The following is a 115343-nucleotide window of genomic DNA, read 5'->3' as shown; positions in this document are numbered from 1 at the left end:
CCGCACGCGCCAACGTCCACGTCTCGACCACAAACATGGTTTGCTCGCGGCCAGCCGCGCCGCGCGTGACGTTGGCTTCAAATTGCACCACCAGCCGCGCCATCGCCGGCGCGCCAGCTTCGTCTATGGGCTCGCTAGGTATATGCGCGCGTACCACGCGCATCGCGCCGATGACGACCGCATGCACCGGTACGCCTGCGGCCTGCGCCGCCAACGCCGCGCGCGCCCGCTCGCTCACGTACGGTGCCAGCGCGTCCAGCGCCGCGCCGCGGTCGCCGCCGCCCTCGCCCGCCGCGCGATGTGCCTCCGCATACAAGCGAAACACGAAATCCTCAAACAAGACGCGCGAGAACCCGGCATCAAGGCGCACCAACGCCGAAATATCATCGGCGCTTTCAAGCGTGTGCGGTGGCCCGCTGTCCCAATCCGCGTTCGCCTTGCGCTTGTAGCTTAGATACACAAACACCACCACGCCGGCCGCTAGCAGCGGCAAGCCAATGTGCGGCACCTCGATGCAAAGGTGCAGCACGAGCATGAGCAGATCGATCATCAGCGCGCCGCCGTCGCCACCGCCTCCGCCGCCACCATCGCCGTGCCCGCCACCGCCGGAATAGGTATCGCCGCCACCCGGCCGCGCCTCGCCAAGCGATACCTGGCCAAACAGCACGAGCGCGACCACCCCGAGCACCGCTAAGATGCCCAGCCACCGTACCCACGGCGCGCGGCGTGCCGCACCTCGCAGACGCAACAAGCTCATTGCCGTTCTCCAAACATCCATCGCGAAACGAGGCTGCTCGGCACATCGGGCAATTCATTTTCATCGTGAGCATGCCTCGGCAAGCTTGCCGAAAACAGCGCCGACCGCGCGGTGAGTGCCGCCGCAATCGCCTCGCCATGGTGATGGGTCGCGCGCTCAAGGTCGACGCGCAAGCTCTCTAGCTCGGCGGGCGCGACCGCCGCCACCACGGCGCGATCACCTACCACGACCGCGGTGCGCTCGAGCACCGACACATACACGAGCAGCCCGGCGCGGCTCTGCGTCAGGTGCACACCTCGATCGTAAAACGTCGCCTTGGCCGCAGCCATCACCACGCGCCGCCGCCACGAGCGCGATGACAGCCAACGCTTGAGCCCGGGCACCAACTCGACAAATGCGCCAACCGCCAAGCCCGCGACCACCGGATCGATCAGCAGCGACCAATTGGAATACACGCCGCTTGAGAACAGCAAAAACGCCAGCGTCGCCACCGCCGCCGCGCCGCCCACGATGAGGTTCGCGTGCAACCAATCACTCGACTGGCGCCGAATGGCGATGACGATTTCAACGCCGCTGACGCCTTCGATGGCCTCGACCGCGCGCCGCAGCGCGAGCGTGACGTCGTCATTTACAAAGCCCTTCATCGCGCCCAACATAGCATGCCGCGTCAGACGCTCGCGTGACCGCACTCGGCGCGCTAGCCCGGCACGTTGAGACGAGGGGGCGATGTTGACAGCCTTCCCCGCGAACACAAACGCGACTTGCCACAACGGCCCCAAAACAGGGTTTGGTGTCCCCAGCCAGCCAATACCGCCCCCCCCAAAGCTGGCCGACACCCGAGCACTATCCTTATGCAATCATATAGTTAGAAAACCACGTTGCGCCAGGTGGAATTGGAACGCGGCTTGCACATGTCCCCTACCGCGATACCCAACCCTCTTCCCGTAAAGGCACCTACCATGTTCAAAACCATTGTAACCAGTCTCGTCTGCGCAACCGTTGCGCTCGCACCTGCCGCCCAGGCTAACCGCAAGCAAGCGGCGCCAGCCCATCGCGCCGTTGGGTCGGACAAGCCAGCGTTTGCGACGGCTACGCGTGTGCTTGGACCCAAGTCGCGCAAATCCACGACGCCACGGCTTTCGGCGCGGAAGACGGCAAGTCGCGTGAGCAAGGCGAAAACTCGGCTCGTGGCGCCAGCTGATCTGAGCGCCAACCGTGCCAAGAAGGATCCACCTGGGATGAGCCTAGCGATTGGTGTCTTATCGACCGCGGCCGCCATTGGCTTTGGGCATCTGATCGCTCAATCCGGCGGGGGCGAGAGCATGTACGGCCCATCCTTGCTTGACGTTGGGGCGATGTTGATTAAAGGCGGTGGTTTTGTCTTCTCTTCGTTCACTGCGGTCATCGGGCTGGGTGGCGGCATCAAGCAGTTGTTTAGCAAGGGCAAGGGCGACGCCAGTTCGGCGACCCCGGTCAGCCCGTAACTATTTTGGCAAGAGCTACTTCGCGCTCGCCGCGATGTAATCGACGATGGCCACGAGCTGGTCGGCGTGCTTGTTAGGCACGCGGCCCATGACGAGAATCACCCGCCCCTTGGCAAACAGCAAATAGTCGCGCGTCGTATGCGCCTTGCCGTTGTCAAACGTGGCTTCGATGCGAACCGCCGGAAAGCCAGCCACGCTGCCGTTGGCCTGCGCCGTCACGGCATACTGCGGTGCATCGCGTTCATTGACCTCAATAAACAGCGGCGTGTACTCCGCGCGCTGGTTCGATAGAATGCCATCCTGCGACTGAAACACGAGGGTTATGTTGGTGGATTTTTGGCGCAGTTCGATGCTGCCCCCCGAATCCGACTTTTTCCAGCCGTCACCACCGGGCGCTAAAAACGTGAGGCCACCGAAAGACACAGGTTGCCACTCGCCCTTGTCGAGTACCGGCGGCGTGGCCGCGAGCTCGATCAGCGGTTTTTCGCCCGCAGCCTTACCAGCCTTGCCGGCCGCGTCGCCCTTGCCGGCCTCATCCTTGCCACACCCGACGAGTGCGAGCAGCGCGACCATTGCCCACCCGAATGCCATACGAAGTTTTGTTTTCATAGACAACAATGATAAGGGGTCGCGGCAAGTGCGGTGCCCGCGGCAGTCGGTGAAAGGAGGCCAACTCGCTGCAAAACTCGAGACTTTGACGGCTAACGAACAGTGTTGCCCCGCGCTTATGTAACCATGCGCGTGCAACGCGGAAAATTACACTAGCCGCCGAGCACGACCGATTTCAGCGGCCGCCGCGGCGTCGCGACCGCGACCTCGGGGCCAAAGCCCAAGCGCATGACGAGCTGCGGCCTCCCGCGGTTGCCGATCAGCGACTCGACCTGCGCGCGCAAGGCCGGCACCTCGAGCGCCTGATTGAGATACGAAGCCGAAAGGCCGTGCGTGACGCCCGCCAGCCACAAGGCCTGCATGGCAAGGCCGGCGCTCACCCAATCGCGCGGCGCATCGCCGTCGGTGCCGATCACGATCAGCATCGGCGAGCCCTGCGCCAGCGCAGCCTCCTTGGCCGCAACGTTGCCGCCTAGATCAAACGTGCGCACCAAGAGCGACACCCCAAACGGCATCTTGTTGCCGTATTCTTTCTTGGCAAACGGAATGCCATCGCGCCGCGTGCTGCCGGCCGGCACCAGCCACTGCGCCAGCTCGCTGCGAAATTCTTTGTCGGCAAATTGCGCGCGGTCGGCCGCGGTGATGATTTCGGCGAGCGGCGCCTTGGCCTTGGGATGCAGCCGCAGCATCCACGCGCCCTCCTTTTCCGCGATCGCCGCCAGCTCATCGGCGATGACAAAGCTCACCGGCTTGGCCAGATACGGCTGGCGATTGGTGCGGCGGGTGACAATGGCGTCGCGCAGCGCGCGATCGCTGGCAAGGGTGCGCCTGGTACCGACCACCCTCACCCGCGCCAGCAACATCGGCTCCGCCGCAGCCTCGGGCAGGATCTCGATCGCCAGCTTGTGGCCAAAGGCCCGCGCCGCCACTCGAAGGTTGTGCAACGCCGCGGCGCAGCTCATCACGCGCTGCCGGCCCTGCGGGTCGATCACGCCCAGGCGCCGCGACTCATCTATATAGATGTCGATGCCATCGGCCCGCAGGTCAAACTGCCACGGCTGGGTGTTGTGCGTCGAAGGCGCCAAGATGGCGTAGCGAAGCAAAAACTCAAGCTGGGCGCGTAGCGGGCCGGACGCGGGATAGTCCGCCGCATCGAGATTCCACGCCGTCGCCGCCTTCGCCATTTCCTTAACTATCCTAAAGAGTTAGAGATGCCTCGACGCACAAAATGATGCGGCGATTCGTCGCGGCGCGAGGCGCCTGCCTGCGACGGCAAGATCCCAAGAAAATCACCGCCCCCCTTGCGAATTGGCTAGGCGAGCTTACAGTGCGCGTGCTAGCAAACACCTGCCTTGAGTGCTAGACAAAAACCAATTGGTTTTAAATAGTTACACGAGGCGACCTCTAGAAATGCAGGAGAAATAGACCATGAAAGTTAAGCCACTCAAAGATCGCATCCTCATCACCCGCGTTGCCGAAGCCGAGAAGACTAAGGGCGGCATCATCATTCCAGATTCGGCCAAAGAGCGCCCGCTCGAAGGCAAGGTTGTCGCGGTTGGCGCCGGCAAGCGCCTCGACGACGGCACGCTGATCAAGCTCGACGTTAAAGTTGGCGACAGCATTCTATTTGGCAAATACGCCGGCACCGAAATCAAAGTCGACGGCCAAGACCATCTCATCATTTCTGAAGACGAAATCCTCGGCGTCATCGAAGCCTAAACGGCACGCCTATTCGCAATTTCCAAGAACTTAAGAAAGCAAAATTATCATGAGCGCAAAAGAAATCATTTTTGACGATAAGGCCCGCGCCCGCATCGCGCACGGCGTCGACACCCTCGCCAACGCGGTCAAAGTCACCCTCGGCCCCCGTGGCCGCAACGTCGTGATCGAAAAATCCTGGGGCGCCCCAACGGTCACCAAAGACGGCGTCACGGTCGCCAAGGAAATCGAACTCGAGAACAAGTTCGAAAACATGGGCGCGCAGATGGTTAAAGAAGTTGCCAGCAAGACCGGCGACAACGCCGGCGACGGCACCACCACCGCCACCGTGCTCGCGCAATCGATCTACCGCGAAGGCTCCAAGATGGTCGCCGCTGGCGCCAATCCTATGGACATCAAGCGCGGCATCGACCAGGCCGTCGAAAAAATCATTGGCGCGATTAAGGCGATGGCCAAGCCAACCAACAACGCCAAGGAAATCGCGCAAGTTGGCACCATCTCGGCCAACGGCGACGAGCACATCGGCAAGATGATCGCCGACGCCATGGAAAAAGTCGGCAAGGAAGGCGTCATCACCGTCGAAGAAGCCAAGACCCTGCACAGCGAACTCGACGTCGTCGAGGGCATGCAGTTTGACCGCGGCTTTCTCTCGCCGTACTTCGTCACCGACACCGAGCGCATGGAGGCCGTCCTCACCAACGCGTTCGTGCTGACGAACGAAAAGAAAATCTCCAACATGAAGGACCTGCTGCCGGTCCTCGAGCAAGTCGCCAAGGCGGGTCGCCCGTTGCTCATCATCGCCGAAGACATCGACGGCGAAGCCCTGGCCACCCTGGTGGTCAACAAGCTGCGCGGCACGCTCAACATCTGCGCGGTCAAGGCCCCAGGCTTTGGCGACCGCCGCAAGGAAATGCTCAATGACATCGCCACCCTCACCGGCGGCAAGGCCATCACCGAAGACCTCGGCCTCAAGCTCGAAAACGTCACCCTGGCCGATCTTGGCACCGCCAAGCGCATCACGGTCAGCAAGGACAACTGCATCATCGTCGACGGCGCCGGTGAAAAGGCCTCGATCGAAGCGCGCGTGAAGACCATCCGCAAGCAAATCGAAGACACCACCAGCGACTACGACAAGGAAAAACTGCAAGAGCGCCTCGCCAAGTTGGTGGGCGGCGTTGCGGTCATCCGCGTCGGCGCGGCGACCGAAGTCGAAATGAAGGAAAAGAAGGCGCGCGTCGAAGACGCTATGTACGCCACGCGTGCGGCCGTCGAAGAAGGCATCGTCCCTGGCGGCGGCGTCGCGCTCATTCGCGCGCAAGCGTCGCTCAAAGATCTCAAGCTCACCGGCGACCAAGCCTTTGGCGTCCGCATCGTCGAGCGCGCGGTCGAAGAGCCGATGCGTCAGATTGCCGCCAACTCAGGCGTCGACGGCTCGATCGTCATCGACAAGGTCCGCTCGGGCAAAGACTCGTTTGGCTTCAACGCCGCGACGCTTGAGTACGGCGACCTCATCGCGCAAGGCGTTATCGATCCAGCCAAGGTTGTGCGCACCGCGCTCACCAACGCCGCGTCGGTTGCCTCCATGCTGCTGACCACCGAAGCCATGATCGCCGAGAAACCTAAGAAGGAATCCGCGGCGCCAGCCGGCGACGGCGGTGGTATGGGTGGTATGGGCGGCATGGGCGGCATGGGCTTCTAATCAGGCCGCTCGCTGGATTTGTCCTGCGGCGGCGTTAGGCTCACCGCTCGGACCTCGGTCGAGTACGAGTGCGCCGGCCGGGTGATTTTGATGGCATCCAGCGCCGGACTAAGGGGCGAGGCCAAGGCGCGAGGAGTGGAGTTTGGTGGGTCCAAACGACCGACGAGCAACGCCGGCATCGTCCCTTAGGACAAGCTGGTGCTATCAAAATTGCCCGGTCGGCGCACCTACACTCCCTCGTCCTCGGGTTCGCCTGCCTTGCCGCAGAACAAACCAGCTTCGCTAGCCACGTCTGGCATTGCGCCCCTTTTGGGGCGCTTTTTTTTGGCCGCTAGCTGGCCGGTGCAGCAATTGCGAGTGGCATTTGGTTTGCATAGGTTAGCCACATGACAGAAACGATTCGCGTGGCGATGGCGGCGATGGGCATTGGCGTTGCGGGCACGTGGCTGTGCATGTGGCACATCATTGGCGCAAGGCTCGATGGCGTGCATGCGGCGGTTCCTATTGGTCTGGCCAGCGTGCTGGCAGTCTACGTGGGCATTGCGCATTTTCGCAGAAGGCTGCCGCTGTATCTTCTTTTGTGCGGCTTGAGCATGCCAGGTAGCTTCTTTGCAGGAGCGGCATGGATGATGCGCAATACAGATTTCGACGGCGTATTCTGCCCGCAGTGTTGAGGACCTAACACCTGCGTTCAAAGGTTGGCGCCTTTCGCGGACCAGTGCTACCAAATTAGAACTTGAAGGCGACCATCGTTTGGACTCCAGGGGAAAGGCGCGCCAAGTCCAAGCCCTGTATGCCTGAAGGATTTGACAAAATTGAAGCGCGCGGGCCCGTTCGAGGTCGTTGCGCCTCGTCGTTGAGCACCACGGCTATGGCGGTGTTGGTGTTCGTCGACGGTAATGAATGATCATTTGGGCATCCCAGCTCGCGCCGTCATCGACGCTCCGCTGCCACTCCCAGCGAAGCGCAGACGGCGTCACGTCCAAGAACACCATCCGCATATGGATCGTTGCCCCTTTGGGTGTCGTCGTTGGTTCTCCACGTAGGGTCATCACACCCTCATCGACGCCGCCCACGAACGCGAGAAAACCGCCCTGGTCGTCGACCCACGTCTGTCGCCACTTGTGCAGTGTCGGTTGCCACGCGGAGTAACTTTCGCCCGCCCACGGCGCGCCTGGTCCATCGCCGCGAAAGTGCTCGGCGATGGCGCACCCTGATAAGATCGTCTCGACCCGCTGCGTGCCGGCCGCTTCGTCCCATTCGGCGCTGCCGAGGGCCTTGCGCGTTCTAATCCGCAAATCCCATTCGCCGATCCAGAAATCGAACTGGCGATACTCGGGCCCAGCACAGACCGAACTGAGCAATGCGGCGCCAGATTGCGTTTTGGGGGAACCCGTTGTCTGCCGACTTGGGGCGCGGCAGGCACCTATGGCAGCGACTAGGGCAACAATCGGTAGGTATCGGCGCATGCCACACGATACCCTATTGTTCAACGCGTCATGGGGCTTTACCTCGCCACGTGCGTGGCGCATGGCGGCGTCTATCGCCCGCGACGAAAAAAACACGACGGCTAAGTGGCAAGGGCGACCACTACCGACATTTTTTCGCGGCGGCCATGGTCTGGGCTTCCAGGATACATTTGGACTGCGGCTCGCTATTGGAGCTTTTGCAGGCCATGACGCATTGGGTGAGGCCGGCCTCTAGGCGGGTCTCGAAATCTTTTTGCTTCTCGGCGCGCAGGGCGTCTCGTGCAGCGGGCTCGGCCGCGTCAATTTCCACATTGGCCTTGTCCCAATACGCCAGCTTGCCGTAATGGCGACAGGTCTCTCGGCACATCGCTTCGTCGGGGCGATTGCAGCCAAGCAGCGCCGCGGCAAGCAGGCATGTCGCGGTTGCGGTGCGAACAAAGGCAGGAATCATGAACGTCGCCATGCCCAGCATCTAACACGAAACGGCGCGGCGCCGGTCCACGCGCCCGCGCTATTTATCCGCACCAAAGGCGTAGCCAATACCAACCGAGGCCAGCAGGCGCTGGTATTGCCGGTCGCCAACCCCAAAGCCATCGCGCCAGACATAGACTAAGCCCTCGACCGAGAGCGCGCGCGAGGCGCGATAGGCGAGCAGCAACATGCCCTCATTTCGCTGATCGCTTTCGAGCAAGTTGCCTTCCGTCACCTGCTCGGTGGATTCATACAAGGCGTTGCCATCTGGATAGCGGTCGTACTGCAGCCGCAGGCGCGCGGTCGCATACAACTTGCCAGCGACGCGCCCGGTCACCGACGCATGGGCGCTGTGGCGCCACGACGACAGCCGCTCGAGCGTGGAGCGTTGGTGCGAGAGGCTATAGCCAAGGCCCCAGATTACGCGCTGGAGCGCTGCATCGTGGCGGCAAGCGTGTGCACGTCGTCGCGACGCGGCTCCGTGGTGGCGGTGGCGCACGCCGCGGCGGCTCCGCCGGCGCAGCCTTCGATGAGGCCAACGCCCTCAAAAGTACGCAGCTCGCGCTCGTACGATACGCTGGCCTGCCATTGCGAAACGTCGTCTTCATCGTCCTTTGACCACGACCATCCCGTCTCAAAGGCCGAGCCGCGATAGCTGCTGTCGATCACGTCGGGTAGCACGACGCCAACCAGCCCTACTCGCGCCCACGCGCGATGTCCTGAGGCATCCCCAACCAGCAACGCCGCGTCGCCCGAGCCCATCGCTACGTCGCGCACCGCGCTGGTGCTCGCCGTGCCCGCATAGACGAGACCGCTGCCGCGCAGCACCCACCGCACGTTTTCGGTTGCCTGCACGCTGGCGCCCGCCTCGCCGCCAACCGTCGCGGCATTCTCATCGCCAAGCTCGGCGTCGAGTGCGCGCCGCAGGCCGAGGCGCGCATTGCCCCAGGCGCCTAGCTCGTCCCAGGCGCGTTGCCCACGCCCCGCGGCGGTTACCCTGGTCAGCATCCCCGGCCGGGCGTCTTCCTGGCCATCGACGCGGTGGACGTTGCTGTCGAGCTCGGTGGCAACGTCGAGCCGCACGACATCAGCGTCGCCTGGCGAAGCCGTGGCCACGAGCCAGCCAACCGCGATCATACCCATTACGCGTCGTGGTCGCTTCATCGGTTTTGCGTCGCGCGTTGTTCGATGAGGGCGCGCTGGCGCCGCATCGTTTCGAGTTTTGCGGTGGCGGCGCGCTTCGCGGCCGTGGCGGCTTTCGCGCGCGTGCGCGGATCGCGCGACGACTCAGAGGCCTCGAGCGCCCGCCGCGTCTCGCCATCGAGCACGCCGCCAAGCGCGACCGCGATGGAGACCACGCCGCCGGCATCGTCGGCAAATCCTTCTTGCGGATTGGGGCTGGGTAGGTCGTCTTGCGGTGCGGGAGGCGGCGGGCCTCCCGACGGCGGCGGCTCGGTCGCAGGCTCCGCGTTACCACGCGACGTGCCGGCGATGCGCCGCGCATCGGTGGTTTGCGCGCTCGCCAACTCGCCGGAACGCTGCTGCGTCTCGCGCAAGGCCGCTATGTCCTCCCAGCGCGACGCCTGTCTTTCAAGCTTCGCAATCTCGCGCGATAACGCCTGCTCGGTCTGGCGAATCTCCGCGGCCTGTTGCAGCAGGTCTTCGGGGTCGGCATACGGATCGAGCGATAAATCCGGCAGGACAATTCTTCGCCGCGGCGCGGGCGGCGTGATGGCGGCTTGCCACGCCTTCAGGGTAACTAGCTTGGTGCTCGCGGCCGTGGGCAACTCGCGCGCGATTGCGGCCTGCGCCACCAAGCGCTGCGCCTCGAGCCGACGCCCGGTTGCCACCGCGGCGCGCTGCGCGACCTCCAACGTCTTGGCGGCTTCGAGCGATCCAGCCAAGGCCTTATCCAATTCGCGATCGCGCCGCCATGACGCGCGTTGTTTCTTGAGGCGCTCGACCTCGGCGGTTTGCTTGGCATAGGCTTGCTCCAGCGCCGCGACCTTTCGGCGGTCGCGCGCAAGCTCGGCGGCAATCGCATCAAACTTCGTTTTCGCCGCGGCGGCGTCCGCGGCTACCGCTTGAGACCGGGCGGGACCCGAAGTCTGTGCGTGGCCTGGCGTCGCACCGAGGGTGCCAAGGCCTAGCATCAGCAGCACCGCTAGCGGCAGCGGCAGCGGCAGCCGCAGGCGCAGGCGCAGGGCCACTATGGCAAAGCCCAGGGCCGAGCGTAGGCCCCCTTCGTTGCTTGCTTTGACTGACCCGAAACGCACTACTGCACAACCTATCAGAATCCGTGCCAAGCACAAAGCGGCCCCCTTCCGCCGGGGACACGATTGACCCGAGTGATTACAGATAGTTACCTGGCCAGGTCGCGCCATTCATGCGATCCACACCACAGAAAACTGATGCCGAGTCCTCCCTCCTCATTTTCCTGAGTGCAGGCCGCGGCGGTCAAGCCGCTACTCAATCCCGTATTTTTCAAGCTTGTAATACAGCGCGCTGGTCTTGATGCCGAGGGCCTTGGCGGTGTCGGTTTTTACCTTGCCGGCTTTTTCATACGCCCGCAAAATCAGCTGCCGCTCCAAATCCTCGAGCACCTCGGGCAAGGCCTTGGTCTCGGATGCGATCATCACCGAGGCGCCGGTAACGTCGCTGCCCAGCGCCATGGGTAAAGCCTCGGGCAAGATCGTATCGCCCTCGGCAAATACCAGCGCCTGCTCGATGATGTTGGCCAGCTCGCGCACGTTGCCCGGCCACGCATGCCGCGCTAAGCGCTCGATAGTTGCCGTGGAAATCCCCGACACCTTGGGGTTAATTTTTGGCGCCAGGGCACCTACAAAATGCCGAGCAAGCATCCCAATATCGGCGCCGCGTTCGCGCAAGGGCGGCAAGGCCACCGTTATCACGTGCAGGCGAAAAAACAAATCTTGCCGAAAGCGGCCCTCGGCGACCTCGCGCTCTAGGTCCTTATTCGTCGCCGAAAGCACGCGCACGTTGACGCTAACCGGCTTCTCGCCGCCAACCCGATCGAGGGTGCGCTCCTGCAACACGCGCAAGAGCTTGACCTGCATCGCCGGCGATACCTCAGCGATCTCATCGAGAAAAATGGTGCCATTGTGGGCGAGCTCAAAGCGACCAAGTTTTTGCTTGACCGCGCCGGTAAACGCGCCTCGCTCGTGGCCAAACAACTCTGATTCAAGCAGCGATTCGGTCAGCGCCCCACAGTTGACGCGAATAAACGGCCCGGCGCTTCGCAGCGATTGATCGTGAATCGCCTGCGCCACCATCTCCTTGCCGGTGCCGCTCGCCGTGGATGAACACCGTCGCGTCGGTCGGCGCCACCTTGGCGATGGCGGCCTGCACCGCCTGCATGCCCGCACTCTCGCCCACGAGCCCCGTTGGCGCGCGCACCGCGGCCTTGAGATAGTCGTTGTGCGCGACGAGGCGCTGCCGCTCGCGACGGCTAGCCACCAGCTCCAGCGCCCGCTCGGTCTTGAGCCTCACGACATCTGGTGAAAACGGCTTGGTGATGAAATCAAACGCACCGTGCTTCATCGCCTCGACCGCGGCCTCCACCGTGCCAAAGCCGGTCATGATCATGACCGGCACGTCGGCATCGAGCACGGCCATCTCGCGCAGCACGGCCACGCCATCGAGCTGATCCATCTTGAGATCGGTAATGACAAAATCAAAGCGCTTCGCCTTCGCAAGCTGCAACCCCGCCGCGCCGCTGGCCGCGACGTCGACGTGATGCCCCATCTTGCGAATTGCCGCGGCGACGCCTTCGCGCACCGCTTCGTTGTCGTCAACCACTAAAATTTGGCTCATGCGATGTCTCCCTTTGGCAACGCCAAACAAAATGTCGTGCGGCGCTCGTCGCTGGTCACGCTAACCTCTCCGCGGTGCGCCTGCGCGGCGTCGCGCACCAGCGCCAGGCCGAGCCCAGTGCCCTTTTCGCGCGTCGTAAAGAAGGGCTCAAAGAGGCGCGCCGCAACGTCCGGCGCGATCGGCCCGCCCGTGTTGCTGACCGAAATTTGGACCTCATCGCCCTCGGCGCGCGCGACGAGGATCACCGCGGCGGGTTCACCCGCTACCGCCACGGCATAGTGGGCAGCATTTTGCGCCAAGTTAAGCACCGCGCGGCGCAGGCTATGCGGATCCGCTATCAACGCCAGCGCCTCGTCCTCGACGTCGATCGCAATCGCCACGCCAGGCGAGGCCTTGACGACCCCGGCGATATCGCGCAGCAGCGCCGCCACCACAACGCGCTCGCGCTGCAACACCTGCGGCTTGGCGTAGTCGAGAAAATCGCCGACGACCCGACCGAGGTGCCCAATCTCGCGCGAAATTCGATCGGCGTAGCCGCGGCTGACCGCGTCCGCCGGCAGCTCCTCACGCAAAAGCCCCGTAAACAACTCCATGCCCGCCAGCGGATTGCGCACCTCATGCGCAATGCCGGCGAGCATGCGCTGCATGTGCTCGTCGCGCGCCGCCAGCTTTTGCCGCATCGACTCCATCGACTCGGCAAGGGATCCCACCTCATCGCGCGACCGCGTGGAAATTGGCGTCGAAAAATTGCCCTGCCCCATGTCGCTGGCGGCTTCGGCAAGCGCGCGCACCGGCCGCGTCACCAACGTCGCGATCACCACTATGACCGTCGACATCAGCACCACCAACAAGCCGCCCCAAACCATCAGCTGACGACGTAAGTTCCCAAGCCGCGCGAAATACGTCGCGGGCGCCACCGCGGCCACGACCAGCACCATCTGCGGCTCGGTCTCTGAAGCCGCCACCGCCGCGTAGCCCGCCTTATAAAATTGCCCATCGCCCCCTACGAAGCTCACCGAGGCAATCGGCGCCCCCGTTTCCCACACCTTGGCGATCTCAAACTCATCGAGCGCGCCGCGATAATAGCGCAGCCCCGGCGCATCGGCCTCGGTGTCGACCTTGCTCACATAGTCGCGGTCAAACACCACGAGGCGCGCCCCCGTCGACTCAAAAATGGCGCGCAGCTTGCGCCGAGCGTTGACGTAGCCACGGTCGTCATCGCCGCTGCTTTCGATCAAGTACTTGCCGCGCACCTGCGTCGCGGCGCTGCTCGCGATGGCAACCAGGCGGCTGCCGAGCTCAGCATCCAGCTCGACGCGCGTCGCCGCAAGCGCAACCCACGCGAACACCACAAATAGCGCAACCGTCGGCAGCACTACGGCAAGCAAGAGCTTGGTCATCAGACTGCTACGCCGCCGCACGGAGCGCAGTGTATGCAAATTGCCCCGCGAAAACTATGGAAACAGTGCCACGTGGCCCAGACCCGCGACCTCGGGCAGCCCAAAGCGAATGTTCATGCATTGCACCGCCTGCCCCGAGGCGCCCTTGATCAAATTATCGATAGCGCCAAGCGCAAGCAGCTGCCCGGTGCGCACGTCGTGGGCCACCGCGACCGCCGCGCGGTTGCTGCCGCGTACGTGCGAGGTATCGGGCACCTCGCCGAGGGCAAGCACGTCGACAAAGGGCTCGGCCGCATAGGCATCGGCCAACGCCTTGTGGGCCGATGCTGCGGTCACGCCGGGCGCAGCCGTTAGATAAACGCAGGAAAAAATCCCGCGCGCCATTGGCACCAAATGCGGCGTAAACAGCACCGCCAACTCAGCACCCGCCGCCAGCCCGAGCTGCTCTTCGATTTCTGGCGTGTGGCGATGCGCGCCGGCGATTTTATAGGCGCGAATGCCCTCGCCCACCTCGGAAAACATGCCGCCTTGCGCCGGGGTGCGCCCCGCGCCCGTCGTGCCGCTCTTGGCATCGACGATCACCGTGGCCGCAGTGCAGAGGCCCGCCGCCAACAGGGGCGCCGCCGCCAAAATCGTCGCGGTGGGATAGCAACCAGGGTTGGCGATCAGCTGCGCTTTCTTCAGGCGTTCGCGAAAACGCTCGGGCAAGCCATAGACCGCCTGCTGGCGCAGCGCCGCGATCTTGCCTCCCGGATCGTCAGCATCGCTTGCGCCGTACCACCGCGCGCGGTTTCCAGCGTCTTGCAAGCGAAAGTCTGCCGACAAATCAATCACCACCACGCCGCGCGCAACCAGCTCAACACTCGCCGCGACCGCCTCGCCATGCGGCAACGCCAAAAACACAACATCAGCCACTGCCGCCAACGCCGCTGCATCAAACGCGACCACCTCACCTGGCAGCCGCCCCTCATTCACCAAATAACGCAGATGCGGATAGATCTCATCGATCTGCTTGCCCGCGCTCCGCCCCGCCGCCAAGCACGTCACCGCCACATGCGGATGATGCGCCAATAGCCGCATCAACTCGACGCCGGTATACCCAGACGCCCCCACAATCGCCGCACGAATCTTGTCGCTCACTCGCGCAGACTATTCCAACTCAACCCCAAATTGGTGGCGAATCTTCGCCGCACACCGAAGCTCGACAAGCAGTGCGCGCGCTCTAACCTGCGAGGGATTTTGCGCTCAGTTCGGCGCACGCCTGCAGCGAGGCCGAGGCGCAGCCGTCGGGCTGTAACGAGGCTCGCGAAGCCGTACGCCGAAATGGGCGTCAAAGACCCGCAGGTTACCGCTTTGAAAATTGGAAGCGAGCGCGGGCCGCTGCCTGTCCGTACTTCTTGCGCTCTTTCTTACGAGGATCGCGCGTGACATACCCCGCCGCCTTGAGCTTGGGGCGTAGGCCTGCGTCGACCTTCATCAGGGCGCGCGTGATGCCATGGCGAACCGCGCCGGCTTGAGCCTGCAGGCCGCCACCAGACACCGTCGCGATGACGTCGTACTGGCCGAGCAGATCGACTTCTTCAAAGGCTTGGCGAATGATCATGCGGCCCGTCGCGCGAGGGAAATAGTCCTCGTCGGTGCGCTTATTGATCGTAAAGCCGCCTTTGCCAGGCTTGATAAAAACGCGCGCAATCGCCGTTTTGCGGCGTCCGGTTGAATACGTAATAGTCGCCATGAAATGTCCTATGCCTTAAATTCAAGGGTTCGCGGTTGCTGGGCGGTGTGCTCGTGCGTCGCGCCAGGATAGATCTTCAATTTCTTGATGATGCGACGGCCAAGCGGGCCTTTTGGCAGCATGCCCCAGACCGCGTCGCGAATTACGCGCTCGGGGTCATCGGCGATGACGTGCTTGGCCAGCTTGGTCTTGAGACCGCCTGGATACAGCGTGTGGTGGTGATAAACCTTGTCGTCGGTCTTATTGCCGGTGAGCACAATTTTCGCGGCGTTAACCACCACGACAAAATCGCCCATATCGACATTCGGCGAGAACGTGGCCTTGTGCTTGCCGCGCAAGACCTTGGCGATTTCGCTGGCGACGCGGCCTAAAATCTTGCCGTCGACGTCGGCGATAAACCAACCCCGCTGGGCTTCGCCATCTTCTTTGGTGAGCCAAAAGCTCTTTTGTGTTGCCTTCATGACGTACCTTAATGACCAAGCGGTCCCTACGACAGGGAGCAGCCGCCTTGGAGCGTGATCGTCTACAGCAGCCCAATGCACGTGTCAAGCCTCCCAGGCCGGCTCCGCCCCCCACCTTATATATGCCTCCGCGATTGCGGCGCCCACGCTTGCCGCCCTACCTTGGCGAGCCAAATACTTCCAATTGTCAGAGCCAAGTGCTAAACAAGCGTTCAGATAGGAGCCGTCGTGAGAATTGGGTTTACGTTAAAGCCAGATAAGACCGACGCCGCCGCGCTGCTGGCGGAACTCGTGACTTGGCTGACGGCAGCCGGCCACACGCCGGTGCTGTGCGCAGACGATCACGCGGCCTTGCCAGGGCTGCCGCCGGTAGAGGTCGTGCCAGACGAACAATTCGCGGCGGCGATTGATTTTGCCGTGGTCCTCGGCGGCGACGGCACCATGCTTCGCGCGTGCCGCCTGGTTACTGACGATACCGACGCTGCGCGAAGCAAGCCTGTGCTCGGCGTGAATATGGGCCAACTTGGCTTTCTCACCGGTTTTTTGGTGTCCGAGGCCAAGGCCGGGATTACCGCCGCGGTCGAAGGCAAGCTCGCGGTGCAATCGCGCATGAGGTTGCGGGTGTCGCTGGTGCGGCCAAATAGCGACCCCTTGGTTAAGTTTGCGCTCAACGACGCGGTGATCCACCAAGGCGCGATGGCGCGCTTGGTCGATCTGTCCGCCGCCATCGACGATGCGTTTGTTTCGGCGTACCGAGCCGATGGGCTTATCGTCGCAACGCCGACCGGTTCGACCGCCTACAATATGGCCGCGGGCGGCCCCATCGTTTTACCCGGCCAGGACGCCATGGTGATGACGCCGATTTGTTCGCATGCCTTGACCAACCGCCCGTTGGTGTTTGCCGCGACGTCGGTGCTTAGGCTGACCTTGCCGCAAAGCCATCGCGGCGTGTTGCTCACGGTTGATGGCCAGTGGGCGCAGTCATTCTTAGCTGGCGACACCGTTGAGATCACGCGCGCCGCGACGCCGTTTCAATTGCTATCGCCGTTTAAGAACCATTTCGACATTCTTCGAGAAAAGCTGCATTGGGGGATGCGGTCGACAACGAAGTAACAAGCGCTGGGACGGCCGCGTTGACGCGGCGACGACATCTAAGATCGGTCAAATGGGGGCGCCTGACGCCCCCGGGGAGAGCTGCATGCTGCAACAATTACGCGTTACAAATTTTGCGTTGATTTCTGATGTATCGATTGAGTTTGGCGAGGGCTTTAACGTGCTCACCGGCGAGACCGGTGCGGGCAAGTCGCTCATCGTCGAGGCGGTGAACTTGCTGCGCGGTGGACGCGCGAACGGCGACATGCCGCGCACAGGTTGCGCCGAGGCGGTCGTCGAGGCCGTGATCGCCGTGCCGGATGATTTAGCAAACGCTGCCGCGGAGATCTTGCAGCGCAGCGGCTTGCCGCTCGATCTTGAGGGCGGCGCAGCAACGCAAGGAGGTGGCAACGGGCGCTGCGGCGAACTCTTGATTCGCCGCGTGGTGGCGCGCGGCGGTCGCAGCCGCACCTATATCAACGGGGCGTTGGCCACCGCGGCCGTCCTTGGCGAGCTGGGCGGCATGCTCATCGACCTCTCGGGTCAGCACGAACATCAGGGCCTCATTGTGCCCGATAAACACCGCGCCATCCTCGACGGCTATGCAGGGCTGACGCCACAAGTCGAGCGACTGCACGGGGCGTATCAAAGCCTCGCCGACGCCCGCCATGAGCTCGCGCTGCTACAAACGCAGCAGGCCGATCGCATCGCGCGCGCCGAGTACTTAGAATTTATGTGCGGCGAAGTCGCGGCGGCTGCGCCTCAGCCCGGCGAACTTGAGCAGCTTGAAGCGGAGCGGGTTCGGCTGACCGCGGTGGAGCACTTGCAGCGCGGCGTCGGCGCGGCCTTGGCAGCTATCAGCGACGGCGAAGCCAACGCGGCTGACGGCCTGGGCGCCGCGATTCGCGAGTTAGAGCGAGCCGCGCGTTTCGATGATGAGCTGGCCGAGCTTATTGGCTTGGTGCGCGAAGCCAAGGTGCTAACCGACGAGGCGGCGGCGGCGCTGGCACGCTATGATGGGCGCCTCGAGGCCAATCCCGATCGCCTCGCCGAGGTGATGGCGAGGATGGAGCTGTTGCGCAAGCTGTGCCGCAAGCACGGCGGAGATCTTGCCGAGGTGATGGCGGCGCATGAGCGCATGACGGCCGAATTGGCCGAGCTTGCAGGGCGCGACGGGCGCATCGCTGAGCTAGAAGCGCGGTGCGGCGCGCTCGAGCCGCAGGTGCTCGCCATGGCGCGCGAGGTGTCAAGCGCACGCATCGCCGCAGCGACCAAGCTAAGCCGCGCGGTGCACAAAGCGCTGGCGGAACTCGGCATGGGCGCTGCGCAATTGCTGGTGCAGCGCAGCGAATGCGCGCTGGGTGCCACGGGCATCGACCGCATCGAGCTCATGCTCGCCGCCAACAAGGGCCTTGAGGCCAAGCCCTTGTCAAAGGTTGCCTCGGGTGGTGAGCTGTCGCGGATCATGCTCGCGCTCAAGATGTGCCTGCGCCGCGCCGACCGCGTCGCGACCTATGTCTTTGACGAGGTCGATACCGGGGTCGGCGGCAGCACCGCCGTGGCGATTGGCCGGCAGATAAGGCAAGTCTCGCAGGCGCGCCAAGTGCTTTGCGTGACGCACCTAGCGCAACTGGCGGCGTTTGCGGATCACCATTATTTAGTCGAGAAACACCACGGCAGCGGCAAAACCGAAACCACGGTGCGCAGGCTCTCGGCGGCCGCGCGGCGAGATGAACTCGCGCGCATGCTCGGCGGCAGCGCGACCGCAAAGGCCAAAGCGCATGCGCAAGAATTGTTGGCCGACGCCCAGGCCGCATGACAACTTAATTGGCCGTCGTCATGGCGCCTTAAGTATCCCTTTGCCGCGTTTGTCGTCGGCGCAGGTCATTCAAGTCCGTCGTTGAAGAATCAAACACGCGACGGCAATGAGCGCGGGTCACATCGGGCATGCCTAATGATCGCAAGGTGCGTCGCGCTGCCAACGTCAAGGCACCTCTATTGCGGACACCGTGGCACGCAAAATGCAGAGGCGGCTGACATGCAACCGCGAATCAAGCTCCCCCACATTTCATTCCTCATTCTTCTCCTAACTAGCGCCTCCGCCCTTGCCGGATGCCTGGGCGGCACGGGCGATGGAAGCGACAGCTACGACGACCTGAGCAAGGGCGTGCCGAGCATCCAAATCGTGACCACGGCCACCGGCGCCTATCGCTTCAATGTCCGCGCGAACAATGGCGAGGTGGTGCTCCGCTCGGAAAATTATCAAACCCTCGCGGGCGCGACCAATGGCGTCGCCTCGGTCAAGGCTAACGGGACCAACCTCGAAAGGTATGTGCTCTTGCAAGCCGCCAATGGCGACTGGTACTTCAATCTCCGCGCCGGCAATTACAAAATTATCGGCACGAGCGAACAATACAGCACGAAATCAAATGCCAAGCGCGGCATGAAAACCGCCGCCGCGATCCTGGCTTACGTAGAGACGCCCGATATCGTGCCCTCCATGCTGCCGCGCGCGGTGACGTTTAAAGGCCTCGATGGGCGTTACTATTGGCAGCTGATCGACGGCTACGGCGATGTCATCCTGCGTTCCGGGGACTTTTCCAGCAAGACGTCAGCCGAGAAGGCGATTGATAAGTTGTTCGAAGCAGGCGTCGCCGAGGACGCCTACGCCGTGCAAACGGCGCTCAACGGCCAATTCTATTTCGTGATCAAAAAGGGCAGCAAAATCCTCGCCTATAGCCGGTGGTACAGCGACCTAGAAGACCTGGCCACTCATCAAGAGGCCACGCGCACGGTCGTGCGCGTGCTGACGCCCGCGCCGAAAGTAGTTTGCACCATGACGCGCGTGGCCGGCGTGCCCGTGCTCAATGACGATGCCAGCACCTCGAGCGAACCGGGACCCGACTCGCAAACCCTCATTGTGCTCAAATCCGAGACGTCGGGCGAAAGCAGCTACGTCGAGGCCTATGTCGGCCGTTACTGGTTCAAGGTCGATCTCAACGACGAAGACATTTACGTTACGCTCTATGAGAAGGACTATTATGACGCCGAGGTGGGAGGCATCATCTGCTTTGACGTGCCGACCGCTGGCGACGATGCCCGCGCGTTCTGCGAAGAACCGCTGAGCATCGACGCCAATCTCGGCCTCAGCACGGAAGACCACTACGTGCACGCCTTTAACTTCTCGTGCAACTTTGAATAGTTTGCGCTAGGCGGCGACAATTGGCCAGAGGCGCATTGCCTCCCCGCACCCTCATTGGCGATACTTGCGCCATGGGAAACATAGGGCGGGTGTTGGGATTTGTTGGGTGTATCGGGCTGTTGCTCGCGATGCCACGGCTCGCGCACGCCGAGGACCTCGTCATTGACGCGCACGGCGAGGCCATTACGGTGCCCTTGCTAGACGGGTTTGAGCTGCTCAGTGAGGGGATGCGGGCGAAGATGGGCCTCGTCGATCCGCCAGGCAGCAACAATCGCACGGTCGCTATTTTTGTCGCACGTGGACTCCTTGAGAAGCTAGAGGCAGGCAACCCGCCCGCCCGCATGCGCTATCTCGACGTGCAAGTGCCGCGCAAGCATGTCTGGCAGACCGGCACGCGGGCCGCGTTTCGCGAGGCCATCGCCATGGTGAAGAAGGGCGGCCTTGACGGCATCGCGAACAAGGAATTTGCCGAGCAGGGTCGCGCCGGCGCCCTGGGTGGCGTCTCAAACCTGCTTCACGAAGGCGAACGCTATTTTGTGCTGCACATGCACCACACGGGCAATGGTCAACGCGAGGATGTCGGGGCGGCGACGGTGCTGGTGCGCGCGCGGATGATTCACCTCTACGTAAGGTCGATGCCCGGCGACGTCGAGGAGGGCGCGTGGGCCAGCGATACCGCAAAGAATTGGGGCAGAGGCGCTCGTGGCCGCCAACTCACCAACGCCCGCCTCGCTCAAGGCCGAAGCCAAAAGCGCCGGCGGTTTTTGGGATAGCGTCTTTAACGGCAGCCTGCGCGGCGCGGCGATCGGCCTCGTCGTTGGCCTAATCTTCATGGTGCTTCGCAAGAAGAACGGCTAGCCCGTCATGCGTCGACGTCTTTATTGCCGCCGTTAGCTACCGCTTGGGCGAAACTCAAACGGATACGATTTCACGTGCACCCCGGCGCCGCCGCCGGGCCGCGGAAACGAGATGTGGCTCACCACCTCGGCCAGGCAGGTTGAGACATTTCCGTGCAGGCCGCGCGCCGTCGCTGAGGTCACCGAGCCGGTGGGGCCGATGAAGAACTGCACCACGACGGTGCCCTGCAGCGTTGGGTCGGCGAGCAACTGGCGCTCATAGCACGAACGGATTTTTTCCATGTTGCGTTTGACGTAGCGACGGATGGTCGCTTGGTCGAGTTCGCCGCTGACCTCGGGCGTGCCGAGCGAGGGTTCGGGAGCCACAGAGGCGCGGCGCCGACTACCGCCTCCACCTGGGCCGACGGTGTATTCGCTGCCCGTGCCTTTGTTGTGGCCAATGCGTCCGTTATCGTCAAGGCCCACCGTGCCCCAGCGATTGCCGCCGCCACCTGGCTCAAAGCCGTTGGGGCCAAAGCCAAAGCCGCCGCGCATTTCGCCAGGAACGGTGCCATGCAAGCCGCCCTGAATGTCGATGTCATCAAGCCCAGACGTAGCGTCGCCGCTACCCGTCAACGACGCGAACACCGCGCCGCCGCTGGCGGCGAAGGCTTGGCCGATCGCACCACCAGAGGCCGCGGCTTCACTCGCCTGCCGCGCGATCATCTGCTCCTCGCTGGTCTTGGCCATCTTGTAGCGTCCCTCGCTGCGGTCTGAGGTCTTGCTGCCCATCTGCCCCGACGCCAGCGCCATCGCCGCGCCCGAGCCACCTGCGTCTGCCACGTCGCTTGGCTGCGGCACGTCAGCATCGTCTAGCTTGACGTCTTCCTTGGCGTCGGCGCGCGCCGACAGCAGCCCCGCATCGTCAAGCCCCATGTCGGCATCGATACCCTCGCCGGGCGGCGCGATCTGATAGAGCAACCCGAGCAGGCCAAAGCAGGCAAAGAACGTCACGCCCGCATAAGCAAGAAACGAGGTATCGAGCGAGGCCAGCCACGCCACGGGTTGCGCCTGTGGCCGGACCACGGCGGTTGCGCGATAGGTAATGGTGCCCAGCTTCGCCGCGATGTAGCCATCGCGCGGGATGACGATGTCACGCACCTCGTCGGCAAACGGTGTCACCACGCCGCGCGACACCACATCGCCGGTCATGCCGGGCGCGACCGAAAAGACAAACTCATCGCCGCGCGGTGCCACGAGGCAAAATGATGTGGCCGGTGCTGCGGTCGTCGCTAGCTCGACGCCCGGCGCGCTGCCGATGGTAAAAACCGGAGATTGTCGATCACGACGTCGAGCCGCCAAGGCCGCGATGGCAAACCCGAGGCCGCCGAGCAGCCCGAGCAACGCAATCGCGTCGGCCTGCCGCCCCACCATATGTGGGCGAAAGGCATAGGCGGGCCGCCCAAGCTTGTTCACCCATTCGTCGGCCCCAGCGGCGTTGTATGCCGCGCCGCGCACCGCAATGACAAACGCTGCCACGGCGGCGATTAACGAGATCGCAGCCAAGGCGGCATACGCCCGCGCCCGGCCACCGCCATCGGCAAGCTGCGGATGGGTCAGATGCTTCACGGTTAGCACCGACGAGCCAAGCGCCGCGCTTACCTCGATGGTGGGGGGTTCTGTAGGTTGGACATTGCTGGCGTATTGAACATTTGACATGACGGACCTCCGGTAGGGGCGGCCGCGCCGCGCGTCGCACTTCGACGCACGGACAGCTCGCAATTCTGCGTTGCGACGTGATGCGCCACACGTCGCCCTGGCTACTGCACCAGCCACGCCGTTGTTCGCAACGCCTCGCTCTTCCCTTACCCTGACAACGCGCCCTCCGCGCGGTTCCATATTTTTTTGCGCCCGCCGCGGGGTACGCCCCGCGGCCCGAAATTTATTGGTCTCAAAAGCCGCGGCGCTGTCGTAAGCTCGGGGCATGAATCTGCAAACTTCGCCGACCGCGACCACACGAACGCGGCCGCCGCGACCACGCGCTCACCTCCTCGCAGCGGTTTTGCTGGGCGCGCTGGCCGCGACCGCCTGTGGCGGTGACGACGCCGCGCCGGACGACAACCAGACGGTCACTAGCTGCGAGGTCACCGCGCCAAGTTGCGACGCCACGGATATCGAGGGCCAGCTCGCTTGCGTGCCCGGCCTCACCGCCACGCGCAACGAAGCCGGCGATACGGGCGGCCCGACGCCGCGGCAGCGTTTTGATCTTACGCTCGAGCAACCGATAGACCACGCCGATTTGTCGGTAGGTACGTTTACCCAGCACGCCGTCCTGTATGTCGCGGGCGCGGAGGCGCCCATGGTGTTCTACACCAGCGGCTACCATCTCGGCGGCTATCTCAGCGAACCGGCGCTGATCTTTGGCACCAACCAAATTGAGATCGAGCATCGATTTTTTGGGCCGTCAACGCCAAGCCCACGCGACTGGAGCAAGCTGACAATTCGGCAACAGGCGCTCGACGAACACCGTTGGGTGCGTGCGCTTCGCTTCATGTTCCCGGGCGGCTGGATAAACACAGGGGGCAGCAAGGGCGGCAAGACCGCGACCTTTCATCGCAAGCTCAGCCCGTGCGACTTCGACGGCACGCTGGCCTACGTCGCGCCGTTTACGCCGCAACTCGCGGATCCCCGCTACGAGGCGTTTCTGAATCAAGTTGGCGGCGACGAGCAGGCGGCCTGTCGCGCGTCGTGGGTCGAGTTTCAGCGGCTGGCACTGACGCGTCGCGACGACATCGTGCCGTTGATGGGAGGCACGTATGCTCACCTCGGCAGCGCCGACGTGGCGTTTGAACACCTCATCATCGAGGCGCCTTGGGCGTTTTGGCAATATATCGGCCCCGACTATGAAGACTATAACTGCGAGACGATTCCGGACGAAACGGCAAGCGACGAAGAAATCCTCGATTATCTCGACGTCGTCGTCGGCATCGACTATTTGGTAAGCGACGCGACGATCGAGGACTACGCGGCCTATTACTACCAGGCCGCGACCCAACTCGGCGACTACCTGCCGCCTGAGTCGCTGATTGCCGACCTCTTGCGCTATCCAGGAACTGATACGTCGCAAACGTATGCGCCCAAAGACGTCGACCTGCCCTACGACAATAGCGCCGTGATTGACACGCTCGCGTGGGTCGCCGACGAGGCCACCGATATTGCGTTTATCTACGGCGAGTTCGACCCATGGACCGCCGGCGCCATCGCCGCGCCGACACGGACCGCGGTGCAGAAGTATGAGGTTGCGCGCGGCAACCACGGCGCGGGCCTGTTTGAGATGGCCCCCGAGGATCGTGCGACGCTTATGGCTAGCTTGTCGACCTGGCTCGGCACCCCGCCGGTGATCGACTTCGCCAACGCGCAAAAAGTGATGGCGCCGGCCCGCGTCCCCCACCGGGCGGCGGCCTACGATCCGCAGCGCCTGCGCCACTAATTGCGCCAAACAGAAACGCATTGAGTGGGGCCGGAGACAATAATCGACCGGTGTACGGCTTCGCGAGCCTCGTTACAGCCAGACGGCTGCGCCTCGGCATCGCTGCAGGCGCGCACCGCAATCTCCTCCACCCACTGCGTTCTGTTCTTCGCCATTTTGGATCTTAAATTATGAATTTCAGGTTATGTGCATGCCTCAGTTAAAAGGGGACCACTCGTGAACATCCAAGTCTTTGGCACCAAAAAATGCCCCGACACGCGCAAGGCCGAGCGTTGGTTTAAGGAACGTGGCATCAAGTTTCACGCCGTCGACTTGGCGAGCAAGGGCCTCGCGCCCGGCGAGCTGCGCAGCGTCGCCGCGCGCGTCGGTGGCGTCCAGGCGATGCTCGACACCACCAGCCGCCGCTATCTCGACAAGGGCCTGGCGCATGGCTCGCCCTCGGCGGCGCGCCTTGAGAGCCTGTTGCTCGACGATCCACTCCTGTGCAAGACGCCGATCGTGCGCAACGGCGCGCAGGCGACGCTTGGGTTTGCGCCCGACATTTGGGCGACCTGGACGTAAACTCGGACGTTAACCAGATACGTACAATCTAAATCCTAAAATGGCGGAGAACAGAACGCAGTGGGTGGAGGAGATTGCGGTGCACGCCTGCAGCGATGCCGAGGCGCAGCCGTCTGGCTGTAACGAGGCTCGCGAAGCCGTACACCGCAAGATCCCCACTCAATGCGTTTCTGTCTAAACGTTTGGCCGGCGCTTCGTGGCTTTGTTGCTCTTGGTCGCCGGACGGCGGCCTTTTTTGGTGACCTTGCCGCCACCTGGTGGGGAGTAGTCGGTCCAGCGATAGCTTGGCGATGCGGGCGCGCGAAAGTCGACGTGGACAAAGCCGCTGTTGGGATAGATGCCGATGCCCATGCCCCCGGTATCGAGCGATTGGGCATAGGCGTAGACCTCTTTGATCGAAACGCCGGGTACGCGCAAATCCATCGCCGAGGCATGATGATGCCGGCTGCCCGCGCGTTCGGTGGCGCGGTAGCCGCTGACGAGAATCAGGCGTTGCTGGCCAAACTGATCGTAAATGCGCGAGAGCATTTCGTAGAGTTCAGGGCGGACGGCGCGCACATCGTGGGTGCGCTTGCAGCGAAAGACGTCATCAAGCTGCGCCAGCACCTCATCATTGAGGGAGCCGTCTTCGCGATAGATTTGAACTTTTAGCTCTTCATTGAGGTTTTCGGCCCACAACCAAATTTCACCCGAGGGCTTGGCGAGCGGTTCGGTGCGCAGCGTGCTCGCTGGGGCGTTGTGGCCGACAAAGCGCGGACGCCGCGCCTTCTTTTTGCGCGAGGTTTTTCCGCTCGCCGCCGCAACCTTTTTGCCGCCGCGGGCCGCCGGTTTGGCCTTGGATGACTTCCCGGCTGCCTTAGGCTTAGCCTTGGCCTTGGCCTTAGCTTGAACTTTGGTGGAGGTGGCCTTGGCTGTGGGGCGGCGCTTGGCGCCATCGTCCGCGCCGGCCTGCGCCGGGACCAAGAGCAGCCAGGCGAGCGCAAGCAGCAGTGCCGCTGGCACGCGCGCGGGCGCTGGGTTGGTCAGACCGAGTTGAGCCATTCAAATAGCCTAAGGAAAACGCCCCCCATTTGCAAACCAAAGGCCGCGGGCGTTCCGGCGCAGACCGGGGGCTCAAGTTATTTCAGTATCTTAAGCACCAGGCGGGGACGCGATCGGCACATGAATAAGTTCGATGCCAACTGCAGTAGCCACCTCTAAGCTGCGCGTGTCGCGATAAAACTCGCCGTAACAAATACGGGTGATCCCGGCGTTCGCAAGCTGTTTAAAGCAGTTCCAACAAGGACTCGCGGTGACGTAAATCGACGCGCCGTCGATCATGACGCCGTTACGCGCCGCCTGGAGGATCGCATTGGTCTCGGCATGGATCGTCGCTACGCAGTGTCCGTCCTCCATCATATGGCCAGCTTCCGTGCAATGCGGCAGCCCGCGAATGGAGCCGTTGTACCCCGTCGACAAGATGGTCTTGTTGCGCACGATCACCGCGCCAACATACTTGCGCTCGCAGGTGGAGCGCGTCGCCACGACCTGCGCGATGCTCATGAAATATTCGTCCCAAGACGCGCGATTGGCCATGCGCCAGCTATAGCAAATTTGCCCGCCGCGGCCGCGCGATCAACGTCTTTTTGGTCTACTGTCGCGCCGCCATGTCGGGGCAAGGAAAATATAAAGATTCAGTTCGGTTACCAGAGACGGCGTTCCCGATGAAGGGCGATCTCGCGCTGCGTGAACCGCAGATTTTGGCGCAGTGGCAGCAGCTTGGGCTGTACGAGCAAATCCGTGCCGCGCGCGCGGGCTCGCCGAAGTTTGTCCTGCACGACGGCCCGCCCTATGCCAACGGCAATATTCACTACGGGCACATCCTAAATAAGATCCTCAAAGACCTCGTCGTCAAGTCCAAGACGATGGCGGGTTTTGACACCGAATTTGTCCCTGGCTGGGACACGCATGGCCTGCCGATCGAGCTGGCAGTCGAACGCGAGCTGGGGGCCAAGCGCCGCGACATGACGCTGGCGCAGGTGCGCACGGCCTGTCGCGACTACGCGCTGCGCTTTGTCGAGGTGCAACGCAGCGAGTTTGTTCGGCTGGGCATCTTGGGCCAATGGGCAACGCCGTATCTCACGCTCGATGCCAGCTACGAATCCGCCATCGTGCGCGCGCTCGCGGCGTTTGCGCGCGGCGGATATCTTTACCGCGGCCACAAGCCGGTGTATTGGTGCGCCCGCGACGCCACCGCGCTGGCGGAAGCGGAAATCGAATACAAGGACAAGGCCTCGCCTTCGATCTACGTGCGCTTCCCCTTGGTGCCAGCGGCGCAAGGCGGGATCGACCCAGCTGCGCTGCACCCGGGCCTTGCGGGCCAGGCGTTGGCGCTACCGATCTGGACGACGACGCCATGGACGATTCCCTCCAACCTTGCCATCGCCATGCACCGCGACGTCGAGTATGTCGCCATCGCCTCGAAGGTGGCCGGCGAGCGTCTGCTCGTCGCGCGCGACCTCGCGGCGGCGTTTGCCACGGCCGTGGGCCTCGACGCGCCCGAGGCGACGTGGCTGACGATCGACCAGGCAAAGCTTTCGCTGCTGGAAGGCGCGCGCTATCAACACCCGTTTGTCGCGCCGCGCGCCGACAATGAATTTCGCGTGTGGTTTGCCGACTACGTCACCACGGAGCAAGGCACCGGGCTGGTGCATACCGCGCCGGGCCACGGTCCTGATGACTATAAGACGGGCATGGCGCATGGCCTGCCGCCGCTGTCGCCCATCGACGCGCGTGGGCGCTACACCGAAGAGTTCGCCGAATTTAAGGGCGTCTCGATCGATGAGGCCAATCCCAAGCTGGTGGAGAAACTTCACGCCTCAGGCCATCTGCTCAACGCGCCAGGCGAGTCGATTCGCCATAGTTTTCCGCATTGTTGGCGCTGCAAGGGGCCAATCATGTTTCGCGCCACGCCGCAGTGGTTTGTTTCGATCGACCACAATGACTTGCGCCAGGTGGCGCTGCGCGAAATCGACGCCACCACCTGGGTGCCGCCGTGGGGCCGCAATCGCATTTATGCCATGATCGAAAACCGCCCCGATTGGGTGCTATCGCGCCAGCGGCTATGGGGTACGCCTATCCCGGCGTTCTACTGCACGTCGTGCAATGCCGAGCATGCCGAGGCCGCGACCATGGAGCATGTGGCGGGCATTTTTGACGCCAAAGGCGCCGATGCGTGGTGGACGTTGCCGGTGAGCGAACTTTTGCCAGCGGGCACCAAGTGTGCCAACTGCGCGGCGCCGGGCTCGGGCTTTGAGCGCGAAAACGACATCGTCGACGTGTGGTTTGAATCGGGCGTGTCGTGGCTGGCGATGCAGCAAAAGCAGCCCGGCTACGAACAGATCGATCTCTATCTCGAGGGCTCCGACCAGCATCGCGGGTGGTTTCACTCCTCGCTACTGGCGAGCGTCGGCGTGCGCGGCAAGGCGCCATATAAGCAAGTCATCACGCACGGCTTTGTGCTCGACGACCACGGCAATCCGTATTCCAAGAGCGCGATCGAAAAGGCCAAGCAAGAGGGCAAAAAGGTCAGCTACATCGCGCCGGATGACGTGATTAAAAAATCTGGCGCCGAACTGTTTCGGCTATGGGTAGCGTCGACCGAATTTCGCAACGACATCCCGTATTCGCAAGCGCTGCTCGATGGCCTCACCGACTGGTATCGCAAGTTTCGCAACAGCGCGCGCTTTGCGCTGGGCAACCTCGCGGGCTTTGACCCGAGCGTGCACACGCGCGCCGACGGCCAAGTTTATGCCGTTGACCGCTATCTGCTCGCCCGCGTCGACGAGCTGGTGGCGCGCGTAGCCGCGGCGTATGAGAAATACGAATTTCACGTCGCGCATCGCGCGATCGCCGATTTTGTCACCGTCGATTTCTCGGCGCTGTACTCCGATGTTGTCAAAGATCGCATGTACTCCGACGCGGTGACGTCGGCGGCGCGCATCTCGGCGCAGGTGGTGATTTACGAGGCGCTGCGTGCGGTCATTACGCTCTATGCACCCGTGCTCGCGTTTACGACCGAAGATATTTGGGGCTATCTGCCCAAGCGCGCTGGCGATCCCGCCAGCGTCCATTTGGCGCGCATGCCGTCGCCGAGCGCGCAAGCCGCGCCAACCGAGCTGTTTGCGGACTTCGCGGTGCTGCTTGCCTGGCGCGAGACCGTCAACAAGGAGCTCGAGGCGTTTCGCGCCACCAAGCGCAAATCGATTGACGCGGCGGTGACAATTGCCGCTCCGGCTGGCGACCTCGCGGTGCTGCGCAAGCACCATGCCGAGCTGGCCGACTTGTTTATTGTTTCGAGCGTGGCGCTTTCGGAAGGCGCCGCCGCGGTGACCGTGGCGGCACATGCGGGCCTGCGCTGCGAACGCTGCTGGAAATGGTTTGACAGCCTCGCGACCTCGCCTAATGATGTTTGCCAACGCTGCGCTGCGGCGCTGCAGCCCTAAGGAACTACAATGTCAAAACGATGGAACCTATTCTTGGTGATCGCCGTGATCACGATTGGCCTCGACCTCGGCTCGAAGTATTGGGCACGCCACAGCCTGCCAACCCAGCCCGCCGCCTGCGCGGTGCCAGACGATTTTAAGGTGGGACGCTGCACCGGCGTCCCGACGGCCGTCATCGATGGTTTCTGGGAATGGCGACTCGCCTTTAACAAGGGCGCCGCGTTTTCGATGTTTCACAGCGCGCAAGGCGGGCGCTGGCTGCTAACTGGCATCGGCCTGCTCGCGGTCTTGGCGATGCTATGGATGGTACATAAGGCACGCGCGGAGCAGCGCTTGCTCATCGCGTCTCTGGCCTTGGTGGCCGGCGGCGCCCTAGGCAATTTGGCTGATCGCGTCTATTTTGGCGTGGTCACGGATTTTGTCCTGTGGCGCTACAAGCAGCACGAATGGCCGGTATTCAACATCGCCGACGTCGCCTTGGTGATAGGCGTGGGCCTGCTGGTCATCGACGCATGGCGCGAGGCCAAGGCCGCCCGCGTCGCGGCTGCATAGTCGCCCACCGCGCGGCCAGCGTGCTAGGCTGAGGCCATGAACGCTCACTTGTCGCGTAGCCTATTTAGCCTGCTGGCCTGCGCCGCGCTCGGCTGCGATGGCTTTTCGCCGTTTGATCGCGATCCGGGCACGCCGCCGCCAATCGGCCCAGGCGGTGACGCCGGGAGCGACGGCGCCTCCGACGGCAGCGGCGATGCCGTGCCAGGCGAAGCGACGGGGCGGCTCTGCCAGTTGGTCGACATGCGCACGCCCTTGGAGTGCGCCAGCAATATCGATTTCACCGGGGTGCAAGTCGCACAGATCGGGACGGACAACGAAGCCACCGCGGCCGCCGATGGCACGTTTTTGCTGCAATCGGACCCCGGCGCCTTTCTGCTTTTGAGAGTGGGCGCAGGAAGTGATGAATTCGCGACCACCATCGTGCGCCTAACCCAAGGTGCGGCGCGCATTGAAGACGTGGCGATTCCGTTGCTTACCGCAAGCGATGCTGATGCCATCTTGGCCAACACCGACGTCCCGCCGGTGGCGAGTCGCGGGCAAGCGGTGTTCTGGTTTTCTCAGGACGGCGGCGGCGGCGCGGCGCCGCGCAGCGACGTCCAGCTCACGCCCGTGCCGAGCGGTGCCTCAGCGACGTACGAAACCCTCGACGCGCTGACGTGGACGACGTCGGCTGGCCAAACTGGTGCCTCGGGCGTCGCCGTCGCGCTAAATGTAACGACGGGGTCCAAGAGCTTTGGCGCGACCTATAGCGCGCAGACGCTGTCGTTTAACCAGGTGCCTATCGAAGCCGGCGCCTGGACCTTCACCACCGGCCTATTTGCACCCTAGCTGATTTCATCGCACATGATCGCCGCGCAACGCCGCGGCAAAACCTAGCGCCTTGGTCTGGGTTTCTTCAAGTTCCGCTGCGGGGACCGAGTCGGCGACGATGCCGCCACCCACGGTGACGACGAGTTCGCCTCCCTGCAGCAGCGCGGTTCGGATCGCCACCGACAGCGAGACCTCGCCGCTGGTGAGGTAGCCAATGGCGCCGCAATAGGGCCCGCGGGCAAAGGGCTCAAGCGCCGCAATCATTTGCATCGCGGCGAGCTTGGGCGCGCCCGTGATCGAGCCGCCGGGAAACATCGCGCCGAGCATGGCGGCCAGGCCGACGTCGCCCCGCAGGTCGCCGGCGATCTGCGACACGCGATGAACTAGCTGTGGCAAGACCAAGGGATAACCGTGGCGCTCGACGCGAACGCTGCCTATTTCGCAAATACGGCCCAAATCGTTGCGTTCGAGATCGACGATCATATCGTGCTCGGCGCCATCTTTTTCGCTGGCTAGCAAGTCATTCACCACCGCCGCCTCATCGCGCGCAGCGGTTGCGTCCTCGGCCGGCGCGCGTCGCCGCGTGCCCTTAATGGGACGGGTCTCGATGCGGACGTCGCCAGCGCGCTTGCGCAAAAACAATTCCGGCGAGTTTGTGACGATGCTGCCCGCGGCAAGCTGCAAGACGCCGCCAAACGGTGCCGGGGACGCACAGCTGAGCGCGTGGTAGAGCGCGACCGCATCGGCGCTGGGCCAAGCCGCGATGAGCTGGCGCGCAATGTTGACCTGATACACCTCGCCCGCGGTGATGCCGCGCTGCACGGAGGCAATGGCCGCGAGATAGCCTTCGTCGTCAAATCGCGGGCGCAGCTCGCGCTCGTCGGCGCGCGGCGCCGATGGCACGTGCCACCCCGACGATGACAACGGCGCAGAGGTGGCGCCTGCCATCGCCTGCGCCAACCGCGGCGACACGCCATGCGCTCGCGACGAATACGCGATGCCATGCTCGCCGGCCTGCTCCCAGCGGCAGACCGCGGTGTAAACGCCAAGCCACGCATCAGGCCACGTCGAGCCTCGCGGCCTTGGCAACTTGTGGCCCGCGCCCACCTGGGCGCCAAATTCGTAGCCAAAATAACCTGCCACCCAAGGCAGCGCGCGTGCCTCGCCATGCAACGAAACGCCAACGTCAGCCAGCCAGCGCTCGATCGCCAGCGCTGGCTCACCGCGCCGAAGCTCGAGCACCTCGTCGCCTTGCATCAGACGCGCCTCATCACCATGGACGAAAATCTCGCGCCATGGGGTGCTGGCGACAAAGGTTGAGGCGCCCACGCCATCCGCGTTGCTCGCGCTATGCAGCATCACCGTGCCTGGCACGCCCGCGAGCTCGGCCATCAGGGCCCATGGCGTCGCCGTGATCACCTCCTGCCGCATGTGCCTCTCATTCCTTGGCCGCGTGTCGCCGCGCACGCCGCATCATCTTGTTTTCGCGCCGCGCCGCGCGCCGTTTCTCGCGCGAGTTGCCGAGCGCCGCTTGCTCGGCAGCCTCGGCCGCCGCCGCCTGCGCGAAATACCAAAAATATTCACCCGCCGACACCAACGAGAAGACGAGCGACGCATAGGTCACCACCATGCCGACGTAGTGGCAATCAACCGTCACGCCCTGCCACGACAGCGGCTCGTGAATGAGCAAGAATGAGATGCCGACGATTTGCAACACCGTCTTCCACTTGCCACCCGTGCCCGCCGCGATGACGTGACCGCGCGAGCTGGCGATGGCGCGCAGCCCGGTAATGGCCAACTCACGCGCCATGAGCACGATGGTGAGCCACGCGGGGGCTCGGCGGGTCTCCACCAGCACGATGAGCGTGGAAAGCACGATAAGCTTGTCCGCGAGCGGGTCGAGAAATTGTCCCAGTACCGTGACAAGGTTTAGGCGCCTGGCGAGATAACCGTCGAGAAAATCCGTGACGGCGGCGACGACGAACACCGCGCACGCGGCAATGCCCCACGAAAGGCCTTCCTTGCTGGCGAAGACGAGCACGAGCGGGATGAGCGCAATGCGCAGCATCGTGACGAGATTGGGCAGCTCGGCGGCCTCTTGGCCAAGCGATCGCCATGCGACGGTCCGCGGCGGCGGAGGCCCACCCGCGGGTGTCGGCGGCGCCGCGCCGGTCATGACGCCTGTTGTTCGACGAATACGACGCCCTCGCCGCTACATTCTAGCCACGCACCCACCGCGGGTTTTTCGGTGAGCAGGTTCGACGCATGCGTGGCGCGCGGCACGATGCGCCCGACCCAGCCAAGCAGCGCTTCACCGACGACGTACTGCGGGTGGCGTTGCGCGACCTTGAGGCCGCGCGGCAGCGTCGGCCAAACCACCGCGACGGTGCCGGTGCCGCGAAACTGCACGAACGAGCGCGCCCGGTTGGTGCCTGGTACATAGCCATTTTCCCACCGCAACTCCTCGGAGAACGCCAAGACCAACTCCTCGGGCAAATACAAGATGTCTTCATCGAGCTCAAGCAGCTTGCCGGCGGGCGCCTGCCAGGTACAAATGCCCTGTCCGCTAATCCGATAGACGGGGTCATCGCCCATCGCGAAGGCTTCCGCCAGCTCATGCCCGCGCGAACGACGCATGAGCACTTGTGAGGTTAGCTCGCCCGAGTACGCGACCACGTGTTTCAGGCGTGCGCAGATCGCGCCATTGACCGCCGCCGAGATAACGCCATCGCGCGTCGCGGTAAACCCTTTGCTCGGAGTTGATTCGAGCCGGCTTGCGGCGAAACGCGATAGCAACATGGCCTCGGTCGCATCGGTGCTTGCGGTCTTGGCCGGCGCGATTTCGCGCACCATGCGCTCGACATGGCTTTCGCGACGCGCACGCGGCGCATCTGAACTGACTTGCGCTGCGGCGGGCGGCGGTGCCGTCAGGGATGGTCCAGGCGTGGGCGGCGGCAGCGCAAGTTCGCGCAACGGCGGCGGTGGCGCCGTGGTTGGCCGCATCGGCGGCGGATGCGAGATCGGGCGGCTAGCCTGCCGCGGCGGCGGCGTGGCCAATTCGCGATCAATGGCGGCAAGCTCTGCGGGGGAGACACTTTGTGCGACCTCGCGCGCCAAGTCCGCCTGGCCGACCTGGCAAAAAGCGCGATACGCGTCGGCAAGCCGCCCGGCACTGGCGTAGGCCAGTCCCAGATAGCTCACGGTTTTTTGCTGGCCCGGATCAAGGGTGCGTGCGGCCTCTAGGTGCGAAATGGAGGCTTCGGCGCGATCGAGCTTGAGCAGCACAATGCCGAGATTAAGCCGCGAAACGCCGTCTGCGAGGTTAGCGCGCACCAGCCGCTCATAACGCGGCAAAGCCTCCGGGTAGCGTCCGAGGCGAAACAGCACCAAGCCGAGCAGCGCACACACCTCGAGATTTTCCGGGTTGGCGCCCTCGAGCGTGACCAAGGACGTCACCGCCTCTTGCAAGCGCTCTTGACGTACGAGCTCGCCGGCCGCCTTAAGCACCAGCTCTAATTCGGATTGTGCCACGCGCCAAGGCTATCGCGTTTATGGCAGCGCAACAACGCCCCCCACGTAGGTAAACCATTGCCACCGCCCATCGGGGGCGATGACCACCGAAATGCTGCCGTGGCGGTCGGTGCGCAAGATCGTCGCCCCCCGATGTTCCCATCGCACCATGACCTCGCGCGCCGGCAAGCCGAAGCGGTTGCCACGCCCCACCGAGGCAATCGCCACGCGCGGCCGCAAGCGGTCCACCACCGCCTGCGCCGACGAGGTGGCGCTGCCGTGGTGACCGATCTTAACCGCGTCGACGGCGATAAGGCGCGCGAGCAGTGACGCCTCTTGCTCCTCCGACGCATCGCCGAGCAGGGCGAGCGTGCGTCCGCCATAGCTCACTAGGACCACGATCGAATTATCGTTTTCGCCGCGCACCGCTTCTGCCGTCGCGCGGCGCGATGTAGCGGACAGCGCGCGAGGGCCGATGACGTGGACGCGCGCGCCGCCAAGCCTTGGACCATGGTAGATGCCAAGGCGCGGCGAATCGACGACGGTGCCGGCGGTGCGCAACGATGTTTCGCAGCGATCAAACTCGGCCTCGGTTGCCGAACGACTGTCAAAGATCCCCATAGGGTCAGCGTAGCCATCGGTGCCCGGCGGCGGCAGCGCGGCTGCTCGCTCGGTCCGCCACAGCGAGCGGATGGCGATGCGTCCCGCCAAGTGACACAGCGCCGCAAAATGATCCGCATGGCGATGCGTGATGATGACGCGATCCAGCGCGGTAATCCGACGCGCGCGCAGATAGCGCAACAGTGGATCATAAGCCGCATCGGACTTCGTCGTCGTGGCGCTGCGGCCGGCGTCAACCAGCCAACGCGCGCCGCCGGGAAACTCGATCAGGGCCGCATCGCCCTGCCCGACATCGATAAACGTCACCACTAGCTTGCCGGCGGCGGGCGCGCTCCGTGCGCACCACGATGCCACCGGCGTCCACATTGCCGCGATCGCGATCATGGCGGCGGCCGCGAGGCCATGGCGGAGCCGCCGCGCGGGATTGCGCACGGCGAGCCACAAGCACGCGCATGCCGCCCCGTAAGCCGCCATTGCCGGCAGCGCGGGCGGCGCGCACTCAACCGTCGGCAACCACGGGGCCAGCCAACGCGCCGCTACGAGCGAGACCACCGCGGCGCCCTCCGCCACCGCCAGCAAGGCGCCCGCCAAGCCGTCCGAGATGGGCGCCACGACGACCGCAAGCAGCGCCATGGGCAAGGCCACTAACTCGCACGGCGTCGTCACTAACAAGTTGGCGATGAAGCTCGCAATGGGAACTTGATGAAAGTGGTAGGCCACGATCGGCGCGGTCACCAAGGATACCCACGCCGAGACAACAACGGCCTTTAGCGTCCAGCGCAAGCCACGCCGCGCGCGCGAGCGCGTGGCCGGCACGACGCCGTCATGGACAAACCACGGCGCCGCCGCCACCAACGCCGCGGTCGCCACCGCGGATAATTGAAACGACGGATCGCAGATCCACGCGGGCTGCCACGCAAGCATGGCTGCCAATGAGATGATGAGCAGGCGCCACGGCGCCAACGACCGTCCTTGGCTGCTCGCCAGCAAGATCAGCAGAATCATCACCAGCGCGCGCAGCGTGGCGGTTTGCAGCCCAGTGAGACCGGCATAAAACGTAACCACCAGCGCCGTAAAGACATGGGCGCCCAGCACGCCAGCCGCTTGCGATCGCGCCATGGCGATGGCTGCGCGCGTGCTCAGCCAAAATACCAGCATCGCGACGATGCCGAGATGAAGCCCGCTGACCGAGAGCGCATGCACAACGCCAAGGTCGCGCCAACGTTCCATGTCTTCATCGAGCACGTCGGCGGTGTTGCCAAGCACCAGGCCAAGTACGAGGCCGGTCGCATCGGCGTGCGCGCCATGGCGCACGATGAGATCATAGATGTGATCGCTCAGGTGAGCCAACGGCCGCCGCCAATGCCAGCGTTGCTGCTGATTTACGGCGATAAGCTGCGGCTGCTGCAACACCTGGCCGTAGCCGCCGCGCTGACCGCGTTGCCACGGCGTCGCCGAGCCCGGTGTAAAGAAGCCGGGCGCGGGCGTGCAGACGCCGCGTAGTGCCACTTCGTCGCCAGGCAACACCCGCGTCGGCACGTGAGTTAGCGTGGTCTTGGCGGGACCGGCGACGAGCGTCATCCAGCGATCGCGCGCAACGCGGGCGCACTTGCTCGACCTCGCCGCGCACGTCACACAGATGATCGGGCATCACGAGGTGCTTGCCGTTGCCGCCGCCCCGCAGGCCCCACACCGCCGCCGCGACAATGACGCCGTAGGACGCCAAGTAAACTAGATCGAGGGAACGCGGGCGCGCGGAGCTCACTTTCGGGCTATCGCCGCGAGGTCGTGCTTGTTGCGCTTATTTGCGACCCGTGGCCCATAGGCCGCCCTGCCCGAGCAAGATCAACACGGCTCCAAGCACAACCCAGATTGAGGGCACCTCGTACAGGAGCAGCCCGAGCACCATGGCCATCGGCACCTGCAAAAAACCGTAGGCCGCGGCGCGGCTCGCCGAAACCTTGGCCATGCCCATGGTCATCGCCACCTGCCCCACCTGGGTGCACAGGCCAATCGCCAGCAGCAAGGCGAGCTCGCCGAGCCGCAACGGGCGCCAATGCGCGACCGCCCACGGCGTGGTCAGTGGCAAGGCGACGAGCGGGAAAAAGAAGACGATGCGCAGCGGCGGCTCGCTTTGCGCGAGCTGCCTAACGGTGACATAGGCCGCCGCCGCAAGCGCCGCGCCGGTGATGGCGGTGAGCAGCGCCCACGGGCCGACGTCCGCCATCGACCAAACCTCGCCGGCCAAGGCGATGCCGCCGACCCCAAGCGCGAGCGCAAGCCAGACCATGGCATCGGGTTCTTCGCCCAGCGCCACCCAGGCAAAGATCGCGACCAACAGTGGCGCGGCGTTCTGAATGGTCGTGGCCTGCGCCAGCGGCATCGCGCCGAGGCTGATAAAGAAGCACGATAACGCGCCAGCGCCGATGAGGCCGCGCAGCAGCAGCGCTTGTGGGCGATCACCCCACATGGCTATGCCTTGTCGGCGCATGCCCCACCAACTCGCGATCAGCGAAACGAGCAGGCGCGACCACACGATGATGGCGACGTGAATCGTCGCGGCGGCCGCGTGCACCAGCGTCGCCATTACCGCGAACGCCGCAGCGCTCAACGTTAGCAACGCGCTGGCAGACCACGGCATCGGCGTAAATGTACGCGCATTGCGCGCCGCGCGTAGCAAACCCGCCATGGCAATAGCCGCCCGCGCCGCTTGCTGCGCCCGCCATGGCACCTTACGATCATATTAATGGGGCAACCGAGGGCACGCAGCTTGGGTCATGTCGTGGTCGGCGCGACGATCCTCGCCGCCATGCCAATGGAGTTGGGCGCGGCGCCAGTGCGCGGCAAGGTTGAGCTGCCTCAGAGCGGCATCGGCCCCGCCCCGCAACGCACCAAGGGCTTCCTTGATCGCAAAGCGAACCCGTTTTTGCCGACGCGGGTCAACGACCCCATGCCGCGTTTGGTGGTCGTGCTAGAGGGCGACACCACCGCCACGCCGCCGCCGGCGATTGACGTGTTTTGGGATTTTCTCGGACAATCATTCTCGCGCACGGTGTTTGCAACGCGCGTCGGCACGACCGTGGTAGTGCGCAATCGCGGCCGCACCGCGCCGATCTTAAAAAGCCTTGAAGACCCCGCGCTGGTCCCTGCGGGCCCGGTGAACCCCGGCGCGCAAAAAGAGCTTCGCATTAAAAAAGCCGGCACGTATTCGATCGTCGATCAGGACTTGCCGTTTTTGGGCGGCACGATCTTGGCGCTAGAGACGCCGTATTTCGCCATGGTCGGCGCCGACGGGCGGTTTGAAATTCCAGACGTCCCGCCCGGCCGATGGCGCGTGCGCGTGTGGTACGACACTAATTGGGTCGACCGCACCGATGAACAAATTACCGTAGGGTCTTCCTCCGCCGAGCTCAACCTGCGTTTGCCAGCGGGCCTTGGCACCACTAGCACCGCCAGCCCCACCGCAGCGCCCGCCACAACGCCCGCGCCGGGCGCGGCGCCTCCCCCCGCCAAATGAGACGCGCCTAATGTTTTTCACTCGATTTTGGTCCTTCGCCTTAGCCGTCGCATTGCTCATCGCGGTGCTGCTCATTGCTATCTTGCCTGGGCCGCCCATCGCGAACGCGATCGCGTCGCCCGCGAGAAGCTGACCGTGGCGTGTGACGCCGCCAATATTCGGCTTGAGAATTCGGCGCTAGCGCGCGTCACCGAGGTGGCACAGGGCGCTCGCCATGCCGAGCTCATCAGCACCCTGGGCGCCGCCAGCGAGGCCGCGCAAATCTCTGAAGAGATCAACGCGGCGGCCAAAGCCGTCGGCGCGAAGATGCTCGCTGAGTTCGGGGAGGCGGGGCCTGAGATTGCAATTTTGTTTGACCGCAACGGCCGCGTGATCGCGCGCCTGGGCAACGACGAAAACCTATTTGGCGACAGCATGTCGGGCCGGCCCCTGGTCGACGACGCGCTCAGCGGCTTTGTCCGCGACGACGTTTGGTTTGACAAGAACAATATCTTTTTGGTTGCCGCCTCACCGGTCGTGCTGACGTCGGCGGCCGGCGCCAGGTATGCCGGGGCGCTCTTGCTCGGGCGGGCGCTCAATGCCAAGTCGCTAAGTAAATTCGGTGACTCACTTGGTTTGCAGGTCGCAGCCTTTCTCGGCCCGCAGCAAATCGCATCCACCTCGAGCGCCCGGCTCGATGGCATCACCCTTGCGCCAACTAATCACCGCCGCACGTGTCCTACCAGCGCGGTGCAAATCGCGCGCAGCGGCGACACGGACCTGGTGGCTCTCTCGCTGTCACTGCCGGGCGAATCGCAGGCAAAGTCGGCGTATCTCGTGTTCTTTGCCTCGCGTCCCTTTGAGGACGGGCTGTTTTCGACCATCGGTAAGCTGACCCGTGCCGATCTAAAAATCCCCTGGGTGTTGCTCGCGTTGGTGGGCGGCGCTTTTCTCGCTGCCCTGATCTTTGGCCTGCTGTTGCCCTATTTCGAGAGCGGGCGACCGTTGCGAAGATTACAGCGCGACGCCCTTGGTCTGGTCCAGGCCAGCGCCGAGAAATTCGACGAGGCGCGCCACAGTGGGCGCTATGGCGAGGTCGCGCGCGCGGTCAATATCGTAATCGACAAGCTGATGCGCGAAACCAAGTCGGCGCGCAACGATCTCGACCAACTGCTCACCGGTGCCACCACCGGTGCCTCATCGGTCGGCATCGCCTCGATGCCGGCGCCGCTACCGCCACCAGTCGGCGGCGCTGATGACTTTTCGCTCGAATCGATTAGCAAGCGCTACGCCAATGACGACCTCGATCTGCCACCGCCGCCGTCCGCCGCCGCCCAGATGGCAGCCGCGCCGCCAAAGGGCGCGCCACCTGCGCTGCCCCCGCCGCCGCGACCGCCTTCCACGCCGGGCAGCGAAGATCCACAGCTGCGCGCCATCTACGACGAATACATTCGCACCAAGCAATCGTGCGGCGAGTCGACGACGGGCCTGACGTATCACAAATTCGAAGAGACCATCGCGCGCAACCGCAGCCAGCTCATCAGCCAAACCGGCTGCATCGACGTGAAGTTCTCGGTCTACGTCAAAGACGGCAAGGCCGCCCTACGCGCCGTGCCGGTGCGGGCTTAGGACGCGGCCTTGGTGCTATTTCGAAGTTCGCGCGATGGACTTGGCTGAGTTCTTACAACACAGATGGGAGGATGGCGCCATCCAACATTTGCTATTGCGCAACGACCACCTGACGCTGAGCATTAAGGACTGGCGGGGAGAAATATACGTTGTTGAATTTGGCAGCGTAAACAATCTAGTTCTCGATGAGTATCGCAATGAAGACATAAGTCACGTAGTTCACGAATCGAACGGAAAAGAACTAGTGATATGTTTCCACTCCGCATGGGACTCCAAGATCATTTTGCGGTTCACCATGGAAGTGCCTCCGGGCTCGCAGTGGGCGTTGCCTAGCTCTGCGGCGCATCGCGGCGAGGGTCGATGAGTCCATGCCTACGCCAGCCCGTAGTGAGCAGCCACGTCGCAGCCGCCGCCACGGGTGGGTCGTGCTCCTGAGGCGTGCCGCTCTGCCTCAACGATGTCTCGAACGTGGGCGAAAACCCGCGAAACCACCCGGCTGAGGTGCAGCGAAGATCTACCAACACCCGCGTGCTCGTTTGCTGGCGCCCAGCAGCAACCCGGTCTGGCTTGTGCTTGATGCTATTGAGCAGCACGTAGACCAACGCGTTGCGAACTTCTTTGGGCACGGTAAGGCGGCGGGCGAAGTAGCGGTCGCACCAGACCTTGTGGTCGCGACCAAGGGTGCGTTTGATGGCGAGGGCGATGCGAATCGCCAGGCTCGACATGCCGCTAGCCAGCGCGCGCTTGTCGATCGCTTCGACCAGCAGGTGCACATGCGTGTCCTGGATGGAAAATTGGGCGATGCGAAATGCGCCGCGATTGGCGTCGCCCTGCTGCCTGCCATGGACCTGGCGCATGGCGTTCGTTATGACGCGAACCAGACGCGGCTGACGCAGGCTCGGCACATCTGGAAGGGCCTTCATTGAAATGTGCAGCGGATGCGCAGCCTTATGTAGTGGACGCCGCGCGTGCGACACCATCGCGACCTTTCCGCTTGGCTTGCGACCGGCGCCGGCGCGCTTGCCGCCGCGGCGCGAGCCATCTTTGGCCTTGCGATGCGGCGTGCCAACAGCGAACGCAAGTTGCGCACGCGACTTGCTGCCTTTGCGAGTTATGACGCCCGTCATTGATTCGGCTATAGTATATCAGCGACCGACCTTAATCTACAAAAATCGATTGGGTACAAACCGGATACATAGCTGACACAACGGGCCATCGACATCGCTGACACGGACCGACGACATGGTTGACACCTGCGTTTTTGCGGTCAACGACCGGTAAAGACCGGGTACATCTCGGCCCTCGCAGATTCGACTCGTGTATGGATCCTTACACCGCCGCCCGGCCCGGGTCATTAGAACCCGGGGCCGGGGGACGGGGCAGTTACGGTGCTTGGCGATAGAGCGCCGGGGCGCTGGCCATTTGAAGCCGCGCCCGGCGCCTCCCCGAACAGGATCAGCGGTGTGGGCGGGAAATGTCAGCAGTCTGGTAGTGCCCGCTCGCACCTCTCAGCGTGGGTCTAAGTAGCCGACGCTGGCGCCGCGGCGACGAGCGGCAGGCACACCACGAAGGTCGTGCCGAGCGGCACGTCCGGCGCCTCGATGGTGCCGCCGTGCTCGGTGACGATGCGGTGGACGATGGCGAGCCCAAGGCCGGTGCCGCCGCGATCGAGCTTGCTCGTGACATAGGGCGTAAATAATTGCGCGCGCACCTCGGCGGAAAGGCCGATGCCGTTGTCGGCGACCGTCATCACGACGGCGTCGGCGGCTGCATCGCCCTCGGCGGCGAGGCGCGCGCTGCCGGCTTCGAGGCTCAGCGACAAGGTAATGCGCGGCGGCTGTGGCCGCGGCGCCTGCCCCACCGCATCGGCAGCGTTGTCGAGCAGATTGTGCAGCACCTGGCTTAACTGATCGCGATCGGCCGAGATCATGATGGGTTCTGGCGGCGCCTCAAACTCGACGTTGCCGCGCATGGCGGCCAGCCCCTTGGCAAGCGCCGTGAGGTCAAACTGCTCATAGACCGGCCGCGGCAGCCGGGCAAAATTGCCAAACTCGGTGGCAAATTTCTTGAGGCGTGCGGCCTCCTGCAACACGGTCTGTGTCGACTCGGCGAGGATTTCCGCGAACTGCGGATGGCCGCGCTCGTACGACTTGCGCAGCGTGTCCATCGACATCTGGATCGGCGTCAAGGGATTCTTGATTTCATGCGCGAGGTGGCGCGCGATATCCTGCCACGCGGCGCGGCGCTCGGCCCAGGCGACGCGCTCGTTGCCCTGGTTGACCTGCGCCACCATGTGATTAAATGCCGCCGCCAGCCCCGCCAACTCATCGTGGCCGTCGGCGGCGACGCGCCGCGAAAGATCGCCACCGGCGACGGCGTTGGCCGCAGCCACCAGCTCATCGAGGCGATGCGTCACGCGGCGCGACAGCCACGTCGCTAGGCCTGCGGCCAGCAGCAGCGCACCCAGGCTCGCACCTAGCGCAACCAGCGACAGGCGCGCGAGCACCCCCGAGAGCGTCTGGTCTGAAATATTGGCGTGCACCTGCGCGATGGCCGTGCCATCTAGGTTGAGCAAAGCGGCGCTTACGGTCGGCACCCGCGGCGGCTGACCGTCAAGTGGCGACGCGCCGAGCAGCACGCGGCCATCGCTGGCGACCAAGCGCGCGACGACCAAGCCTGGCCGCGAAATAGTTTGCAGCAAGGATTCGTCGAGCCAGCGCGCCACGAAAATCGTCACGAGGTAGGCGCCTTCTTGCACCGCGCGCAGGGCGATCGTCCGCACCTGACCCGCCTGCCCCAGGTCGTCGCCAAACGCGGTAGTGGCCTGCGCGAGGTCCGCCCGCTGCCCGAGCGCACCGGCAAGCTCGCCAACGAGCTCGGGGCGTCCGCTGGCGACGATGATGCGCTGATCGTGGCCGATGACGACGAGCTCGTCGACGCCCAGCGCGACGCGCGAGGCGTCGGCCACCGCCGCAAGCGCTCGGCGATCGCCCTCATCGAGCGCGCCGAGCTTTTGCTCGAGCCGCGCAAAGGTCGCGGCCATCAGCGGATGTTGCGCCTGCGCCACCGCATCGGCCACCTGCCCCAGCAATTGCCGGCGCAACGCCAGCTCACGCGTAAGGGCAACGTCGACATCGACCCGCAGCGCCGCATAGTCTTCGCGATAGCTCTGCGCCAAGATGTGGCGCGTCAGCAGCGTGGCGACGCCCACCAGCACCACGGCGACCGCCAACACGGCATAGAAGATGCGAGACCGTAGCGTCATTTTGAATCGTCTCCTGCCGCGGGTGCCGCGTACATGGCTTCCCATAGCGGCATGCCCCAACCATCAAACTCCACGCCTTGCAGCGCCTGTCGCAGCGAAAGCACGTGGCCGTAACGGAGCAACGTAAGGCGTGCTGGCGCTTCGGCCAATGGCGATGGCAGCGCGGCGCAAGCGGGGCATGTCGCGACATCGACCAGAACAAGCGCCTCTTCTGCCACGGTCGCGGTCGGTCCAAGCGCTGCATATTTGACCGACGTGACGGTCGCGATCACACCATGACGCGAGAGCTGCCACGCAACCTTGGCGGCGAGGTGGCGCAGGCGCGCGTTATCCTGATCGAAGTATAGCGGCACAGTCTGCGCCGTTTGCGTTTGCGACGATGCCGCGTCGACCTGCAATGTCATAGGTAGGGCTCGGGCGAACGGAACGTCTAGCGCCAGCGCCACAGTGTCGATCATCGATGGCAGCGGCAGCGCGGTCATTGCGCGACCGCGCCGGACGAGAGACACCTCCCGTATAAGCGGAGCATACAGCGCCGTCTCGGCATGCGCGCTAGGCAGACCTGACGCGTCGCCGCCAACATGCGACCACCACGTCGCGCCGCGATGATACTGCCTCGCCTCGCGTGCGGCGTCGCTGGGGGGCAGCCATGCAAGCTTGTCAAGCCAGGCCGGGGTGCCCCAATAATTTGCAAAGCGCTGCGCGCTGATCCACGTCGCGCCATCGGCCGAGGTGGACAGGCGCACGAACGGCCCGCTGCCGACGCCGCGCGTGGCGATCGCCATCCACGGCGCGGAGAGCTCGGCCGCTAGCCACGGGCGAGGCGCCGGCAACGTCAGCACAACCGCAAGCCGCGCTTCGTCGGCAGCGACCGACGTCAGCGCGAACCGCCCGCTGCGCGACGCGCGCAAGAGGGCATCGGCAACATCCGCCGCGGTGAGCGCGCGCCCGTCGTGCAGGCCTATGTCGGCGCGCAGCTCAATGGTTGCCACGGTTTGATCGGCACTCCACGCGATGGGGCCCGCGGCCAGGCGCGGCACAATGACGCCGTCGCGCCGCGCGACATAGAGCGGCTCGTAAAACAGCCGGCAAATACCAAGTTCGGCCGCCGTGTGCGCCAGGCTCGGGTCACCGCACGTACCCACGTTGGCAAGGGTGCTGTCGCTGCTGAGGACAACCTCGCCGCCGCGCGGTGGCCGCACGTCGCCTGCGGCGGGTGCAAGGAGCAACAGTTGCAGCACGCCAACCAGCGGCAACGCGCGCCGCTGAACCGCGGCCTTCACCATCGCAGCTCCCACACATCGAGGCGCGAGGCCCCGCGCAAGGCGGTTGCCACCAGCAACCGCGGCGACGCCGGCGTAGCTGAATTGTTTATTGCGACGATGCCAACGATGCCGCCCGCGAACTCGCCGCGCCAAAGCGGCCGTGACTTCTTGCCCGTGATGGCCGCCGCCCAAATGGAAAGGGTGTCGCCGCCGCCACGTGGCGCGTCGCCAGCGGTAACCACATAGGGTTGGCCTTGCCGCGACCACACAGAAAATGCATCGCCGCTACCGCCAAATGGGCCCCAGGTCTTTGGCGCGCCACAGGCCTCGGCCGCGCAGGTCGCCGCCTCAACGGTCAGGCGGCCCGCGAGCGACACGGCGGCGGTCCACGTCATCCGACCATCGCTTGCGGCAAACTCGCCACACCGCCGCCAGCGCCAGCGCTCATCGTCGCTGAAAAACGCGCCGTCATTTTCGTCCAGCGCCATCGAGCGCCCTTGGCAGAGCGGATAAAACGGTTCGGCATCCCATGCCAGCGTGCCGGACGCGAGGTCGAGCCGACTGCCAGCCAAGCGTTGCGACGAGCGAAACACGAACGCGTGCGAGCTGGCGTCGTAATAACCCGCCACCAGCGGCATGGCTGTGGGGCGTTCTGGCGGCAACGGCCATGCGCGCACGATGCGCCCGCTTTCGCTCGCGAAAACGACAACGGCCTCATCGCCAACTATGACGAGTTCATCGCTGCCATCGCGATCGGTATCGATCGCAAACACGCCGGCCGCTTCGATCTCAAGCGTATAGAGCCGCGCCAGCTGCGGCTGAGACTGTGACGGCGGCGCCGCCGCGGCACCTGCCGCATCCGCTGCACTTGCCAACCAAGCCACTACCAAGAATCCGTACCTGCGCATGCGTCGGCACCTATTTGAGTTACGGCGTCACGACCGGAGCATCGGCATCGGCATCGTCGTCACTCGCGCCACCGGCGGTTGGCTGGCGCGCCTCGCCACCATACGCGTCCTCATACGCCTGGGTCACCGCAGAATCTAAGTCCACCTGCCCTGGCAGCGGCGCTGTCTCGACGGGCGCGGTGCCGACCATAAAACCTCACTCAACACGGATTCCACGGGCGCGGCTGGATCGGCCAGCAGCCCGGTAACGCGATCGATGCGCACCTCTTCGACGCCGACGGGCCGCGGGAATGGCTTGGGCGCCAGCTTCATCGCTGCCACCATCTCGACAAAGATAGGTACCGCCGTCACGCCGCCGACCTCGCCACTGCCGAGCTGACGATTATTGTCGTAGCCAACCCACACGGCGAACGAATAGTCCGGCGTCGCCGCGATGAACCACGCATCACGCGAATCGTTGGATGTGCCCGTCTTGCCCGCGATGGGCAGGCCGAGCTTCGCGGCGCGCGTACCCGTGCCCTCGGTGATCACCGACTGCATCATGCTGAGGAGCACGTAGGCCGCCGACGCATCTAGCACCTGGCTCGCAGCCTGCGGCGGCACGACCTCGTCATTCACCTTGTCGATAAATTGCGGCGGCGAAATGGCGCCAAGGCTCGCAATGGTCGCCATGGCGTTGCCGATTTCGAGTGGCGTCACCTCGCCCGAGCCGAGCGCGATCGACAGCTCGAGCGGCAACTCAGAAACAATCCCGGCGCGCTTCGCAAAATCGACGATCGCCGCGGGGGTGATGTCAGCACACACCCGGATGGCCACGGTATTGATCGACTTGGCGAGCGCATAGCGCAGTCGCACCGGGCCCTCGAACTTGGCGGCATCATAATTCTTGGGCTTCCACAAATCGAAGACCTCGGGCGCGTCGTTGACGATCGAGGCCGGCGTGACGCGCCTGGCCTCAAGCGCGGCGCCATAGACAAAGGGCTTAAAACTTGAACCGGGCTGCCGCTTGGCCTGCAGCGCGCGATTAAAGCCACCCGGCACTTGGTCGTAACCGCCCACCAACGCGCGCACCTTGCGCGTTTTGTTGTCGATCACGACCACCGCGCCCTGGGCGCCCGGCGCCAACTGCACCAGCGCCTTGGCATGCTTAGGCTCGCGCGCCTCATTCACGTCTGCCTTGGCAATCTTGATCACATCGCCAACCGCAAACCGCGGCGACGGCTTGCCGTCCTGGCCAACTTTGACGTCTTTGCCATCTTTGCCGCGTGGCACATAGCGCGCATCGCCGGCGCCGCCGAGCAACACCGACGCCGGACCTTTGCCAAAATCGACGACCAACTCGTTGTCGTCCTCATGCACTTCAAGCACCACCGCCTCATAGCGATTGCGCGGGTCGAGCTCGCGTACCTTGGCGAGCTTCTTGGTGAGCTTGGCGACCTCGGCCGCGATCGCCGCAGGCTTAACCTTGCGCACCGCGACGCCAAGTTTTTGCCGCGCATCATAGGCTCGGAGGCCGGCTTCGAGCGCACCTTCGGCAGCTCCTTGCCATTTGGCATCTAGCGTTACCGTAACGCTCGCCCCCAGCGTGGCGAGGCGCTCCTTGCCATAGCGCGCGGTGAGGTCTTGCCGCACCAGCTCAACCCAGTCGGCGCCCACGCCCGCCGCACGCGGCGGCTCGGCCACAATGGTAAGCGGCGTATTCACCCACTGCTTTAGCTGCTCGCGTGTGATCTTGCCGGTTTCGGCCATGCGGTTGAGCACATGCGTTTGCCGCGCCTTGGCCGCCTCGGGATGCGACCTGGGCGACAGCCGGCTTGGCGACTGCGGCAAGCCAGCCAGCATCGCCGCCTCCCCGAGATTAAGCTGGTCGACGTCTTTGCCGAAGTAGAAGCGCGCGGCCTCTTGCACGCCGTAACGCGCATGCCCAAAGTTGATCTGATTAAGGTACAGCGAAAGAATTTCCTGCTTGGTGAGCTGCTTCTCGATCCGCCGCGCCAAGATAATCTCCTGCACCTTGCGCTTGATGGTTTTTTGCGGCGACAAGAAAAACGTTTTCACCACCTGTTGGGTAATCGTCGAGGCGCCTTGCTTGGCCTCTCCCGAGCGCACATTTTCAATCGTCGCGCGCACGATGCCCATGAAGTCGATGCCTTCGTGCTCCCAAAACGTCGCGTCCTCGGTTGCGACGACGGCATCGATGAGTTGCGGCGGCATGCGCTCAAAGGGCACCACCGTGCGCCGCTCTTCAAAAATTTCGCCAATGCGACGGCCCCGCGCATCGTAAATGACCGTGGTCTGATAGGGGTGATAGCCCTCGAGGTTGCGCATGCTCGCAATCGACAAGGTGTCGCTGCGCATATCGCGGTCTAGATCGCGCGACCACATCCAGAACATCGCCGCTAAGGCGCTGGCGCCCAGCGCGGCCATGAGCAAGCCGGCGAGCACAATGCGCTTGAGCCAACGCACCCACGGGCGTGAGGGCGCGGCCGCCTGACCTTTTTGCGGCGTCGTACGCGGTAACCGCGCGGTTGGTACGCGGCGTTTAGTAGGTGTCATCGGGGCTCCTTGATTGGATAGGCGGCGAGTTGGTCGGCACCGCCAGGGCGTAATGCGCAACCAGGGCCTCGGGCTCACGCACCGACCACGCCAGCATTTGGGCGCGCATGCGTTGAGTCTGGGACGGCGTCAAATCGCTTAGGCCACCGAGCTCGGCGCGCCGGCGCCCGGTCAGCGCGTGAATGGCGATCGCCGCCGCCGCCGAGATGTTGAGGCTTTGCGAAAAGCCAACCATTGGAATTGAGAAGGTTCCGGTGCAGGCGGCCTGCGCGTCCGGTGAGACGCCGCGATGCTCGTTACCAAAGACGACCGCCACCGGGCCTGACACGTCGATGTCATCCATCGTGTGCGGCGCCTCTAGGGCGGCGGCCCACACCGCGACGCCCGCGGCCCGCAGGCCCTCGATGCACGCAACCGTATTGCGATGCCGCTGCATCTCAAGCCATCGATGACACCCCTTGGTAACAGTCTTGGCCGGGCGAAATTCCTCGTTTGGATCGGAAATGTGCAGGCGGTAGACGCCAAAGGCCTCCGCGGTGCGCATGACCGCGGCCGCGTTGCGCGGGTCAAACAGGTCCTCGAGCACGATTTCAATCCCGAGGAGCCGGGCGGCGAGCACGCGCTCGATGGTCTGCCGCCGCGCCTGCCCCACGAACGGGGCCAGCGCCCCGACGACGTGGTCGGCGTCATGCTGGGCCAGCAGGGCATCAAAACGAGAAAGCGCCACGGCGGCAATGTACCACAGCTAAACGCCCGGCCTCGGCGGCTCCGCAAGCGCGACAATTGGCGAATTTGGGTTGCGTGCGGGCGCGACGCCTTGGTATCTGGAGCCATGAAACAGCGCCATCCCCTCGCGTTTGCGCTGCTTGGATTGGCCATTGGCTGCACGGTCTTGGCTGGCGAGATCTCGCAACCGGCCGCGCATGCACAGCCCGCGCCAGCGCCAGCGCCGACGCAAGTCACCGCTCCCAGCGTCGGCCGCATTGATACGTCGCAGCCACCCGCCGCCGCGTCAGGCTTTTGGACCTCGCGCGCGCCCGCCAAAGGCGGCGCCTATCGCTATCCGCTGCTCATCCTCGGCGGCATCGTCGTCCTCGCCACCGGCGGCCTGCTCATCATCGGCTTGCGCCGCGTCGGTCGCTCGCGCGACGCGTAGAGTTTTGGCTCAAAGGCTGATCCATCTAGGGGGCGTCCCTAGTTTTTGAGTGCAGGCCGGGCGTGAATTACCCTGGCGCGCATTGGTGATCTAGTGCTGTGTCTCAAAAGTTTTGAGCTACCATGCGCCGGAATGGCGTCCGAGGCCAAGGCGCGAGGAGGGCGTTTGGTGGTTCCAAACAACCGACGAGCAACGCCGGCATTCGGGCGTCAGACCAAGCAGGGTGGCTCAAAACTTTTGAGACAGAGCACTAGGGTTTGGGCCGCGGATGCGGACCGGCAGGTGAGCGCACATGTCTTCCTGCTCGCAGATAGCACCCCTCCGGGGCGAAGCGAGACGGCTGTGGTATCCACATCCCTCGGTGCCACGAACACCGCCGTGCAATCTATGCTCGCGGAAGAAACGTGCGCCACCTGCCGGTAGGTTGCCCACGCAGGCGATGCTTGGCCTAGGTTTGGCCTGCCGATTCGTGCGCGCGTCCGGCAATCGAACGACTAATTCGTCACGGGCAAATCACGCCAAGGCTGCCCGCAAAAATTAGGGACACCCCCTAGTGAACCTTCACGGCGCAATAACAGGACCGATGAAAGCTTCTGTTTTATTTGAGCATATCCAATGATTCAGGGACGAGATTTTTAAAAATCCTAACTTCTCGTACCGGACAATCAACATACCCCCAATAATCCCAATTTTCGATCAACCATTGAGTCTTGAGGCCAGTAACGTAATCATCAGGAATTGATTCTTTAGGAAACACGCAAAATCTAAGTCCAGCTTTGTAGCCCGAAGAGACAACTAGCTGGAAAGAATTGGAACCAACCGTTTCGCAAACCAAGAAGTCTACAATTTCTTCGTAAGGAGGAAGACCGCGACACCTTAGTATTGCTCCTCTTTCAATAATTGCTTCTTTATAATCGAATAGCTTAATAGACTTCATCATCCGCACTTAAGTTAATGGGTTCCAACTATTAAGGGGATTTTGAAAATCCCGAGAATATAATCCCGCACAAGTTCATCGTGGGCCAGCATCTTCTTCATTTGATGGCACACTAAATATTAGCTTGGTTTCCATTTCCATTCTCTGATTCGTATCGTGGCAGATCGGGGACTACGGTCGCGCCGGCGGCCGCGGGGCACGCGGCGTGGTGGGCCGGGCTTTTTGGATCGCCGTTTTCACGCGCGCCAGGCACTGCTCGCGCGATTCGTTGCGAGTCGCAAATACCAGCGGCGTGGTCAGCGCGGCCTCGTACTCGTTCGGCGTGATCCAGGTTTTCTGCAGCATGCGCTCGAGCGCAAGCCCGATGCCATCCTCCATCCACTTGCGCAGGGTGCCCTCGCAAAGCTGGCGGTAGCGCGCCTTGGGCGAGGGCAAGAGCTTGGCGAGAAACACCGCCTCCTTAAGCGTAAGCTCGGCGACGGGCTTGGCGAAATACTCTCGCGCGGCGGCCGTGACGCCGTAGATGGCCGGCCCGTACTCGACGACATTGAAATAAATCTCGAGCATGCGCTCTTTGGTCAGCACTTGCTCGATGTGCCAGGTGAGGAAGAGCTCTTGGAATTTTCGCGACAGCGTTTTCTCGCGATACAGCAAAACATTTTTCACCAGCTGCATCGTCATCGGCGACGCGCCGAGGCGGAAATAGCCAACCTTGAGATTTGCCGCGAGCGCCTTTTCGAACTCGGACGGCAAGAAGCCATGGTGCTTAAAGAACCGCGGATCCTCGGTCGTCATCGCGGCATACACGACATGCGGCGGCAAGGCTGCATACGGCACGAAATCCGGGTTTGATGGCCCCACGACAAAGGACATCCACTCATTTTGCTCGATCTCGACGTGATGCGTGAACTCCCCCCTCAGCCGCTCGCCCACCGCCTGCGGCGCCTTTAGCACCTTGCAGCGGTTCATCCCGATGTCCGCGCGCAGCGCCAGCGCGTCTAGGTTGTTCCAATCGATCGCAAGGTCAACCTCGGCCGCGAAATCGCCTTGCAGCTTGAACTCGCGGAGAAAGGGCGCAATGGCCGAGGGGATGGCTTCCAAGACTTGCTGGCACGGCGTTGACGGCACCGAGGCCTGCGCCGTCAACATCGCCAACGGCTGCGGCGTGCCGTCCGCCGCGACGCGAGACGCGTGCGCGAACAGCACGTTGCCGCGAAGCACAAGTGGCACCTCGCGCGTGACAAAGCGCGCCTCGCGCAGCACCAATTCTCGGGTGGGCCAGTCGAGCCAGCCGCCAAATTCAGAGGCTAGATCGATGCCAACTAGCGGCTCAGACGCGAGCATCGGATGGCTAAGCGACAGGCCCGAGACGTGCGACTGGCCTTCGTAGGTAATTCGCTTGTCGCGCAACGAAAGCTTCAGCGACGCATCGATGAGGGTCTTGTCGATGTCCGGAAACATGTTGGCGGGCAACACCGCGGCAAGGCGTCCCAAGGAAAATTCGCTGGCGGCGATGGTGACCTCGCCCTGCCAAGCGTTTAGGTCAAGCGCGCCTGCCGCCGTCCACAGCGGCAGCTTGGCGCCGCCGTAACTGCCGGCCAACGCCAAGGTGAGCGTGGCGCGCCTGGCTGAGCCAAGCGTCCCGGAGAGGTTCGTCAACGCAAAGCCAGGCCACAGCTCGATCGCGCCGTCGCCAATTTTCACGTCGACCGTCTCATCGCGAGCTACCTCAAAATTCACATCGGCAAGGCTAAGACGAGGGCCGCGCGCGGCGTGCGCTGCAAGCGTGGCGAAGCGGCCGCTGCCGGTCTTGGTCCGAGGCGCGACGTTTAGCGCGAGGCCCGAGATATCGAGCACCCAGCCCTGGCGTCGATCAGAGACGCGGACGGTGGCACCCTGCACTAGGAGCGCCCGGGGCAGCCGCGTCGAGCTACCCGCTGACGCAGTCGGCGAGGCCCCCGGGGCAGCGCGAAATCTTTGCATGATCGGATCCAGGTTGCTCGAGCCGTCCGGCCGCACTTCAATGGTAATCGCGGGCGCGTGAACGACGACTTGCACCACATCGATGTTGCCAAGCAGCGCGGCGCCGAGTGCATAGCGCACGGTGACGCGTGGCACCATCACGACGTCGCCCACCGCCACCCCGCGCAACTCGACGCTGCCCCAGCCGGCGTCAACTTCTGCGGCGGTAACGTCAAGCCCAAGCTTGCTGGCAACCCGCGGCAACACCTGCCGCCTGACCGCGCGCTCCATCGCGTTGGGCACCGCAACCAACGCAGCAACCAGCAAGGACGCCACGACGGCAGCTACGACCCAGCGCAACCACCCCGTCCTGCGCTTCATGGTGGGCGCAGTCTGGCGCTACCTCGAGGCAAAGTCAACGAACTCGCCGCGCGCCCGCGCCTTATCGCGAGCTAGCGGCAGCCGCCAATGGCGAGCAAGAGCCCTTCGTCGGTGCCAACCGAGCGGCCAATCACGACGTAGTCACCGGCGTCGATGCTGTACTTGGTATCGACCACGCGCTTACCGGTCTCGTCATCGACCGCAACCGAAAAGCTATAACGAGTCTTGCCGGTGACCTGCACCTCGCGCAGGACAATGTTAGCGGTGGAGCGCTTGAGCTTAAACGTCTTGGACTGCATGAGCTCAAACGCACCACTAACCTTGGTCAACATCGCAAAGACATTCCACGACGACAACGGCGGGCGCTTGAGCTTGCTGGCGAGCGGCGCCAGGCTGGGATCGATGCTTGGCGTATCGGCCCGGCTCGCCGCAATTTCATACAGCGTGCACGTCGGCGCCTCGGCACGCGCCGAGGTGGCAAAGGCCAGCCCTCCAATAAACATCATAGCTGTTGCCAGCCGACGTACGCTTCCTGCCGTCTTCATAGCGACTCTCCTACATCATTGGGGGTAATCCAGATCACGGCCGTGCTGCCATCTGCATCTTCGACGGTGATGACGGTACCCGATCCACTCGTAACGTCTAGGGACTCAATGGTTGGCGACTGATGATACAGCGCCGGCGTGACGCCCACAGGTGCGCCACCCTTCGTGGTGCCATCAACGCCCACCACGGGCACCACAACGCGCGCGGCCTCGGGTGCCTGCGCCGCCCTGTCACCAACCACGGCCAAGGTGACGATGCTCGCCAAAGCAGCCGCCCCGACGCCGGTTGCCACATAGCGCCAAATGCCTTGGGTCCGCGAAGGCGCGCGCTGCGCGGGCAACGTGGCCGGGTGCGGGACGCCAGCAACCTCCCCCGCATACGCGCTTGGCGTCGCCGCGATGTCCCGCGCGATAGCAGTCCATACGTTGGCGAGCGTGGCGTCGTGGTCATCGGCGATGGCCTGATAATGACCTCGCACGACGGTCCCAAGCTCTTGGACGACTTGCTCAACCTTCGCCCCGCGCGGGCTTGCCGCCGCCGGATCTCCATTCGCGCCCTCGCCATCGGCGTGCGATGGCCGCGCATCCTCGCCGTCCACCCACCGCATCCAGGCGGCGTCGGAAGGCGCGGGGTTCTTTTCAGGCGACTTGTGCTTCACGGCTCCTCCGTCTGACGTTGCGAGGTGGGTATAAATTCTGCGCTCGCTTCGGACGTTGAAAAATCCTTCAAATCTAGCAGCTTAGCCTGCATATTCTTGCGCGCATGAAACAAGCGCGACATGACGGTGCCTTTGGAGCAGGCCATCACGTCGGCAATCTCCTCATAAGAGAGGCCGTCAATTTCGCGCAGGACCAGGGCCGTGCGATGCGCCTCCGACAGCTCGGCCAGCGCCAGGGCAATGCGCCGCGACAGCTCGCCGTCGAGCAGCGCCTTGCGCGGATCAAAGCCAAGGGGCTGGTTGCTAAACGCCAGCGCCTCAAGCGCGATCGCGCCCTCCGAGCCGCCCTGCTCGGCGAAATCGTCGAGCTTGACGCGCTTGACGCGGCGCTTGTGATCGATCGCGAGATTGATGACGATGCGATAGAACCAGGTGTAGAAGCTCGACGAGCCGGCAAACGAGGCCAGGTTTTTATAGGCGCGTACGAAGGCGTCTTGCACCACATCGCTGGCGTCTTCGGGGTTGCCGACGACGCCCAACGCCAGGATGAACGCGCGCTGGCGGTAGCGGTCAAAGAGGTCGCGAAAGGCCTCCGCATCGCCTGCCAAGACCCGCGCCACGCACTGCGCGTCACGGGCGGCCTCCGCGCGTGATACGGCCTCCCGCATCCCTTGATCAACGCGCCTCTGCACGCTCGCCACTATACAGCAGCGAGCCGAACATGTGCTATGTCTTGAGCGCATCTCATAACCTCTCCCGCCGCGAGCGAGGTCAGCTTGGTAGCTGGCGGCGTTGCTCAATCGGCCCATACAACCAGTATGAGCCTCTTTCGCGCCTTGCCAGCTAACCAACCTGCCTATCGCTCGCTCGGTCCGAGGTTATGAGCTACGCTCTACCGCAGGCGATGCGACAAAGTTCATGCCGAGGCCAAGCGCTGCTCGCCGCAGCGAGGAGGGCCGGTGCTTGACGTGCACGAGGGCCTTAGCGTCCACATCGCGGTCATTCGGCGCGACCTCCTGCGCCGCGAAAAGCGTCGCGCGCTGTGGGCGACCATCGGGCTCTCCATCGCGCTGGGCATGCTCATGCCGTGGGCCGTGGGCGAGCTCGGGCTTTCGGTGCGCGCGGCGCAAAAAGCGGTCGCGCTGTTTTTGCTCGGCTATCTCGCGGCGCTGGGCTTTGCGATCTACTGGTATGTGTGGCGACCTCACCGCGCCTACGTTTCCGATCGGGCCGTCGCGTGGTGGCTGTATGGCCGCGATCCTGCGCTTGGCAGCCATGTGCTCGCTGGCGTGGACCTATCCGCCGAGCGCATCGCCGGCGTCGCTTGCGCTGCACGCAAGCGCGCTTGGGATCGCGACGGCTTCGCTGCGCGGCGCAACCCAGCGCGTGAACACCCCGTTGGTTAGCCAGCACCCAGGGCGTGTGCGCACCGCCGCCGTGGGCCTCGCCCTCGCGCTTGGCATCCTTGGCGGCCTGAGGTTTTCAAAGGTTAGGGCCGGCACCGAGATCCTGGCCGCGGCCGATGACGATCCGTTTGTCGATGCGCGTTGGACGCGTGAGCCGCTGCTTGCCAACCTGCAAATCACCATCACGCCCCCGGCTTATACAGGTGCGCCCTCGACGACGCTCGATGATGCCACCGGCGATCTCCAGGTGGTGCAAGGCTCGGTGATTGCGGTATCGGGGACAACGACCCGCGATTTCGCGGAAGTGACCATGCTGTGGCAGGCTGGCACCACGGCGAGCGCCGATGCCGCCTCGACCAAAAGCTTGCGAACCGCGCGAAGGCTGGACATGACCAAGGCGCCTGCGGCCACGCCCGGCCCCATACGCTGGGCGGGCACGTTTACCGCCAACGAAACCGCGAGCTATCGCTTCATGGTGGGCGGCGCTCACGAACATCAAATCGAAACGCGTCCGCGCAGCGTCGCGATTGAGGTCGATCGCGCGCCCGCGGTTCGGTTGTTTGCGCCGAACGCCGCCACCACGGCCAGCACGCGGCAGGTTGTCGAGCTCGCCTTCGTTACCGACGATGACTTTGGCCTCGCTGCCACCGAGTTGGTGTGGGAACACGACGGCAAGGTCGAGCGCCAGCCGCTTGAGCTCGACGTTGGCAGGCGCCACCATGAGGGCACCGTAGCCTGGCATCTAAGCGATCTTGGCATCACCTCCTCGCCGACCACCGTGCGCTACCACATCGAGGTGCAAGACAACAACACGTTAACGGGCCCAGGCGTCGGACGCTCGGCACAGTTCTCGCTGCGGGTCACGGATCCGGTGTCAATGCACGAGCATGGGCTCGATGCGCTGGAGGGCCTCATCGCCGCCATGCTTGACCACCTCGCGGGGGAGTTGCGACACGGCATGGCGTCCGCCAAGGCGGTGCGCGATCGGCTCGCCGCTACCCTGCCGCTTGCGACCAGCGAGGCGCTCTTTGCGACGAGCGCGGTGGAGGCGCTGAGGCGAGCGGCCGCAACGTGGGAGATGCTTGATGGGTCGCGCGATGGCTCGCTGCGCATCGCGAGCATGGAAGCGTCGATCTTGGAACTCGACGATTGGCACGAACGCCTGCGCCGATCCGGCTACGCGTCGATCGTCGCCGACATCCGCGACATGATGCAGCGGCTAGCGAAAGTGCTCGCGCACCTAAGCTCGGCCCGCGACGAACGGGTTCATCGCCAGGCGCTTCGACTTGTCGGCGAAATCGCCCGCGCCAGCTCGCGGCTTGCGCAGCGCACGGCCGAGGCAGAGGCCGAGGCTGCCGCCGCCAACCCGGCCATGTATCTCAATCCGGGGCTCCGCGCGTCGGCACAGCCGGCGGCCGCATGTATCGACGACGTGGGTGGCGCCCTGCGCCGCTACGACGTCAGCGCCGCCAAGGCCGCCTTAGCCGCCTGCGAAGCCGCGTGGTCGCGACACCAGGCAGAGGCCGATCAGGCGTTGGCCGAGTTCCGCGCCGCTCGCTTTGGCGCCGAACAAAAACTCCTGGACGTCTTGGTTGCGGCGCTGACGCATGGAGCTGCGCAGGCTGGGCAGATCAGTATCGCGACGCGCCAGATCGCGACCAGCCAACGCAGCCGCCGTCCTCGCGGCATCATGACGTCTGAGCAACTGGTTACCCTCAAGCGTGAGTTAGCCACCGTGCGCGCCATGCTGGTCGATGTGCCCGCAGCGGGCCTAACCCAAGCCGCCGCCGATGAATTTGAGATCGCGCGCAGGCGCGTGCTCGAGGTTATTGGCTTGCTCGATGGCGCGGACGTTTTTGAGGCGACGCAACGTGCCCAGCTCGCCGCGTTGTCGCTCGATTCAATCCGCGGCGAGCTCGAGGCGGCGATTGCCGAGGAGCCGCTCTCAACCTGGAATGACCTAACTGGCGACGCCCTGGCACGTATAGAGACCGCGCGTGCGCGCATGCGAGCGCTCGCCGATCGTTTGGCGCTCGTGCGCCCCTCGCCCGCAGCGCTCGCGACGTCCGCTGAGCGCAGCCGCTTCGCCGCGCTACGCACGGTCGGCGCCAAGCTGCGGACAGATTTGGCGACCGCCACGGCCGCCATACCGCAGGGAACCGCGCTATCGCCGGCGCTAGTCAGCGAACTCACCGCACGGTTGGCGTCAGCCACGATGGCCAACGGCGAGGCCGACATTGCGCTCATCGCCAACGACGCAATCGGCGCACGCGAGCATAGCGGGGCAGCGCTGCATCATCTTGACGCCGCCCTGGCCGCGCTTACAGCCAATAGTCGCGGTCAGACCAGCGTCGCTCCCATTGCCTTGCCACGCACGCTGCACACGCTCACGCATGATGCGCCAACGAAATTCCGCGAGGAATTGACACGCGCGATGGCGACGCCGGCCGTCAACGGCACGACCGAGCTGGTCAAGCGTTACTACGAGGGCCTAATCAAATGAGCCCGCGCCGCTTCACCAAGCTGGCGCCAATCGCCGCGTGGGCGTTGTTTGCGGCGGGGTCGCCGGTAGCTGCTGCCAGCCCCGGCAGTGAATTTGCCAAGTCCTGCCAAACCACCGCCAGCCCGTCGCGCGCCTTTGCATTTTGTAGCGTGCCCGAGGACGCGCCGCTGATCGCAGTCGCCGGCGAATTTTTAGATGCGATGGAACGCGACATGGCGCGGACGCTTGGCGGCACGGTGGTCGGCGTCACCGTCGAAATCGCGCCCTCGCTCGAGGTGTTCGCCGAGCGCACCGGCGTGCCCGCGGCGCAGCTCACCGCCAGCCAGACCGTCGGCATTGCGCACGGCGACACGATTTTTCTGCTATCGCCGCGCGTCACCGTGGCGGGCTTTCGCTGGCTCGACACCTTGGGCCATGAACTTGCCCATCTTCACCTTGCCCAGCTCGCGGGGGCGCGCGTGCCGGTGTGGCTGCAGGAAGGCCTTGCCCGCTACTATGAAAGCCTATGGCGCGCGCCGCCAGGCGGGCACTTGCGCGCCGCAGAAAAGGTCGCGCTCGCGGACGCGATTGCGCGCGATGACCTGCAGCAAATTGAAACGTTCGCTTCGTTTGCGGCGATCGGCGACGCCGATCAAGCCCAGCTTGCGTATGCCCAGGCATTGTCCTATCTGCAGTTCTTCGCGCATCAAAAAGGAGATGCGGCCGTGAGGCACTTGATCGCGCAGCTTGCGGCCGGCGCCAGCGTGGAGGCCGCCCTCGCCAAGGCCTTCGCCGTAACGCCGGCGTGGCGTCGCGCCTGGAAGGTTCGCGCCGGCGCGGCCACGGCACGCCATCGCGCCCGGCCGCTTTCACCAAGCGCGCAGGCCTTTGCCCGACTTGCCGCCATGTTGCGAGCGCAGGGCCATCTAGAAGCCGCCGCAATTGAGCTGCAAAAGGCCCTCGCCGACGTCGGCCAGCCGGAGCCTACGCTAATGATCGCGCTCGCGCGCACCACCATGGAACTCGGTGATGCGCGGGGCGCCGTGCGGCTCTTGGCCCCCATGCGCGATCATTTTGACGACGATGCCAGCTTAGCCCCAACCCTGGGGCTTGCGGCGTGGCGGGCGGGCGACCTACCCTTGGCTCGGCTCTCGATGGAGACGGCGTTGGGCGTAAACCCGTTTGACCCCAATGTTCGTTGCACCCTTGCCGAGATCTACGCCGCGGCAAAGCATCCCAGCGCGCCGCGAGAACGGACCGCATGCGCCTTTCTGCGGCAAGTCCGGCGCTAGGCGCCCGCGCCCAAGTTTGGTAGCTTGCGCGCCATGACCGCGGTGTCCGATGCAGCCTCACCAGACGACGTCGCGCTGCTTGCCGCGCTCGCCGACGCCGGGCAGCGCATGCGCAGCGAGCTTGGCAAGCGCATCGTCGGCCAACACGACGTCATCGAGCGCTTGCTCATCAGCCTGTTCGCCGGCGGCCACGCGTTAATCGTCGGCGTGCCAGGCCTCGCCAAGACCTCGCTGATCGCCGCGCTTGCCGAATGTCTCAGCATGTCATTTGGGCGCATTCAATTCACGCCCGATCTCATGCCCGCCGACATCACCGGCAGCGATGTGCTGCAACACGATGCCGACGGCACGCGGCGCTTTCAATTCGCCGCTGGCCCCATCTTTGCCAACATCTTGCTCGCCGATGAGATCAATCGCACGCCACCTAAAACGCAAGCGGCGCTGCTGCAGGCCATGCAGGAGGGCAAGGTAACGGTTGGCGGCCACACGCACCCGCTGCCGCAACCGTTTATGGTCTTCGCGACGCAAAACCCCATCGAGCAACAAGGCACCTACCCCTTGCCCGAGGCGCAGCTCGACCGTTTTTTGATGCAGATCAACATCGGCTATCCGTCCGCCGCCGAGGAGGCGCAAATCGCGCAAGGCCACGGCGATGCCGCGGCGCTAACGCCCATCGTCACCCCGGCCGACTTGCTGGCCATGCAGGCCCTCGTGCATCGGCTGCCGACGCCTGAACACGTCGTGCTGCACGCCGTCCAGCTGACGCGCCTGACACGGCCCGATACGGCGACCTCTGAACTCGTGCGCGCCAGCGTCGCGTGGGGCGCAGGCCCTCGCGCGTCGCAAAGCCTGTTGCTCGCCGCCCGCGCGCGCGCCGCGGCCGCCGGGCGCCCCTTCGTCGAAATGGCCGATGTCGATGCGGTCGCGCGACCCGTGCTCGAGCATCGCCTCGTCATGAGCTATCGCGGTCAGGCCGATGGCCATACGCCGGCGGCGATTATTGATCACATCATCGAAAGACTCGCGGCCTCGTAACCGCCGCCATGCCTGCCCTGCTCCCGTCAGCCTCAACCAATTTGCTGCGCCACGTGGCGCCAGACACCTTGACGCGCCTAGCCGACTTGCATGCCCGCTTTGGCACCTCGCTCGCGGCTGGCACGAATGCGCAAATCGGCAGCCATACCTCGGCGCGGCGCGGCCACTCCGTCGAATTCCACGAGCACCGCGACTATACCCACGGCGACGACGTGCGGCATGTCGACTGGCGCGGCTCGGCGCGCCGCGATCGCCTCATCGTTAAGCGCTTTGACCATGAGGGCCAAGTCACGCGGGCGCTGCTCGTAGACGCCAGCGCCTCGATGCACATAGGCGGCGAGGCGCCGTCCAAGCTGCAATTTGCCTGCACCTGCCTTTCGGTTGTGGGCCATGTGCTGGCGCAAGGCGGCGATCCCTTGCGCGTCGCGGCGCTGGCTGAGCGCGCGCTTGGCACCGCGGTGCTGAGCAATCAGCTGCCCTTGCGCGAGGCGCTCGCTGGCCTAGCGGACATCGCGAGCCTTGCCGGCAAGGGCACGCGCGGGCTCGCCGCCGACCTCGAGCACATTGGCACGCAGCTGGCACATCACCCCAGCGAGATTATCATCGCCTCGGATTTTTTTGATCGCAGCGATAGCCTGCGCATGTTGCGCGCGCTGGCGCTGCGCGGCCATGCGGTGACCGTCTTCATGGTGCTTGCGCCCAGCGAGCAAACCTTGCCGTTTCGCGGCATCACCACGTTCGTGTCGCCCGAATCGGGACAGCGCATGATGACCAACCCCGCCGATATTCGGCTGCGCTACGTCGCCGCCATCAAGCAGCACGTGGCGACCTGGCAGGCACAGTGTCACGAGGCTGGGATGCGTTTCGTGCTGGGCACGACGGATATCGAGGCAAGCGCCGCGCAATTGCTCGGCATCGCGCCGACGCCCGGGGAGTGGTCATGGGCTTAGAGTCACCCGGCCTGATTTGGGCGCTCGGCGCGTGCCTGCTGCCGTTGCTCATCCATATTGTCGGGCGGCAGAAGGCGGCGGTCGTGCCGTTTGCGGCCATTGAGTTCTTGCTGACGAGCGATCTGCTAACCGCGCAGCGCTTCGTGCTCAAGGAGACGTGGCTGATGTGGATCAGGACGCTCCTGATCGCGGCGGTTGCCGGGGCGATGGCGCAACCTTATGTCTCGTGCGCCTCTAGCCGCCCGCTGGTTGCGCGCGGCGAGCAGGCCGCGGTGCTCATCATTGACGACTCGGTGGCATCGAGCTATCGCCTCGAAAACGGCGACCTCCTCGCCCGCAGCAAGCGGCAGGCGCGAGAGATCATCGGCGATTTGGGCGTTGACGCGGAGCTCGCGATCATCACGACCAGCGACCCGACCGCACGCCACGAGCTAACGCGCAATCACCTCTTGCTGCAACAACGGCTAGACGCCGTGACCTCGACGTATCGCGGCAGCGACCTACCCGCGGCGCTGCAAACCGCGCAGAGCCTGCTGAGAGCGTCGCGCCATCCGCATAAATCGGTCATCGTGCTCTCACCCTTTGCGGTGCCGGTGGAGACGCCCGCAGAGCAGTCGCTGGTCGTGCTCGACGCAAGACCCGCCGGCGCGCTGCCTAATGTCGCGATCACCTCGCTAGGGCGCGACGCGGCGCTCGCCGACGGCGAACCCGGCGCCGACGCCGCCATGTCCGTTACGGCGACGATCGCCAACTTTGGCGATCGTCCGCTCGTCGGGCGCAGCGTCCGCCTTTATATTAACAATCAAGTCAGCGCGCGCGCCACCATCGAGCTCCCGGCCCGAGGGGTCGTCGAGAAGCGGTTCTCCATTAACCTGCCTCCCGGCGTCGCGAGCGCCGAGATCGAGGCACGCCTCGATGACGACGCGTTCATGGCGGACAATCGCCGCTTCATGTTTGCCCATCGCGATGAAGACGTACGGGCCCTCATCATCAATGGCGCGCCGCATCTCTCGCGCTATCAAGACGAGGCTTTTTTCGTGCAGACCGCGATGCAGGCGGCATTTCGCTCGCAAACTCCTAGCGTCGCGGGCATCGAAGCCCTCGAACCTCGTCGGATAGGCGCCTACGACGTGATCGTCCTCGCCAATGTCGCGGCGCTCGCCCCACCACTGGTCGAGATGCTCCACGCCTGGGTCGCCGGCGGCGGTGGCCTCCTCATTACCACGGGCGACCAAGTCGACGCGCTGGCGTACAATCGCACCATGGCGCCGCTCATGCCCGGCCAGATCGGCGACATCGCCGACGCCGCATGGCACAGCGAACCCGGCGCGGGCACACCGGCGCTGATTCAGCTCGCCGCACTCGACGTGACGCACCCGTCGTTTGCGAAATTTGTCGCGAGCGATCGCGCGCTGCTCCAGACGTCGATCAGGCGCCGCGCCTTACTTGGCTCGCTAACGCCCGGCGCGCGCGTGCTGGCCTCTAGTTCAGACGGGGCGCCGGTGCTGCTTGAACACGCCGTTGGCAAGGGCAAGATCGTGTGCCTGCTCACCACCATCGATCGAGACTGGAGCGATTTCGCCTTGCAACCCGGCTTTGCGCCGTGGGTCGAGGCCATCGCGCGGCATCTCGCGCGCAAGGTCGCGACCTCGTCGGATCGGAGCCTGCGCGTCGGCGAGGCGATCGTGCTGCCCGCCGATGAATCGCTGCGCGTCGCGGCGCCCTCGGGCGCGTTGACCGCGGTGACTTCTGCCTCGAGCACGACGTCGCGGTTCGCAGGCACCGAGGTGCCGGGCGTCTATCACGTAATGCAAGGCGTCCGCGACAAGCCGCAGCCACGTCACGACCTTGGCTTTGCGGTCAACATCGATCCGAGCGCCTCTGATCTTACGCATGCGCCAACGAGCCGCAGCGCGGTGCACGCCGGATCGTTACCGACGCAGGCCACGCATCGGCTCGCGCTAGCGCCTTGGTTGCTCGCCTTGGCCGTGTTGTTGCTCGTGCTGGAAGGCCTGTGGATGTGGCGCTAATAACGAGTTACGGGCTGTCCGACGCCATCGCCGCGTTGAGCGCCGACGCCAACGCTTGATGGCTGTCTGCCCCGAGCACCGCGAGCGACGGCCGTGCCGCGAGCGCCCAATGCCGCGCCTGCGTCGCCTTGACGTCACGAATGCGTGCCGCGCTCTCCTGCACGCGCGCCGCAAATGCCTCGTTGCGCGCGGCCTCTTGCAACAACGCCTGGTGCACCGTAGCCTGATGCGCTTGATCGCGACACAAGAGCAGCGCGTCGCAGCCGGCCATGATCGCCCGGACCGCCGCCTCGCCGACGTCGAGCGAATCCGCGATGGCCTTCATGTCGAGATCATCTGAGACGATGATGCCTTGATAGCCGAGCTGCTCGCGGAGCAGCCCCTGCACAACCTCAGGCGCGAGCGTTGCGGGCACGCCGGGCGCCAGCGCCTCAAACACGACGTGCGCCGTCATAAGCATCGGCAGCCCGGCGGCGGCAGCCTGCCGAAACGGCGCTAACTCGACGTGCCGCAAACGATCCCAGGCGTGCGCAATCCGCGGTAGCGCGAGATGGCTGTCGGTGTGGGTGTCGCCGTGACCAGGAAAATGTTTGCCGCATGCGATAATGCCCGCGCCCGCCAAGCCGCTTGCAAACGCCAGCGCCCGCGCCGCCACCGTTGCCGCGGTGCGACCAAACGCGCGATTGCCGATGATCGGATTGGCGTCATTGGTATGGATGTCGAGCACCGGCGCGAAATCGACATCAACCTCTACCGCGGCCAACTCATCACCTAGCGCGCGGCCGACTTGCTCCGCCAAGTCACACGCCACGGCCTCGCCGCGCAGCTTCGCGACGCGCTCGAAGGCCAGCATGGGTGGCCATACCGTCGCCGGCGCGCGCACGCGCTGCACGACGCCACCCTCTTGGTCGATGGCTATCCAGAGTTGGCTTGCCCCCGCCGCAGCCTTGAGCTCTAGGCACAGGGCGCGCAAGGCCAAAGCGTCGACGGGCGTCGCCACCGTCGCGGGCAGCGCGTGGCCGGCCGCCAGGGGCAAGTTGCGACGAAATAGCACGACGCATCCAAGCGCATCCTTGGCGAGGCGGCGACGCAACGAGGCCGTGACCTCGGTGCCCTCAAAGCCTATCCACTGCAGTTCGCCAATATCTCGCCGCAGCTGGGGATCCATGGCGGTAAGTTACCATGCGCGCAGAGGCCGACGCGGCCGGCAGATCGCTTGGGCGAACCGCACGCGCGCGTTTGACCACCACAGATCTCCTAGTGAAATTGCGTCACGCACGCGTCAGGCAACCCAAGTCGCCCGGCAGGCGTCTGCCCACACTATAAGCGCGTCCAGGAATTGACGCCTCCAAAGACACATGTCTATATTCCCGGCTCATTGCCCCGTAATTTCAAAATGTTACGCGACTTTCAGGACCCACCACCGATGTTTACACCGACCAAGTTTGTCTCGCGCGTCGCGTTTGTCGCTGCCCTTGCAATTGCCCCATCCGTGATGGCGCAACCGCAAGGCTCGTTTCCCACCACGCCGTCGCCCACCGAGGGCGAGGACAAGCCCAAAGGTGTCGCGGAAGCCGCCCCGAAAGGCGCGAGCCTGCTGCCCACCACGCAAGTCCTGCCGCCACTTCGCGAGCGCGGCAAAAAGTTTCGCTTAGTTGAGATCGACGGCTACCTACGCCTGCGCATGGAGTGGCTGAAGAACTACCACATGGGCTTTAACGATCAGGGCGACGAAGGCGGCGCGCCGTTTCCGCGCCCCCTTTCCTGTCAACCGCTCAACGATGGCGACACGGTTGCGCGGCCTTGTAAGGGGAGCTTTAATTCGTCGAACATGCGGCTGCGGCTCGAGCCGACCTTTCACGTCTCAGAATCCGCCACGATCCACACCCAAATCGACCTCCTCGACAATCAAGTCCTCGGCGCCACGCCATTTCGCGATGGCCAAGTCGTGGGCGGGCTCGTGGATTCGACCGGCACCTCATCGGATTCGATTGTCGTTAAGCGCGCCTGGGCGTCGGTCTATACGCCGCTCGCTTTGCTCGAATTTGGCCGCATGCCCAATCATTGGGGCCTCGGCATGCTGCATAACAGCGGCGGCGCCGACCCGATTCACCAAACCTATAATTACAACGGCGACTTTGGCGACACGATCGATCGCATCGCGCTTTCGAACACAATTCCAGGTACCAATCTTCGCGGCATGGTGGCCATGGACTGGCCCTTTAGCGGCCTCTCCACCGACGACCTCACCACCGGCCAAGCTGCCACCGGCTACGGCCAGGGCTGGGACCTCGATGATTCCAACGACTCCAAGCAATGGACCATCGCGGTGTCGCGCCTCGATCCGGATCGCGAATTTCGCGAAGACGTCGCCAGCGGCCAATTGGCTTACAACTACGGCATCCATTTTTCCTTCCGCAAGCAGTCGTGGGATGACGTGATCGGCGGCACCGACGAACCCAACGGCTCGACCCTGGTACCCCGCAGCGCCTCGGCACTTATTCCCGACCTGTGGCTGCGACTGGGCAAGGGCAACATGTCGCTTGAGCTCGAGGGCGCGGCTACGCTCGGCTCGATCGACAACCTGTCGGACCAAGCGGTGTCAAACTCGGCCGACCTAGTTCAGCTCGGCGCGGTTGCGCGCTTTGGCGCGCACTGGATGAACGAGCGCCTCAAGTTTGGTTTTGAAACCGGCTACGCCAGCGGCGACAGCGCCGACAGCGACGTGCCCGGCAATGTGCACATCAGCACCAAGTCAAGAATCCCAAGTCAGGGCGACACAAAGTACTCGCTGTTCGCGTTTGACCGCGATTACCACGTCGACATGATCTACTTCCGGCAAATTGCCGGCGCGGTGCACAACGCGGTGTACCTCCGACCTTCACTCTCGTTTGATTTCGCCAAGGCATTTCGTATCAGCGCCACCAACATCACCAGCTTTGCCGCGCGCCCAGTCGCGACGCCCGGCAATGAGGCCCCCTTAGGCACCGAGTTCGACGTCGCGTTTAGCTTCGAGGGCGAGGCGCTTTCGCTCGGCATCGGCTACGGCCTCTTCATTCCATTTGCCGGCCTCGATCACCTCACCAGCGACATCAACAACGAGGGCTTTGGCTTTTCCTCCATTAACCTCGGCGACGCCTCCAACGCGCAAACCTTCCAGTTCAACGCCACGCTCAAGTTTTAATTCGCGCACGCGCGTCCACGTTCGGTCAGGCAGTTCGACGCACGTGGCTTCCTGCTGGAAAACGCGCTCACCTGCCGGTCCCTTATCCGTTGTCGTCAGTTACGGCAAAGGCCGCGCGAGCGCACGTTTCTTCCGCGAGCGTAGATTGCACGGCGGTGTGGTCGGCACCGAGGGAGGTGGATACCACCGCCGTCTCGCTGCACTCCGGAGGGTCGCTATCTGCGAGCAGGAAGACACGTGCGCTCACGCGGCGTTCCTGGTAATCACGCACTACGGTGCTTAAGCACCTGAAACTACATTCGTATTTTGGGTAGAGAGTGACCCCTACGGCTGGCGGAGGGCGTGGCCGCGGGTGCCGAGTTCGTTGCCGAGAAACCCGATGGCGTCGGCCCAACATTGTTGCGCGAGGCCCTGCCACAAAAAGCCGTGGAAGGCGTGGGCGCCTTTTTCGTAGTAGCGCGCATCGTAGGCGCCGCCGCGCGCGTGCAGCGCCGCGGCGAACTGGCGGACGTCGTCGAGCAGCGGGTCGCGCGTGCCGACGGGCAAGAAGAAGCGCGGCAGTGGGCGCTCAAAGGCGTGCTCGCTCTGCATCGCCAAGAGCGGATCGGCGAGCAAGATCGAATCGCCGTGGTCGATATCTTGCAAGTACAAGCGACACACCGACTCGATGCGCTTCTGCAACCATCTTGGCAGGTGCGGCTTGCGCTCGATAAAGCGCTGCGGGCGCGATGCCGACAGCATGGGGCAAAACGGCATGGCGGCGATCGGCACCACGCCGCGTTCAAATACCTTGGCCGCATACTCTTCGGGGCGGCGCCACACCGAGGCGAGCGCCAGCGCGGTTACCAGATTGCCGCCCGCGGATTCGCCGGTGACAATCGCCAAATTGGGATCGCCGCCATACGCCTCGGCATGCTCGAGCATGTAGAGCCAGGCATCGGCAACATCTGCCAGGGGCGCGGGAAACGGGTGCGCCGGCGCCAGGCGGTAGTTGATGTTAAACACCACGCAACCCGCCTTGGCAAATTGCAATGCCAGCGCGCGATGCGTGTTTTTGGACAGCATCATGAAGCCGCCGCCGTGGACAAACAGCACCACCGGCCGCAGCGCGCCGCCCGCCTCAGCTGGATAGAGAATATCGAGCGTGTGGCCGTGGTGATCGCCTTCCTTATAGCGAACGTGCGACTTGACGCGCACGCCGTATTTCGACGGCCACATCACCGGGAACAGGCCGCCAACCGCCGCGAAACTTCGAAACATGTACTCGATGACGTACGACGAGGCGTTGCGGCGCATAATCGGCGACATAATTTCAAGATGAACCGCGGGCGCGGCGCTGTCAAGCCGCCGCAGGTGGGCGGGCCTGCCCCTATTGCAGCGTAAGCGTTAGCGTGGTTTCGCCGCTGCCGCGGCGCACGCGCACCGACACCTCGTCGCCCACCTTGTGGCGCTCAAGCACGTCCATTAGCTCATTGCCATTGCGCGTCGGCGCGCCATCGACCTCAAGGATGACATCCCCGAGCAACACGCGGCCTTGGGCTTGCGTCGCGCCGCGCAGGCCCGCCTTTTCGGCGGCGCTGCCGGGCACCACCTCGAGCACCACGATGCCCGCGATGCGAAGCTGCTGCGCAATGCGATCGGCATAGATGATCCCGAGGCCCGGCTTGATGATTTTGCCAAACTTAATAAGCTGCGGAACGATTGAAAGCACCGTGTCGACCGGGACCGCAAAGCCAATGCCCGCGGACGCGCCCGACGGGCTAAAAATCGCCGTGTTGACGCCAATGAGGCGCCCGCTGCTGTCGAGCAAGGGGCCGCCGCTGTTGCCAGGATTGATCGGCGCGTCGGTTTGAATGACGTCGCGAATTGTTCGCTGCGTGATGGATTGGATGGTGCGTTCGAGCCCCGAGATCACGCCTGCCGTGAGGGTTTGGTCAAAGCCAAAGGGATTGCCGATTGCCAAAACTTTTTGCCCAACCTGCAAGTCGGTCGACGTGCCCAGCGCCAGCGGCGTAATTTTTTCGGGCGGCGCGCTGATGCGCAGCACCGCCAGATCTTTATCGGGAGCAACGCCAACTAGCTTGGCAGGATACGTGGTGCCATCGGCCAGCGTGACGTTGGCGCGATCGCCGGCCTGCACGACGTGGAAGTTTGTGACCACGTGGCCTGCGGCATCCCACACAAAGCCCGAGCCGCTGCCCTTGGGCACGTTCATTACGTTGCTCGAAAACAGATCGCGCTGGACATCGATCGCGGTGATGTTGACCACCGACGGCGAGGCGGCGCGAAATACCTCGATCGTGGTCTGCTCATCGGCGCCCAAATCGCTGCGAGGTGTTACGACGCGCGGCTCGGGCGCCACCACCACCGCCGGACGTTGGCGCAGCGTTAGCGCCACGTAAACGACAGCAGCGGCGGTGACCACCAGCATCAGGGCCAGCCATCGCGTCACCGAAATCTGCCGGCGCAGCTCGCGCTCTAGCTCAATGCTCATAAGGGCCAGTGTGCCAAAGCCGCGCCGCGGCGTCTATTGCGCTAGGAATGCGATGCTAGGAAATGCTCGGCTTGTAGCGCCGCCATGCAGCCTGAGCCGGCCGCGGTGATGGCCTGCCGCCATTGCTTGTCTTGCACGTCGCCGGCGGCAAAGACGCCCGCGACGTTGGTCTCGGTGGTGCCTGGCTTGGTGACAAAGTAACCTTGGTCGTCCGTGGCGATTTGACCGCCGAGAAAGGCGGTATTGGGAATATGGCCGATCGCAAAGAATAGGCCGGCGGCGGCGATTTCGCGCGTCTGGTTGGTTTTGAGGTCGAGCACGCGCACGCGCTGCACGACGTCGTCGCCGAGCACCGCGGTGACTTGGTGCGACAGCAAGAATTCGATTTTAGGATTGGCGCGCGCGCGATCCTGCATGATCTTCGAAGCGCGCAATTCGTCGCGGCGATGCACCAGATACACCTTGGAGCCAAATTTGGTGAGAAAGCCCGCCTCTTCCATCGCCGAGTCGCCGCCGCCAATGACGAACAACGGCTGGTTGCGATACATCGGCAAGGCGCCGTCGCACACGGCGCAGGCCGAGACGCCGCGCTGCCATAGCTCGCCGTCGCCAGCGCCGGGAATCACATCGCGCTTAGCCGTGGCGCCGGTCGCGATAATGAGGGTTTCCGCCTCGCCTTCCTGCTCGTCGGTCCAGAAGCGGAACGGCCGCTTCGACAGGTCGAGCTTGTTTACGGTTTCGGTGTGGATCACGGTGCCAAAGCGCAGCGATTGCGCGCGAAAGCGGTCGGTGAGTTCTTGGCCGCCGATGCCCTCGGGAAAGCCGGGAAAGTTTTCAACATCGGTGGTGGTGGTGAGCTGGCCGCCTGCCGCAATGCCGCCGGCCATAAACCCCTCGTACAGCACCGGCGCTAAATTTGCCCGCGCCGCGTAGATGGCCGCCGTGTGCGCCGCCGGGCCGCTGCCAATAATTACAACCTTGTGAGTCATGCCCGGTTCCTACCACACGCCCGGTTTGACGGCCCGCAGGTTGGGACGTTTTAGGCCCGCAATATCCGCCCGCGCCCGTTGTCGCCGCTGGCCGCGAGGCGAACAATGCCGCCATGCGACCAGACGACGCGGCGGCTGATTTTTTCGTGGACAAGCTGGCGTCGTCGCACGAGCGCCATGGCGTGGTGCTGGGCGAGCTGGGCGCGGTATTTCGCGCCCTCGCCGGCGGCGGCAGCGTTGACGATGCGGCGCGCCGGCAGCTCGAAGATGGCGCGCGCTATTTATCGCGCTCGCTGCCGCGCCACTACGCCGATGAGGAGGCTACGTTTTTCCCGCGCGTTTTGGCCTCGGCACCCGACGCCGCGCCGCAGGTGGAACAGTTAATCCGCGAGCATGCCGAGCACACGGCAGCACATGCGCGGGTCATTGCCGCGGCCTACGACGTGCTCGACGGCAACGATGCGTCGGCGGCCTACTACCAAGGCATGGTGGCGCACCTTGAGGCGCTGACCGCGGCCGCCGCCGAGCATATTCGCTTGGAAGACGCGTGGTTTGCCGCTTGGAGCTCGCGCCTCACCGACGCGCAGCGCACCGAAATGGAAACCGAATTTCGCAACCGCCGCGGCGGCGGCCGCGGTTAGGCAGTCAGCCGGCCGCCAACTTTGTCGCCGAGTTCGGCGGAAGTGGGCGCGGGCTTGCCGTGCTTGCGCAGCTGCAAAAAGACGTAGCCCGCGGCGATAAACGCCACGATCGACATCCATTGCGCAAAGGTCAGCGACAGGTAGCGCGGATCGCTCTTGTCAAAGCGCAGGTAGTCGAGGGCAAAGCGCACCGGCGCATAGAGCAGCCCGGTGAGCACCGCAAGCGAGCCGGCGGCGAGGCGTTTTTTGCTGCGAAAGCCGAGCCACAGCACGATGGCGCAGACAGGGATCAAATACAGCAGCTCGTAAAAACCAAGGTTGTGCAGGCGAACCGGACCGTTAAAGCCAAAGAGGCGCATCGCGGGATAGTCAAAGCCAAGCACAAACGACGTCTCGCTGCCGACGTGATCGCTGGCCAAGGTGCAAGCCAGGCGGCCAATGGTAAAACCCGGCAAGAGCCCGAGCATGATCGAGTCGGCAAACAAGCCCGTGTTGAGACGTCGAAACCACGTGTAACCAAAAAAGCCGAGCGCGCCGCCGATGAAGCCGCCGTAGGAGGAAATGCCCGCCCAAATCTTTACGATTAACATCGGGTCTTTCATAAAATCGTCCCATTGGTAGAACAGCACGTCAAACACATGTGCGCCGATGAACCCGGTGACGACGACGGTGAGCGAGAGGCCACGAAAATCATCGTCGTGGACGTTGTAGCGCCAGCTATGGCGGCGTGCGATTTCGGCGCCGATGATGACGCCGATGGCGACGACCAGCCCAAACACGTGCAACGGCACGGGCAAGGTGTCGGAGATCCAGCCTTCAACCTTATCGATGGGAAACGCTGGTATGGCGCTAGCAAGGCTGCTGATCATGGCCGACAACCTACCGCCAACGCGGCCGCATCTCAATGAAACCCTTGTGATTTTATGCTAGGCTGAGGCGGCACGATGCGACGACCGATGCCTGAAGTGATCTCTTGCGCGCTCGTCGCGTGGATCACCGCCACCGCGAGCCACGTGGCTTTGGCACAGGCCGACGGTACTTCGACCGTTCCGCGCGATCGCGCGCTTGCCAGCCCCACGCTCACCTACGGCAATCCCGCGGCCCCGATTATGATCGAGCTTGCCGATACGGTGCGCCGGGGCGCGGCGACGTATGCACATATTACGCTGCGCGCGCTCGTTGACCGCTTCCCCGGCCTGGTCGCCTTGCGTTGGACCATCGCGAGCCGCGGCTCGATCGACGACGACCGCGCCGCCAGCGCGCTGCTCGAGGCCGCCGCCCAAGGCGCCGCGTGGTGTTTGATCGAGGCGATCGGCACCGCGCCCACTTTCGGCGATCATAGCGGCGACCAGCTGGATGCCGGGGCGCTGCTCGCCGCCGCCCAAGCGTGCAGCCTCGAGCTGCCAGCGTTCAAGCATGCCATGACGGAGCGGACGTACAGCGCGGTGGCGGCGAGACCAACGGCGGAATCGCGCGGCGCCACGCAACGCCTCACCATCAACGGCGAGCCGGTGACGCGCAGCCTGGTCACCGACGTTGGCGAGCGCGTCGAACGCCTCGCACTCCGCCGCGGGCTTGCGCCGCCATCCGCCTCGCAGCGGTTACCGCTCATCGGGCGCAGCCGCGGCAGCTATGAGCGCCCGGCGCTCAACGCGACGAGCGTGCCGGCGGCATCGCCAGCTTCGGCCACGGGCGGCGAAGCGCCATTTGGTGGCTTCGTGCTCATCGCCCACGCGCAGCCGCGGTGGAGCGTCGATGTCTATTGCGTGCTCGACACCGTGTGCCAAGGCCTGCTTGGCGAACTCGAGCGGCTTGCGGCGGCGACGCCTCGGGCTGGCGCCATCCGCGCGCGATGGACGCCGCTCGCGGCCGCGACGCAGGTAAACACGGCAATCGACGCCTCCGCGCAACCAAGCGGCGCCGCGCCACCGGCGGACTCGCCACCCTCGACCGACGCAACGCTTGCGCTCACGTGCGCCGCGCAACGAGGCACGAGCCCGCCGTTGTTGTTGCAACTCGCCGCCTCGGGTGGCAGCAACGTCGCCGCCTGCGCCGACGCCTCAGCGGCGCAGCGCGCGCTGGCAACCACACTTGCGTACACGGCCCGCGCCCATCGCGCCGGCCTACGGCATGACCTCGCCGTCGTGATCAACGGCCGCGTGCTCGCCGGCGGCGTCACGCCGAGTGGGTTGCGTGGCCTGCTCGTCGACGACACGTCAAATGGACTGCTCGAGCGACTGCCTCCTTGGCTGCGTTGACGTCGGCGCGCCGCGTGTGTCACCCTGCGGGGCGATGGATATTACGTTTGCCGCCGCAACTGATATTGGCCGAGCCCGCAAACGTAACGAGGACAACTTCCTCATCGATGGCGAGATGCGCCTCTTCGTGGTGTGCGATGGCATGGGCGGCCACGCCGGCGGCGACGTCGCCTCGGCCCTGGCGGTGCATACCATCCGCGATTCCATTGCGACCCACCTCGAGTCCATTCGCGCCTATCGCGCCGGCAGCGAAACCGTCACCGCAGGGCACCTGCTCGACATCCTCGACGCCGCGATCCAGGACGCCTGTGCCGCGATTTTTGCGCAGGCCGAAAAAGAGCCGGCGCGGCGCGGCATGGGCACCACGGCGTCGATCTTGCTGCTCGCCGGGGACGCCGATAGCCCCCGCGGCTTCATCGCCCACGTCGGCGACAGCCGGGTCTACTTGCTGCGCCACGGCCAATCGCACCAGCTCACCGAAGACCATTCGCTGGTCAATGAGCTGCTGCGCTCGGGCCGCCTGCGCCGCGGCGAGCTCGAGACCTCGCCGTTTCGCCAATTCAAAAATGCCGTCACGCGCGCGGTTGGCGTCACCGAATCCGTCGCGGTCGACACCGTCGACTTTGACGTGTTGCCCGGCGATAGTTTTGTGCTTTGCTCCGATGGCCTCCACGGCTACCTCGAAGCCGGCGACTTAGCGACCAAGGTGTCATCGTTGCGCGTGGAGGAGGTTCCCGCGGCCTTGGTGCAGCACGCCAACGATGCTGGCGGCAGCGACAACATCACCGCCGTCGTCGTGCGCGTCACCCACGACCAGGTCACAGAAGAGATGCCGCTCATCGTCGAGCAATGGGCGACGCGCATCGACACGCTCAAGGGCATGCCGCTGTTTCGCTATCTCTCGTATCGCCAATTGGTACAGGTCGCCAACGTCTCGTCGTTGATGGAGGTCGGACCCGGCGACGTAATTTTTGAAGAACAAACTGCCGGCAGCTCCATGTTCATCGTGCTCGGCGGCCGCGTCGCGCTGCGCAAGAACGACGTCGTGCTCGCCGAGCTCGGGCCCGGCGACCATTTCGGCGAAATGTGCCTGATTGATCATGCGCCGCGCTCGACGGCCGCCGTGGCCAAAGAGCGCACCCAGCTCGCCGTGATTGCGCGCAGCGAATTTCACAACCTGCTTAAGACCGAGCCAGAACTCTCGGTGAAATTGCTGTGGAGCCTGATGCAGGTGCTCGCGCTGCGGCTGCGCAAGACCACCAACCACTTGCACGATGCGCTCGAGGACCGCCCCTTGGTCGAGACCGAAGACGAGCTGCGGTTTTCTGAGCCGTGACGCCGGACGTCACACGCCGCTGACAATGACAAGAAAATCTATTAACGGGAGCGGCGTTGGCCTAGCCGCGGGGCCCATCGCGACGCGGATCGATGAGGCCGTGCCGGCGCCATCCGGTGGTCAATAGCCAAGTCGTCGCGGGGGCCACAGGCGGGACTTGCATATTGGCCTTGTCCGCGAGCTGCAACGCCACCTCGCTGGCTGGTGAGAACCCTTTAAACCATGCCGCTGACGTGCAGCGCACGTCGACCAGCACCCGCAGGCCAGTCCTGTGGCGCCCGGCAGCGACGCGGTCCGGCTTATGCTTAATGCTGTTGAGCAGCACGTAAACTAGCGCGTTTCGGACTTCTTTAGGCACGGTCAGACGACGCGCATAGTAGCGCTCGCGCCAGACCTTTTCGTCGCGCCCCAGCACTCGCTTGATGGCAAGCGCGATTCGGATAGCCAGGCTTGCCATGCCGCGCGACATAGCGCGCTTGTCGGCCGCCTCGACCAACAAATGAACATGCGTGTCTTGGATCGAAAATTCGGCGATGCGAAACGCGCCGCGGCTTGCGTCGCCCTGTTGCATGGCGTGAACTTGGCGCATGGCCTGCGTGATGACCCGAACGAGACGCGGCTGCCGTAGGTTCGGAACATTTGGCAAGGCCTTCATCGAAATGTGCAACGGATGCGCGGCCTTATGCGGCGGCCGGCGCGCATGCGAGACCATCGCGGCTTCGCCGTTGGGCTTGCGACCGGCGCCCACGCGCTTACCTCCACGTCGCGAGCCGTCTTTCGCCTTGCGATGGGGCGTGCCAACGACCAGCGCGAGCTGTGCCCGCGACTTGCCGACTTTGCGGGATTTGAAACCGGCGGCGCACATTGATTCGGCATTAGTATGAAATTTGCGTCGACAATGCAACAGAAATCGAAAATTTGAATCTCCCCCCACTGCCGCCCGGCCCGGGGCCATGAAAAGCCCGGGGCCGGGGCGCGGCAGCACGTTAGTTAGCCAAACTCTCGATCAGGTCTCGTAGAAGGTTTCTGTTGAGATTGTTTTTCGATGGAGCGCCGGGGCGCTGGCTCTTTAAATGCCGCGCCCGGCGCCTCGCTGGGTTGAGCGGCCCGGCAACGGCATGTTAGCGATCGAGTCCCCAAAAACTCCCCAACGTGCCAGGCCGCACCCCGTGCCAGATCTAGCGCGCGCTACGCCTGCCGCGGCGGCGCCTGGACAAGTTCGATGAGCACGCCTTGGCCGCAGAGCGGGAAGGCTTCGTTGCCCTTGGGGTGGATGAAGCAGACGTCGTGGCCGGCGGCGCCGCGGCGGATGCCGCCCGGTGTGAAGCGCACGCCCTGCGCGGTGAGCCAGGCCACGGCGGCGGCGAGGTCGTCGACCCACAGGCCGATGTGATTGAGCGCCGGCTCGTGCACGCGCGGCGATTTGCTCGCGTCGATGGGCTGCATTAGATCTAACTCGACCGCGCCGTCGCCCTGCCCGAGCGCATAAATATCTTCGTCGACGTTTTCGCGGTCGCTGCGATAGGTGCCGGTCTGCGTCAGCCCAAGGAGGTCGCGCCACAGATGCACCAGTGGCGCCTTGCTCGCCCCGCCGATCGCAAGCTGCTGCACGCCTAGAATCGTAAAAGGCCGGCTCACGCGCGCACCGCCGCGAGGTTGCACAGGCCGGGCCGCGGCGCATTCACCAAGATCGCCATGTTTCCACTCGGATGCTTGTTGTCGCGCATCAGTTGGTGGCACGCGCCCGTTTCGGCAAAGGCAAAGGTGCGCGACAGGCATGGATCTAATTTGCCCGCCAGGACGAGGTCGTTACATCCCTTGGCCTGCACGTCGTTGGCAAAATGCGAGCCCTGGAAACGCTTCTGCCGCATCCAGTGATAACGCAAATCAAGCGTCGCGTTGTAGCCGGTGGTGCCGGCGCAAATCACCACCATGCCGCCGGTGTCGCACACGAACGAAGAGGTTGGAATCGTCGTCTCGCCCGGATGCTCAAACACGATCGCCGGATTGCGCTTTTCGCCGAGCGCCTCCCAAAAGGCCTTGCCAAACGCGCGCGCGCCTTGCAGCCAAATGCCGTATTCGACCTCGTCAGACCACCGCGGCAGCTTGCCCCAATGAGTAAACTTGCGGCGATCGATCACACCGACCGCACCTAGCTTTTTGCAATAGGCGATTTTTTCTTCGCCCGAGACGACGGCGACCGCGCGTCCGCCCGCGGCGGCGACGATCTGGATCGCCATCGAACCAAGGCCACCCGCGCCGCCCCAGATGAGCACCGGATCCCCAGGCATCACGGTATTGGGCGCCCAGCCGTGCAGCATGCGATAGGCGGTGGCGCCGACGAGCATGTAGGAAGCGGCCTGTTCCCAGGTTAAGTGCGGCGGTTTTGGCAGGCATTGGTGATCCTGCACCTTGGTATATTGCGCAAAACTGCCCCAATTGGACTCATAACCCCAAATGCGCTGCGTCGGCGCCAACATCGGATCTTTGCCGGCGAGGACGTGTGGATCGTCCGGGTCCCACATGCCGCAATGCACCACCACTTCGTCGCCGACCGCGACGTTACGCACGTCGGCGCCGACGGCCCACACCACGCCCGACGCATCGCTGCCGCCAATATGAAAAGCTTCAGGCTCGCCGCGCTTGTTGCGCGTCGCGATGACGTCAATGGGCATCCCCATCGCCGCCCACACGTTGTTGTAGTTGACGCCCGCGGCCATGACATAGACCAAGACCTCGCGCGGGCCCAGCGCGGGCGTGGGCACCACCTCTTCGGCAAACGCGGTGATGGGTTCGCCATAGCGCGCCGCGCGGAGGGTTTGCGCTCGCATGAGGGAGGGCACGACGCCTAGCGGCGGCACCTCGCCGAGGGCGGGGACTTGCTCTGACATCACGGTCAGTGCAACACGCGTCAGCGCCCAGGGCAAGCCGTATTCACGAGTTTGGGTGATCGCCTCGTGCCAGTGATAGCGCCAGTTGATACAGCACGCGCCTTGGTTGCCCCGTCGTGATGAGCAGCCGCGCCGCGACGTCTTTGGGGCCGAGCCCTTGCGCGAGGAGCGCGCGAATTTGCGCCTGCAGCTCGACGGGCGCGACGGAGGTCGCCGCGCCGTCGCCCCCCTGCACCACGATCACGCACTCGCCGCGCACGCCGGCGTCGCAATGCGCCGCGAGCGCGGACAGCGGCAGCCTCACGTGCTCCTCGTGCAACTTGCTGATCTCGCGCGACAAGCAGGCTGCTCGGTCGCCCCACGCCGCGGCCATATCAGCCACGGTTTGCGCCACGCGGTCGGGCGCCTCGTAAAAAATCATGGTCGCGGTTTGCGCCGCGAGCAGCGCCAGCTCCTGTTGCCGTGCGCCGTGATCGCGCGGCAAGAAGCCAACAAACAAGAAACGCTCGCTCGGCAGGCCCGACGCCACGACCGCCGCGATAGCCGCCGACGGCCCTGGAATAATCTCGACCCGCAGCCCCGCCTCAGCGACCGCGCGCACCACGCGCTGGCCAGGGTCGGAAATGCTTGGCGTGCCGGCGTCGCTGACCAGGCCCACCGCCAGCCCCGCCGCGACGTCGGCCACCACGCGTTGCGCGCTGGCCGCCTCGTTGCCGTCAAACAACGCCACCAACCGCGGCATCGAAGCCCCGGGTCGCAACGTCATCGCGTGCTGGATGAGCACGCGGGTGCGGCGCGTGTCCTCGGCATAGATGACCGCGGCTTCGCACAAGAGCCGTGCCGCGCGCAGCGACAGGTCTTCGAGGTTGCCTATCGGCGTCGCGATGACGTAGAGGCGGCCGCTCATGCTACCTAATCACGCGACAACGCATCGATGTCGACGGCGCCCCCAAGCTCTTGGCGCAGATAGACGCGCAGATTACCGAGGATGCGCTGTTCGAGCTGACGGGCTCGCTCGCGGCTGATGCCATAGGTGTCGCCAATGTCTTGCAAGGTGCGCGGCTCCTCCACCAACCAACGCTCGCGAAACAGCACCTGATCGCGCCCGTCTAGGCCCTTGGCAAAGATTTCGAGCTTCTCCGCGAGCAAGGCGCTGAACTCCTTGGCTTCGGCGGCGTCGGCCGGATCGAGATCGCCCGACGCCAGCATGTCGAGCCGCGTGCGGCCATCTTCGTCGTCCGAACCAACCGGCGCATCGAGCGAGGCCTCGGGCGCCGCCATGCGCTTTTCCATCTCGACGACGTCGCGTTCGCTGACATCTAGATTTTCGGCGATGAGCTTGGCCGTCGGCGCAAAGCCCAGCCGCTCGAGGCGTTCGCGCTCCTTGCGCAGATTAAAAAACAATTTGCGCTGCGCCTGCGTCGTGCCGATCTTGACCAGGCGCCAATTATTGAGCACGAACTTGAGGATGTAGGCGCGAATCCAAAACGCGGCATAGCTCGAGAGCTTGACGCCGCGATACGGATCGTACTTGCGCACGGCCTGCAGCAGGCCGATGTTGCCCTCTTGCACCAAGTCGACGATCGTCTTGTGGGCTCGGCGATATTCGTAGGCAATCTTAACCACCAGGCGCAAGTTGGCTTCGACCAAGCGTCGCGCCGCCGCCGCATCGCCATGCTCGAAATACTGCACCGCGAGCTCGTGCTCTTGCTGCGCCGAGAGCAGCGGGAAGCGCCGCGCCTGCTCCATATAGATTTGCAGGGGGTCGCGCTGGTAGAGATCCGTTGGTCGGCTGGCCACCGGCTCATGTACGTCGATGATCGACATTTCCTGGTCGGGGTCATCGTCGGCGTCTTCGTCGACCTCCGCCGCCAACACGAGCGCTGCGGAAGGTGCCGCCACCAACGCCACGGTCGCCGGCTCATCAACCTCGGGGTCAAACTCGCTGCCCTCGTCGGCGGCTTCGTCGGGGGTTTCGTCGGCGGTATCGCCGTCCTCGCGCGGCTGGCTCGCCGCCTGCTTTCGCGCGGCAGCGGACTTTCTGCCGGCGGGCGCGGATTTGGCACCGGTGCTGCGTGCGCGCGGCGCTTTGCCCTCCGTCTTTGCCATCGCCGCAGCGTATACTACATGTAACCCCTCGCGTCGACCGCAACATTCCCCGCGAAATTCGGAGCGCCACCGCGCCCGGGCGCTATACTTTCGCCATGAAGAAACTCTCCACGCATGCGGTAGCTATTGCGGTGGCGGCCGTCGGTGCCTTGGTCTTGTCGATTTGGCGGCCTTCGCCGGCGAGCCTCGTGGGTGGCCTGGGCCCGCAAGAGGTGCGCGCCGCGCCTGGCCAGCCGGTCCAGGTGGCGCAGCACCGGCTGACCGACATGGTGCTGGTGAACCGCACGCTCACCGATGTGCGCAAAAACTATGTCGATCCGTCGCGCATCGACTCGAAAAAAATGCTGTTTCGCGCGCTCGATTCGGTGCAGTTCCGCGTCGCGGAAATCCTAATTGAGCCCGCGCCCGAGCGAGACGAGGTCACGGTGATGGTGGGCGCCAAGCGCCAGACGTTTTCCACCAAAGATGTCGATTCCCCGTGGCGTCTCGCGGCCAGCCTTAAGCCTATCTTTAAGTTTATCGAAGACAACGTCAGCAAGACCGAGGATCTCGCCGAAGTAGAATACGCCGCCGTCAATGGCATGCTCTCGGCGCTCGACCCACACTCGGTGTTGTTTGACCCCGAGGAAGCCAAAGACTTCGAGGTAAACACCCGCGGCAAGTTCGGTGGCCTGGGCATCGTGATTCGCCTCGTCAACAGCAAGCTCACCGTGATTCGCCCGATGCGCGACACGCCCGCCGGGCGCGCCGGCATCAAGGCCGGCGACCACATTGTCAAAATCAATCAAGAGCCGACTGAAAACCTTACCAGCGATGAGTCGGTCGAGCGCATGCGCGGCACGCCCAAGACCAAGGTGACGCTGTGGATCGCCCGCAAGGGCATGACCGACCTGCTGCGCTTTGACCTCGAGCGCGCGGTGATTCGCGTCGAGTCGGTACAGTCTAAGCTCGTCTCCGGCAACGTCGGGCTCATTCGCATCGATCAATTTAGCGACAATACCGGCGCCGAGGTCGCCAATGCGATGACCACCTTGATGGCGCAAGGCGCGACGGCTTGGGTGCTCGACATGCGTCGTAATCCCGGCGGCGTGCTCGATGCCTCGATCGAGGTGGCGGACCTTTTTCTGCGCAGCGGCGTCATCGTTTCGACCATGACCAGCGGCACCAACGCGCGCCACACCTACGCCGAAAGCGACAATGAAGATGCGACCTCGAGCCTGGCCGTGCTCATCAATTCGTCGTCCGCCTCGGCCGCCGAAATCGTCGCAGGCGCGATCAAGAACAACAATCGCGGCATCATCATCGGCGGGCGCAGCTTTGGCAAAGGCAGCGTGCAAAAGCTCTACAGCTATCGCGATGGCTCGCAGCTCAAGCTCACCATCGAGCAATATCTCACGCCGGGCGAAAAATCGATCCAGAGCGTTGGCATCGTCCCCGACATCGAGCTGCTGCGCACCCTGGTGCCGAGCAAGAACGATGCGCCTGGCGACGTGGTGCGGCTCTTGCCGTCATCGCGCTCGTACCGCGAACGCGACCTCGACTCGCATCTCGACAGCAGCTTTGCCAAGGACACCGAGACGCCGCAGTATTCGCTGGCCTATCTCTTTGAGCGTCCGGCGACCCCAGCCGCGCTAAAGCCGGTCGAGGGCGAGGCCCCGATCGACGGCGAAGAAGAAGAGGAACTCATCACCGACGAGCTGCAGACCGATTTCGAAATCTTATTCGCGGCTGAAATCGTCAAGAAAACCAAATCGCCTAGCCGCGAGGTGCTGCTGCGCAGCGCCGCCGCCATCGTCGCGGCCAAGCAGGCCGATGAGGCCGCCAAGCGCGTCAAGGCGCTGGCAAAGTTGGGCATCGATTGGGCGGCTCCCCCAGCCGCCAGCGCACGCACCAAGACCAGTCTGCGCCTGGACGTCGCGGTTACCCCCGGCGCCGAGCTAGTGGCCGGCGACACCGCCTTGGTGACGGCCAAGCTCACGAATACGGGCACCGCGCCGGCGTATCGCGCCTTCGTCCGCACGCTCACCGACGACCCCATTTTTCGCGATTACGAATTGGCGTTCGGCAAGGTGATGCCTGGCGAGACTAAGACCTTTACGACGCGGGTCAAGATCCCAAGCTTTGCCTCGGATCGCCGCGACCACATTCAGTGGTCAGCCAGCGATGCGGCGGGCTCGGCCTTCGACGCGCCACCGCTGGCGCTGGGCATCAAGGCCGCGCCGCAACCGGCGTTCGGCTATGCGTACCAGATGGTCGACGGCGATGGCGCCGACGGCGACGGCTTGGTGCAGGCTGGCGAGCGCATCAAGCTGCGCGTTGCCGTTAAGAATGCCGGCGTCGGGGCCGCACCCAAAGCGGTGCTGGTGTTGCGAAATTCCTCAGGCGATGACGTAGTGCTCGAGACCTCGCGCTTGCAGATGGGCGCCGTTGCCGCCGGGACGACGCGAGAGCACGAGTTTACCCTGCGCATCGCGCAGCGGCCGGCGCGCGATTTTATCGGGCTCGAGATGACGGTTTATGACGAGACGCTTGGCACCTCGGCGAGTGAGAAGCTGCGGTTTGAAATCAAACCCGCCATCGCCAAGGCGAGCGAGGCACGTGGCGTCGAGCAGGTGAAGGCGAAGGCGACGGTTTACGCCGGCGCCGATGTCTCTGCCGGGACCATCGGCACCCTGGAGGCGGCCTCGCAAGTTGAGCGCGTCGCGCAGTACGGCGATTGGGTCAAGGTCGCGCGGGGGGCAGGCAAGCATGGGTTTGTGCGGCGCGGCGACCTAGCGGCCGGCTCGGGCGCTGCCGCCCCCAAATTCGAAACTCGCTGGCAAGTCATTCCACCGATCATCGAGTTGGCGCCCGCGGCGCTGGCCGTGAGCAGCGGCACCTTCACCGTCAAGGGCGTGGTCAAGGACGACAACCATGTCGAGGACGTCTATATCTATGTCACCAACGACGCCGCCAAGATCGAGACGCGCAAGGTGTTCTACGCCTCGTCGCGCGACCGCGGCAGCCGCACCGCGCTCGAATTTTCCGCGAACGTCACGCTGTGGCCAGGCTCGAATGAGATCGTGATCGTCGCGCGTGAAAACGAACAGGTGACCTCGATGCGGCAGTTCTATGTCTATCGCGACGGTGGCGCGCCCGTGGCAGCGACGCTTGTGCCACAGCCCTAGGCGACTTGCAACGTATTGAAATCGCTGTATTTTACAACCGGCGCGACAACATTGAAGCAATCGGCGATGGCCGCGTCTAAACTCGTACCATGCGCCTCGAGAAACACATGCCCCTTTCCACGACCGCGGCGCGCTGGCTGTTGGCGGCAACGGTGCTGCTCGGTGCAACGTCCGCCCTCGCCGACGCGGCGGTCTATGCCGCAACCGTAAGCACCATCAGCAACACGTGCGCCAACGCCGCCGCCACGCCCGCCAATGGTTCGTTGACAATTAACACCGTCGGCGAAGCCGTTACCATTTTGTTTGGCGCCGTGCCCGAGGCCAAGGGCAAGACCAGCACGTCGGGCAAGCTGCGAGCGTCCGCCACAGCCGGCGAGACGCACTTCAACTATAGCGGTCGCATTACCAATGGCGGCGGCACGTTGATCTTGGTCGCCGAAACGTTTAGCGGCAAAAAACCCATCTGCTCGCAGTCGTGGAACCTCACGCTCACGAAATCTTGATTCGGCGCGGCTGGCCGATGGAGTTTGGCACCGCGCGCATGCTAGCGTACTTGGCGGGGCCCAACGTTGGACACGACACTTCGCCAGAGGGTAGCTCGATTTCGCGTGCGTGCGGTGTTTGTGCTCGCCGTTGCGTTCGCTCTCTCCACCGGCTGCGCGGCTTTTAGCGGCAAGCTGACGCAAGTGCTGGTAAGTGGCAAGGCTGGCGTCACGCCGCCACCCAGCAGCGAGTTCTCGGATCCACCTCTGGCGGTAGAGGGCGACAAGATTTCCGTCACCAGCACCACCTTAATGTTCGACGCCTCGATCCGCCTTGGCCGCATCGCGGAGTTGACCTTTGGCTATGGGATGTTGTTTCCAAACGTGCGGGCGCGCTCGGCGGCCACGCCAGAGCGGGTCGTCGGTGGCGCCAATGAATTCGCGGATCGCGCGACGGTCGGAGCGTCGGTACCGTTGCTCGCGCTCGGCGGCGGGCGCCGTGGCGATGACACCGGCGGATCGCTGCAACTGCGCGCCTTCGGCGAGGCCGGCATCGCGCTGATTGCCAACGAGTTAACTGCCCCAGGGCCATCCTTTGCGATCAACGCCGGGGTGCAGCTGGTTAGCGACAAAGGCCTGTTTTTGCTTGCCGGGCTGGTATGGGAAAAAGGCGGCCTTGGCGACGAGGCCGGCGACTATAGCGCGACCGGTGTCGAGTTCGGGGTCGGCTATCGCTATGCATGGCCAGGCATGGGAGGTGGCCGATGAAGGCAAAACTGCGCACGTTCGCAATGCTCAGCGTGGTGGCGGCCACCGCGACGTCGAGCGTCGCCTGCTCCGGTGCGTACATGCTCGGCTATCGCGCTAGCTACGGCAACGACCTCATGCCGCCGACAGGTTCGCGTGGCACGACCACCTCGATTCGCTATCGCGATTACGGCGGTGTCCTGAGCAAGGCGCTGCTGCTGATTTTATCCGCGCCGCAGGCTCCCAGCGGCACCACCACGAGCGAAACTCTCAGCAAATCGACGACCTGCGGCGGCGGCTACTGCACGACCTATACCCAGACCGAGGTTACGTATACACCGCCCTCAGCCGCCGAAATGGCGGCATATGGTGAGCGCGTGAAGGATTGGTCTGAAAACGTCGCGCCGGCCATTTTGTCCGGCGCCTTCCGCGCCGAAGCCGTGGTTGATGTCGCGTCGACCAAGCTCGGCGGCGATACGTCGGGCTTTATGATGGCGCTCAATTTTCGCATCCCCACCGGCAAGGCCTTGGGCTTTGCGGGCTCGAACCTTTCGATCGGCCTGGCGGGCGGCAAGTACACCATGCACGGACGCAACTGGCAGTATGTCGCTGATGACGGCAGCGGCGTGCTTACCAACGCCAACGTTTCCGGGCCGCTCAGTGCGCCCTACTATGGCTTTCCAGTCAAATTCACCGGGCTCTTAACCAAGCGACTCGCTTTGTACGCGCAAACAGATATGAACTTGCAGCCCATGCTGGCTAAAACGATCGACGCTGCGCCCGGGCCGCAGACGTTTCGCCTCGGTTCGCAGTGGATGGGCCCGTTCTTTTATATCGGCGGCGAGGTCTCGATCGACCGCATGCGGGCGAGTAGTTTGACGGCAACCGCGGAGGTGGGCCTTGCGTTCTAACGGCCGCACCACGTTCTGGATCGCGGCCGCATGCGGCCTGCTGATCGCCGCCGCGTCCTCACGCGCTGCGAATGCCGAGCCGAGCGCGTCGCACGTAACGGTTTCAGCCGAGCTGGGCGGCGCGGCGATAACAAATCATCCGACGTATCTGATTGGCACCGGCACCAACCTCGGCCTGGGTGTCATGTTTCGCGACCGCTTGTCGCTGGAATGGATGCTCAGCAGTTATTCAACGCGCGCCAAGGATGGCCTGCACGCGTCCAACACTTCGGGGCGCCTTAGGTTCAACGCCATCGCCATTCGCCTCCGCCTGCCGCTGCTGCCCATTTCGGTTGGCGGTGGCATCGGCCAGGCCAACGTGCCGTTGCTCGCGCGCGACGAATGGGGCGTGGTCGAAAGTACCAGCGTGCGGCAAGTCGGCGCCTTCGCAACCGGCGCCGTGATCTTGCTGCGCAGCCGCGCGGTTTCGGTGTATGCCGAGGGCCGCTTCTTTGTGCCGATATTTAAGGAGCTCCCGCCGCCGCACTATCCGGCGCAAGGCGGCGACGCGATCTATCCATCCACCGACGACGACGCCTATCCCTTGCTGATGCTCGGCATCGGCGTCCGCGTCGCGATGTAGCGCGCACCGCTGAGCTAGCGCGTTGTGCGCATAACGGAGTCGCCGATGAGATTGGTCCAATAGACGTGGGCTCCGCGTAACGCAATGCCTGTGGGGGCTTGTAGATTGTCTGCCAAGGTTTCCACTGGTCCGCCCGAGTGCTTTCGACGCCGAATGGTTCCGTCGCCGATGAAGCCACCACTTGTCCAGTAGACGTAATTGGTATCGACCACCACATTTCTGGGCGCTCCCTGTTCAGTAGCAATTGTCTCTATGGGACCACTAGCTTTCGCACGTCGCATCACGGTGCTTCCTACGTGGGTAGACCAATAGACGTGCGTTGCATCGACCGCCAACCCATGCGGAAAATCTTGCTCGGTGGCAATCGTCTCCACGGCGCCCCCTATTTTTGCCCGGCGCATCACCGTGTTGGTATTAATTGTTGTCCAGTAGATATGGGAGTCGTCGACAGCGATGCCCCATGCCCCAATTTGCGAGCTAGCAACAACTTCGATGGGACCTCCCGACTTAGCCCGGCGGAAGACGCTGTCGGAGCCAGTGCAGGTCCAAAAGATACTCACGTCATCGAGAGTTATGCTGCCGCAGTCATCTTGGCCGCTCGCAACGGTTTCCAGCCCCCCTCCTCCTAGCGGACGCCGCATCACCACGTCTGTGCCAAAGCCGTGGTGGGTGGTCCAGTAAATGTGAGTGGCGTCGATCGCGATGCCGCTGGCTCCGACTTGGGCGCTGGCGATCGTTTCAATGCTATCGCCGGTCAGGGAGGCACGCATTACCGTATTCCCAAACAGGGTAGTCCAATACACGTGGGTGGAATTTGTAACGACAACGTTTGCGCCATCTTGCGCGGTGGCTACGACCTCGACAACCCCTGCGACCGTACCCGCGTCGGGCGCAGGAGCATCAATCGGCGTTGCATCAAAGGGCGGATTGGCGTCCGTCGGAGGTGAGGCGTCTAATGGATTTGCGTCCGCTAGTGCCCCGTCGGGTGATGTCCCGGCATCAGGGGACGGTGAGCTAGCCGTCCCAAACCCTTCGGTGCCGCATCCGGCAACAAAGACGAGAAATATAAATCTAATAACCTGCATTTGCGCCTCGCCCCCCCCCTTGCTAGACGTTACCCAATCAGATGTCTATGGCAAAGTGCTGGCCGCGGCGGGTGATGGAACCGCCAGCGGCGGCCATCCCCCAATCTGCAGCGTTACATCCCCCCGGGTCACAGGCTATTGGGGAGGCGCGAGAGTGTCACCCTAGTTTTCGCTTCCTTGGTTCGCGGGTCCGCCGGGCGGCTCACGTAGCGGATCCTGTTGCGCATCAGCAAGTGGCATGTAACAAATGCTGCCTGGAGCGTTGTGGATTTGCTACCGCGAAGCCTGGTCCTATGTCGACTTACACAATACTGATTGTGCTGGCCCTTCTTTGCGTCACGTCGTGCCGCGAACGAGACCAAAAACCAAACGCTTTAAAAATCTCCAGGAACGACGAGGCGTTACACGAGGCCGTACGAGGAGGCGACTTAAACGGCGTGAAGCGGGCGCTCGCCTCCAAAGCAAATATCAACAGCAAATTTGATGGCGGAATGAATGTTTTGCATTACGCCGCGCTGGCTGGGCATTGTGAAATGACAAACTACTTGCTCGGCCAGCATGCCGACGCTAACGCCAAAGACGACTTGGGCCGGACGCCGTTGCTCATCGCAGCATATGCCGCGTTCGAGCCGAACGTGTGTACTGTCAGGGCGTTTATCAGCGCCGCCGCGAACGTCAACCAGGCAGACGAGCGCGGTGTTAGTCCGCTCATGGGATCCTTAGACCCTGACATTTCCAAGTTGCTTATCGTCCATGGTGCGCTCGTCAATCATGCCAGCCAATTAGGCGACACCGCGCTCATCTACGCCGTTCGTCGGAACAAAAAGGATCTAGTCGAGCTGCTGTTGGACCACGGTGCGGATACCGCGCACACCAATAAAACGGGGGAAAGCGCGGTAGACATCGCTCGCAAGCAGGGGAGCGTGGAGATTGTTGACTTACTCCACGAGCGCCAGAAACGATAGATTCGTAAAGCAGTGTCACCGGGTCTAACATCTGCCATTTACACCGATGCGAGCGCGACCCTAGCGTTCTGTGCGCAACGCCACGCACGCGCCCTGCCGCCGTGATCCTTAGCACGGCCGCGTTACGCCGGGTGCACGGCCCTATCCGCAAACCGCGTTTTTGTTTTTGCGTGCCACCGAGAATGATAGGTTTCTCCACCTTATGAAATTTTCCTTCATCATGATCTTGGGTTGGTTTGTTGGCTCCGCGTGCGGCTCCGCGGACAGAGAACAGGGAATCATGCTCGTCGACCACTATAGGGTACCGTGCGTGGGCGAGAACTTGCGGCTCTGCTTGCGTGCCAGCGAGCTTGACGGCTCCGAGTACTGGTACTTCTACGACTATATTGAGGGTTTCGACTACCAATGGGGCCACCGCTACGCGCTCCGGGTGGAGGTCACGGAGATCGAAAATCCACCCCAGGATGGGTCCTCGGCGCGGTATGAGCTCATCGAGGTCATAAGCGACGAGGTTATCGATGAACGCTTTGAGATAGCGCTAACCGCGCCCTATGCGAACGGCGACGCCGCGACCGGGAGCTTTAGCTTGCTCGGCCAGCGCGATGTCACCTGCGCGGCGGCGGAGTCCTGCGACTTGATTGCCGCGGCACTGGGGGCCAACGAAGCGATTACGCTCGAACTCGGCCATCCCTCCACGCCGACCGACCCGCTGATTGTCTATTCTACCCGCTGAGCTCAGCGCCGCAGCACGGTGCCAGGGCAGCGAAAATTGCGGCTGCGCGCCGCCCAAAATGTATAGTACTCGCCGCGCTCGCGCAGGCCGGGGATGCGCATGGTCACTTGCTCAAAATCGCGCTGGCGCCAAAATGCACCGCAGCGCAAATCGGCGCGAGGTAGCGACGTCGTGAGGTCGTAGCAGGCAAATACTAGGGTCGGTTGATAGGCCCACAAGAGGTCGTTGCTGGCCACCTTGTTGTGGCCGGCGCGCGCGCTGACGCGCGGCGAGCCGTGCGCGATTTCGGCAGACACTAGGCCAAAGAGATCGATAGCGCGCAGGCGCGCAAAATACGGCTGCGCGCCGGCGCCGCCGACGATGGCGCGATCGGACGGTCGCACACAAGGCGCCAGCGCCGCGCCGATGCGCGCGCGATCGTGCGTGTAGTCGATGAGAAAGCGCGGCGTGTCGATGCCGCGATCGTTGCGATAATTGCCGGCGCGCAGGCTGGCGTCGGTGAGGCGCTGTTGGCTGGTGCCCCAGCTCAGCAGGAGCGCGATTACCGCGAGCGACGCGGCGACGCGGGCGGCGCGCCCACCTTGCCAAAATAGTTCAACGAGCCACTCAAGCCCAAGCACGGCCGCGACGATGGCTATGACGGTGACGGGCATAACAAAGCGAAACAGCCCCATGAAATCGCCACCGACTGAGGCGACATAGGGGACGTAAAGCAAAAGCGCGATGACGACGTAGGGCGCGCGCGACGCCAGGCGCAGGGCGCCGATGCCCGCGATGACCGCACCGACCCATGGCAGCACCGGCGCGACGCCGCCCAGATGAGCGAGCCACGCACGCCAGTAGTACCAACCGTTTTGCCAAACCTGGGCCGCCAACGCTGGCGGCGAAAATGCGCCGGTGGCTTTGACGTAATACGTATTGGGCAGCCAGTAGCCGTAGTAGCTGCGGCGCCACGCGAGATAGGCGCCGACCACCAACAAAAACGCGGCCGCGACTAGCCAATCGCGACGATGGGGCCACGCGCGCGCACGTGCGAGGGCCGCGGCGCGATGCAGCCCAAGGGCGGCGACAAACACCGCGGCGTCCGGACGCGTGAGGACGGCAATGATCGCCCAACACGCCACGGTCGCGGATGGCCTCGCGCTGCCTGCGCGCGGGGCGGCGCAGCGCACGCCCTCGTAGCCGACAAACATCCACATCAAGGCGCAGGTTACGAGCTGCGTTTCGAGCCCGCCCGCACTCCACGCCGCCATCCCCGCGCTGCCCGCGAGCAACCCGGCGAGCACCGCGCTCCACAGCGTGGGCCACGGCGCAACATCCGGCGGCAGCACCGCGCGCAGCCACGCCGCCGCGCCGGCGATGGTACCGACGCCAAAGGCAAGGCCGAGCCACAACGCCGCGACGTCGCCCACGGCGCCAAGCTTAATCGCCCCTGCGAGCAATACCGTCCACGCAAAATTGGTATAGCCCTCGACGCGCTCGCCGAGATTAAACACGAGCTGCCCATGCTCGGCGAGATTGCGCGCATAGACGAGCGAGATAAAGGCGTCGTCAGTGACGAACCAATAGCGCTGCGCGTGCCACCACAGCGCGACGCCTGCCACCACGACCGCGAGCGCCGTCGCCCACGCCTCCGCTGTCGCGCCACGCATCCTAGACGCCGGAGAGACCATGGCAAAAGGCACGGGCGCACCGTATCACAGCGCGCCCGCCCTCGCCTGCGGCCCCGGGATGCGCCGGCCGACGCGCGGCGCCCCGGAAGCGCACCACGCGCCTTTCCATTGCCGCGAAGATTGGGTCTACTGTCGCGGTATGGCCGTGCCACCTCCCGCTGGGCGCGACGCGTCGTCCGACGCTGGCGGGCGCGCATGGCCGCTCGCGCTTGTCGCGATGCAGGCGGGCTTGCTCGCCGGAGGTCTAATCGGACTAGCCGACGCGCTGTTGCGGCTCGGCGCCGCCCGCGAATTTGTGCACGGCGCCCAGCTCGTACCATTCGTCGGGTACGTCACCTGCGCGTACGCGGCCGCCTGTGGCTGGTTAGCCCTGGGCGGCGCGTTGGCGTGGCGAGGCGTTGCCTTAATTGCCGGCGAAACAAATCCCGTAGCAATGGCCTTTGCCGCGATCGCGCGCCATCACCACCAGGCGCGCCAAACAGGGCAACCCGCCGCGCTGTGGCCTCTGGCCGCGACATTGGTCGCACTGATCGCGTTTGCGAGCGCGGGCTACGTCGTCTTTCATTTTGGCAGCCTGGCGCTCGAGGGTCGCAAGCGCCACGACCTCGTGGTGCTTATCGCCATGCTGGGGGTGCTGGCGTCATCACGATCACACTCGCCGCGACGGCGCTGCTGACGGCGCGGGTCGCGACCGTCTTGCATGTGCTGCTGCGGCGCGCGCGCGACGTGCACGAGTTCTCGAGCACGTGGTGGTTCGCTTTCGTCGTCAAGCTTGCGCTGAGTACCGCCGCCATTAGTTGGTTGGTAGCGCGCGCGCCGGAGACCGCCGCGGCGATGCCCTTGCGGGCGATCGTTGTCGCGACAAGCCTCGTAATCGCGACCGCCGCTGCGATGTGGTGGCGGCGCCGTTCGCGTCCGCGCGCCATCACAACCTGGGTGCTGCTCATCACCGCATCATTGCTCGCGCTTTGGCTGGGCAATCATGCCGGCGTGAGCAAGGCCGCGGGATACACCGGGCTGGGCGGCGGCATCGCGGCGTTCCTGGGCCGCGCGATCGATCTGGACCGCGATGGCCACGCCGCTTGGTTTGGCGGCGGGGACTGCGATGATCTTAATCGCGACATTCATCCCGGCGCGGCGGATATCCCCGACGACGGCATCGACCAAAATTGCCTTGGCGGCGATCTGCGCCTGGACCAGGCTGCGGCCCCAACCGCCGCGACGCAATTTTCCGAGGCGCCGCGCGCGCCGTTACCCACCGATCTAAATATCATCGTGATCACGATCGATACGCTGCGCGCCGATCGACTCAGCGCCTATGGTTACGAGCGCGTCACGACGCCGAATCTCGACGCGCTCGCCGCGCGCGGCACGCGCTTTGCCAATGCGTGGGCGCACGCGCCCTCAACGCGTTACTCGATCCCCGCCATCCTCACCGGACGCCTGCCACTCTCGGCGCGCTACGACACGAGCGCCCCTGGCTGGCCCGGCTTGCTGCCGCAGGCCATTACGCTTGGAGAGCTGGCGCAGGCCGCAGGGCGCGAGACCGGCGCGATCTTGAACTACGACTACTTTGATCCCAAGCGACGTATGAACCAAGGCTTTGCGGTCTACGACAACGACAATCGTCGCCTGCACCACGGCGTGCCAGGCCAAGGACCGGCGCATACGCGCGGCAGCTCGTCGCGCGAGCAAACCGACAAGGCGATTGAGTTTGTCAGCGCACGCACCGCCGCGCCGTTTTTTTTGTGGGTGCACTACTACGATCCGCACTACGAGTACGAGGCGCATCGCGAGGCGCCGGCGTGGCCCGGCGAGCAAGGCCGCTACGACCAAGAGATTTTTTTCACCGACCTCCAGCTTGGGCGCCTGCTGGCAACGCTCGATTCGCTTGGCCTGCGCGAGCGCACCGCGATCATCGTGACGGGCGATCATGGCGAGGGTTTTGGCGAACACGACGTCGCCTTTCACGGCTATCATCTTTATGCCGCGCAGACGCGCGTGCCGCTGCTGATGTTTGTGCCCGGCCTGCCCGCGCGCGTCGAGCCCCAGCCGACGGGACACATCGATATCGCCGCCACCGTGGCTGACCTACTCGATCTGCGAGACTCGGCGCTCCTAGGCAACCTCATGGGCCAGAGCGCGTTGCGGCCCCGCGCCGCGGCCGCACCTGCCTTGGTGTTCCAAGAGCTCTCCTATGAAAACAACAACGAGGTGCGCGGGGTTGCCTCGGCGAGGTGCCACGTCATCTACACCATGTCGCCAATCGCCAGCTGGCAGGTCTACGACGTCGAGATCGATCCGAACGAAACGCGCGATTTAAGCGGCCAGCCAGGCGCCTGCGCCGATGAGCGCGCGGCATTGGCGCAATTCGTTGACCGATCGCAAGTGCCCGAAGGCGCGGCTGCGGCGTTGCTGCCCGCACCCCCGAGCGAGCGCGGCTTGTCGCTTTGGCTCGGCGAACACATCGAGTTGCTCGACCTGCAGGTGCCCAAGGTCGCGCGCCGAGGCGACATCATCGAACTTACATGGACGTTTGCGGCCCACGGCGCGCCACCCGCCGGCTACAAGTTATTCGTGCACGCGCAGGGCCCTCAGCATCGGCGCCTGGTTGGAGATCACGAGCCCGCGCGGCCGTTTGCGTGGTGGCGTGCCGGACAATATATTCGCTATCGATCGACGCTGGCGATTCCTGCCGATGCGCCGCTTGGTTCGTATGAGCTGTGGGTTGGCGCGTGGCGTGGCGAACACAGACTGACGATCGCCGCCAAGGCGAGCCCGCAACAGAGCTCACCCATCGTAGTCAAAGAAAATCGCGCCAAGGTCGCGCGCGTGGAGCTGCTGCCGTGAACGGCACCCCTTGGCCAAAGCATCTCGAACGCCTGCTTTGGACGGTCGCGGCAGGCTTTGCGCTTTGGGTGCTCATCGACGTCGGCACCACCATCGCGCTGCGCGCCAGCTACCCATATGACCTCGAGTGGATGGAGGGCGGCACGCTGCATCACGCCTCACGCATCGCGACCGGTCAAGGCGTATATGTCGCGCCGTCGGTATCGTTCATTCCATTTCTCTATACGCCATTGTACCCGGCAATCATCGCGCTGCTCGGCTCGGTCGCAGGCATCACCTATGGCCTGGCGCGTGGGGTTTCCATCGCCGCGTTGCTAGCGACGCTGATCGGCACCTGGGTGCACTTTCGGCGTTTTCGCCTGTGGCGCGAAGGCATCCCCTTGCTCGCGTCGCAGGCCGGCTCGCCCGCGACCCAGACGCTCAAGGCAACCTCGTGGCGTCCGGAGCTGTGGGTGGCCGCGCTGGTGACCGCTGCCGGCTATGCGGCGGGGTACCGCTTCGTCGATGGCTGGTTCGATCTCGCGCGCGCCGATAGCCTATTTCTATGCATGGTGACGGTTAGCTGCTTTGTCTACGTGCGGGAACCCGAAGAGTCGCCGTTGCCGATGCGCCTGGTCGCCGTCACGGCGCTGCTGGCCCTATCGTTTTTCTGCAAGCAAACCGGGGTGATCTACGTCTTGGTGCTCGGGGGCCTGATGCTGGTGACGTCGCCGCGCCGGATGTGGATCATGATCCCGATTGCGGCTGGGCTTGGGCTTGGCTTTAGCTGGGTGCTAAATGGCGCGTCGAGCGGTTGGTTCTGGACCTACGTGTTTGAGCTGCACCAACAACACGAGTTTAGCTGGGCGCGCGTTTGGCAATCATTTCCCAATCAGGTGCTCGCCGTGTGGCCTATCTCGCTAGCGCTCGCGGGGGGCGTGTTGTGGGCGCTGATCCATGTCGCATCGCGCGCGCGGCGCGCCGCCTTGTGGTGGCTGGTGCTAGCGCTTGTCGCCAACGTCGGTGTGGCGCTGATAGACGTGCGCGGCCTCTTGCTCACCGCGCTGCTGACGATCCTCGCAGGCAACCTCGTCATGACCCGCCACGCCGAGCTCGGGGTGCGCCTGTTTTGGCGCTGGGCGACGATTTACGGCGCCTCGTTGGTGGTGGGCGCGATTGGCTGGGGCACGCAGTATGCGCATTTTAACGCCTATATGCCCGCGCTGCTGCACGGCGCGATTGCGTGCGGCGCGCTGATCATCGCGGCGCTGCAGAGCGCGCATACCTGGCGCGCGCGGTTGCTCCTAGTCGGCGCGACGACGCTGCTTTGTGGCGCGCTGGCGAGCGAGCACCGTCCCACACGCGACCTCGCCCCTTCGGCGCACGATCGCGCGGCGGGCGCGGCGCTGATCAACGAGATCGCCAGCCTGCCGGGCGAGGTGTGGGTGCCTTCTCATCCTTGGTACGGCAAGCTCGCGGGCAAACAGCCATGGGCGCATCGCATGGGCATCATCGACGTGACGTCGCGGCGCAAAGGTAAGTCGCCACGCCAAATCGCGGCGCTGGCGGAGGCGGTGCGGGCGCGTGGCTTTGGCGCCTTGGTGCTCGACGATCGCGACGTGCACATCGACGCCGCGACGTCGGAGCTGCTGCGTGCGCACTACAAGCCGGTGCGGTTGTTGGCGCGCGAGCAGGCGGGGCCGCGGCTGCGCTCTGGTGCCAAGGTTGTCCCGACCAGCATTTGGCTCCCCATAGGGTCGTCGCCCCTGCCCCCGCCTGGCACCATCGTGCTCGGCGATTTCGAGGCACCTGCGTGGGGCGGCTGGGTCGCCGAGGGCACCGCCTTTGGGCTGCGACCTGTTGATCGTCCGGTTTCCGGACAAAGCCTCGTGGTGGGGTACGAGGGCCGCCGGTTTGCCTCTAGCATGCATCAAGGCGATCAGAGCGCCGGCAAGCTGTGGCTGCGAGGCTTCGTGCTCGACGGCTCGAGCCTCAGTTTTCTGCTCGGCGGCGGCGCAAATTCCACGCGCCTGCGCGTCGAGCTGCGCGTCAATGATCGCGTGGTGCTAACGGCGAGTCCGCGCACGAGCAGCGAGGCGATGGAGCGCGTTGCGTGGGACGTGGCGGCGTATCGCGGGCAGCTCGCAACCTTGGTCGCTATCGATGACGACCCGGGTGGTTGGGGCCATCTCAATCTCGATGACGTGCGGCTGTCCCCGTAGCGGCGCGCCCCTGCGGATTGACATAGATCGACACCACCGGCACGCCGGCAGCGGTGATCACCTGGGCCGGCGCCGCGGTCTGATAGGCCTGCCAGATCATCGCCTCGTGGCGCGCAAAATGTTTTTCATGAATCACCAGCGCGAGATCGGCGGCCTCGATACCGCGCAACTCGGCGCCGCTGTCTTGCCACGAGCCCGGCACCATGCCAAAGCGGCGATAAAATGCCCACGCGGGCGCGGCATCGTGCGTATAGATTTTGAGTGACGCGCCAGCGCCGGCTGGGGCCGCAAGCCCCGCGAGGGCTGGCAAGGCCTGCCGCGCCGAGAGCCCCCAATACTGGCGATTCATCCCGAGGTCTGCGCCACCACTCGCGCCCCCCGCGAGCGCGTTGTAATGCGCAAGGCCGCCGCGATGGCCGGCATGGAGTTCCTGCCCCAAGGCGACCGCGATGAGCAAGCCGCAGCACGCGCGCGCAAGCGTTCCGCCTCGCCGCTCAGCCAGCGCGGCCATGGCCCGCGCCGCGCCGACGCCCGCCACCATCGCGATGACCGCGAGCGCCGCCAGCCAATGTTTTTCGGCGCCAAAAATCGGCGTCGAGCCGAGCATAAACGGCGCCAGCGCCAGGCTACCAGAGATGATTAGTAGCGACACGGCGCCGTGCGTGGGGTCCTGCGCCGCCTCGCCGGGCAGGCGCGCTCGCGCTCGATGTACCCACAGCGACACGCCGCCGAGGACCGCCGCCACCAGGGTGACCAAGGGCACCGTGAGCGCGGTCGTCACTAGCGGCACATGCCACGGAAAGGGCGGCGCGTTGTAGTTGGTGCCGAGATACTCATAATTGTAGTGCACATGGGTTAGGTGAAATCGCAGCCACGCCACCGTGTGGTCAACGGGCGCCAGCCACAACCACGGCCAAAGCAGCAGCAAGACCAGCGGCGCACAGGCCATCGCGACCACGATCGGCCAACGCGCACGCAGCGCGCGCCACCTGCTGCCGTGGCTAGCCCTCCCTTGTCGCCACGTAACGATGAGCGAATGCAGGCCAAACACCCACGGCAAGATGAGCGCGTTGTGCTTGGTCGCGAGCGCAGCGCCCAGCACGAGCGCGAGCGCGACGCACCATCGCCGCGACGTCTGCGCGCGCCAATAGGCATACGTGCAGGCCAGCCACAGCGTGGCGATGGGGACGTCAAAGCACGCCACGGACGCATAGCCCAGCACACGCGGCATGCACATCACAAAGAGGCTTGCCCATGCGCCGGCGGCCACGCCCCATAATTGCGACGCCCATACAAAGCAGACTAAGGCGAGCAAACCCATAAATAGCGCGCCTATCACGCGATAGCTCGCGAGCTCGGCGGTGCCGCGCGCGCCAAACCCGTTGACGGCGATCGCGTGGCTGGCGCCCATCAGCGTCTTAATGAGCGGCGGATGCTCGCGGTTATTGTCGGTGTCGCGCGGGCCACCCCAGGCCGCCGCAATCGCCGCCTTGTCGCCACCACCATCGCCTGTGAGCCACCGCCCCCACCAGCGCGCATAGCGGTCGCCGGCATGCATATACACCGCCTCGTCGCGGGCGATGCCGACCGAAGCTTGCCACCACATCGTCAGCGTTGTCGCCGCGACGAACACCAACGCCGCCAAGGCCACGCGGCGGCGTGGCGGAGCCGCGGATGCATTTACAAATGGCGGTGAGGTCACGGCCGCGCCTCTGCGGCAAAACATAGCCGCCGGTCGCGGCCATCGCGCGCGGGCGAGCTCGCGACAAACGCCAGCCGCGCCATGCCGGGCTTTGTCGTTGCCGCAAAGCGCACCCACCCATCGTCTACGCCGACGACTTGCTGCGCGAGCACGATGCGCGCGCCATCGGCGGCCACTTGTTCGATGCGCAGGTGGCCCTCCGTCCGCACGTTGCGGCGTGTGAACACATCGGCAAGCCCAACGTATCCAACCAGCGTCGTGCCTAAGGTCATGTCGACCAAGATCTCGCTTTGGCCGCCGGGCGGCGGCACGAGCTGTACGCACCGCTTGGGCGCATAGCCGGCGTGTGCCACCTCGCCGACCTCCGCAATTGTGCTCGCTTGGTGCGCCAGCAAGTTGTCGATCACCGCCACGGGCTGCTGTTCAAAGCGCGCTAACGTCAGCGCGCCGATGGTCTGCGTATGCGCCGGCGAGCCCGCGGTAAACCCACTCGCCAAGAGCAAGGGCCGCGCCAGGTGACGATCGCGCGTAGGCGTGACCACGAACGCGCGCGACACCGCCGCCAAGTCCATCTTGGTTGCCGCATCGACATCGCCCATGGCAGCGATAAAGCGCCGCGCGATCGGCGACGTCCATGACGGCGCCGCAACCACGACGTCCCCGGGTTGCCACTGCGCGGCGACGGCGGCCGCGACCACACGCCAATCGGCGTTTGCCGGTGGCGCCGCATGCTGCAACCGCCACACGCTGATAAGGGCGGCCAAGCTAAGCATACCCACCCCAAGCCAAGGCGCCGCGCGCTGCCATCGAGACGCTGGAGCGGCTTGCGTGGCCATGGCGGGCCCATGCTATCATTTGCCGGCCCACTTGCGTTTTTTCGCCAGCCACTACCTGCTCCCGTTTGCCCTCGGCCTCGCCATCTTCGCGGCGCTTGCCGGCGAGCGCCTAACGCGTGGCTCGGCGGCTCCACAATTTGTTTATCAAGCCGATGCGTGGCTACATGGCTCGCTCGAGATTGCGCCCCCGCTGCAAGATCAAGACTGGGCCAAGCTCACGCAAGTGACCCTCGCCTCGGGCGAGACGCGTTGGGGCCGACGCCTCACAACGCAGCCCGACATGTTTCGCGCCACCACCGGCGAGACCATGCCGATTGCCGAGATCGCGCAGTGGGGCCGCGAGGCAATCTACATGTCGTTTCCTCCCTTCCCCACGTTGCTGATGTTGCCGGTCGCGGCCACCTCCGGACGAGATGGCAACGACGTCGCGACCACCGTCGTACTCGCCGCCATGATCGCGCCCCTGTGTCTGCTCTTCTTGCGCCGCCTGCGCCGGGAAATCCACGGCGACGCGGTGCCGGCCAAGGCCCATGCCGACGACGTGTGGCTGACGCTGGCGCTCGTCTTAGGCTCGGTGTTGCTCTACGCCTCTGTCGGGGGCAAGGTTTGGTACACGGCGCACGTGACCGGCGTCTTGCTGTGTCTGCTTTACGCCACCGCCTCGCTCGGCGCGCGTGCGCCGTTTTTCGCCGGCCTGGCCTTTGGCGCCGCGGTGCTGACGCGCACGCCGATGGTCTTCATGATGCCGTTATTTTTGCTCGAGGTGTGGCGAGTAGCCGGCTCAGGGCGCCGCCGCGCCTGGCTCTTGGTGCAATTTGTCCTCCCAGCCGTCGCGTTTGCCGCCGCGGCGATGTGGCACAATCATGCGCGCTTTGGCTCGTTTACCGAATTCGGTCATAGCTATCTCGACGTGCGCCAACAGCTTCAGATCGAGCAGCATGGGCTGTTTGCGTATGAATACCTCAGCCGCAATCTCAGCGTCGCGCTCACGCTCTTGCCGCATTGGCTCGGCCAGGCGCCGTGGATTGCCGTCTCCGGCCACGGCATGGCGCTTTGGGTGACGTCGCCATTTTTATTGTGGCTGCTCGCCGGAGGTGCGCACGCCACCAGCGCCCCAACGGATCAAACCATGATTTTTCCTTCCGCTCGCGACGCGGTGGTAATTCCAATTAGCCGCGCGCTGCGGCGATCGCTGGCGATTAGCGCCGCCGCCGTCGCCCTGCCTGCGCTGTTCTACCAAAACAGCGGCTGGGTCCAGTTCGGTTACCGCTTCAGCCTCGACTATATGGTGCTGCTGCTTGGAATTTTGGCGCTCGGGGGCGTCGCGCGTTCGCGGTGGTTTCGCGCCGCCGTCGTGCTTGCGATTGCCATTAATATTTTCGGCGCTATAACCTTTGACCGCTACCCACAATTCTACAAGACCAATGCCTATCCCGTGATCATTGCCAACTAACGGCCAACGAATGTCCGAACCCATTTATGACTTGATTGTGTTGGGCGGCGGCATCACGGGCGCGGGCGTGGCGCGCGACGCCGCGCTGCGTGGCCTTGCCGTCGCGCTCTTTGAAAAAGGTGACTACGCGAGCGGCACGTCGTCCAAATCTTCCAAGCTGGTGCACGGCGGGCTGCGCTACCTGCAACACGGCGAGTTGGGTTTGGTGTTTGAGTCGGTCAGCGAACGCTTATTGCAAACCAAGATGGCGCCACATCTCGTGCGCCCCTTGCCATTCTTGGTGCCGATCTATGCCGACACCAAGCCAGGGCTTGAGCTCATGAACATTGGCCTATGGATCTACGATTCGCTGGCGCTGTTTCGCGCCCCGCGCATGCACCGCACCCATCGCGGCGCCAAGCGCGCGCTGACGCTCGAGCCGTTGCTAGGCGGCGAGGGCATGCAAGGCGTGATTGAGTACTACGACTGCGCTACCGACGACGCGCGCCTGACGCTGGAAAATATCCTCGACGCCGAGGCGCTGGGTGCCCACTGCCACAACTACGCCAGCGTGATAAAATTCCTGCGTCAGCCCAGCGGCCGCGTCACCGGCGTCGTGGTCCACGACCACACCACCGGCCGCGAGCGGCACGTGCTCGCGCGCGCGGTTATCGTCGCGGCGGGCGCATGGACGGATGAAGTCGCACAGCGGCTGGGCATTCCCTTTGGCCGCAACCTGCTGCGACGCACCAAGGGCGTGCATATCGTAGTGCCGCGCCACAAGTTGCCGCTCGCGCGTGCGATCACGCTGATCTCCTCGATCGACGGCCGCGTCATGTTCGCCATTCCGTGGAACGAGCGCATCGTGCTCGGCACCACCGACACCGATTTTGCGGGCGATCCGGACCACGTCCACGCCGAGGCCGCCGACATCGAATACCTGTGCAAGAGCGCCAACGCGTATTTCCCCACCGCGGATATCTCGCCATCCGATGTCATCTCGACCTGGGCTGGCCTGCGCCCGCTGATCGCGCAAGCTGAGACCGCGAGCGCTTCGGCGGTGTCACGCGAACACGAAATCTTCGTGCGCGACGAGGGCATCGTCCTCGTCGCTGGCGGCAAGCTCACGACATATCGCCGCATGGCCAAGCAGGTCGTTGATGCCGCCGTGAAGTGGCTGCGATCGCACGACCCCGCGATGAAGGGCCGTACCATCGACATGGTCAAGACCAAGCATCGCCCCCTGCCCGGTGGTCAGGGGCTCGAGGAGCCCACCCTCGACGCCGTGGCGGCCATTGGCCATGAGCTGACCCGCACGCACAAGCTCGATACCGACACCGCCACCCACTTGTGCGGCGTTTACGGCGCCCGCGCCGCCCTTGTCGCCGACCTCATCACCGCGCAACCACAGCTTGGCGTGCGTCTCAATCCCGACCTGCCTTATGTCTGGGCCGAGGTGGCGTTCGCGATCGCCCACGAACACGCCAAGACCGTCGAAGACGTCCTCGCGCGGCGCATGCCGCTCATGCTCGTCGGGCTTGCGCAAGGCCTCGACGTCGCGCCGCGCGTCGCCGACATGCTCGGTACGGTCTTGTCATGGAGCGCCGAGGTAAAAGCGGCGCAGCTCGCCGCGTATGAGCAGGTGGTTGCCGAGAGTCGCCGTTTCCGCGGCTAGGGCCAAATTACGCGTAGTGCGCGTGCTTGGGATCGAGCCGCACGTCGACGCGTGCCAGGCAATCGCGCACGCGCTCGGCGAGCACCTCAAACCCCGGCACGTGGGAGGCCTCAAATAACTTGCGCGCCGTATTCATGACGCGAATGAGATAGGAAAACAAGTTGCCTTCTTCGTGCTGCAGATCGTGCTTTTCGCAAAATCGCATGAACGTGGTGCCCTCGTCCTCGAGCTGCGCCCACACGTTCTTGGGCTTCTTGCCGCCGTGCAGCTCGGGGTGCGGCACCACGGCCGTAAATTGACCAAACAACACCTCCGCGCGGGTGAGCGGCCGCGGAAACTCGGCGTCATACAAGGCCTCGGCGTCTTCCCACGCCGCCAGGCCGTTGGCGTTGCGCAGGTCGCGCAGTTTTTCGCGAATCCACTCGCGCTTTTTGTCTTCGCCCTTGCGATCGAGCAGGCGCTGGATGGCGTCGTGATCGACGAGATACTCGACCAGCTCGCGCATGCCCTCGTAGCTTAGGTCTTCCTGCCACAGCGCAAAATAGATAAACAGCGCGTCCATGCCCTGCAGCTCGCGGATCATGCGCCCGCGCACCTGGTGGCCGTGCTCATCGATCACTTCAATCGCCCGCATGTTGGCGACGAGCTGCGCCAGCATCTTGTGTTGCTCGCGCTTGGCGCGGTCATCGAGCAAGAGGTTGTCGATGACGGTGACGATATCGAGGCGAAGCGACGGCGGCAGCGACTTCGTGACGAGCGCCTGCGCCGCCGCCGCCGCGACCACCTCCGGCGATGGTTCGACCGCCGCCTGCCCGGGTAACGGAGCCGCCGCGAGATCGGGCAGGCCAATGGCGAGCACTTGCTCGGCGGAGATCTTCGTGCGCGATGCCAACATCGCGGGTTCGCCACTTACCAGCTCGGCATGCACCTCGGGTGTCCAAAGCACATCGCCGCGCTTTTGCGCCTCGACGCGCAGGCGCCCATACACGCTGCGCCGCAGCTTCTCCTCCTCGATGCCAAAGCCGCCCTTCTTGGCGTTTTTCTGCTCTCGCCGCAGCTCGGTGGTTACCTCTTCGGGCGCCAAGGCAATGGCGAGCCCCTTGTCGTCAAATTGCGGTCGTCCCGCGCGGCCCGACATCTGGTGAAACTCGGCAGGCGTAACAAAGCGCGCCTCCTTCTTGATGAACTTGCGAAGCGATGGAAACACGACCACCTTCGCCGGCAGGTTGATGCCCGCGGCGATGGTCTCCGTCGACACCACGAACTTCACCAGGCGAGCCAACGTAAGCTCTTCGACGAGCTGCTTGTAGCGCGGCAAGATGCCGGCGTGGTGCAGACCGATGCCGTGGACCAGCAGCGGTCGCAGCTCCTTGGCTGCGCCGTGCTGCATGAGGACGTCGTCGCAGCGCGCCTCGATGGCGGCTTTTTCTTCATCGGTGGTAAAGCGTCGGCAGCTCTTGAGCAGGCGTGCGAGGTCAAAGCACTGCTCGCGGCCAAACACAAAAATAATCGCCGGCACGTCGCCGCGGTGGGCCAGCTCCTTGACCACGTCGAGCACCGGCTCCTCAAGAAACTGGTGCTCCAGCGGAATCTTGCGCTCGCGCGACTCGATGAGATGCAGCGGCGCCCGCCGCGTCAGCTCGACCCAGTGGCAAAATTTTTCCGGCCGACCGACCGTTGCCGAGAGCAAGACGATTTGCGTCGCGGGGTCGAGGCCGATGAGCGATTGCTCCCACACATAGCCGCGCTCGGGGTCATTAAAATAGTGCGCCTCGTCCATCACCACGACGTCCGCGGGGCGCGTGCTGCGGTCGGAAAAGATGCGGTTCCATAGAATCTCGGCGACCTCGACCTGAACCGGCGCCTTGCGATTGACCTTGTAATCGCCGGTGGCAAAGCCGACGTTGCGCGCGCCGAAATCCTCGCAGAACTCGCGATATTTTTCCTCGGTTAGCGCCCGTAGCGGCGAGGTGTAGACCGCGCGCTGGCCGCGCTGCAGCGCCGCGTAGATCGCCGCCTTGCCGAGGATGGTCTTGCCGGTGCCCGTCGGCACCGACACCATGACGTTTTCGCCGGCAAAGATGCGCGATAGCGCCTGCTCCTGGATGGGATAGGGCTCTAGGCCCTTGGCCCAAAAGAACTGCTCGTAGAACGCCAGTTCCATCTCGCCAGCGTCCTTGGCAGCCATGCGCTCGTTATAGCCGCCCCACCGCGCCGTCACCAGGCGCGCGGCCGGGGTTTAGCCCTTCGCTTTGCCCGCCGGCAGGACAACCTTTGTGGCACACTTGAGGTCAGAGTTCATAGAAGTCGGACATTCGCAGTGAAATCGTCGGTCGGAGCATATGGCGTCTCGGTGATCGTAAACGTCACGGCGATCGCGATCGTTGCCGCGACCATGGTGGAGCCGAGGGCAAAAAGCCAACCGGCGCGACCGCCCAACCTCGCCATCCCCGCGACGTGGATGCCACGGCCCGCCACGCCGCGGCCACCTCGCCTCAAGCAGCCGACGCCAACCACCGTCGAGTTCATCGTGCTAACCGCCCCGCAGCCGGGCGCGCGCCCTCAACCCGTAGGTCCGCGTGACGCTCGCATCGCGCGGTCGAGCAGCCGCCCACGACCACCCGCGGCGGAGACCTCTCCGACGCCCGCGACCGAGCCGCCCGTGGTGCCAGCGCAGGGCACGACCACCAGCGGTCCGGGTCGCTTGTCATTCGGGCTTGGTCCGCGCGTGCTGTCGTCGCGCCTCGGCGCCGCGGCGGCAATTGGCGTCGGGCAACCGGGCGAGCGCGATCCCAATGCCTGGAGCCGCGACATGGCGCCACTTAGCATTGGCCCGCGCGAGCGCACCTCGGCCTATGCCAATGAAGGCGCAGGGACGCGCGATATCGGCGATGTCGAGGTCACCACCAGCGCCGACGGACGACTGGCGATGCGCAACAAGGCGCCAATTAACGGCGAGCCAACTATCATTTGGGTCGAGATCGACGAGGGCGTATTCATTCCGATCCCCGCGATTGTCGGCAAGCTCGACCTCACTGAAATCGTCGCCGAGCTTGGCGGCTATGACTTGTATTATGCCAAGAAGCTCGTCTATGCCAACGACACCCGCGAGGCCCGCGCCGCGCAGCGGCAGGCGCATCTGCAAGAGCTTGCGGCGTCCGCCGACAAGCTCATGCAAGGCCATCTGTATGCATTGTGGTCGCGTCGCGATCTCTCGCCGGCGCAAAAGCGCGAGGTTATATATCACCTCTGGCGCGATGCCGCCGCGTCCCCGCTCGTGACCGACCCCGCGCTGATTATGGCCGCCGTGCGCGTACGCGGCGTCATTATGCGCTTCATCGCAAAGCGCTTGCCCGCGGGTTCGGCGCATCAATATGTGGAGGCCGAGCTCCAAGGCTGGAACAAGGACGTCCCCGTGGCACAGCGCTTTGCCCCCTGCGCCCCTAGGAAGCGGCACCGACTGGACTTTGACTGCCAATTCCGTACCATGTCCAAGTGAAAACGCCTTGGCTTGCTTATCGTTCTCGGGTGGTCGTCGCGATCGCCGCATGCGCAACCGCCAGCGCGGCGTGCAAGGACTCAAACCAGCCGGCCCCCGCGAACGATGCCGGCCCCGACGCCGGCGTCTCCAGCGCGCCCGCGACGCCCAAGACCCTGCCCATCGAGCGGCGGTTCAACGTGCTCGTCCCCGGCGCCGAGCCACGGACGATGCTCCGCTACGCCCTAAACGACGCCGACTACGAAACCAACACCGAGCTTGTGTTGAGCTCCAAGACCTATACGACCGAGGGCAAGTGGACCAAGCCGGTTGACCTAACGTTTACTGAAAACTGGGTGTGGTCGCTCACCAAGTCGGGCGATCAGGCCGTGGTCATCGGCGTCCCGTTCGGCGTGACCGCGAAGGCACGACAAGCGGGTGCAGAGGCGCGCATCGATCCAACCATATCGGCGTGGAAGACCGCGCTGCAGGGCAAGACCTTCACCGCCGCCATCGACCAACGCGGCTACCTCTCCAATGTTTCATTTGATCACGACAAGCTTTCCAGCAGCCCGGCGACTCAATTCGCGATCGACGAGGTTAAGCAGCGGTGGCTGGCGTATGTCGTGCCATTGCCTGATGTGCCGGTCGGCAAGGGGGCAAAGTGGGAGGTTATCACCACGTTGCGCCTTGGCACGATCGTGATGACGCAGACCGCGGCCTATACGCTCACGAACCTGACCGATACCACCTGGACGTTTGAGGTCACCTCCGAGCGCAATGCCCAGAAGCAGCGGCTCTACGCCGTCGACTTGCCCCCCGGCGTGGTTGCGGAGCTCGTCGGCTCGTTTCGAAAAATCACCGCCACGCTGACCGTCGACAAGGCCTGGCCATGGCCGACGATATCGGCGGCAAGCCTAGCCATGGAACGCCACCAGCGGCAGCTGCCGCCTGGTCAGTTCCATCAATGGGAGGAAACCGTTGCGCGCGATGACGGTACCTTGCGTACGACGGTGAGCGTCTCGAAAAGCAAGCAGAGCGGCGGTCCCCCCGGCCCGCCGCCAGCCGCACCCCCCGGTACAGCCGCAAGCAAGGATGATTCAAACACCGCGACGAAAAAATCGCCACCGTAAACGCGAAGAAATGTATTTCGCAGCGGTCGATTCATGGCACGCAACCGTTTTGCCGCAGCGCGCCGCGAGATGATGCATTCGCCGCTCCGCCCAAGACAGTTAGTCCGCAAGCCATGCGACCGTAATGCCATCTCCGCCTTCGCCCGCTTCGCCGGCGCGAAACTTGGCAACGCTCGCCGCCTGCGCTAGCTCGCGCCTGATCTGCGTGCGTAGCGCACCCGTCCCTACACCATGAAGAATAAAAATTACCCCGCGTTCGGCGAGCATGCTGTCGTCAATGAATTTTTCGAGCTGCGCTACCGCCTCGTCGCCGCGCATGCCGCGCACGTCAAGCGTGCTGTCGGGCGTCCGCGCAAATGCCCGTTCGCCAGGCGGAGCGGCGATTGCGGGCGCCGACTTGGCCGCCGGGCGTCGTTGCGACTGGTTTGCGGCCGGGCTCGCCGTCGCCTTGCTGCTTGCATGCCCCGCCGAGGCCGCGCGATGCCTATCGAGCAACAACTCCCCAACCTTGAGCACCATCTGCATGCCGCCCAGCTGCACCGTCACTTCGCCCTTTTGAGGCAGCGAAGCCACCTCGCCGCGGGCGCCAAGCTTGGGAATGAGCACCGGCATGCCGACGCGCACGGCCGCCGGCGTTAAGGGATCCCCTGGTGGCAGCGCCGTCTTGGGCTCGTGCTTGGCCACCGTCGCCGTGGCCGCCACGACGCGGCGCTTGGCCGCTACCATATCGTCGGCGCTGGCGGCGGCGGCCTTGGTACGCAGCGTGGTGCGAACGTCGTCGAGCTCGCTGCGTGCCGATTTCAGCGCCGCCACGGCATCGCCGTGCACGTGGCGCTGTTGCTTCTCGAAACGTTCGGCGATGCGCTGGCGGTCTTGTCGAATCGTCGCGCGCTCCCGCTGCAGCTGCGCTAGCTCGCGCACCAACGCCACGCGCTCGTCTTCGAGCTTTTCACGCTGCGACGAAACGTTTTGCAGCAGCTCCTCCATGCGCACGCGCGTGCCGCCCAGCAGCGCCTCGGCGCGCTCCACCACGCGCCGCGAGAGGCCCAGGGTCTTGGCAAGGGTGAGCGCGCCCGAGCTGCCCGGCACGCCGAGATGCAACTTAAACGTCGGCGCCAAGCGCGCGAAATCAAAACCCACCGACGCGTTGATAAAGCGATCGTCGTCGGTGGCCATGAGCTTGAGTCGTTCGTAGTGCGTGGTAACGATTGCCGTGGCGCCGGCCTCCGCCCAGGCCTCGAGCACGGCCTGCGCCAACGCCGCGCCCTGCTCGGGATCGGTGCCGACCGCGATCTCATCGATCAAGAACAATACGCCACTGCGCGCCTGGCCCAGCGCCTCGTGCAAATGGATCAGGTGTCCTGAGAACGTCGATAGATTGTGTTCGAGATTTTGCGAATCGCCAATTTCCGTGCGCACGTCGACAAACCAACCAAGCTTGCTGCCGCGCTCGGCGGGCACGTGCAGCCCGGCGCGCACCATGAGCGCACACAGCCCGGTGGTCTTGAGCGCGACGCTCTTGCCGCCGGCATTGGGCCCCGAGATGATCAGGGTCTTGCCGGCCGCGATGGTTACGTCATTGGCGACGCAGCGGCGCTGCGCCAACAAAAGCAGCGGGTGCCGCGCATGCAGCAGCTCGACGACCGGGCTGGCGACGATTTCGGGCGGCGCGGCGATTAGATCCTCGGCCAGCTTGGCCGCGGCCTGCAGCACATCGAGCCTCTCCGCCGCAATTGTGCCCGCCGCGAGGCCATCGGCCTCTTCGGCGATCCACCCCGAGAACTTGGCGTAGATGCGACGCTCCTCGTCGGCGACGTCGCACTCGGCAATGGTCAGCTTGTTGTTGAGCTCGACCATCTCCTGCGGCTCGACGAAAAACGTTTGCCCGCTCTGCGAGCTGCCATGCACGATGCCAGGGACAAAGCCCTTGCCATCGCTGCGCACCGGCAATACGTAACGATCGTCGCGCTGCGTAAAATATGCATCTTGCAAAAACGACGCATACCGCGGGTCTTCGATCAGTTCCTTGAGCCGACGCTCAATGGTGGTCTTGACATGGACCACGGCGCGGCGCAGCCCGCCAAGCACTTCGCTGGCGTGATCGACTAGGCGCCCATCGGTCCCGAAGGCTTCAAGGATCGGGTGATACAAATGCGGGACGTCGACGAGTTCGGCCGCGATGGCCGCAAGCCCAGGCGCGACCTCAGCGTGCGTGTTTAGATGCTTGCGCAGCCGTCCCAGCGATCGCGCGGTGGTGGCAACGCCGATGAGTTGCTCCGGATCGAGCGCCGCCGCCTTTTTGACCCGCGCCAAGACCGCCTCGATATCGGCGATCCCACCCAGCGGCAGCCAGGCGTCTTTGGCGCCAAGCGTGCGCACCTCGCCAATGAGCGCGACCTGCGTCTGCGCCGCCGCCATCTCGGCGAAAAATGGAAACGCCGCCACCGTCTGCGCCGCTTGGCTGGTGGCCGTGCGGCTGGCCCACGCCTCCGTCAGCTGCCTCCACCCCAGGTCGTGCTTGGTGCGCTCGCTAATCGCCATGCGCCGCAGGTGTAGCGCATTTTGCCCGGGCTTGCCGCTTGCGGCGCCGCTTTGGCCGCCCTAAACAGAGACGCAGTCTAAGATCCAAAAGGGCGGAGAACAGAACGCGGACACGCTAGTGTCCGAATGCTGGAATCGTACGCTTTTGTTTCGTCAGAGCCAGGCCGCGGCTTCGCAAGGACGCGCGAAGCGGCAGGCGCATCCGTCTGGATGTAACGAGGCTCGCGAAGCCGTACACCGCGTCTATTATTATCTCCGGCCCCACCCAATGCGCTTCTGTCTACGTATCGCCGGTGCGCACGTCGCCAAGCGCTGGCACCACCTGATTGCGGCCGCCACGCTTGGCCGCGTAGAGCCGCTCATCGGCGCGCGCAACAAAGGCCTCGATTTCCTCGGCCGCCTCGCCGTTAAAGGTCGCCACGCCGAGGCTTATCGTGATGGGAATGGTCTTGCCTTCCCACACAAACGCTCGCTCCGCGATGATATTGCGCAGCTGCTCGGCAAAGATGATCGCGCCCTCCAGGGGCGTCGACGGCAGCACACACGTAAACTCTTCGCCGCCATAACGCGCAAACGCATCTTCGCGGCGGATGCGCGTCTTGATGCGGTTGGCGAGTTCCTTGAGCACGGCGTCGCCCGCGAGGTGGCCTAGGCCAACCCCGTCGTTGACCTTCTTGAAGTGATCGACGTCGAACATGACGATCGAGACCGGATAGCGATGGCGCACCGCGACGGCCATTTCGCGGGTTAAGAACTCGACGAGATAGCGTTTGTTGTGGATGCCGGTGAGGCCATCCAAGATGGTCATCTTATAGATTTCTTCGTGGTAGGCGGCTTCGACGTTCTCGCCCGAGAGAAACTTAAAGATCGCATCGCCAAAACGAATCTGGTCGCCCTCGCGCAGCTGGCGGCGCGTGATGCGCTCCTCGTTGACGAAGGTGCCGTTGGTCGAGCCGAGATCTTCGACCCACCAGTGGCCGTCGGCACCTGGCGACAAGCGCGAGTGGTTGCGCGACACCGATGAGCGCGGAATCATGAAATCGGCATTGGTGTCGCGGCCGACCACGTACTCGCGTTCGGCCAAGGTGGTCCGCTTACCAATATCGGGCCCTGCAGGATGCAAAAGCACCAAACACGATTCGCCGCGCGCGCGCAACGACGGATCATCGGCCGGCTTGGCCAAGATCTGCGTTCCGCCGTCAAGATTATCGTTGTTCACCGCATGGACCTCACGCCTAACCGTAGGCGCCGCCTTTTAATTGTACCTAGCCCGCGCGCGAGGTCGCAACATATCTCACCAGATCAGCAGGTAGGCGGCTGTCTCACCCACGGCTTATAGAACCACATCGCAGGCAACCCCGGCTTATCTAACCGTGGCTAACGCGCGCGCTGCGTGCCATGCGCAATGCCTTCGCCGCGGGCGATGGCCTCGACAAGCTGCGCCGATGCCGGCACCACCTCGAAGGCGGCCGCAAACGCGCCGCGGGCGTCTTTGGTCAGGCGCTGAGCCACCCCACCGACAAAAACCCGCGCGAGCTGGCGCGCCACCCACACGCGATCCGGCGCGGGCACGTGGGATAGCAACGCATCGAGGCCGGCCGCCACGCTCGGCGCCTCGACCTCGGCAAGCACGAGCGCGCCATTATCGGCTAACCGAATGGCTTGCCGAATGCTGAGCTCGTCTTCGAGCGGCGGCGTGGTGACGACTTCGGGATTTTCGTCGTCGACCTCGCGCAGGATGACGTGCAAGGGCGTGTCGCCGAGCTCGCGTTGGCTGACAAAGCTCGCGTGCGAGCGGTGCGTGAATTCAAACGAGCGCTCGATCGCGACGACATGACAGCGCCGAGTCTGGTTGACCTTGGCGGTGAGCGCCGCCCGCGTCGTCGACTTCCCGCTCGACATCCCGCCACAAATCAGCACGAGGCCCCCTGGCCCGGACGTCCAGGCGATGACGGCCGCCGGCACGCCGACGGCGGCTGGGTCGGGCGCCTCGGCCGGCAACGCTCGCAGCACCGCGCCGGTGCCGGTGGCGTCGCGAAATAGCGTCACGCGATACTTGCCCTCTTTGCCAAGGATCGCCGTATACGTCGCCGAAACCCCTGTGCGCGAGGCGCTGCTCGCGTCGGCCGGCGCCGCCGCGGAGAGGTCGCGCTCAAGCGTATCTTGGTCGATCGCCGGAAAACCTGCCATTGGTCCCAGCACGCCACCGATGCGGGCCAAGGGCGGCACGTTGGACGCGAGATAGATGTCGCTCGCGTTTTGCGCGCGCGCAGCCTTGGCGATTTCCTCGAGGAACGACGAGCTAGTGAGGGCAAAGCCGTCGTCGATTTCTTCGTAGCCGGTGCGCTCGATCACCATCGAGCCCATCACGTCTGGCTCAAACTGTTGCGGCACTTCGAGATCGGTGCGCGCGCTGGTTGACCCCGTCGCCGCCGCTTCTTCGATGGTCACGATCCATGTATTGCCCTGCGGCTGCACCATGCATTGCAGCTGGGTGCCACCGCCGTCGATGGCAAACTGCGCGGCGCGTCCGCTGTCGATGCTGGCCAGGGCGGCGGGGGGCGCTACCTCGCGCACCATCGAGATGAGTTGATCGTGCGGCACTGACTGCGCCGCCGGGCGGTCGCCGTCGGCGAACTTGAGCACGACGTTTTGGTTTGACTGCAGGACCATCCCGCGCGCACCAAACCGCTCCAAGCTACGCACATAGGCATCGATGCGCGCCACTATGAATTCTCCAACGTTTTCATCACTGTCGATCGTAACATCGACTTTCTCGGTCGCCCCCGCGCGCGGCGCCTATTTTGGGTGTGGGGTGGTGCCCAGGGCTCCTGTTCAAGGCGCCGGCGGTGGCGTCACTTGATCCCAGGGCGCATAAGCCCACAAATACTCACCCCACTCAAAGCCCGAGGTGGCGAAGATTTTTTGCTGCTCGGGCGATAAGACCTTGTTGATCGAGCCTTCGGTCTGCGCCAATAAAGGCCCCAGCCCGCCCGCATACTCGAGCACGCCCGTAACATTCATGTCGTACGGCGAAAGCTGGCCGTCGGTGATGGCCGCGTTGGTGTACGCCAGAAACTCTTCGTACGCGGGGGCCATCGCCTCGTCGATTTGTCGGCGCTGGGCCTCAGAGAGCTGCGCCTTTTCTTCGACCGCCTTGCGCATTTCGTCGGCGCGTGTGCGCGCCTTGTCGATCCAAACATTGGCCAGCGGCATGACGCGCGCGCGATACTCGTCGTCGGTCTCGCCCGGCAAGCGCCCCAGCAATTGGGCAAATTGTTCTTGCCGTCGCAGGCGACGTTCGAGCCGGCTTTCCTTGGGCTCGCCTTCCAAAGATGGCGGCGCCGCCGAGGTGGCAGGCGACGACTTGGCGCCGAGCTGCGTCCCGCCGGCCGCCCGCTCGCTACCCCAGGCGTCGGTCTTGACCGCGCTGCTCGGAGCGGCAAGTTCTTGGCCGCGCAAGCGATCGAGCTCTTGCTTGAGCGAGCGGTTCTGCACCAACAAGGCGCCACAGGCGAGCAGGCTAAGAACCGCGGCGATGACGGCGAGGCGTTGCATATGCCTAAGGTAGCGTCCCTCGAGCCAATGTCAAATGGCCTATCAGGCCCCAAACCACCAATTCACCTTGACGATAAAGCGGTCTTCTCCGCGCTGTGCTAGCGCCGCCACCTCATCCCCGAGCACGTAGTCGCCATCCCCCGCGACGTCGCTGCCGCGATGTGACCAAATGGCGAAAATCGTCGAGCCGGGACGGTATTCCCACCGCAACACGACGTTGGAGGCGAGGTCGCGCACATTAAAGTCCGGCCGGCCAATGACATAGTCGGCCGTGCCATCGCTATGGCGGTCGAGCACCACCTCGCCTTCCCCGGAGGCGCCCGCCGACACGACATGGAGCGCGGCAAATCTTGAGTCATAGGTCTTGGCCTCGGGCCGCACCACCTCGCGATAACCCGCGTAAGCGCCCGTCGCGACAAAGGGCTGAAGATAGGCCTGCAGCGACACGGTTGGCGTAAACGTAATGTTGCCGCGCAAGGCGAGGCTGGTCGTCCATTGCGTGATGGTGGCGATAATATAGTGGGGGTCGTCGGCGCCGTCCGCCGCCGTGGTCGTGGCGACGTACTGGTCATCAACGCGCTTGCCCACGCTGGCCTCAAAGGCGAGCTCCACGTTGCTGGCGGCTTGCCATTGCAGGCTGACGCCGCTGTCGTAAATGACCCGATTGCCCGCCGGTACGCGCCGCGTCGCGGCCTTGGCGCCCACGATCCAATCGGCGCGCGCATCCGTCATCACGTCGGCCGAGACGCTGCCGCCGAGATCGCCTCGCAGGGAGGGTCCGCCCCTCAGCGTGCCGTTCTGCCAAATCGAGTGATTTAGGTCAAACCGCAGGTTGCTCTGCCACCAATTTTTCCATGTCGTGTGCAGCGACGCATCGCCGCCGCGCGACGTAACACGCGGCGACAGATCGTAACCCACCCACGCCGACGCATTGACGCCCACGCGGCGAAAGACATCGCCAGGCTCTTCATCTCGCACGCCCATCCACGCCCACGTGTCGGCGAAATCTGCCTGCGTCTGGTAGCCGAGATCGTTGAGCTCCAGGCCGGGCGTGCGCACGCTACCGCCGGTGCCGTAGTTCAGGCCGGGCCCCGTCCACCGTCCGACATCGCCGGCGAGGCTAAGCCCCGCGAGCGACGTCCGCGTGCCGTCGTAGCCCATCGCCGCGCCAGGGCGTTGCAGCAAGTGGCGCTGGGTGCGTTGCGTTGCGGCCAAGGCCTTGGCGGTGCCCTGCACGTAAGACGTCGCCAACTTCCACGTAGTGGCCCAGGTGCGATCCTTGCCAAAGCGATGATCAAATTCGCCGCCGAGCGCGTAGGCATGCCGGTGCAGCGCTTCGTCCAGCGCATACCCGTCAAGCTGGCGCTGGACGCTGGTTGCGATCGCCCCGAGCGTGGTCCCGCCGTCGCGCCACTGTTTGCGTAAGCGGCCAACGCTGTAGTGGGTCCACGGTTCGATGAGATTTTTTTTCGCCGTGCCATCGCTGGCGACGTAGCGTGCGCGCACCGGCGGCGTCACCACGTGCAGCGCGCCGAGCGACCACCCCCGCGCGGTCTTGCCGCTTAGTTTCGCGGCGCCAAGAATCGGCGTCAGCTCGGCGGCCTGCGACGGCGTGCCAAGGGCCTCGCCATGCGGCGCCGCGCCCATGCGCCGCGAATACACCATGGTCTCCGCGCCATCGCTGCTGGTCCCGAGCAAGAGGCGAAACAGGTCGGCACTTTCGACGAAGAACGGCCGTTTTTCCGCAAAGAACAGCTCATTGCCGCTCAGATCGATCTGCGCTGGATCGGCCTCAACCTGGCCAAAATCGGGATTAACGGTCGCCGTTAGCGTAAACGCACTGCCCAGCCCAACCGCGGCATCAAGCCCCGCCGTGCCGCCGAGTTCGACATCCTCGGTCAGCGGCAAGGCGTCATCGACGTCGCGCCAGGTGCCCTTTAGCAGCAAATATGGCAACAGCTCCAGCCGCCGACGCTCGTCAACCTGCCCGAGATGCAAGTCGCCAAAGTGTCCGACCACGCGTCCGCTGTTTTGCGGAAACGGGAAATACGTCGCGACCTCGCCGGCGCTCGTGATGTGGCGTAAGACCTGAAGCCCCCAAACCGCCTCGGTAGCCGCCGTGTAACGCATTTGCGACAACGGCACGCGAAACTCGGCGTACCACCCACGCTCGTCGATGCTCGCCGCGCCCTCCCATACCGCGTCCCAGCTCTGGTCCTCGCCCGCATCATCGAACAACGCGACATCGCGCTTGACGCCCGCGGCGTTGAGCGTAAACGCATAGCCCGAGCGGCGATCGCGAAACGAGTCGAAGGCAACCGTGACGTAGTCAGACGTCGTGGCGGCGTCGCGCCTCGATAAGACGCTGCGAATGGTCCCGGGCTTGGCGGCATAGGCCCACACGCCGACGTACACATGATCGCGATCGACGAGGACCGAAAATGACGTGCGCTCGCTACTCGGCGCGCCCTGACGCGGTTCGCGTTGCACGAAGCCCCCGTGCGACGGCGCCGCCTTCCACGCGCGTTCGTCGAGCTTGCCGTCGATCGCGATGGGCGACGTCCGCCGCCCCGCCACAACCTTGGTGCTGGCAAGCGCCCGCGCACCGTCCGCCAACGCCATCCATGCCACCACTACCGCTATCCATCGCGCCATATTCCCCCACTGCTTCCCTGCGCGCCGGGTATCCGGGCCGCAAGCGTCCATGTAAGCTGTGCCAACCCCCCTAGCGCCAAGGATATTCCCGGCCTGCACAAAATTATAAGCGCCCCGCCCGCCTATGTCATCTAACAGCCGCCTGCCCCGCTTCTACGACGCCTCGTTGGCGCAGCGGCGTGAGCTCATTCTACAGGGCGCGCCCGGGCTCTCGGCCGCATCAAGGGCCTGGCTTGCCGATGGCGGGCTGCCGCTGCCAAGCGCGGATCACCTCAGCGAAAACGTCATCGGCACCATAGGCCTGCCGCTATCGGTGGCGCTTAATTTCACGATCAGTGGTGGCGACGTGCTCGTCGCCATCGCAACCGAAGAGCCGTCGGTCGTTGCGGCGGCCAGCAACGGCGCGCGGCTGGTGCGCGCGCACGGGGGCTTTGACGCGAGCGCCGACGCCTCAGTCATGACGGCGCAAGTGCAGCTCCTGGGCATCGCCGAGGTCGACGCATTGCCATCGCAATTAGCCGCGGCGCAGGGCGAGCTCATCGCGTGCGCCCATGCCGCGATCCCGCGCATGGTCGCGCGCGGCGGTGGGGTGCGCGATATCGAGCTTCGCGTGCTGAGCGCAGCCGAGGGCATGGCGGTGTTAGAGCTGCACGTCGACGTCGGCAACGCCATGGGCGCCAACACCGTCGACACCGTCGCTGAAGCCTTGGCGCCCTTGTGTGCCCGCGCCTTTGCCGCCACCGCCGCGATCAAAATCCTAACCAACCTCGCGTTGCGCCGGCGCGCGCGCGCGCGCTGCCAAATTCCCGCCGATGCCATCGGGCTGGCGGTGGCCGAGCGCATTGTCAGCGCCAGCCGCTTCGCCGAATTAGATGTGGCGCGGGCGGCGACACACAACAAGGGCATCATGAATGGCATCGTCGGCGCGGCGTTGGCGCTCGGCCAAGACACGCGCGCGATTGAGGCGGGTGCGCACGCCTTTGCGGCGATCAGCGGCCGCTATCTGCCGCTGGCCACGTGGAAGTTGGCGCCGGTCGGCAGCGTGCAAATGCTGTGCGGCACCATCGAGCTGCCGCTTGCCACCGGCATCGTGGGCGGGACGCTCGCGCTGCCGCACGCGGTATTTAGCCTCGAGCTCATGGGCGCGACGACGACGCAACAGGTCGCACAAACGCTGGCCGCGGTCGGCCTCGCGTCAAACTTGGCGGCACTGCGCGCGCTGGCCGACGAAGGCATTCAGCGCGGCCACATGCGCCTGCATCAGCGGCGGCAGTGAGCTAAGGGGCTGGCGCAGGCGCCGGTTCAACCATCGGCGCGGGCGCTGGCATCTTGGCCAGATAGGTCGCGGGGTCGGCCGAAAACTTCTTCTCGCAGCCAGGGCAGCAGAAGTAGTACGTCTTGCCTTCGTGCGTTGCCTTGGGCGATTCGGCGGTGACGACAAAGGTCTCGCCGCTGGCGAGGCAGGTCGTGGTGTCGCCGACAACCGCGTCGCCTGGCATCACGAGGTTGGCCGAGGCTGGGGTAGTGCCGCTCATGCCCGTCATGCTGGCGGTATCGCCTTGTGGCGCCTTGACGTCGGACTTTGACTTGCAACCGCTGACACCAGCCACAACAAATAAAATTAGAAATGCGATTTTTTTCATGAAGATACTCCAAGCTTCTCTTAGCACGGAGAACGTCACCCTACCACTTGGTGCGCAGATTGATGAGCGTCTGCAAGGCCCACGGGGCGCCCAATTGTTCCGAGACCCCGGTCAGCACATGGTTGACGATCGCCTCGACGCGCTCCCCGTCGGTCGCGGCCTCCGGCAGGCGCGGCGGCGCGTAAGCAATTGAAATCTCCTGTGGCAACAGCGAGCCGCGCAAGGCAAGACGTTGCGCGTGCAAGCGCAGCGACAAATCGCCGACGATGGGCACCACCAGCGAACCCTCAACATCCTGCACGGACTCGAGCCACGAGACCATGCTGCGCAACTGCGTGCGACCACTTACCACACGCGCTAGCGCAAGCTGGCTCGACATTACGCCGGGCAACGACGCACTGGGCGAGATTGAGATCGTCAACCGTTCGACGACGACGCGCCGCGACCAAAGGCGCGCCGTCCGCGGTTGCTTCATGCCTCGTAGCGCGGCCAGTGGCAACGCGAGCCGCCCATCGCGCAACGTCAGTTCATGCAGCTCGCGCGACCACAGCACCGCGCCGCCGCCCGCAAAGGTCGCCGTGACCTCGGCGATCTCTCCCGAT

Annotated in this window: 96 protein-coding genes and 1 pseudogene (2 of these 97 running past the window's edge); 41 read left to right on the top strand and 56 right to left on the bottom strand. The window is 64.4% G+C overall.

Features of this window, described 5'->3' with window-relative positions:
* Together IPL79_00970 and IPL79_00965 are read right to left on the bottom strand one after the other, a co-directional pair.
* Nucleotides 1-757, bottom strand: partial view of a TIM44-like domain-containing protein gene (locus IPL79_00970; GenBank protein ID MBK9069572.1) — the start only. The gene continues 812 nt to the left of window position 1, outside the view; the window shows 757 of its 1569 coding nt (coding positions 1-757); its start codon is at nt 755-757; the stop codon falls past the left edge of the window.
* Nucleotides 754-1401 (bottom strand): hypothetical protein, encoded by a 648-nt coding sequence (locus tag IPL79_00965; GenBank protein MBK9069571.1) that lies wholly within the window; start codon nt 1399-1401, stop codon nt 754-756. The genes IPL79_00970 and IPL79_00965 overlap by 4 nt, the downstream gene beginning before the upstream one ends.
* A 315-nt stretch (nt 1402-1716) precedes the next feature.
* Between IPL79_00965 and IPL79_00960 the strand changes: the two genes are divergently transcribed.
* Nucleotides 1717-2241: a hypothetical protein gene (locus IPL79_00960; GenBank protein MBK9069570.1), complete on the top strand. Its 525-nt coding sequence runs from the start codon at nt 1717-1719 to the stop codon at nt 2239-2241.
* A 15-nt stretch (nt 2242-2256) separates the two neighbouring features.
* Here IPL79_00960 and IPL79_00955 read toward each other — a convergent pair whose 3' ends face one another.
* Nucleotides 2257-2850 (bottom strand): hypothetical protein, encoded by a 594-nt coding sequence (locus IPL79_00955; GenBank protein MBK9069569.1) that lies wholly within the window; start codon nt 2848-2850, stop codon nt 2257-2259.
* Between the two features lie 152 nt (nt 2851-3002).
* Nucleotides 3003-4034 (bottom strand): nitroreductase family protein, encoded by a 1032-nt coding sequence (locus IPL79_00950; protein MBK9069568.1) that lies wholly within the window; start codon nt 4032-4034, stop codon nt 3003-3005.
* Nucleotides 4035-4278: 244 nt separating this feature from the next.
* Here IPL79_00950 and groES point away from each other — a divergent pair, with 244 nt between their 5' ends.
* From groES to IPL79_00935, 3 genes are all read left to right on the top strand, one after another.
* The gene (gene groES, locus IPL79_00945; protein MBK9069567.1) at nt 4279-4569 is read left to right on the top strand and encodes a co-chaperone GroES; all 291 of its coding nucleotides are present in this window, start codon (nt 4279-4281) and stop codon (nt 4567-4569) included.
* A 49-nt stretch (nt 4570-4618) separates the two neighbouring features.
* On the top strand, nt 4619-6268 hold the full coding sequence (groL, locus tag IPL79_00940) for a chaperonin GroEL (protein ID MBK9069566.1): 1650 nt from the start codon (nt 4619-4621) through the stop codon (nt 6266-6268).
* A 386-nt stretch (nt 6269-6654) separates the two neighbouring features.
* Complete coding sequence (locus IPL79_00935; protein ID MBK9069565.1) at nt 6655-6942, top strand: hypothetical protein; 288 nt, start codon at nt 6655-6657, stop codon at nt 6940-6942.
* Nucleotides 6943-7137: 195 nt separating this feature from the next.
* On the opposite strand, the gene IPL79_00930 is transcribed toward IPL79_00935, so the two are convergent.
* From IPL79_00930 to rplM, 10 genes and pseudogenes are all read right to left on the bottom strand, one after another.
* Entirely contained in the window at nt 7138-7632 is a 495-nt protein-coding gene (locus IPL79_00930) for a DUF1579 family protein (GenBank protein ID MBK9069564.1), read from the bottom strand.
* Between the two features lie 226 nt (nt 7633-7858).
* Nucleotides 7859-8200, bottom strand: a complete 342-nt coding sequence (locus IPL79_00925) for a hypothetical protein (protein MBK9069563.1) — start codon at nt 8198-8200, stop codon at nt 7859-7861.
* Nucleotides 8201-8248: 48 nt separating this feature from the next.
* Nucleotides 8249-8545, bottom strand: coding sequence for a hypothetical protein (locus tag IPL79_00920; protein ID MBK9069562.1), 297 nt, complete (start codon nt 8543-8545; stop codon nt 8249-8251).
* An 83-nt stretch (nt 8546-8628) separates the two neighbouring features.
* Nucleotides 8629-9372 carry a hypothetical protein gene (locus IPL79_00915; protein MBK9069561.1) on the bottom strand — a complete coding sequence of 248 codons (744 nt, stop codon included), beginning with the start codon at nt 9370-9372 and terminating at the stop codon, nt 8629-8631.
* Nucleotides 9369-10484 carry a hypothetical protein gene (locus IPL79_00910; protein ID MBK9069560.1) on the bottom strand — a complete coding sequence of 372 codons (1116 nt, stop codon included), beginning with the start codon at nt 10482-10484 and terminating at the stop codon, nt 9369-9371. Before IPL79_00910 ends, IPL79_00915 begins: the two co-directional genes overlap by 4 nt.
* Before the next feature lie 189 nt (nt 10485-10673).
* A pseudogene (locus IPL79_00905) lies at nt 10674-12042 on the bottom strand (sigma-54-dependent Fis family transcriptional regulator).
* The gene (locus tag IPL79_00900; protein MBK9069559.1) at nt 12039-13442 is read right to left on the bottom strand and encodes a HAMP domain-containing histidine kinase; all 1404 of its coding nucleotides are present in this window, start codon (nt 13440-13442) and stop codon (nt 12039-12041) included. The pseudogene IPL79_00905 and the gene IPL79_00900 overlap by 4 nt, the downstream one beginning before the upstream one ends.
* 54 nt (nt 13443-13496) lie before the next feature.
* The gene (locus IPL79_00895) at nt 13497-14582 is read right to left on the bottom strand and encodes an N-acetyl-gamma-glutamyl-phosphate reductase (GenBank protein ID MBK9069558.1); all 1086 of its coding nucleotides are present in this window, start codon (nt 14580-14582) and stop codon (nt 13497-13499) included.
* A 205-nt stretch (nt 14583-14787) separates the two neighbouring features.
* Complete coding sequence (gene rpsI, locus IPL79_00890; protein ID MBK9069557.1) at nt 14788-15177, bottom strand: 30S ribosomal protein S9; 390 nt, start codon at nt 15175-15177, stop codon at nt 14788-14790.
* Nucleotides 15178-15185: 8 nt separating this feature from the next.
* Nucleotides 15186-15638, bottom strand: coding sequence for a 50S ribosomal protein L13 (gene rplM, locus IPL79_00885; protein MBK9069556.1), 453 nt, complete (start codon nt 15636-15638; stop codon nt 15186-15188).
* A gap of 228 nt (nt 15639-15866) precedes the next feature.
* Between rplM and IPL79_00880 the strand changes: the two genes are divergently transcribed.
* The 4 genes from IPL79_00880 (at nt 15867) to IPL79_00865 (ending at nt 20705) form a co-directional block, all read left to right on the top strand.
* Nucleotides 15867-16751: an NAD(+)/NADH kinase gene (locus IPL79_00880; GenBank protein ID MBK9069555.1), complete on the top strand. Its 885-nt coding sequence runs from the start codon at nt 15867-15869 to the stop codon at nt 16749-16751.
* 85 nt (nt 16752-16836) lie between these two features.
* Nucleotides 16837-18549, top strand: a complete 1713-nt coding sequence (gene recN / locus IPL79_00875; protein MBK9069554.1) for a DNA repair protein RecN — start codon at nt 16837-16839, stop codon at nt 18547-18549.
* A 219-nt stretch (nt 18550-18768) separates the two neighbouring features.
* Entirely contained in the window at nt 18769-19932 is a 1164-nt protein-coding gene (locus IPL79_00870; GenBank protein ID MBK9069553.1) for a YegP family protein, read from the top strand.
* A gap of 71 nt (nt 19933-20003) precedes the next feature.
* Nucleotides 20004-20705, top strand: a complete 702-nt coding sequence (locus IPL79_00865) for a hypothetical protein (protein MBK9069552.1) — start codon at nt 20004-20006, stop codon at nt 20703-20705.
* Nucleotides 20706-20822: 117 nt separating this feature from the next.
* On the opposite strand, the gene IPL79_00860 is transcribed toward IPL79_00865, so the two are convergent.
* Nucleotides 20823-22487 carry an AgmX/PglI C-terminal domain-containing protein gene (locus IPL79_00860; protein MBK9069551.1) on the bottom strand — a complete coding sequence of 555 codons (1665 nt, stop codon included), beginning with the start codon at nt 22485-22487 and terminating at the stop codon, nt 20823-20825.
* A gap of 265 nt (nt 22488-22752) precedes the next feature.
* Here IPL79_00860 and IPL79_00855 point away from each other — a divergent pair, with 265 nt between their 5' ends.
* Nucleotides 22753-24258, top strand: coding sequence for a hypothetical protein (locus IPL79_00855; protein MBK9069550.1), 1506 nt, complete (start codon nt 22753-22755; stop codon nt 24256-24258).
* Between the two features lie 216 nt (nt 24259-24474).
* Nucleotides 24475-24819, top strand: coding sequence for an ArsC family transcriptional regulator (locus IPL79_00850; GenBank protein ID MBK9069549.1), 345 nt, complete (start codon nt 24475-24477; stop codon nt 24817-24819).
* Between the two features lie 174 nt (nt 24820-24993).
* Here IPL79_00850 and IPL79_00845 read toward each other — a convergent pair whose 3' ends face one another.
* Together IPL79_00845 and IPL79_00840 are read right to left on the bottom strand one after the other, a co-directional pair.
* Nucleotides 24994-25860: a YcbK family protein gene (locus IPL79_00845; protein ID MBK9069548.1), complete on the bottom strand. Its 867-nt coding sequence runs from the start codon at nt 25858-25860 to the stop codon at nt 24994-24996.
* Between the two features lie 90 nt (nt 25861-25950).
* Nucleotides 25951-26394: a cytidine/deoxycytidylate deaminase family protein gene (locus tag IPL79_00840; protein MBK9069547.1), complete on the bottom strand. Its 444-nt coding sequence runs from the start codon at nt 26392-26394 to the stop codon at nt 25951-25953.
* Nucleotides 26395-26465: 71 nt separating this feature from the next.
* Between IPL79_00840 and ileS the strand changes: the two genes are divergently transcribed.
* The 3 genes from ileS to IPL79_00825 are packed head-to-tail and all read left to right on the top strand — an operon-like array spanning nt 26466 to nt 30683.
* Nucleotides 26466-29303 carry an isoleucine--tRNA ligase gene (gene ileS / locus IPL79_00835; protein MBK9069546.1) on the top strand — a complete coding sequence of 946 codons (2838 nt, stop codon included), beginning with the start codon at nt 26466-26468 and terminating at the stop codon, nt 29301-29303.
* A 9-nt stretch (nt 29304-29312) separates the two neighbouring features.
* Entirely contained in the window at nt 29313-29855 is a 543-nt protein-coding gene (gene lspA, locus IPL79_00830; protein MBK9069545.1) for a signal peptidase II, read from the top strand.
* Between the two features lie 36 nt (nt 29856-29891).
* The gene (locus tag IPL79_00825; protein ID MBK9069544.1) at nt 29892-30683 is read left to right on the top strand and encodes a hypothetical protein; all 792 of its coding nucleotides are present in this window, start codon (nt 29892-29894) and stop codon (nt 30681-30683) included.
* Nucleotides 30684-30689: 6 nt separating this feature from the next.
* Here IPL79_00825 and IPL79_00820 read toward each other — a convergent pair whose 3' ends face one another.
* The 5 genes from IPL79_00820 to IPL79_00800 form a co-directional block, all read right to left on the bottom strand.
* Complete coding sequence (locus IPL79_00820; protein MBK9069543.1) at nt 30690-32096, bottom strand: anthranilate synthase component I family protein; 1407 nt, start codon at nt 32094-32096, stop codon at nt 30690-30692.
* A gap of 7 nt (nt 32097-32103) precedes the next feature.
* Nucleotides 32104-32841: a CDP-diacylglycerol--glycerol-3-phosphate 3-phosphatidyltransferase gene (gene pgsA, locus IPL79_00815; GenBank protein ID MBK9069542.1), complete on the bottom strand. Its 738-nt coding sequence runs from the start codon at nt 32839-32841 to the stop codon at nt 32104-32106.
* Nucleotides 32838-34196, bottom strand: a complete 1359-nt coding sequence (locus IPL79_00810; GenBank protein ID MBK9069541.1) for a tetratricopeptide repeat protein — start codon at nt 34194-34196, stop codon at nt 32838-32840. The genes pgsA and IPL79_00810 overlap by 4 nt, the downstream gene beginning before the upstream one ends.
* A gap of 18 nt (nt 34197-34214) precedes the next feature.
* Nucleotides 34215-36377 carry a DNA internalization-related competence protein ComEC/Rec2 gene (locus tag IPL79_00805; GenBank protein MBK9069540.1) on the bottom strand — a complete coding sequence of 721 codons (2163 nt, stop codon included), beginning with the start codon at nt 36375-36377 and terminating at the stop codon, nt 34215-34217.
* Between the two features lie 220 nt (nt 36378-36597).
* Nucleotides 36598-37437: a DMT family transporter gene (locus tag IPL79_00800; protein ID MBK9069539.1), complete on the bottom strand. Its 840-nt coding sequence runs from the start codon at nt 37435-37437 to the stop codon at nt 36598-36600.
* A 105-nt stretch (nt 37438-37542) separates the two neighbouring features.
* On the opposite strand from IPL79_00800, the gene IPL79_00795 reads away from it, so the two are divergent.
* Together IPL79_00795 and IPL79_00790 are read left to right on the top strand one after the other, a co-directional pair.
* Entirely contained in the window at nt 37543-38313 is a 771-nt protein-coding gene (locus IPL79_00795; GenBank protein ID MBK9069538.1) for a hypothetical protein, read from the top strand.
* A 27-nt stretch (nt 38314-38340) separates the two neighbouring features.
* On the top strand, nt 38341-39921 hold the full coding sequence (locus IPL79_00790; protein MBK9069537.1) for a hypothetical protein: 1581 nt from the start codon (nt 38341-38343) through the stop codon (nt 39919-39921).
* A gap of 329 nt (nt 39922-40250) precedes the next feature.
* Here the strand turns inward: IPL79_00790 and IPL79_00785 are convergent, their stop codons facing one another.
* From IPL79_00785 to IPL79_00760, 6 genes are all read right to left on the bottom strand, one after another.
* On the bottom strand, nt 40251-41048 hold the full coding sequence (locus IPL79_00785) for a transposase (GenBank protein MBK9069536.1): 798 nt from the start codon (nt 41046-41048) through the stop codon (nt 40251-40253).
* 392 nt (nt 41049-41440) lie between these two features.
* A complete protein-coding gene (locus IPL79_00780; protein ID MBK9069535.1) occupies nt 41441-43186 on the bottom strand; it encodes a HAMP domain-containing protein in 1746 nt (581 codons plus the stop codon).
* Nucleotides 43183-44472, bottom strand: a complete 1290-nt coding sequence (locus IPL79_00775) for a hypothetical protein (protein ID MBK9069534.1) — start codon at nt 44470-44472, stop codon at nt 43183-43185. The genes IPL79_00780 and IPL79_00775 overlap by 4 nt, the downstream gene beginning before the upstream one ends.
* A complete protein-coding gene (locus tag IPL79_00770) occupies nt 44466-45359 on the bottom strand; it encodes a hypothetical protein (protein ID MBK9069533.1) in 894 nt (297 codons plus the stop codon). The genes IPL79_00775 and IPL79_00770 overlap by 7 nt, the downstream gene beginning before the upstream one ends.
* 135 nt (nt 45360-45494) lie before the next feature.
* A complete protein-coding gene (locus IPL79_00765) occupies nt 45495-47915 on the bottom strand; it encodes a PBP1A family penicillin-binding protein (protein MBK9069532.1) in 2421 nt (806 codons plus the stop codon).
* A complete protein-coding gene (locus IPL79_00760; GenBank protein MBK9069531.1) occupies nt 47902-48642 on the bottom strand; it encodes an RNA methyltransferase in 741 nt (246 codons plus the stop codon). Before IPL79_00760 ends, IPL79_00765 begins: the two co-directional genes overlap by 14 nt.
* Nucleotides 48643-48747: 105 nt before the next feature.
* Here IPL79_00760 and IPL79_00755 point away from each other — a divergent pair, with 105 nt between their 5' ends.
* Nucleotides 48748-49071, top strand: a complete 324-nt coding sequence (locus IPL79_00755) for a hypothetical protein (protein MBK9069530.1) — start codon at nt 48748-48750, stop codon at nt 49069-49071.
* A gap of 598 nt (nt 49072-49669) precedes the next feature.
* Here IPL79_00755 and IPL79_00750 read toward each other — a convergent pair.
* The 5 genes from IPL79_00750 to IPL79_00730 form a co-directional block, all read right to left on the bottom strand.
* Entirely contained in the window at nt 49670-50011 is a 342-nt protein-coding gene (locus IPL79_00750) for a hypothetical protein (GenBank protein ID MBK9069529.1), read from the bottom strand.
* Between the two features lie 168 nt (nt 50012-50179).
* Complete coding sequence (locus IPL79_00745; protein ID MBK9069528.1) at nt 50180-52351, bottom strand: transglycosylase domain-containing protein; 2172 nt, start codon at nt 52349-52351, stop codon at nt 50180-50182.
* A 71-nt stretch (nt 52352-52422) separates the two neighbouring features.
* The gene (locus IPL79_00740) at nt 52423-52896 is read right to left on the bottom strand and encodes a hypothetical protein (protein ID MBK9069527.1); all 474 of its coding nucleotides are present in this window, start codon (nt 52894-52896) and stop codon (nt 52423-52425) included.
* The gene (locus IPL79_00735) at nt 52893-53555 is read right to left on the bottom strand and encodes a hypothetical protein (GenBank protein ID MBK9069526.1); all 663 of its coding nucleotides are present in this window, start codon (nt 53553-53555) and stop codon (nt 52893-52895) included. Before IPL79_00735 ends, IPL79_00740 begins: the two co-directional genes overlap by 4 nt.
* Nucleotides 53552-54223, bottom strand: a complete 672-nt coding sequence (locus IPL79_00730) for a sigma-70 family RNA polymerase sigma factor (GenBank protein MBK9069525.1) — start codon at nt 54221-54223, stop codon at nt 53552-53554. Before IPL79_00730 ends, IPL79_00735 begins: the two co-directional genes overlap by 4 nt.
* Before the next feature lie 291 nt (nt 54224-54514).
* Here IPL79_00730 and IPL79_00725 point away from each other — a divergent pair, with 291 nt between their 5' ends.
* The 6 genes from IPL79_00725 to IPL79_00700 are packed head-to-tail and all read left to right on the top strand — an operon-like array spanning nt 54515 to nt 62750.
* Nucleotides 54515-54961: a hypothetical protein gene (locus IPL79_00725; protein ID MBK9069524.1), complete on the top strand. Its 447-nt coding sequence runs from the start codon at nt 54515-54517 to the stop codon at nt 54959-54961.
* 16 nt (nt 54962-54977) lie between these two features.
* On the top strand, nt 54978-57464 hold the full coding sequence (locus IPL79_00720; GenBank protein MBK9069523.1) for a hypothetical protein: 2487 nt from the start codon (nt 54978-54980) through the stop codon (nt 57462-57464).
* The gene (locus tag IPL79_00715; GenBank protein ID MBK9069522.1) at nt 57461-58735 is read left to right on the top strand and encodes a hypothetical protein; all 1275 of its coding nucleotides are present in this window, start codon (nt 57461-57463) and stop codon (nt 58733-58735) included. The genes IPL79_00720 and IPL79_00715 overlap by 4 nt, the downstream gene beginning before the upstream one ends.
* 33 nt (nt 58736-58768) lie before the next feature.
* Nucleotides 58769-59770: a MoxR family ATPase gene (locus tag IPL79_00710; protein MBK9069521.1), complete on the top strand. Its 1002-nt coding sequence runs from the start codon at nt 58769-58771 to the stop codon at nt 59768-59770.
* Between the two features lie 8 nt (nt 59771-59778).
* The gene (locus IPL79_00705) at nt 59779-60720 is read left to right on the top strand and encodes a DUF58 domain-containing protein (GenBank protein MBK9069520.1); all 942 of its coding nucleotides are present in this window, start codon (nt 59779-59781) and stop codon (nt 60718-60720) included.
* Nucleotides 60711-62750, top strand: a complete 2040-nt coding sequence (locus tag IPL79_00700; GenBank protein ID MBK9069519.1) for a BatA domain-containing protein — start codon at nt 60711-60713, stop codon at nt 62748-62750. Before IPL79_00705 ends, IPL79_00700 begins: the two co-directional genes overlap by 10 nt.
* A 7-nt stretch (nt 62751-62757) precedes the next feature.
* On the opposite strand, the gene nagZ is transcribed toward IPL79_00700, so the two are convergent.
* On the bottom strand, nt 62758-63918 hold the full coding sequence (nagZ, locus tag IPL79_00695; GenBank protein ID MBK9069518.1) for a beta-N-acetylhexosaminidase: 1161 nt from the start codon (nt 63916-63918) through the stop codon (nt 62758-62760).
* 228 nt (nt 63919-64146) lie between these two features.
* Here nagZ and IPL79_00690 point away from each other — a divergent pair, with 228 nt between their 5' ends.
* On the top strand, nt 64147-65934 hold the full coding sequence (locus IPL79_00690) for a TIGR04551 family protein (GenBank protein ID MBK9069517.1): 1788 nt from the start codon (nt 64147-64149) through the stop codon (nt 65932-65934).
* 82 nt (nt 65935-66016) lie between these two features.
* Here the strand turns inward: IPL79_00690 and IPL79_00685 are convergent, their stop codons facing one another.
* The 4 genes from IPL79_00685 to trxB form a co-directional block, all read right to left on the bottom strand.
* A complete protein-coding gene (locus IPL79_00685; GenBank protein MBK9069516.1) occupies nt 66017-66181 on the bottom strand; it encodes a hypothetical protein in 165 nt (54 codons plus the stop codon).
* A 77-nt stretch (nt 66182-66258) separates the two neighbouring features.
* Nucleotides 66259-67242 carry an alpha/beta hydrolase fold domain-containing protein gene (locus tag IPL79_00680; protein ID MBK9069515.1) on the bottom strand — a complete coding sequence of 328 codons (984 nt, stop codon included), beginning with the start codon at nt 67240-67242 and terminating at the stop codon, nt 66259-66261.
* Nucleotides 67243-67303: 61 nt separating this feature from the next.
* Nucleotides 67304-68365: a trypsin-like peptidase domain-containing protein gene (locus IPL79_00675; protein MBK9069514.1), complete on the bottom strand. Its 1062-nt coding sequence runs from the start codon at nt 68363-68365 to the stop codon at nt 67304-67306.
* A gap of 104 nt (nt 68366-68469) precedes the next feature.
* A complete protein-coding gene (trxB, locus tag IPL79_00670; protein MBK9069513.1) occupies nt 68470-69417 on the bottom strand; it encodes a thioredoxin-disulfide reductase in 948 nt (315 codons plus the stop codon).
* Between the two features lie 113 nt (nt 69418-69530).
* On the opposite strand from trxB, the gene IPL79_00665 reads away from it, so the two are divergent.
* The gene (locus IPL79_00665) at nt 69531-70058 is read left to right on the top strand and encodes a hemerythrin domain-containing protein (GenBank protein ID MBK9069512.1); all 528 of its coding nucleotides are present in this window, start codon (nt 69531-69533) and stop codon (nt 70056-70058) included.
* Here the strand turns inward: IPL79_00665 and IPL79_00660 are convergent.
* On the bottom strand, nt 70055-70927 hold the full coding sequence (locus IPL79_00660) for a prolipoprotein diacylglyceryl transferase (protein ID MBK9069511.1): 873 nt from the start codon (nt 70925-70927) through the stop codon (nt 70055-70057). The genes IPL79_00665 and IPL79_00660 overlap by 4 nt on opposite strands.
* A gap of 87 nt (nt 70928-71014) precedes the next feature.
* On the opposite strand from IPL79_00660, the gene IPL79_00655 reads away from it, so the two are divergent.
* Together IPL79_00655 and IPL79_00650 are read left to right on the top strand one after the other, a co-directional pair.
* On the top strand, nt 71015-72316 hold the full coding sequence (locus tag IPL79_00655; GenBank protein ID MBK9069510.1) for a hypothetical protein: 1302 nt from the start codon (nt 71015-71017) through the stop codon (nt 72314-72316).
* Between the two features lie 34 nt (nt 72317-72350).
* Nucleotides 72351-73652 (top strand): cyclic nucleotide-binding domain-containing protein, encoded by a 1302-nt coding sequence (locus IPL79_00650; protein MBK9069509.1) that lies wholly within the window; start codon nt 72351-72353, stop codon nt 73650-73652.
* 61 nt (nt 73653-73713) lie between these two features.
* On the opposite strand, the gene IPL79_00645 is transcribed toward IPL79_00650, so the two are convergent.
* From IPL79_00645 to IPL79_00625, 5 genes are all read right to left on the bottom strand, one after another.
* Nucleotides 73714-74517: a transposase gene (locus IPL79_00645; protein ID MBK9069508.1), complete on the bottom strand. Its 804-nt coding sequence runs from the start codon at nt 74515-74517 to the stop codon at nt 73714-73716.
* A 323-nt stretch (nt 74518-74840) separates the two neighbouring features.
* The gene (locus IPL79_00640; protein MBK9069507.1) at nt 74841-75314 is read right to left on the bottom strand and encodes a VOC family protein; all 474 of its coding nucleotides are present in this window, start codon (nt 75312-75314) and stop codon (nt 74841-74843) included.
* Nucleotides 75287-76543, bottom strand: coding sequence for a crotonyl-CoA carboxylase/reductase (gene ccrA, locus IPL79_00635; GenBank protein MBK9069506.1), 1257 nt, complete (start codon nt 76541-76543; stop codon nt 75287-75289). Before ccrA ends, IPL79_00640 begins: the two co-directional genes overlap by 28 nt.
* 43 nt (nt 76544-76586) lie before the next feature.
* The gene (gene rsmI / locus IPL79_00630) at nt 76587-77450 is read right to left on the bottom strand and encodes a 16S rRNA (cytidine(1402)-2'-O)-methyltransferase (GenBank protein MBK9069505.1); all 864 of its coding nucleotides are present in this window, start codon (nt 77448-77450) and stop codon (nt 76587-76589) included.
* Between the two features lie 5 nt (nt 77451-77455).
* Nucleotides 77456-78652 (bottom strand): RNA polymerase factor sigma-32, encoded by a 1197-nt coding sequence (locus IPL79_00625; GenBank protein MBK9069504.1) that lies wholly within the window; start codon nt 78650-78652, stop codon nt 77456-77458.
* A gap of 95 nt (nt 78653-78747) precedes the next feature.
* Between IPL79_00625 and IPL79_00620 the strand changes: the two genes are divergently transcribed.
* From IPL79_00620 to IPL79_00600, 5 genes are all read left to right on the top strand, one after another.
* Nucleotides 78748-81819 carry a PDZ domain-containing protein gene (locus IPL79_00620; GenBank protein ID MBK9069503.1) on the top strand — a complete coding sequence of 1024 codons (3072 nt, stop codon included), beginning with the start codon at nt 78748-78750 and terminating at the stop codon, nt 81817-81819.
* A gap of 89 nt (nt 81820-81908) precedes the next feature.
* Nucleotides 81909-82322 carry a hypothetical protein gene (locus IPL79_00615; GenBank protein ID MBK9069502.1) on the top strand — a complete coding sequence of 138 codons (414 nt, stop codon included), beginning with the start codon at nt 81909-81911 and terminating at the stop codon, nt 82320-82322.
* Nucleotides 82323-82427: 105 nt separating this feature from the next.
* Nucleotides 82428-83069, top strand: coding sequence for a hypothetical protein (locus tag IPL79_00610; protein ID MBK9069501.1), 642 nt, complete (start codon nt 82428-82430; stop codon nt 83067-83069).
* Nucleotides 83066-83959 carry a hypothetical protein gene (locus IPL79_00605; GenBank protein MBK9069500.1) on the top strand — a complete coding sequence of 298 codons (894 nt, stop codon included), beginning with the start codon at nt 83066-83068 and terminating at the stop codon, nt 83957-83959. Before IPL79_00610 ends, IPL79_00605 begins: the two co-directional genes overlap by 4 nt.
* The gene (locus tag IPL79_00600; protein ID MBK9069499.1) at nt 83949-84581 is read left to right on the top strand and encodes a hypothetical protein; all 633 of its coding nucleotides are present in this window, start codon (nt 83949-83951) and stop codon (nt 84579-84581) included. The genes IPL79_00605 and IPL79_00600 overlap by 11 nt, the downstream gene beginning before the upstream one ends.
* A 14-nt stretch (nt 84582-84595) precedes the next feature.
* On the opposite strand, the gene IPL79_00595 is transcribed toward IPL79_00600, so the two are convergent.
* Entirely contained in the window at nt 84596-85384 is a 789-nt protein-coding gene (locus IPL79_00595; GenBank protein ID MBK9069498.1) for a hypothetical protein, read from the bottom strand.
* Nucleotides 85385-85959: 575 nt separating this feature from the next.
* Here IPL79_00595 and IPL79_00590 point away from each other — a divergent pair.
* Nucleotides 85960-86631, top strand: a complete 672-nt coding sequence (locus tag IPL79_00590; GenBank protein ID MBK9069497.1) for an ankyrin repeat domain-containing protein — start codon at nt 85960-85962, stop codon at nt 86629-86631.
* Between the two features lie 202 nt (nt 86632-86833).
* Nucleotides 86834-87364, top strand: a complete 531-nt coding sequence (locus IPL79_00585) for a DUF4377 domain-containing protein (GenBank protein MBK9069496.1) — start codon at nt 86834-86836, stop codon at nt 87362-87364.
* A gap of 2 nt (nt 87365-87366) precedes the next feature.
* On the opposite strand, the gene IPL79_00580 is transcribed toward IPL79_00585, so the two are convergent.
* Entirely contained in the window at nt 87367-89016 is a 1650-nt protein-coding gene (locus IPL79_00580; protein MBK9069495.1) for a hypothetical protein, read from the bottom strand.
* A gap of 160 nt (nt 89017-89176) precedes the next feature.
* Between IPL79_00580 and IPL79_00575 the strand changes: the two genes are divergently transcribed.
* Genes IPL79_00575 through IPL79_00565 form a run of 3 tightly spaced genes read left to right on the top strand, consistent with a single transcriptional unit; the run spans nt 89177 to nt 94088 of the window.
* On the top strand, nt 89177-89713 hold the full coding sequence (locus IPL79_00575) for a hypothetical protein (protein MBK9069494.1): 537 nt from the start codon (nt 89177-89179) through the stop codon (nt 89711-89713).
* A gap of 26 nt (nt 89714-89739) precedes the next feature.
* Nucleotides 89740-91887: a sulfatase-like hydrolase/transferase gene (locus IPL79_00570; protein ID MBK9069493.1), complete on the top strand. Its 2148-nt coding sequence runs from the start codon at nt 89740-89742 to the stop codon at nt 91885-91887.
* Complete coding sequence (locus IPL79_00565; protein ID MBK9069492.1) at nt 91884-94088, top strand: hypothetical protein; 2205 nt, start codon at nt 91884-91886, stop codon at nt 94086-94088. Before IPL79_00570 ends, IPL79_00565 begins: the two co-directional genes overlap by 4 nt.
* Here the strand turns inward: IPL79_00565 and IPL79_00560 are convergent.
* Nucleotides 94057-95790, bottom strand: a complete 1734-nt coding sequence (locus IPL79_00560) for a glycosyltransferase family 39 protein (protein MBK9069491.1) — start codon at nt 95788-95790, stop codon at nt 94057-94059. The genes IPL79_00565 and IPL79_00560 overlap by 32 nt on opposite strands.
* Nucleotides 95787-96626: a hypothetical protein gene (locus IPL79_00555; protein ID MBK9069490.1), complete on the bottom strand. Its 840-nt coding sequence runs from the start codon at nt 96624-96626 to the stop codon at nt 95787-95789. The genes IPL79_00560 and IPL79_00555 overlap by 4 nt, the downstream gene beginning before the upstream one ends.
* 31 nt (nt 96627-96657) lie before the next feature.
* Here IPL79_00555 and IPL79_00550 point away from each other — a divergent pair, with 31 nt between their 5' ends.
* Both IPL79_00550 and glpD read left to right on the top strand, forming a co-directional pair.
* The gene (locus IPL79_00550) at nt 96658-98079 is read left to right on the top strand and encodes a hypothetical protein (protein ID MBK9069489.1); all 1422 of its coding nucleotides are present in this window, start codon (nt 96658-96660) and stop codon (nt 98077-98079) included.
* Nucleotides 98080-98089: 10 nt separating this feature from the next.
* On the top strand, nt 98090-99733 hold the full coding sequence (glpD, locus tag IPL79_00545; GenBank protein ID MBK9069488.1) for a glycerol-3-phosphate dehydrogenase: 1644 nt from the start codon (nt 98090-98092) through the stop codon (nt 99731-99733).
* 7 nt (nt 99734-99740) lie between these two features.
* Here glpD and IPL79_00540 read toward each other — a convergent pair whose 3' ends face one another.
* Nucleotides 99741-101921, bottom strand: a complete 2181-nt coding sequence (locus IPL79_00540; GenBank protein MBK9069487.1) for a DEAD/DEAH box helicase — start codon at nt 101919-101921, stop codon at nt 99741-99743.
* Nucleotides 101922-102053: 132 nt separating this feature from the next.
* Between IPL79_00540 and IPL79_00535 the strand changes: the two genes are divergently transcribed.
* Nucleotides 102054-103232 carry a hypothetical protein gene (locus tag IPL79_00535; GenBank protein ID MBK9069486.1) on the top strand — a complete coding sequence of 393 codons (1179 nt, stop codon included), beginning with the start codon at nt 102054-102056 and terminating at the stop codon, nt 103230-103232.
* On the top strand, nt 103229-104344 hold the full coding sequence (locus IPL79_00530) for a hypothetical protein (protein MBK9069485.1): 1116 nt from the start codon (nt 103229-103231) through the stop codon (nt 104342-104344). Before IPL79_00535 ends, IPL79_00530 begins: the two co-directional genes overlap by 4 nt.
* A 99-nt stretch (nt 104345-104443) precedes the next feature.
* Here IPL79_00530 and IPL79_00525 read toward each other — a convergent pair whose 3' ends face one another.
* From IPL79_00525 to IPL79_00505, 5 genes are all read right to left on the bottom strand, one after another.
* The gene (locus tag IPL79_00525; protein MBK9069484.1) at nt 104444-106885 is read right to left on the bottom strand and encodes a Smr/MutS family protein; all 2442 of its coding nucleotides are present in this window, start codon (nt 106883-106885) and stop codon (nt 104444-104446) included.
* A 280-nt stretch (nt 106886-107165) separates the two neighbouring features.
* Nucleotides 107166-108104 carry a GGDEF domain-containing protein gene (locus IPL79_00520; protein MBK9069483.1) on the bottom strand — a complete coding sequence of 313 codons (939 nt, stop codon included), beginning with the start codon at nt 108102-108104 and terminating at the stop codon, nt 107166-107168.
* Between the two features lie 158 nt (nt 108105-108262).
* Nucleotides 108263-109612, bottom strand: a complete 1350-nt coding sequence (locus IPL79_00515; GenBank protein ID MBK9069482.1) for a hypothetical protein — start codon at nt 109610-109612, stop codon at nt 108263-108265.
* Between the two features lie 108 nt (nt 109613-109720).
* Nucleotides 109721-110443, bottom strand: coding sequence for a hypothetical protein (locus IPL79_00510; protein MBK9069481.1), 723 nt, complete (start codon nt 110441-110443; stop codon nt 109721-109723).
* A 42-nt stretch (nt 110444-110485) separates the two neighbouring features.
* Nucleotides 110486-113098: a carbohydrate binding family 9 domain-containing protein gene (locus tag IPL79_00505; protein ID MBK9069480.1), complete on the bottom strand. Its 2613-nt coding sequence runs from the start codon at nt 113096-113098 to the stop codon at nt 110486-110488.
* A 124-nt stretch (nt 113099-113222) separates the two neighbouring features.
* Here IPL79_00505 and IPL79_00500 point away from each other — a divergent pair, with 124 nt between their 5' ends.
* On the top strand, nt 113223-114374 hold the full coding sequence (locus IPL79_00500; GenBank protein MBK9069479.1) for a hydroxymethylglutaryl-CoA reductase, degradative: 1152 nt from the start codon (nt 113223-113225) through the stop codon (nt 114372-114374).
* Between the two features lies 1 nt (nt 114375).
* Here the strand turns inward: IPL79_00500 and IPL79_00495 are convergent, their stop codons facing one another.
* Nucleotides 114376-114633, bottom strand: a complete 258-nt coding sequence (locus IPL79_00495) for a YHS domain-containing protein (GenBank protein MBK9069478.1) — start codon at nt 114631-114633, stop codon at nt 114376-114378.
* Nucleotides 114634-114781: 148 nt separating this feature from the next.
* On the bottom strand, nt 114782-115343 hold the 3' portion of the coding sequence (locus IPL79_00490) for a hypothetical protein (protein ID MBK9069477.1). Its footprint extends 233 nt past the window's final position; 562 of the gene's 795 nt are visible here — the last part of the coding sequence; its start codon lies off the right edge, out of view; its stop codon occupies nt 114782-114784.

This window comes from Myxococcales bacterium, assembly GCA_016716835.1.
Lineage (GTDB): Bacteria > Myxococcota_A > Polyangia > Haliangiales > Haliangiaceae > JADJUW01.
This window is presented reverse-complemented; position numbering and strand designations above follow the sequence as displayed.

Excerpts from the sequence above, each read along its gene's own strand:
- lspA (MBK9069545.1), top strand. The coding sequence starts at position 29,313 with ATGTCAAAACGATGGAACCTATTCTTGGTGATCGCCGTGATCACGATT.
- rsmI (MBK9069505.1), bottom strand. The coding sequence starts at position 77,450 with ATGAGCGGCCGCCTCTACGTCATCGCGACGCCGATAGGCAACCTCGAA.
- IPL79_00955 (MBK9069569.1), bottom strand. The coding sequence starts at position 2,850 with ATGAAAACAAAACTTCGTATGGCATTCGGGTGGGCAATGGTCGCGCTG.
- recN (MBK9069554.1), top strand. The coding sequence starts at position 16,837 with ATGCTGCAACAATTACGCGTTACAAATTTTGCGTTGATTTCTGATGTA.
- IPL79_00525 (MBK9069484.1), bottom strand. The coding sequence starts at position 106,885 with ATGGCGATTAGCGAGCGCACCAAGCACGACCTGGGGTGGAGGCAGCTG.
- IPL79_00900 (MBK9069559.1), bottom strand. The coding sequence starts at position 13,442 with ATGACCAAGCTCTTGCTTGCCGTAGTGCTGCCGACGGTTGCGCTATTT.
- IPL79_00785 (MBK9069536.1), bottom strand. The coding sequence starts at position 41,048 with ATGACGGGCGTCATAACTCGCAAAGGCAGCAAGTCGCGTGCGCAACTT.
- IPL79_00865 (MBK9069552.1), top strand. The coding sequence starts at position 20,004 with ATGGGAAACATAGGGCGGGTGTTGGGATTTGTTGGGTGTATCGGGCTG.
- groL (MBK9069566.1), top strand. The coding sequence starts at position 4,619 with ATGAGCGCAAAAGAAATCATTTTTGACGATAAGGCCCGCGCCCGCATC.
- IPL79_00825 (MBK9069544.1), top strand. The coding sequence starts at position 29,892 with ATGAACGCTCACTTGTCGCGTAGCCTATTTAGCCTGCTGGCCTGCGCC.
- ileS (MBK9069546.1), top strand. The coding sequence starts at position 26,466 with ATGTCGGGGCAAGGAAAATATAAAGATTCAGTTCGGTTACCAGAGACG.
- pgsA (MBK9069542.1), bottom strand. The coding sequence starts at position 32,841 with ATGACCGGCGCGGCGCCGCCGACACCCGCGGGTGGGCCTCCGCCGCCG.
- IPL79_00935 (MBK9069565.1), top strand. The coding sequence starts at position 6,655 with ATGACAGAAACGATTCGCGTGGCGATGGCGGCGATGGGCATTGGCGTT.
- IPL79_00840 (MBK9069547.1), bottom strand. The coding sequence starts at position 26,394 with ATGGCCAATCGCGCGTCTTGGGACGAATATTTCATGAGCATCGCGCAG.
- IPL79_00585 (MBK9069496.1), top strand. The coding sequence starts at position 86,834 with ATGAAATTTTCCTTCATCATGATCTTGGGTTGGTTTGTTGGCTCCGCG.
- IPL79_00625 (MBK9069504.1), bottom strand. The coding sequence starts at position 78,652 with ATGGCAAAGACGGAGGGCAAAGCGCCGCGCGCACGCAGCACCGGTGCC.
- IPL79_00915 (MBK9069561.1), bottom strand. The coding sequence starts at position 9,372 with ATGAAGCGACCACGACGCGTAATGGGTATGATCGCGGTTGGCTGGCTC.
- IPL79_00715 (MBK9069522.1), top strand. The coding sequence starts at position 57,461 with ATGAGCCCGCGCCGCTTCACCAAGCTGGCGCCAATCGCCGCGTGGGCG.
- IPL79_00615 (MBK9069502.1), top strand. The coding sequence starts at position 81,909 with ATGCGCCTCGAGAAACACATGCCCCTTTCCACGACCGCGGCGCGCTGG.
- IPL79_00950 (MBK9069568.1), bottom strand. The coding sequence starts at position 4,034 with ATGGCGAAGGCGGCGACGGCGTGGAATCTCGATGCGGCGGACTATCCC.
- IPL79_00855 (MBK9069550.1), top strand. The coding sequence starts at position 22,753 with ATGAATCTGCAAACTTCGCCGACCGCGACCACACGAACGCGGCCGCCG.
- IPL79_00690 (MBK9069517.1), top strand. The coding sequence starts at position 64,147 with ATGTTACGCGACTTTCAGGACCCACCACCGATGTTTACACCGACCAAG.
- IPL79_00680 (MBK9069515.1), bottom strand. The coding sequence starts at position 67,242 with ATGTCGCCGATTATGCGCCGCAACGCCTCGTCGTACGTCATCGAGTAC.
- IPL79_00795 (MBK9069538.1), top strand. The coding sequence starts at position 37,543 with ATGGGGCAACCGAGGGCACGCAGCTTGGGTCATGTCGTGGTCGGCGCG.
- IPL79_00650 (MBK9069509.1), top strand. The coding sequence starts at position 72,351 with ATGGATATTACGTTTGCCGCCGCAACTGATATTGGCCGAGCCCGCAAA.
- ccrA (MBK9069506.1), bottom strand. The coding sequence starts at position 76,543 with ATGTCAGAGCAAGTCCCCGCCCTCGGCGAGGTGCCGCCGCTAGGCGTC.
- IPL79_00870 (MBK9069553.1), top strand. The coding sequence starts at position 18,769 with ATGCAACCGCGAATCAAGCTCCCCCACATTTCATTCCTCATTCTTCTC.
- IPL79_00660 (MBK9069511.1), bottom strand. The coding sequence starts at position 70,927 with ATGATCAGCAGCCTTGCTAGCGCCATACCAGCGTTTCCCATCGATAAG.
- rpsI (MBK9069557.1), bottom strand. The coding sequence starts at position 15,177 with ATGGCGACTATTACGTATTCAACCGGACGCCGCAAAACGGCGATTGCG.
- IPL79_00755 (MBK9069530.1), top strand. The coding sequence starts at position 48,748 with ATGAAACAGCGCCATCCCCTCGCGTTTGCGCTGCTTGGATTGGCCATT.
- IPL79_00730 (MBK9069525.1), bottom strand. The coding sequence starts at position 54,223 with ATGCGGGAGGCCGTATCACGCGCGGAGGCCGCCCGTGACGCGCAGTGC.
- glpD (MBK9069488.1), top strand. The coding sequence starts at position 98,090 with ATGTCCGAACCCATTTATGACTTGATTGTGTTGGGCGGCGGCATCACG.
- IPL79_00555 (MBK9069490.1), bottom strand. The coding sequence starts at position 96,626 with ATGGCCACGCAAGCCGCTCCAGCGTCTCGATGGCAGCGCGCGGCGCCT.
- IPL79_00800 (MBK9069539.1), bottom strand. The coding sequence starts at position 37,437 with ATGCCGTGGTCTGCCAGCGCGTTGCTAACGTTGAGCGCTGCGGCGTTC.
- IPL79_00740 (MBK9069527.1), bottom strand. The coding sequence starts at position 52,896 with ATGAAGACGGCAGGAAGCGTACGTCGGCTGGCAACAGCTATGATGTTT.
- IPL79_00780 (MBK9069535.1), bottom strand. The coding sequence starts at position 43,186 with ATGACGCTACGGTCTCGCATCTTCTATGCCGTGTTGGCGGTCGCCGTG.
- IPL79_00605 (MBK9069500.1), top strand. The coding sequence starts at position 83,066 with ATGAAGGCAAAACTGCGCACGTTCGCAATGCTCAGCGTGGTGGCGGCC.
- IPL79_00580 (MBK9069495.1), bottom strand. The coding sequence starts at position 89,016 with ATGCGTGGCGCGACAGCGGAGGCGTGGGCGACGGCGCTCGCGGTCGTG.
- IPL79_00645 (MBK9069508.1), bottom strand. The coding sequence starts at position 74,517 with ATGTGCGCCGCCGGTTTCAAATCCCGCAAAGTCGGCAAGTCGCGGGCA.
- IPL79_00505 (MBK9069480.1), bottom strand. The coding sequence starts at position 113,098 with ATGGCGCGATGGATAGCGGTAGTGGTGGCATGGATGGCGTTGGCGGAC.
- IPL79_00710 (MBK9069521.1), top strand. The coding sequence starts at position 58,769 with ATGACCGCGGTGTCCGATGCAGCCTCACCAGACGACGTCGCGCTGCTT.
- IPL79_00845 (MBK9069548.1), bottom strand. The coding sequence starts at position 25,860 with ATGGCTCAACTCGGTCTGACCAACCCAGCGCCCGCGCGCGTGCCAGCG.
- IPL79_00765 (MBK9069532.1), bottom strand. The coding sequence starts at position 47,915 with ATGACACCTACTAAACGCCGCGTACCAACCGCGCGGTTACCGCGTACG.
- IPL79_00675 (MBK9069514.1), bottom strand. The coding sequence starts at position 68,365 with ATGCTGGTGGTCACCGCCGCTGCTGTCGTTTACGTGGCGCTAACGCTG.
- IPL79_00805 (MBK9069540.1), bottom strand. The coding sequence starts at position 36,377 with ATGACGCTCGTCGCCGGTCCCGCCAAGACCACGCTAACTCACGTGCCG.
- IPL79_00620 (MBK9069503.1), top strand. The coding sequence starts at position 78,748 with ATGAAGAAACTCTCCACGCATGCGGTAGCTATTGCGGTGGCGGCCGTC.
- IPL79_00965 (MBK9069571.1), bottom strand. The coding sequence starts at position 1,401 with ATGAAGGGCTTTGTAAATGACGACGTCACGCTCGCGCTGCGGCGCGCG.
- nagZ (MBK9069518.1), bottom strand. The coding sequence starts at position 63,918 with ATGGATCCCCAGCTGCGGCGAGATATTGGCGAACTGCAGTGGATAGGC.
- IPL79_00925 (MBK9069563.1), bottom strand. The coding sequence starts at position 8,200 with ATGGCGACGTTCATGATTCCTGCCTTTGTTCGCACCGCAACCGCGACA.
- IPL79_00820 (MBK9069543.1), bottom strand. The coding sequence starts at position 32,096 with ATGCGGCAGGAGGTGATCACGGCGACGCCATGGGCCCTGATGGCCGAG.
- IPL79_00700 (MBK9069519.1), top strand. The coding sequence starts at position 60,711 with ATGGGCTTAGAGTCACCCGGCCTGATTTGGGCGCTCGGCGCGTGCCTG.
- IPL79_00590 (MBK9069497.1), top strand. The coding sequence starts at position 85,960 with ATGTCGACTTACACAATACTGATTGTGCTGGCCCTTCTTTGCGTCACG.
- trxB (MBK9069513.1), bottom strand. The coding sequence starts at position 69,417 with ATGACTCACAAGGTTGTAATTATTGGCAGCGGCCCGGCGGCGCACACG.
- IPL79_00575 (MBK9069494.1), top strand. The coding sequence starts at position 89,177 with ATGGCCGTGCCACCTCCCGCTGGGCGCGACGCGTCGTCCGACGCTGGC.
- IPL79_00860 (MBK9069551.1), bottom strand. The coding sequence starts at position 22,487 with ATGTCAAATGTTCAATACGCCAGCAATGTCCAACCTACAGAACCCCCC.
- IPL79_00745 (MBK9069528.1), bottom strand. The coding sequence starts at position 52,351 with ATGAAGCGCAGGACGGGGTGGTTGCGCTGGGTCGTAGCTGCCGTCGTG.
- IPL79_00775 (MBK9069534.1), bottom strand. The coding sequence starts at position 44,472 with ATGGTGAAGGCCGCGGTTCAGCGGCGCGCGTTGCCGCTGGTTGGCGTG.
- IPL79_00540 (MBK9069487.1), bottom strand. The coding sequence starts at position 101,921 with ATGGCTGCCAAGGACGCTGGCGAGATGGAACTGGCGTTCTACGAGCAG.
- IPL79_00510 (MBK9069481.1), bottom strand. The coding sequence starts at position 110,443 with ATGCAACGCCTCGCCGTCATCGCCGCGGTTCTTAGCCTGCTCGCCTGT.
- IPL79_00665 (MBK9069512.1), top strand. The coding sequence starts at position 69,531 with ATGCGACCAGACGACGCGGCGGCTGATTTTTTCGTGGACAAGCTGGCG.
- groES (MBK9069567.1), top strand. The coding sequence starts at position 4,279 with ATGAAAGTTAAGCCACTCAAAGATCGCATCCTCATCACCCGCGTTGCC.
- IPL79_00495 (MBK9069478.1), bottom strand. The coding sequence starts at position 114,633 with ATGAGCGGCACTACCCCAGCCTCGGCCAACCTCGTGATGCCAGGCGAC.
- IPL79_00705 (MBK9069520.1), top strand. The coding sequence starts at position 59,779 with ATGCCTGCCCTGCTCCCGTCAGCCTCAACCAATTTGCTGCGCCACGTG.
- IPL79_00500 (MBK9069479.1), top strand. The coding sequence starts at position 113,223 with ATGTCATCTAACAGCCGCCTGCCCCGCTTCTACGACGCCTCGTTGGCG.
- IPL79_00770 (MBK9069533.1), bottom strand. The coding sequence starts at position 45,359 with ATGCGCAGGTACGGATTCTTGGTAGTGGCTTGGTTGGCAAGTGCAGCG.
- IPL79_00750 (MBK9069529.1), bottom strand. The coding sequence starts at position 50,011 with ATGATGAAGTCTATTAAGCTATTCGATTATAAAGAAGCAATTATTGAA.
- IPL79_00960 (MBK9069570.1), top strand. The coding sequence starts at position 1,717 with ATGTTCAAAACCATTGTAACCAGTCTCGTCTGCGCAACCGTTGCGCTC.
- IPL79_00655 (MBK9069510.1), top strand. The coding sequence starts at position 71,015 with ATGCCTGAAGTGATCTCTTGCGCGCTCGTCGCGTGGATCACCGCCACC.
- rplM (MBK9069556.1), bottom strand. The coding sequence starts at position 15,638 with ATGAAGGCAACACAAAAGAGCTTTTGGCTCACCAAAGAAGATGGCGAA.